The organism is Eisenbergiella tayi (genome assembly GCF_001881565.1).
Lineage (GTDB): Bacteria > Bacillota > Clostridia > Lachnospirales > Lachnospiraceae > Eisenbergiella > Eisenbergiella tayi.
The window spans coordinates 114,269-229,611 of record NZ_MPDJ01000005.1; the positions used below are offsets into that span (position 1 = coordinate 114,269).

General features: G+C 45.8%; 90 protein-coding genes, 2 pseudogenes, 2 CRISPR repeat arrays and 1 riboswitch (2 of these 95 running past the window's edge). Of the genes and pseudogenes, 14 read left to right on the plus strand and 78 right to left on the minus strand.

What is annotated here, in order from left to right; genetic code table 11:
• From BLA28_RS18695 to BLA28_RS18775, 17 genes are all read right to left on the minus strand, one after another.
• Positions 1-478, minus strand: the 5' portion of a protein-coding gene (locus BLA28_RS18695) for an SPFH domain-containing protein (RefSeq protein WP_009256216.1). It extends 446 nt beyond the left edge of the window; only the first 478 of its 924 coding nucleotides appear in the window; the start codon lies at positions 476-478; its stop codon lies off the left edge, out of view.
• Between the two features lies 1 nt (position 479).
• Positions 480-923: an NfeD family protein gene (locus BLA28_RS18700; RefSeq protein WP_009256217.1), complete on the minus strand. Its 444-nt coding sequence runs from the start codon at positions 921-923 to the stop codon at positions 480-482.
• A gap of 513 nt (positions 924-1,436) precedes the next feature.
• On the minus strand, positions 1,437-2,657 hold the full coding sequence (locus BLA28_RS18705) for a cell wall hydrolase (RefSeq protein ID WP_069157578.1): 1,221 nt from the start codon (positions 2,655-2,657) through the stop codon (positions 1,437-1,439).
• Between the two features lie 300 nt (positions 2,658-2,957).
• Positions 2,958-4,064 carry a cell wall hydrolase gene (locus tag BLA28_RS33465; RefSeq protein WP_141702933.1) on the minus strand — a complete coding sequence of 369 codons (1,107 nt, stop codon included), beginning with the start codon at positions 4,062-4,064 and terminating at the stop codon, positions 2,958-2,960.
• Between the two features lie 370 nt (positions 4,065-4,434).
• Positions 4,435-5,229 carry a TrmH family RNA methyltransferase gene (locus BLA28_RS18715; protein WP_069157579.1) on the minus strand — a complete coding sequence of 265 codons (795 nt, stop codon included), beginning with the start codon at positions 5,227-5,229 and terminating at the stop codon, positions 4,435-4,437.
• A 12-nt stretch (positions 5,230-5,241) separates the two neighbouring features.
• Positions 5,242-5,895, minus strand: a complete 654-nt coding sequence (locus tag BLA28_RS18720) for a potassium channel family protein (protein ID WP_009256222.1) — start codon at positions 5,893-5,895, stop codon at positions 5,242-5,244.
• A 122-nt stretch (positions 5,896-6,017) separates the two neighbouring features.
• A complete protein-coding gene (locus BLA28_RS18725; protein WP_069157580.1) occupies positions 6,018-7,361 on the minus strand; it encodes a TrkH family potassium uptake protein in 1,344 nt (447 codons plus the stop codon).
• A gap of 102 nt (positions 7,362-7,463) precedes the next feature.
• On the minus strand, positions 7,464-8,438 hold the full coding sequence (gene pfkA, locus BLA28_RS18730) for a 6-phosphofructokinase (RefSeq protein ID WP_009256224.1): 975 nt from the start codon (positions 8,436-8,438) through the stop codon (positions 7,464-7,466).
• Positions 8,439-8,552: 114 nt separating this feature from the next.
• Positions 8,553-12,002 carry a DNA polymerase III subunit alpha gene (locus tag BLA28_RS18735; protein WP_069157581.1) on the minus strand — a complete coding sequence of 1,150 codons (3,450 nt, stop codon included), beginning with the start codon at positions 12,000-12,002 and terminating at the stop codon, positions 8,553-8,555.
• 3 nt (positions 12,003-12,005) lie between these two features.
• Positions 12,006-12,875, minus strand: a complete 870-nt coding sequence (locus BLA28_RS18740) for a damage-control phosphatase ARMT1 family protein (RefSeq protein ID WP_069157938.1) — start codon at positions 12,873-12,875, stop codon at positions 12,006-12,008.
• A gap of 424 nt (positions 12,876-13,299) precedes the next feature.
• Positions 13,300-13,533: a hypothetical protein gene (locus BLA28_RS18745; protein WP_044970491.1), complete on the minus strand. Its 234-nt coding sequence runs from the start codon at positions 13,531-13,533 to the stop codon at positions 13,300-13,302.
• A 99-nt stretch (positions 13,534-13,632) separates the two neighbouring features.
• Positions 13,633-14,841: a methionine adenosyltransferase gene (gene metK / locus BLA28_RS18750; protein ID WP_069157939.1), complete on the minus strand. Its 1,209-nt coding sequence runs from the start codon at positions 14,839-14,841 to the stop codon at positions 13,633-13,635.
• A 110-nt stretch (positions 14,842-14,951) separates the two neighbouring features.
• Positions 14,952-15,049, minus strand: a riboswitch (SAM riboswitch).
• Positions 15,050-15,153: 104 nt separating this feature from the next.
• On the minus strand, positions 15,154-16,446 hold the full coding sequence (locus BLA28_RS18755; protein WP_069157582.1) for a UDP-N-acetylglucosamine 1-carboxyvinyltransferase: 1,293 nt from the start codon (positions 16,444-16,446) through the stop codon (positions 15,154-15,156).
• Positions 16,447-16,857: 411 nt separating this feature from the next.
• On the minus strand, positions 16,858-18,429 hold the full coding sequence (locus tag BLA28_RS18760; protein ID WP_069151074.1) for a M23 family metallopeptidase: 1,572 nt from the start codon (positions 18,427-18,429) through the stop codon (positions 16,858-16,860).
• Between the two features lie 24 nt (positions 18,430-18,453).
• On the minus strand, positions 18,454-19,023 hold the full coding sequence (locus BLA28_RS18765; RefSeq protein WP_069151073.1) for a flavin reductase family protein: 570 nt from the start codon (positions 19,021-19,023) through the stop codon (positions 18,454-18,456).
• 46 nt (positions 19,024-19,069) lie between these two features.
• On the minus strand, positions 19,070-19,903 hold the full coding sequence (locus tag BLA28_RS18770) for a hypothetical protein (RefSeq protein WP_069151072.1): 834 nt from the start codon (positions 19,901-19,903) through the stop codon (positions 19,070-19,072).
• Between the two features lie 453 nt (positions 19,904-20,356).
• Positions 20,357-21,001, minus strand: a complete 645-nt coding sequence (locus tag BLA28_RS18775; RefSeq protein ID WP_009256233.1) for a GTP pyrophosphokinase — start codon at positions 20,999-21,001, stop codon at positions 20,357-20,359.
• 297 nt (positions 21,002-21,298) lie between these two features.
• On the opposite strand from BLA28_RS18775, the gene BLA28_RS18780 reads away from it, so the two are divergent.
• The 4 genes from BLA28_RS18780 to trhA all read left to right on the plus strand — a co-directional run bounded on the left by BLA28_RS18780 (position 21,299) and on the right by trhA (position 24,478).
• Positions 21,299-21,565 (plus strand): hypothetical protein, encoded by a 267-nt coding sequence (locus BLA28_RS18780; protein ID WP_009256234.1) that lies wholly within the window; start codon positions 21,299-21,301, stop codon positions 21,563-21,565.
• Between the two features lie 96 nt (positions 21,566-21,661).
• The gene (locus tag BLA28_RS18785) at positions 21,662-22,246 is read left to right on the plus strand and encodes a TetR/AcrR family transcriptional regulator (RefSeq protein ID WP_069157583.1); all 585 of its coding nucleotides are present in this window, start codon (positions 21,662-21,664) and stop codon (positions 22,244-22,246) included.
• A gap of 95 nt (positions 22,247-22,341) precedes the next feature.
• Positions 22,342-23,688, plus strand: a complete 1,347-nt coding sequence (locus BLA28_RS18790; protein ID WP_069157584.1) for an MATE family efflux transporter — start codon at positions 22,342-22,344, stop codon at positions 23,686-23,688.
• A 139-nt stretch (positions 23,689-23,827) separates the two neighbouring features.
• Positions 23,828-24,478 carry a PAQR family membrane homeostasis protein TrhA gene (gene trhA, locus BLA28_RS18795; RefSeq protein ID WP_009256237.1) on the plus strand — a complete coding sequence of 217 codons (651 nt, stop codon included), beginning with the start codon at positions 23,828-23,830 and terminating at the stop codon, positions 24,476-24,478.
• 75 nt (positions 24,479-24,553) lie between these two features.
• Here trhA and BLA28_RS18800 read toward each other — a convergent pair whose 3' ends face one another.
• The 17 genes from BLA28_RS18800 to BLA28_RS18880 form a co-directional block, all read right to left on the minus strand.
• The gene (locus tag BLA28_RS18800; RefSeq protein WP_009256238.1) at positions 24,554-25,114 is read right to left on the minus strand and encodes a sugar O-acetyltransferase; all 561 of its coding nucleotides are present in this window, start codon (positions 25,112-25,114) and stop codon (positions 24,554-24,556) included.
• A 26-nt stretch (positions 25,115-25,140) separates the two neighbouring features.
• A complete protein-coding gene (locus BLA28_RS18805; protein ID WP_069157585.1) occupies positions 25,141-27,678 on the minus strand; it encodes a sensor histidine kinase in 2,538 nt (845 codons plus the stop codon).
• Complete coding sequence (locus tag BLA28_RS18810; RefSeq protein WP_009256240.1) at positions 27,653-28,351, minus strand: response regulator transcription factor; 699 nt, start codon at positions 28,349-28,351, stop codon at positions 27,653-27,655. The genes BLA28_RS18805 and BLA28_RS18810 overlap by 26 nt, the downstream gene beginning before the upstream one ends.
• A gap of 262 nt (positions 28,352-28,613) precedes the next feature.
• On the minus strand, positions 28,614-29,630 hold the full coding sequence (gene galE, locus BLA28_RS18815; RefSeq protein WP_009256241.1) for a UDP-glucose 4-epimerase GalE: 1,017 nt from the start codon (positions 29,628-29,630) through the stop codon (positions 28,614-28,616).
• A gap of 105 nt (positions 29,631-29,735) precedes the next feature.
• On the minus strand, positions 29,736-30,653 hold the full coding sequence (locus tag BLA28_RS18820) for a nucleotidyltransferase family protein (protein WP_009256242.1): 918 nt from the start codon (positions 30,651-30,653) through the stop codon (positions 29,736-29,738).
• Positions 30,654-31,299: 646 nt separating this feature from the next.
• Complete coding sequence (locus tag BLA28_RS18825) at positions 31,300-32,373, minus strand: acyltransferase (protein WP_071699284.1); 1,074 nt, start codon at positions 32,371-32,373, stop codon at positions 31,300-31,302.
• A 177-nt stretch (positions 32,374-32,550) separates the two neighbouring features.
• Positions 32,551-33,207 carry a flavin reductase gene (locus tag BLA28_RS18830; protein ID WP_069151059.1) on the minus strand — a complete coding sequence of 219 codons (657 nt, stop codon included), beginning with the start codon at positions 33,205-33,207 and terminating at the stop codon, positions 32,551-32,553.
• Between the two features lie 48 nt (positions 33,208-33,255).
• On the minus strand, positions 33,256-33,447 hold the full coding sequence (locus BLA28_RS18835; RefSeq protein WP_069157587.1) for an SDR family oxidoreductase: 192 nt from the start codon (positions 33,445-33,447) through the stop codon (positions 33,256-33,258).
• Positions 33,448-33,889: 442 nt separating this feature from the next.
• Positions 33,890-34,663: an MBL fold metallo-hydrolase gene (locus BLA28_RS18840; RefSeq protein WP_069157588.1), complete on the minus strand. Its 774-nt coding sequence runs from the start codon at positions 34,661-34,663 to the stop codon at positions 33,890-33,892.
• A gap of 182 nt (positions 34,664-34,845) precedes the next feature.
• Positions 34,846-35,478 carry an RpnC/YadD family protein gene (locus BLA28_RS18845; RefSeq protein ID WP_242880598.1) on the minus strand — a complete coding sequence of 211 codons (633 nt, stop codon included), beginning with the start codon at positions 35,476-35,478 and terminating at the stop codon, positions 34,846-34,848.
• Between the two features lie 308 nt (positions 35,479-35,786).
• Complete coding sequence (locus BLA28_RS18850; protein WP_069157589.1) at positions 35,787-36,914, minus strand: cellulase family glycosylhydrolase; 1,128 nt, start codon at positions 36,912-36,914, stop codon at positions 35,787-35,789.
• A gap of 30 nt (positions 36,915-36,944) precedes the next feature.
• The gene (locus BLA28_RS18855; protein WP_169897268.1) at positions 36,945-38,096 is read right to left on the minus strand and encodes a cellulase family glycosylhydrolase; all 1,152 of its coding nucleotides are present in this window, start codon (positions 38,094-38,096) and stop codon (positions 36,945-36,947) included.
• Positions 38,097-38,166: 70 nt separating this feature from the next.
• Positions 38,167-39,045 carry a carbohydrate ABC transporter permease gene (locus tag BLA28_RS18860; protein WP_009251627.1) on the minus strand — a complete coding sequence of 293 codons (879 nt, stop codon included), beginning with the start codon at positions 39,043-39,045 and terminating at the stop codon, positions 38,167-38,169.
• A gap of 12 nt (positions 39,046-39,057) precedes the next feature.
• Positions 39,058-39,996: an ABC transporter permease gene (locus BLA28_RS18865; protein ID WP_069157591.1), complete on the minus strand. Its 939-nt coding sequence runs from the start codon at positions 39,994-39,996 to the stop codon at positions 39,058-39,060.
• A 78-nt stretch (positions 39,997-40,074) separates the two neighbouring features.
• On the minus strand, positions 40,075-41,853 hold the full coding sequence (locus tag BLA28_RS18870; RefSeq protein ID WP_069157592.1) for an extracellular solute-binding protein: 1,779 nt from the start codon (positions 41,851-41,853) through the stop codon (positions 40,075-40,077).
• A 34-nt stretch (positions 41,854-41,887) separates the two neighbouring features.
• Entirely contained in the window at positions 41,888-43,753 is a 1,866-nt protein-coding gene (locus tag BLA28_RS18875) for a GH39 family glycosyl hydrolase (RefSeq protein ID WP_069157593.1), read from the minus strand.
• Positions 43,754-43,767: 14 nt separating this feature from the next.
• Positions 43,768-44,001 carry a helix-turn-helix domain-containing protein gene (locus BLA28_RS18880; protein ID WP_081330061.1) on the minus strand — a complete coding sequence of 78 codons (234 nt, stop codon included), beginning with the start codon at positions 43,999-44,001 and terminating at the stop codon, positions 43,768-43,770.
• Positions 44,002-44,266: 265 nt separating this feature from the next.
• Between BLA28_RS18880 and BLA28_RS18885 the strand changes: the two genes are divergently transcribed.
• Entirely contained in the window at positions 44,267-44,674 is a 408-nt protein-coding gene (locus tag BLA28_RS18885; protein ID WP_069157594.1) for a helix-turn-helix domain-containing protein, read from the plus strand.
• 96 nt (positions 44,675-44,770) lie between these two features.
• Here BLA28_RS18885 and BLA28_RS18890 read toward each other — a convergent pair whose 3' ends face one another.
• The 5 genes from BLA28_RS18890 to BLA28_RS18910 all read right to left on the minus strand — a co-directional run bounded on the left by BLA28_RS18890 (position 44,771) and on the right by BLA28_RS18910 (position 51,997).
• Positions 44,771-46,108, minus strand: a complete 1,338-nt coding sequence (locus BLA28_RS18890) for a sulfatase-like hydrolase/transferase (RefSeq protein ID WP_069157595.1) — start codon at positions 46,106-46,108, stop codon at positions 44,771-44,773.
• Positions 46,109-46,146: 38 nt separating this feature from the next.
• Positions 46,147-48,204: an alginate lyase family protein gene (locus BLA28_RS18895; RefSeq protein ID WP_069157596.1), complete on the minus strand. Its 2,058-nt coding sequence runs from the start codon at positions 48,202-48,204 to the stop codon at positions 46,147-46,149.
• Positions 48,205-48,717: 513 nt separating this feature from the next.
• Positions 48,718-49,551, minus strand: a complete 834-nt coding sequence (locus tag BLA28_RS18900; RefSeq protein WP_009251636.1) for a carbohydrate ABC transporter permease — start codon at positions 49,549-49,551, stop codon at positions 48,718-48,720.
• A gap of 56 nt (positions 49,552-49,607) precedes the next feature.
• Positions 49,608-50,513, minus strand: coding sequence for a carbohydrate ABC transporter permease (locus BLA28_RS18905; protein WP_009251637.1), 906 nt, complete (start codon positions 50,511-50,513; stop codon positions 49,608-49,610).
• A gap of 113 nt (positions 50,514-50,626) precedes the next feature.
• On the minus strand, positions 50,627-51,997 hold the full coding sequence (locus BLA28_RS18910; protein WP_069157941.1) for an ABC transporter substrate-binding protein: 1,371 nt from the start codon (positions 51,995-51,997) through the stop codon (positions 50,627-50,629).
• 549 nt (positions 51,998-52,546) lie between these two features.
• Here BLA28_RS18910 and BLA28_RS18915 point away from each other — a divergent pair.
• Together BLA28_RS18915 and BLA28_RS18920 are read left to right on the plus strand one after the other, a co-directional pair.
• The gene (locus tag BLA28_RS18915) at positions 52,547-54,316 is read left to right on the plus strand and encodes a sensor histidine kinase (RefSeq protein ID WP_169897269.1); all 1,770 of its coding nucleotides are present in this window, start codon (positions 52,547-52,549) and stop codon (positions 54,314-54,316) included.
• Positions 54,317-54,338: 22 nt separating this feature from the next.
• Positions 54,339-55,964: a response regulator transcription factor gene (locus tag BLA28_RS18920; protein WP_069157598.1), complete on the plus strand. Its 1,626-nt coding sequence runs from the start codon at positions 54,339-54,341 to the stop codon at positions 55,962-55,964.
• 25 nt (positions 55,965-55,989) lie between these two features.
• Here BLA28_RS18920 and BLA28_RS18925 read toward each other — a convergent pair whose 3' ends face one another.
• The 8 genes and pseudogenes from BLA28_RS18925 to BLA28_RS18965 all read right to left on the minus strand — a co-directional run bounded on the left by BLA28_RS18925 (position 55,990) and on the right by BLA28_RS18965 (position 63,831).
• Positions 55,990-56,550 (minus strand): HD domain-containing protein, encoded by a 561-nt coding sequence (locus BLA28_RS18925; protein WP_025482681.1) that lies wholly within the window; start codon positions 56,548-56,550, stop codon positions 55,990-55,992.
• Positions 56,551-56,611: 61 nt separating this feature from the next.
• Complete coding sequence (gene aspS / locus BLA28_RS18930; RefSeq protein WP_069157599.1) at positions 56,612-57,961, minus strand: aspartate--tRNA(Asn) ligase; 1,350 nt, start codon at positions 57,959-57,961, stop codon at positions 56,612-56,614.
• 640 nt (positions 57,962-58,601) lie between these two features.
• Positions 58,602-59,180 (minus strand): DUF6434 domain-containing protein, encoded by a 579-nt coding sequence (locus BLA28_RS18940; RefSeq protein ID WP_069157600.1) that lies wholly within the window; start codon positions 59,178-59,180, stop codon positions 58,602-58,604.
• Between the two features lie 13 nt (positions 59,181-59,193).
• A complete protein-coding gene (locus tag BLA28_RS18945; protein WP_069151044.1) occupies positions 59,194-59,970 on the minus strand; it encodes an SDR family oxidoreductase in 777 nt (258 codons plus the stop codon).
• 67 nt (positions 59,971-60,037) lie between these two features.
• Positions 60,038-60,820: an SGNH/GDSL hydrolase family protein gene (locus BLA28_RS18950; protein WP_069157601.1), complete on the minus strand. Its 783-nt coding sequence runs from the start codon at positions 60,818-60,820 to the stop codon at positions 60,038-60,040.
• The gene (locus tag BLA28_RS18955) at positions 60,817-61,023 is read right to left on the minus strand and encodes a helix-turn-helix transcriptional regulator (RefSeq protein ID WP_069157602.1); all 207 of its coding nucleotides are present in this window, start codon (positions 61,021-61,023) and stop codon (positions 60,817-60,819) included. Before BLA28_RS18955 ends, BLA28_RS18950 begins: the two co-directional genes overlap by 4 nt.
• Before the next feature lie 24 nt (positions 61,024-61,047).
• Entirely contained in the window at positions 61,048-62,085 is a 1,038-nt protein-coding gene (locus BLA28_RS18960) for a CPBP family intramembrane glutamic endopeptidase (protein WP_069157603.1), read from the minus strand.
• Positions 62,086-62,609: 524 nt separating this feature from the next.
• Positions 62,610-63,831: pseudogene (locus tag BLA28_RS18965) on the minus strand (transposase).
• 275 nt (positions 63,832-64,106) lie between these two features.
• Here BLA28_RS18965 and BLA28_RS18970 point away from each other — a divergent pair.
• Positions 64,107-65,261 carry a hypothetical protein gene (locus tag BLA28_RS18970; protein ID WP_141702934.1) on the plus strand — a complete coding sequence of 385 codons (1,155 nt, stop codon included), beginning with the start codon at positions 64,107-64,109 and terminating at the stop codon, positions 65,259-65,261.
• A 230-nt stretch (positions 65,262-65,491) separates the two neighbouring features.
• Here BLA28_RS18970 and BLA28_RS18980 read toward each other — a convergent pair whose 3' ends face one another.
• The 4 genes from BLA28_RS18980 to BLA28_RS18995 all read right to left on the minus strand — a co-directional run bounded on the left by BLA28_RS18980 (position 65,492) and on the right by BLA28_RS18995 (position 69,618).
• Positions 65,492-66,295, minus strand: coding sequence for an ABC transporter permease (locus BLA28_RS18980; RefSeq protein WP_081330016.1), 804 nt, complete (start codon positions 66,293-66,295; stop codon positions 65,492-65,494).
• Positions 66,292-67,086, minus strand: a complete 795-nt coding sequence (locus BLA28_RS18985; RefSeq protein WP_069157605.1) for an ABC transporter permease — start codon at positions 67,084-67,086, stop codon at positions 66,292-66,294. The genes BLA28_RS18980 and BLA28_RS18985 overlap by 4 nt, the downstream gene beginning before the upstream one ends.
• Positions 67,079-68,116, minus strand: coding sequence for an ABC transporter ATP-binding protein (locus BLA28_RS18990; RefSeq protein ID WP_071699481.1), 1,038 nt, complete (start codon positions 68,114-68,116; stop codon positions 67,079-67,081). Before BLA28_RS18990 ends, BLA28_RS18985 begins: the two co-directional genes overlap by 8 nt.
• A 551-nt stretch (positions 68,117-68,667) precedes the next feature.
• Positions 68,668-69,618 (minus strand): GNAT family N-acetyltransferase, encoded by a 951-nt coding sequence (locus BLA28_RS18995; protein ID WP_071699285.1) that lies wholly within the window; start codon positions 69,616-69,618, stop codon positions 68,668-68,670.
• Between the two features lie 154 nt (positions 69,619-69,772).
• Between BLA28_RS18995 and BLA28_RS19000 the strand changes: the two genes are divergently transcribed.
• Positions 69,773-70,165 carry a desulfoferrodoxin family protein gene (locus tag BLA28_RS19000; RefSeq protein ID WP_009251658.1) on the plus strand — a complete coding sequence of 131 codons (393 nt, stop codon included), beginning with the start codon at positions 69,773-69,775 and terminating at the stop codon, positions 70,163-70,165.
• 68 nt (positions 70,166-70,233) lie between these two features.
• Here the strand turns inward: BLA28_RS19000 and BLA28_RS19005 are convergent, their stop codons facing one another.
• The 7 genes from BLA28_RS19005 to BLA28_RS19035 are packed head-to-tail and all read right to left on the minus strand — an operon-like array spanning position 70,234 to position 79,811.
• Positions 70,234-71,001 (minus strand): response regulator transcription factor, encoded by a 768-nt coding sequence (locus tag BLA28_RS19005; RefSeq protein ID WP_044968141.1) that lies wholly within the window; start codon positions 70,999-71,001, stop codon positions 70,234-70,236.
• A gap of 52 nt (positions 71,002-71,053) precedes the next feature.
• Positions 71,054-72,820: a cache domain-containing sensor histidine kinase gene (locus BLA28_RS19010; protein ID WP_071699286.1), complete on the minus strand. Its 1,767-nt coding sequence runs from the start codon at positions 72,818-72,820 to the stop codon at positions 71,054-71,056.
• Between the two features lie 32 nt (positions 72,821-72,852).
• Positions 72,853-74,733 carry an ADP-ribosylglycohydrolase family protein gene (locus tag BLA28_RS19015; RefSeq protein WP_071699287.1) on the minus strand — a complete coding sequence of 627 codons (1,881 nt, stop codon included), beginning with the start codon at positions 74,731-74,733 and terminating at the stop codon, positions 72,853-72,855.
• A complete protein-coding gene (locus BLA28_RS19020; RefSeq protein WP_069157607.1) occupies positions 74,714-76,675 on the minus strand; it encodes an ADP-ribosylglycohydrolase family protein in 1,962 nt (653 codons plus the stop codon). Before BLA28_RS19020 ends, BLA28_RS19015 begins: the two co-directional genes overlap by 20 nt.
• A 28-nt stretch (positions 76,676-76,703) precedes the next feature.
• Positions 76,704-77,525 (minus strand): carbohydrate ABC transporter permease, encoded by an 822-nt coding sequence (locus BLA28_RS19025; RefSeq protein WP_069157608.1) that lies wholly within the window; start codon positions 77,523-77,525, stop codon positions 76,704-76,706.
• On the minus strand, positions 77,525-78,409 hold the full coding sequence (locus BLA28_RS19030) for a carbohydrate ABC transporter permease (protein ID WP_069157609.1): 885 nt from the start codon (positions 78,407-78,409) through the stop codon (positions 77,525-77,527). The genes BLA28_RS19025 and BLA28_RS19030 overlap by 1 nt, the downstream gene beginning before the upstream one ends.
• 58 nt (positions 78,410-78,467) lie before the next feature.
• Entirely contained in the window at positions 78,468-79,811 is a 1,344-nt protein-coding gene (locus BLA28_RS19035; protein ID WP_044968154.1) for an ABC transporter substrate-binding protein, read from the minus strand.
• Between the two features lie 1,043 nt (positions 79,812-80,854).
• On the opposite strand from BLA28_RS19035, the pseudogene BLA28_RS19040 reads away from it, so the two are divergent.
• Positions 80,855-81,793: pseudogene (locus tag BLA28_RS19040) on the plus strand (IS982 family transposase).
• A gap of 134 nt (positions 81,794-81,927) precedes the next feature.
• Positions 81,928-83,595: a CRISPR direct-repeat array (repeat unit 30 nt; unit sequence ATTTCAAAATATCTTATATTACTATTAAAC).
• A gap of 190 nt (positions 83,596-83,785) precedes the next feature.
• Here BLA28_RS19040 and cas2 read toward each other — a convergent pair.
• The 11 genes from cas2 to BLA28_RS19095 form a co-directional block, all read right to left on the minus strand.
• Positions 83,786-84,076 (minus strand): CRISPR-associated endonuclease Cas2, encoded by a 291-nt coding sequence (gene cas2 / locus BLA28_RS19045; protein ID WP_044968156.1) that lies wholly within the window; start codon positions 84,074-84,076, stop codon positions 83,786-83,788.
• A complete protein-coding gene (gene cas1b, locus BLA28_RS19050; protein ID WP_069157610.1) occupies positions 84,076-85,074 on the minus strand; it encodes a type I-B CRISPR-associated endonuclease Cas1b in 999 nt (332 codons plus the stop codon). Before cas1b ends, cas2 begins: the two co-directional genes overlap by 1 nt.
• A 54-nt stretch (positions 85,075-85,128) precedes the next feature.
• Positions 85,129-85,620, minus strand: a complete 492-nt coding sequence (locus BLA28_RS19055; RefSeq protein ID WP_069157611.1) for a CRISPR-associated protein Cas4 — start codon at positions 85,618-85,620, stop codon at positions 85,129-85,131.
• Positions 85,621-85,629: 9 nt separating this feature from the next.
• Positions 85,630-88,182 carry a CRISPR-associated helicase/endonuclease Cas3 gene (locus tag BLA28_RS19060; RefSeq protein ID WP_069157612.1) on the minus strand — a complete coding sequence of 851 codons (2,553 nt, stop codon included), beginning with the start codon at positions 88,180-88,182 and terminating at the stop codon, positions 85,630-85,632.
• Between the two features lie 120 nt (positions 88,183-88,302).
• Entirely contained in the window at positions 88,303-89,007 is a 705-nt protein-coding gene (cas5b, locus tag BLA28_RS19065; RefSeq protein ID WP_069157944.1) for a type I-B CRISPR-associated protein Cas5b, read from the minus strand.
• Between the two features lie 20 nt (positions 89,008-89,027).
• Positions 89,028-89,981, minus strand: coding sequence for a type I CRISPR-associated protein Cas7 (locus BLA28_RS19070; RefSeq protein ID WP_069157613.1), 954 nt, complete (start codon positions 89,979-89,981; stop codon positions 89,028-89,030).
• Positions 89,978-91,777 (minus strand): hypothetical protein, encoded by a 1,800-nt coding sequence (locus BLA28_RS19075; RefSeq protein WP_069157614.1) that lies wholly within the window; start codon positions 91,775-91,777, stop codon positions 89,978-89,980. The genes BLA28_RS19070 and BLA28_RS19075 overlap by 4 nt, the downstream gene beginning before the upstream one ends.
• A gap of 14 nt (positions 91,778-91,791) precedes the next feature.
• Positions 91,792-92,484 carry a CRISPR-associated endoribonuclease Cas6 gene (gene cas6 / locus BLA28_RS19080; RefSeq protein WP_044968167.1) on the minus strand — a complete coding sequence of 231 codons (693 nt, stop codon included), beginning with the start codon at positions 92,482-92,484 and terminating at the stop codon, positions 91,792-91,794.
• A 558-nt stretch (positions 92,485-93,042) separates the two neighbouring features.
• Positions 93,043-93,402: direct repeats of the CRISPR family, unit length 30 nt; unit sequence GTTTAATAGTAATATAAGATATTTTGAAAT.
• A 178-nt stretch (positions 93,403-93,580) separates the two neighbouring features.
• Positions 93,581-94,186 carry a GNAT family N-acetyltransferase gene (locus BLA28_RS19085; protein WP_081330020.1) on the minus strand — a complete coding sequence of 202 codons (606 nt, stop codon included), beginning with the start codon at positions 94,184-94,186 and terminating at the stop codon, positions 93,581-93,583.
• A gap of 138 nt (positions 94,187-94,324) precedes the next feature.
• Entirely contained in the window at positions 94,325-96,121 is a 1,797-nt protein-coding gene (locus BLA28_RS19090) for an ABC transporter ATP-binding protein (RefSeq protein WP_069157615.1), read from the minus strand.
• Positions 96,118-97,926 carry an ABC transporter ATP-binding protein gene (locus BLA28_RS19095; protein ID WP_242880599.1) on the minus strand — a complete coding sequence of 603 codons (1,809 nt, stop codon included), beginning with the start codon at positions 97,924-97,926 and terminating at the stop codon, positions 96,118-96,120. Before BLA28_RS19095 ends, BLA28_RS19090 begins: the two co-directional genes overlap by 4 nt.
• Positions 97,927-98,177: 251 nt before the next feature.
• Here BLA28_RS19095 and BLA28_RS19100 point away from each other — a divergent pair, with 251 nt between their 5' ends.
• The 4 genes from BLA28_RS19100 to BLA28_RS19115 all read left to right on the plus strand — a co-directional run bounded on the left by BLA28_RS19100 (position 98,178) and on the right by BLA28_RS19115 (position 103,010).
• Positions 98,178-98,849 (plus strand): response regulator transcription factor, encoded by a 672-nt coding sequence (locus tag BLA28_RS19100; RefSeq protein ID WP_069157616.1) that lies wholly within the window; start codon positions 98,178-98,180, stop codon positions 98,847-98,849.
• Complete coding sequence (locus BLA28_RS19105) at positions 98,846-100,030, plus strand: sensor histidine kinase (protein WP_069157617.1); 1,185 nt, start codon at positions 98,846-98,848, stop codon at positions 100,028-100,030. Before BLA28_RS19100 ends, BLA28_RS19105 begins: the two co-directional genes overlap by 4 nt.
• Before the next feature lie 92 nt (positions 100,031-100,122).
• Positions 100,123-100,803, plus strand: coding sequence for an ABC transporter ATP-binding protein (locus BLA28_RS19110; protein ID WP_044968173.1), 681 nt, complete (start codon positions 100,123-100,125; stop codon positions 100,801-100,803).
• A 5-nt stretch (positions 100,804-100,808) separates the two neighbouring features.
• On the plus strand, positions 100,809-103,010 hold the full coding sequence (locus tag BLA28_RS19115; RefSeq protein WP_069157618.1) for an ABC transporter permease: 2,202 nt from the start codon (positions 100,809-100,811) through the stop codon (positions 103,008-103,010).
• Between the two features lie 150 nt (positions 103,011-103,160).
• Here the strand turns inward: BLA28_RS19115 and BLA28_RS19120 are convergent, their stop codons facing one another.
• From BLA28_RS19120 to BLA28_RS19160, 9 genes are all read right to left on the minus strand, one after another.
• Positions 103,161-104,225, minus strand: a complete 1,065-nt coding sequence (locus tag BLA28_RS19120; protein ID WP_069157619.1) for a trimethylamine corrinoid protein 2 — start codon at positions 104,223-104,225, stop codon at positions 103,161-103,163.
• An 86-nt stretch (positions 104,226-104,311) separates the two neighbouring features.
• Positions 104,312-105,841, minus strand: a complete 1,530-nt coding sequence (locus BLA28_RS19125; protein ID WP_069157620.1) for a response regulator — start codon at positions 105,839-105,841, stop codon at positions 104,312-104,314.
• Entirely contained in the window at positions 105,831-107,645 is a 1,815-nt protein-coding gene (locus tag BLA28_RS19130) for a sensor histidine kinase (protein WP_069157621.1), read from the minus strand. The genes BLA28_RS19125 and BLA28_RS19130 overlap by 11 nt, the downstream gene beginning before the upstream one ends.
• A 343-nt stretch (positions 107,646-107,988) precedes the next feature.
• On the minus strand, positions 107,989-108,831 hold the full coding sequence (locus BLA28_RS19135; RefSeq protein WP_009251687.1) for a carbohydrate ABC transporter permease: 843 nt from the start codon (positions 108,829-108,831) through the stop codon (positions 107,989-107,991).
• Between the two features lie 30 nt (positions 108,832-108,861).
• The gene (locus BLA28_RS19140; RefSeq protein WP_025482660.1) at positions 108,862-109,746 is read right to left on the minus strand and encodes a carbohydrate ABC transporter permease; all 885 of its coding nucleotides are present in this window, start codon (positions 109,744-109,746) and stop codon (positions 108,862-108,864) included.
• 67 nt (positions 109,747-109,813) lie between these two features.
• Entirely contained in the window at positions 109,814-111,199 is a 1,386-nt protein-coding gene (locus tag BLA28_RS19145; RefSeq protein WP_069157622.1) for an ABC transporter substrate-binding protein, read from the minus strand.
• Positions 111,200-111,474: 275 nt separating this feature from the next.
• On the minus strand, positions 111,475-113,184 hold the full coding sequence (locus BLA28_RS19150) for an AAA family ATPase (RefSeq protein ID WP_069157623.1): 1,710 nt from the start codon (positions 113,182-113,184) through the stop codon (positions 111,475-111,477).
• A gap of 196 nt (positions 113,185-113,380) precedes the next feature.
• On the minus strand, positions 113,381-115,000 hold the full coding sequence (locus BLA28_RS19155; protein WP_069157624.1) for an amidohydrolase: 1,620 nt from the start codon (positions 114,998-115,000) through the stop codon (positions 113,381-113,383).
• Between the two features lies 1 nt (position 115,001).
• Positions 115,002-115,343, minus strand: partial view of an aromatic amino acid transport family protein gene (locus BLA28_RS19160; protein ID WP_069157625.1) — the end only. The gene runs 798 nt beyond the window's last position; only the last 342 of its 1,140 coding nucleotides appear in the window; its start codon lies beyond the right edge, outside the window; it ends in the stop codon at positions 115,002-115,004.

Below are 115,343 nucleotides of genomic sequence, written 5' to 3' on the forward strand. Positions count from 1 at the left end.
CTACTCTGGTAACCTTGATTCCCCAGGGATCTGTGGCAACGTCCAGGGACGCGCGCATTTTGGTGTTGATGGTTTCTCTGGATGTCAGCGTCTGATCCAGCTCCAGATCACCGATAATGTTACGAAGGGTGGTAGCCGTCAGGTTCTCAATAGCCATGATGGGATTTTCCACGCCGTAAGTATACAGCTTGGGATCCGTAATCTGGAAAAATACTACCGTATCAATCCGCATGGTTACGTTATCCTTGGTGATAACCGGCTGGGGAGCGAAATCAACCACCTGCTCCTTCAGGTTCACCTTTCTGGCGATTTTATCGATGAAGGGCATTTTCAGTTTGAGCCCCACACTCCAGGTTCCCTGATAAGCGCCTAATCTTTCCACAACATATGCCTGTGCCTGAGGCACAATCTTGATACATGATGCCAGCAGGATAATGATAAGCACAAGAATAATCAACAACACAATTGCTCCAGTCATATTACATTCCCTCTCTTCTTTCTTCTACGATTAATTTTACTCCGCTGATGGCGCGGACAATAACTACTGTCCCCTTGGGAATCTTCATCCCGTCCACCACATTCCTTGCCGTCCATTCCTGTCCGTTGATGCTCACCAGACCCACGGCCAGAAGATTATCGATGTCTTCCGTAACCACAGCCTGTTTGCCTATCAGACTCTCCGCATTTGTTTTAATCCGGTCCTTGTTAAAATATTTCATGGCAATCGGCCGGGTAAACAGCAGCAGTACCACCGATACGATCAGGAACAGCGTAATCTGCACATACAGCGGTGTATTTAAAGCCGCCGCAATGATGGCGACAAAAGCGCCTCCCGCAAACCAAATGGTGGTAAGCCCCATAGTTGCAATTTCTATAGCAACTAATATTATCAGCAAAATCAGCCAGAATACAACCTGGTTCATACAATTTCCTCCTTTCCGGCAAGTGAAAGCCTACTTCTTTCTTAAGTAAAAGCACATTTCTTTCACTTTCTCCATAATACTATAATGCAAAAAGATATTCAATCTTTTTAGAATGAGGAAGCTTAAATATTTTGTGGAGGAGCCACGTGAAAGGGCTGCCTGAGCCGCATGCTTTGCCCTCCGGTTTCCGGTTTTTCTGTGTGGGCCGCCGGGCTGCAAGGTTCCTGTGCAGGCACGCTTTCGCTCGGATAAACGCGCAGCGGTACTAACGCTGCAAAGGACGCAGCGTAAGGACCGGCGTGTTTATACGGCCTTTACAGGAATCCTTGCAGCCCGGCGGCCCACACAGAAAAACCGGAAACCGGAGGGCGGGCATGCGGCTCAGGCAGCCCTTTCACTAGTATAATATCGCACTCAGTACTGTGATATTCATGCGGCGCTTTACTGAATATAAAAAGGGGCCGGAAGAGCGGTCCCTTGGTTTGTTTGGTTGGAATTTAAAAAATTAAAAATTTACCAGAAGACGTGGTTGCCTATGACGATTCCTTCGCGGTTGCCGGCACGGCGGAAGTGGGTGGCGTTTCCTACGTTGGTTATGCCGTTTATGGCTTCGTTGGCGGCCTGGAGGCAGCTGTTTTTAATGTTTCCGCTGGACAGCAGGGAGGCTACTTTGCCGGTTCCGGCGGGGCCGAATTGGCCGGAGGCGTAGATGACACCGGAAATTGTGGAGGGGTAGGATCCGCTTCTGACGCGGTTTATTACTACTGCGCCTACGGCAAGCTGGCCTTCGTAGCTTTCACCTCCGGCTTCACATTGGATCAGGGCTGCGAGGAGCTGGGCATCGCTGACGCCTGCAGGGACTACGCCTGCATTTTCTTTTTTGGTTTCACCGGCCGGTGTGTCGGCTTTTGTACGGCCGCCCTTGGCAGTTTCTGCGGAAGCGGTGATTGCTTTTGTCTGTGCAGCTTCTCTGGCGGCTATTTCCTGGAGGGTTTCACCACTGTCTACTTCGAAGTCTACAGAGATGAAGTCGGAGGAGATATAGCCGGTGCAGCCTTCGTAATCGATGGCCGCCCAGTCTTCACTGAGGTGGATTCCATCGCTGAACTCAAGTTCGCTCTCGCCGACTACTTCAAAGCTCTCGCCTCTGGCGGCCAGGGCGTATACTCCGGCATCCGGGTCGGGTTCTTTGCGGATGCGCAGGGTGTCTCCTGTAACCGTAGCCATGGTTCTGCCTACCTGTCTGGCTTCCTGGACGGCCTCTTCGTCAAAGAGGAGGTATTCGTCTTTGGCCCAGCCGATCAGTCCGCCGGATTCCAGTTTGGTCCAGCCGTCTTTTCTTTCCAGAATGGTTCCGCCGCAGTCGGCATAGAGGTATCCTATTTTCTCCGCTTCTTCATCGGGTTCTTTTCTGACGTTGAGTGTATTGGATACATTGGTCATAACCAGTTCCAATTCTTCTTCCTGTGTCTTTCCGGTATTTTTATTCTGTTGTCTTCCCACACTGACGGCGAGGGCTGCTTCGCCCACACGTACTTCCTGCTCGGCCGTTTTCAGGGAAGCTTCTTCCGGAACCGTATCCTCGTCCAGGATTGCCGCCACGCCTGCTCCGGGATTGTCTGTGTCTCCCGGCTGTGCCATCGCTTCCGTTCCGAAAGCCAGGGCGGAAACAGTAAGGATTAAAAGCGTCCTGAGGACGGGAATAAGGCTCTTCTGTTTTTCTTGTGCTGTCATAGTTTAACCCCTGTCAAGTGCTTTCACACTCTTCCCCCACTAAATGTACTGCTGCAAAAGCTGCAGTTTCTTTTGTTTCCAATTTCTGTATTTATTACAGCTATGTTAACAATTGTTGCAAATTTTGTCAATATTTGTTAAGTATTTGTTATAAACAATTTGGAAAATGGCTGCTTGTTGCGGACGATGGGTGTGGGGACATGACAGAAAACGGCCGGATTGCAGTGGTTCACAATCCGGCCGTACTTTATTTTGCCGCCGTTTATTTATCGGCTTCTTTCTTAATATATGGGCTTGTGTTTAATAGAAAACATGGTTGCCGATGATCTGGCCGCCTCTTCCGTTTGCTCTTCTGAAATACAGTTTATCGCCTACCGGGGAAGAACCGGCTATGGCTTCCACGGCCGCCTGTCTGCAGGATGCGCTCACTCTTCCTGTGGATAATGTGCGTGAAAGGCTTCCATTGCGTACCGGGCTGAACTGGCCGGCTGCATAAATCACATCCGGGATGCTGGCGGGGTGTCCTGCTGATACCACACGGTTCATGACCACATTTCCCACAGCCACCTGGCCTACATAGGGTTCTCCGCCCGCTTCACACTGAATCAGGGCTGCAAGCAGATCCACATCCTGGGGGCTTACCCCTGCCTGTGCTATCACAGCCTGCTGTGCGGCCTGAACTACCGCGGCCTGTGCTTCTGCCGCCGCTTTTGCGGCTGCCTGTTGTGCTGCGGCCTGTGCTTCTGCCGCGGCTTTCCTGGCGGCTTCTTCTGCTGCGGCCTGTGCTTCCGCTGCGGCTTTCCTGGCTGCTTCTTCTGCTGCGGCCTGTGCCTGCGCCGCAGCTTTCTTTGCTGCTTCTTCTGCGGCTTTCTGTATGGCCTTCTGTTCTTCGGCCGCTTTTGCGGCTTCCTCTGCCTTTTGTGTTTCTATTGCTTTCTGCTGTTCGTTGATTCTCTGTGTATCCTTTGCCGCTGCCATCACAGCCTGAACCTCTTCGTTCTGTTCCGGTTCAGAGATGCTTTCTTTTTCTTCCGTCTGTTCCTTCTGCTCTATTTTTTCTTCCGTACTGCCCGTTTGTTCTGTCTTTTCCGGGCTCTCCGGCACGATATCTTCCGTTGTATCACTGCCGTTTGTCAGGTGTTCACTTTCCACCCAGCCGGTAATGTCACCGACCTGTACCTTCGTCCAGTCCTCATCATGCCCCAGTACTACTGCCTGTGTACCGGAAAGCTTTACCAGAACCGGAGAGGTCTCATCAGCTTCTGCATGGACATCTGCCACACTGGCCGCATCAACCAGCATAACACCATTTGCCATAGCGGTTGTTCCGCATGCAGAGCTGAGCACCATAACACCGGTCAGCCATCCAGCAGCACGCTTATACAACCTTCTGCCATTTGTGTTCATAAATAACCTCCGTTTTTAGTTCCTGTGGTCATCAGGAACATTTTCACAATTGTTACAAACTTGTTAACAAATGTTACGTTTGATATCATACCAACATTATTGCCATTTGTCAACCCCTTGATACAACAGGCTTAAAATAAGGGTTTTCGACGTTTTTTTACTTTAAATTAACTATTATATGTTTTATATTTTTATATTATTACGTTTTATTTTATCATTACATCGACATTATTTTTACATTATTTTCATTTTATCTTAATATTTAACAGCAAAAAAGTTGCCACCACGTATTTTTTTCTACGCGGAGAGCAACTTTTCTTAAGTTTTTCTTTATTTAGTTATTTAATTGTTACAAATATTACATAATATTTTACTTTTTTGCACCGTCTGTCATAAACCGCCTCTGCCTGGATGCTTCATACATCAGAATTCCTGATGCCATTGCGGCATTTAAAGATTCCACTTTTCCGCCCATGGGTATTTTTATGTAGGAATCCGCCAGCGCCGCGGTTTCTTCCTTCAGGCCGTTCCCCTCGTTTCCTATCAGAAAAGCGCTTCCGCCGCTGTAGTCCGCCTGGTCATACCATTGCTTTCCTTTCAGATGCGCGGCATAAACCGTGATTTTTTTTTGTTTCAGTTCGGCAATCATGTCGGAGAGGGAAGAAACATACAGGAAAGGGACGCGGTAAATGCTCCCCATGGTCGAACGGATCGTTTTGGGATTATAAATATCGGCCGTATCCCGGCTCATGATCACACCGTCAATTCCGGCGCCCTCACCGGTACGCAGTATTGTCCCCAGATTGCCCGGATCCTGGATGTCTTCCAGAAGCATGAGCAGAGGATTTGCTGCCTGCAGAAGGTCATCAGGGGTATATTGCTTACGTTTCATGACACAGAGTATCCCCTGGGGGGTGGAGGTATCGCTCATCTTCCGGAAGACCTCCTCCGATACCTGTTCCGCATGAAGGCCGTTCAGCTTCCTGTCGCAGGCAGGGTTATGAAAGCCTTCCGATACATACACCTCTTCGATTTCCTCTTCAGGCGCTTCCAGGAACATTTTCACCCCTTCCACCACATATCTGCCCTCCTGCCTGCGTTCCTTCGCCTTCTGGTTCAGCGCAGCCACTTTTTTAATACGGGTATTGGATGCCGATGTAATCATTTCTTTCTCCTTTTACAGCTGTTTGGACAGTTTTTTTGCCGTTTCATGGGAAGCGAGGACAATAAGGTGTTCTCCTTCTTCAATATAATCATCCGCGGACGGCATGATCTGGGACTCGTAGCCCTCCCGCTTGATACCTATTATTGTCACTCGGAAGCGGGCGGCAATATTGGATTCCCGAATGGTTTTGCCCACCCATTCCTTCATGGGGCTGATCTCGTATATCCCATAATGGGATGATATCTCAATGTAGTCGAATACATTATCCATGCTGTATTTTGCCGCACAGCGCTCCGCTATATCTTTTTCCGGATAGATGACCTCATCCGCCCCGTTGCGCAGGAGGAATTTGGCCTGGATATCCCTGGTCGCCTTGCTGACCACATGCTTTCCGCCCATTTCCTTCACCAGGCTGGTTATTTCCAGGCTGCTCTGGAAATTGGTGCCGATACATACAAAAATCACGTCAAAATTACCGATGCCCAGGCTGCGGAGCACCTCCGGGTTGGTGCAGTCCCCTATTTTGGAGCTGGTCGCATAAGGTACAAGACCTTCCAGCTTTTTTTCGTCCACATCAATGATCATCACATCGTTTTCCAGATCAAGAAGATTGGAAGCAAGATGCTGTCCAAAACGTCCCAAACCGATCACAAGCATAGATTTCATCTTATTTTTTATCCTCCTTGTTTTGCGGAGCAAAATGCGAGTTCTCTGACGAGCAGAGGATTTTCCTCCTTGTTTTGCGGAGCAAAATGTCCTCTGACGGGCAGAGGATCTTACTCCCGGGCTTATCCCACCACTATTTTTTCCACGGGCTGCTTTACCGGCGGTTCCGGCTTGCTTCTGGCAAATACCAGGGTAAAGGTAAGGCTTCCCAGCCTGCCGCAGTACATCAGCAGAATGATGACTATACGGGATACCGGAACCAGCTTCCTCGTAACTCCTGTAGTCATTCCAACCGTACCGATGGCGGAAAAAACCTCAAAAAGCGTGTCCGTAAGCTTCAGGGGCTGTACAGCCATAATAATCAGCGCGGCGGCTACCGCCAGGCTTAAATCTATAGTGACGATGGCGCTGGCTTTTTTTACCGTATCCTCTTCCAGGCGCCTGTTTAGTATATTTACTCCATGGGTTCCCCTTATCATGGCTATGGTGGAAAGCAGCATGACCACCGCTGTGGTCACCTTCACACCGCCTGCGGTGGAGCCGGAGCTTCCTCCGATGAACATCAGAACCATGGTAAGGAACTTACTGGATTCCTTCATGGCCGCGGTATCCACGCTGTTAAAGCCTGCCGTTCGGGGCGTAACTGCGCTGAACAGGGCTCCCAAAAGCTGTTCCTTCCCACTCATGCCTGCGAACACATTATCCTTTTCCAGCAGATAAAAAAGGAGGGCTCCTCCGAAAATCAATACGGCTGTGGTTATCAGCACAATTTTAGTATGCAGGAGATATTTTTTGAAACGCAGCCCGTTCCTTTGGATGTCATCCCAAACAAGGAAGCCCGTCCCGCCTATGATGATGAGGGCCATTACCGTAAAATTCACGAGGATGTCCCCTTCATAGGATACAAGGGAACTGTAGGCTTCGTTAATCCCCATTAAATCAAAGCCCGCGTTGCAGAACGCGGATACTGCATGGAAAAGCCCCATATAGCAGCCCCGCAGCAGTCCGTATTGAGGCACAAAACGCAGGGACAGAAGCAGCGCCCCGGCGAGTTCAAAGGCGAAGGTTCCCATGACGATCTTGCGTACAAGCCTCACCACTCCCGCCAGCTCCATGGTGCTCACGCTCTCATGGATAGCCGTCCTCTCCTTCAGGCCGATTTTCTTTTTCATGACTACCGCAATATAGCTGCCAATCGTGATAAAGCCAAGACCGCCGATCTGAATCAGCGTAAGGATGACGAGCTGGCCGAACAGGCTCCAGTTCTGATATGTGTCGGCCACTACCAGTCCCGTTACGCAGGTCGCTGAAGTCGCGGTAAAAAGAGCATCCAGAAAGGGCATACATTCCCTGCTTTTGGTCGCAAAGGGCAGGCTCAGAAGAAGGGCACCTATCAGGATAATGAGCGCAAAACCAAGGGCCAGCATTCTGGTGTAAGACATTTTGGTTTTCTTTTTTGTAAGCATAAATTTCCTCTGACAAACAGTAAGGCGCCGGTTCCCACCGGACGCCTCATTTTTTTTGGAATTCCCCGGCAAAGGGGCATTCGTTATTTTCCCGCCGCCTGACTATACCGCAAGCAGCTTGCTGATTTTGTATTCATATTCCGGAATATCCTTCTGCATCGCCAGGGCTTCCTCGATATCAAAATCCTTGAATTCTCCGTGACGGTAGCCTACCACCCGGTTGGTTTTCCCTTCGCAGAGTATATCCGCCGCAAGGCAGCCCATGATGGAAGCGTAATACCGATCCTTGCAGGTAGGGCTTCCGCCGCGCTGCATGTATCCCAGTATGGTCGCTCTCGTTTCCACGCCGGTCGCGGCTTCAATTCTTCTGGCCATGGATGTGGAATGGCCGATTCCTTCGGCATTGATGATCAGGTGATGGGTTTTGCCGCGTTTTCTGTTGTTGATAATATTGTTGATGATATTCTGTTCGTTATAGTCATACTTTTCAGGGAGAAGGATATCCTCCGCGCCATTGGCGACACCGCACCACAGTGCGATATATCCTGCATTCCTGCCCATAACCTCGATGATGCTGCAGCGTTCATGGGAGGAAGAGGTATCCCTTACCTTATCGATGGCCTGCATGGCCGTATTTACAGCCGTATCGAAGCCTATGGTATAATCCGTGCATGCGATGTCCAAATCGATGGTCCCGGGAAGGCCAATCGTATTGATCCCGTGGCGGGACAGTGCCTGTGCGCCCTGGTAAGAGCCGTCGCCGCCGATAACCACAAGCCCGTCAATGCCGTGCTTGCGGCAGATGTCAGCTCCCTTCTGCTGTCCGGCCTCCGTTTTAAATTCCTGGCACCGGGCCGTTCCCAGTATGGTTCCGCCTCTCTGAATGATGTCGGAAACGCTGCGGGCCTGCATATCCACGATCTCTTCATTTAAAAGGCCCTGATAGCCTCTTTTAATTCCCTTTACATTAACGCCGTTGGTGATTGCCTTCCTGACAACGGCACGTATGGCGGCATTCATGCCCGGCGCGTCACCGCCGCTTGTCAGTATCCCTATTGTCTTAATTGCCTTAGCCATGATTTATCCTCCAGTCTGCCGCTTCGGGCATTCCCTGTATGTGACTTAACTTTTGCTTTTATTTTAATCGATATGTGTACTGTTTTCAATCTTTTTCTTTGCAGACCTTCCGGACTATATCACCTTGATATTTTCTTCCCCGTACAGCTCTTCCAGCCGGGAAAGAAGTTCCTTGTCCGCCCTGACATTCCGGTTGGGAGGCAATGCCTTTTTCGCCTTGGGATTCTCCACATAAATAACGACTCCGTCATTCCCGTCGGACTCGGCCAGCGTTTCCATCAACTGCTTTTCCGCCGTTTCATATTCCTGCATGGTCGGGAACTTGATCCAGAGAGTCTTGCGGATATCATCAAAAGCCTGGATGGATTCACAGATAATCTTTCCGTCCTTGTCTTCCTCCGCAGACACCCTGCCCTTCACGAAGACCTTATTTTCCTCCGTCAGCTTCGCGCTTTCCTGCTCATAAACCTTGGGAAAAACAAGCACCTCAATACTTCCCACCAGATCCTCCAGCGTGAGAAAGGCCATGATTTTATCATTTTTGGTATATTTGATTTTCTTTTCGGCGATCATGCCGCCAACCGTCACCCGTTCCTGGTCACGGACATTCATTTCGCCGGTTTCCTCGTCGATCATAAAGTCCGCTGTGGTTCTTGTGATATGCTTTCTCCAGGTCTGCTCATACTCCTCCAGAGGATGCCCGCTGATATAAATTCCCAGGACTTCCTTTTCAAAGCCAAGCAACAGCTCTTTAGAGTATTCCCCCACATCGGGAAGACGAATCTCAAAATCGCTTTTTTCTTCTTCACTGACCAGATCAAACAGGCTTATCTGGCCCGCCAGGTTATTTTTCTTATTATGCTGCTGGGAATCCATCATCTGTGCGAATACGCTCATAAACTGCTTTCTGGTTCCCCCAAGCCCGTCAAAAGTACCGGATTTAATAAAGTTTTCCACGGTACGCTTATTCACTTCCGAGTCCGCCATACGGGTGACAAAATCCTGAAGGCTCAGGAAAGGGCCTCTGACCGTGCGTTCCTCCGTCACAGCATCAATCACCGGCCTTCCCACACCCTTGATGGCTGTGAGCGCGTACCGGATGGAACCTCCCGACACGGAAAAGCCCGCTTCCCCTTCATTGATATCCGGGGGCAGGATTTTGATGCCCATGCTCCGGCAGGTGAGAATATATTCCGATACCTTGCCGGGATTATCAATCACGGAGGTCATCAACGCCGCCATGAATTCCAGCGGGTAATAATATTTCAGGTAAGCGGTCTGGTAAGAAACCACCGCATAACAGGCGGCATGGGATTTATTGAAAGCGTATTTGGCAAAATCCATCATTTCTTCATAAATGGTCCCCGCCACCTGCTCCGATATTCCGTTATTCACACAGCCCGGAACGCCTTCTTCTTCATTTCCGTAAATGAAATTGGCTCTTTCTTTTTCCATGACGGACTGTTTTTTCTTACTCATGGCACGGCGCACCAGGTCACTTCGGCCCATGGTATACCCGCCCAGATCACGCACGATCTGCATAACCTGTTCCTGGTATACAATACAGCCGTAGGTAGGCTCCAGGATAGGCTGAAGCTGCGGGCACAGATAAGTGATGCTTGCCGCATTGTTCTTCCCTTTGATATACCGGGGGATAAAATCCATGGGGCCGGGCCGGTACAGGGAAATCCCCGCAATGATATCCTCCAGGTTCCGGGGCTTAAGCTCCTTCATGAAGTTCTTCATCCCGCCGCTTTCCAGCTGGAACACACCGTCGGTTCTTCCGGTGCCGATGGAATCCAGGACAGCCTTGTCGTTGAAATCAATATTATCGATATCCAGGCTGATATCCTTATCCTTTTTTATCAGCTTTACCGCATTCTGGATTACCGTCAGGGTACGCAGCCCCAGGAAATCCATTTTCAGAAGCCCCAGCTCCTCCAGAGTGGTCATGGTAAACTGGGTGGTGATACAGCCGTCGGAGCCTCTGGAAAGCGGAACGTATTCATCCGCGCTGGCCGGACAGATAACCACGCCGGCCGCATGCATGGAGGTATGCCTGGGAAGGCCCTCCAGACGCTTGCTCATATCGATAAGCACCTTTACCTGATCTTCGGTTTCATAGAGCTTCCTCAGCTCGGGATTGGCCTGCAGCGCCCTGTCAATGGTGACATTCAGCTCATTCGGTATCATTTTGGCAATGCCGTCCACGTAGGAATAGGGGAGATCCATTACCCTTCCCACATCCCGGATAACCCCCTTCGCCGCCATGGTACCGAAGGTCACGATCTGGACCACCTTCTCCGCTCCGTATTTCTTTCCCACATAATCTATGACCTCCTGCCGTCTTTCGAAGCAGAAGTCAATATCAATATCCGGCATGGAAACACGTTCCGGGTTAAGGAAACGTTCAAACAGCAGATTATATTTTATCGGATCAATGTTGGTAATTTTCAGGCAGTAGGATACGATACTTCCCGCCGCCGATCCTCTTCCCGGTCCGACCATGATATCGTTGCTCTTGGCATAATTGATAAAATCCCACACGATGAGGAAGTAATCCACATAACCCATACGCTGGATTATCCCCAGCTCATAGTCCAGCCGTTCTCTCAGCGTGCCGTCATCCTCCGGATAGCGTTCCTTCAGGCCGTCGGTGCAGAGCTTGTTCAGATAGCTCCAGGAATCATATCCCTCAGGCACTTCAAAATGAGGCAGCTTCGTCACGCCGAATTCGATTTCCACGTTGCAGCGGTCCGCAATGATCTGGGTATTCTCCACGGCTTCCCATGCATAGGGGAACAGCCCCTTCATTTCTTCTTCGCTTTTCACATAATACTGGCCGCCCTCATACCGCATTCTGTCCTCATCAGCCAGCTTTTTGGCTGTCTGGATGCACAGGAGGATATCATGGGGCTTTTCATCCTCCCGGTACGTATAATGCACATCGTTGGTAGCCACAAGAGGGATATCCAGCTCCTTGCTCATGGAAAGAAGCGCCGTGTTCACCGTACGCTGGGTGGGAATCCCATGATCCTGAAGTTCCAGGAAATAATTGTCCTTTCCAAAACAGGCCTGGTATTTCAGCGCCGCTTTTTTGGCTTCGTCAATCAGGCCTTTCTGGATATAGCGGGCCACCTCTCCTGCCAGACAGGCGGAAAGGGCTATGATACCCTCATGGTAACGGTTCAGGATCTCCATATCCACCCTGGGCTTATAATAATAGCCTTCGGTGAAGCCTTTGCTCACGATTTTCATCAGATTGGCATAGCCGGTGTTGTTTTCCGCCAGAAGGACGAGATGGTAATACCGATCATCTCCGCCGGTCAGCTCTTTGTCAAACCGGGAATTGGGAGCCACATAAACCTCACAGCCGATGATAGGCTTGATCCCGGCCTCCTTGGCGGCCCTGTAGAAGTCGATAACCCCATACATAACGCCATGGTCGGTGATGGCCGCACTGTCCATCCCCAGCTCTTTTACCCTCTTCACATATTCCTTTATCTTATTCGACCCGTCCAGAAGACTGTACTCCGTATGGACGTGAAGATGTGCAAATGCCATGAATTATGAACTCCTTTCCCGGACAAACATGCCCTTATTTTTTTCCATTCCGAAACGCTTCCGGAACCAGTCGCACTTACATAAAAAAGAGTAGTAAATGTTCAGGCCGCAGCCATGCATGGTTTCAAAGTTGCCCTGTCCCTTTGCCACAATCACGTCCGCCTCCTCCAGAAGGCGCCTGGCGTCCGCTCCCACATAGTCCAGAGGCGTCCCTGCCACACCGCAGCCGTTATCCGTAATCCTGGCCGCCTTATCCAGGCCTGTCTGTATGGCATCCTCAATCGTGGCGTCATTCAGGGCCGCTTCTCCCCTCACCATGACGGTGATATCAAGGCCGGGGAAACGTTTCTTCAATTCTTCCACAGCCAGCTTGTCACAGACCACCTCTCCGCAGTTATCCGTCACATATATCATTTTCCGTGCCTTCCCCAGATCGGAAAGCATCTCTTCATATACCTTTTCATCCATACTGTCTCCGGCGGCCTTTTCCAACAGCTGAAACAGGGTTTCCTTCTCCACCTGCCCCGCCATGCCGAAATCAATATAATTAGCCGCCCTGGCGAATACAAATGCCGTATGTAAGGGATCCTCCCCCGCTTCCATCACGGAACGGATATCCGGTTCCAGAGATAGCATCAGCTCATTGAATTCTTTTTTTATCTCATCATAATCCGTAACCGGCCCGAAATACTGCCGGTATACCTCGTTGATCCTCTCCACCAGCACCGGGGCGGAATCCTCCGGGGCGCTTTCCCCAATAATCCGGGCGACCTGCCGCATATAGGCATCTCTATCCTCTTCTTTTCCTTTATCCCTGACTCTTTCTTCCTGCCTGTCCACAAGACAGCGCATACAGGATGCACATAATTTCATATTATTATCATACCTTTCCGTAATCCTTGCTGCCGGTTTATATATCAATTATTTGTAATTATCCAAAACCTCTCTGGGGGCCATACACCTGTACCTCCGGCCTTTTCGGGAATCCTTTTCCGCTGCTGCAGGCTCCGGCTATGCAGAGGATCCTGTAAGGGGCGTTATAAACACGCCGGTCCTTAGGCTGCGTCTTTTGCAGCCTTAGTACCGCTGCGTGGTTATCCGAGCGGAAGCGTCCCCTCTAAGGACCTCTGCATGGCCGGAGCCTGCAGCGGCGGAAAAGGATTCCCGAAAAGGCCGGAGGTACAGGTGTATGGCCCCAGAGAGGTTTTGGATAATTACAAATAATTGTACCATGATTGAGCGGGCAAAACAATGCGGAAAAAAAGCACCGGCTATTAACCGGTGCTTTCCTGAAAACTTACTTTCTTCTTATTAAATAGATCACGCTTCCGCAATATCCCATTACCAGGGAAATAAACGCCGCCATACCTTCTATATTTACAGGAAGTCCCAGCAGGCTCTTTGCCGCGGCCCCGATAAGCAGCCCGGCCGCCAGCCATACTATGGTACTTAAAAGCAAAATCAGTTTAGGCGGCAATTTGTACAGAAAAGCAAACTGACCTTTTTCCATGTCATATACCCTGTTTTCCATATAAATTCCTCCTTTCTGAATCAAGCGTAACAAATCCCACACTTTATATCTATCCGAAAAGAGAAAAATTTATGTAAAATCAAGGTAAAGTATTATGGTTTACAGATATTTTCTTAAAGCATCCGCTTTATCCAGCTTCTCCCAGGGCAAATCCAGATCATGGCGTCCGAAGTGTCCGTATGCTGCGGTCTGTTTGTAAATGGGACGGCGCAGATCCAGCATTTTGATAATTCCCGCGGGCCTTAAGTCAAAGTTATCGCGGATGATTTCCACCAGCTTCTCATCGGAAAGCCTGCCTGTTCCGTAGGTATCCACCATGATGGAGGTAGGATGGGCCACACCGATGGCATAGGACAGCTGGATTTCACATTTATCGGCAAGGCCTGCCGCAACGATATTTTTCGCTACATAACGGGCCGCATACGCTGCGGAACGGTCAACCTTGGTGCAGTCCTTTCCGGAAAAAGCGCCGCCGCCGTGACGGGCATAGCCGCCGTAGGTATCCACGATGATCTTACGTCCTGTCAGGCCGCTGTCCCCGTTGGGTCCGCCGATGACAAAACGTCCGGTGGGGTTGATGAAAAACTTGGTTTCATCATCGATCATCTCTGCGGGCAGAATGGGATCGAATACATATTTTTTTATGTCTTCATGGATTTGTTCCTGAGTCACATCCGCGTCATGCTGTGTGGAAAGCACTACCGCTTCCAGGCGGACAGGCTTCTCATTTTCATCATATTCCACGGTGACCTGGCTCTTTCCGTCCGGTCTCAGATAAGGAAGGGTGCCGTTCTTACGTACCTTGGTAAGCTGTCTCACCAGCTTATGGGCAAGGCTGATGGCATAAGGCATATACTCTTCTGTTTCGTTGGTGGCAAAACCGAACATCATTCCCTGATCGCCTGCGCCGATGGCGTCAAGCTGGGCTTCTGTCATTTTATGCTCTGCCGATACTTTTTCTTCCTCTTTTGCTTCCAGAGCCTTATCCACGCCCATGGCAATGTCTGCGGACTGTTCGTCCAGCGCTACCATAACGCCGCAGGTGTTGGCGTCAAATCCGTATTCGGACTTGGTATAACCGATTTCCCTTACGGTATCGCGTACGATTTTCTGGATATCCACATAGGCGTTTGTGGTGATTTCGCCCATCACCAGAACAAGGCCCGTGGTGGTACAGGTTTCACAGGCCACACGGCTCATGGGATCCTGCTCCATCAGTGCGTCAAGCACCGCATCGGAGATCGCATCGCACATTTTATCGGGATGCCCTTCCGTTACGGATTCGGATGTAAATAAATGTTTCTCCATTTTTCCTCCTTTGGACAATGATTTGTCCTGCAAATGCAGCATCAAAAAGTATTCTGCCGCACAAAAAAGTCCGCTGTATAAGCGGACCCGATGTTAATGATAATCAAATCCTCTTATTGTTCGAAAAGCTCGCTCAGGTTGGCACCTTCCTTTGAGGGGTTGCCGTGGCTTCACAGGTCCTATGTACCTCCACCACTCTGAATAAGAGATGATACAATATTGAATTTTCTTATCTGTGACTACGCTCCTACAATACACCATAAATATCTGTCTGTCAACGGGACAAATTGATAAAAATGTGCAATACGGTATTCAGACTACTTTGAAACGGAATTTCTTGATATCTCTTTCATTGTCCACTTTTTCGATCTGCGCTCCGAGGCCGCGGAGCTTTTCCGGGAAATTCTCATAGCCTCTTTCGATATAGCGTATATCATCTACCGTGGAAACGCCTTCCGCCGCCAGAGCCGCTATCACCAGCGCTGCGCCTGCCCTGAGATCGGGAGCGGTAATACTGGCGCCTGTATATCTGGCAACCCCGTCAATGATGGCGGTATTCCCTTCCACCTTAATGCTGGCTCCCATCCTGGTGAGCTCATCCACATACTTGAAACGGTTCTCAAAAATACTTTCGGTAACAATGCTTGTCCCCTGGGAAAGTCCCAGCGCAACGGTGATCTGCGGCTGCATATCCGTAGGGAAGCCGGGATAAGGCAGTGTCTTCACATGGGTATGGGTCAGAGGCCTGGAGGCAACAACTCTTACCGCATCGTCAGATTCTTCCACTTCACAGCCGATTTCCATGAGCTTGGCGCTGATGGATTCCAGATGCTTGGGAATTACATTCTTAACAGTCACATCCCCCTGCGTCGCCGCAGCCGCGAACATAAATGTCCCCGCCTCGATCTGATCCGGAATGATGGCATATTCTGTTTTGTGAAGCTTCTGTACGCCGCGGATACGGATCACATCCGTACCTGCGCCTTTAATATTCGCTCCCATACTGTTCAGGAAATTGGCCAAATCAACAACATGGGGCTCTTTCGCCGCATTTTCAATAATAGTCATGCCGTCGGCCATGGCCGCCGCCATCATCACGTTAATCGTAGCTCCGACGCTCACCACATCCATATATACATGGCTGCCCTTCAGGTTCGGCGCTTCTGTAATAATAAGTCCGTGCTCGATGCGCACATCGGCGCCCAGAGCCTTAAAGCCTTTGATATGCTGGTCAATCGGACGGCTTCCGATGTTGCAGCCGCCGGGAAGCGCAACCTCCGCTTTATTGTATTTCCCCAAAAGCGCTCCCAGAAGATAATAGGAAGCCCTGATTTTTTTAATAAAATCATCCTCAATCACAAGATCATGGATATGGGATGCATTCACCTTGACCGTATGCGGATCAACACGATCCACAATCACACCTATGCTCTGCATTGCCTGCAGCAGGATATTCGTGTCCCGCACGTCAGGCATATTTTCTATCAAAACTGTTTCATCAGTCATAACCGAAGCTGCCAGTATGGCAAGCGCCGCATTCTTGGCACCGCCTATTTCCACTTCTCCGACAAGCGGATTTCCGCCTTCAACCACATATTGTTCCATATTAACCTCATTATGTATGCAGGCCGCGTATCAGATACTCTCGTTCGAGACAGTCCCATACAATACCAACATACCGATTCTTACTCACGATTTTTGTTAACTGCAGATTATGCGCAGCATATACCGCCTGTTTAAATATTTATCGTTATGAATTATTATTGTCTGTCCTAAATTCTTTATGCAAAACCCGATTAGTAAAATCTGACATACAAATTTTCGATTATTATACCATATATACAAAACTTTTGCCACTTAATAATCCAAAAGCGATTATATCATATTTTTTTACTTTGTAAATGAGTAATTCCTTAAAGGGCAGGTAAACCCATAAATTTACAAAAAAATCCCCTCTGACAAAGAGCGGAAACGAACTTGTCCGTAATCCGTACTATCAGAGGGGAAAAATAATTATTAGTTGAGATATTTAAGCGGGTTGACCGCCTGTCCGTTTATACGTATTTCAAAATGCACATGAGGTCCCGTGCTGCGGCCGGTATTGCCGCTGAGAGCAATTTTCTGGCCCTGGCTGACCTGCTGTCCTACCGAAACCAGCACCTTGCTCAAATGTCCATAGCGGGTTTCCCGTCCGTCGGCATGCTGGATATAAACCACATACCCATAACCGCTGCCCCAGCCTGCCCTTGTAACCGTTCCGCCGGAAGATGCCATAACCGCCGTTCCCACCGGCGTCGCCCAGTCGATTCCCTGGTGATAGGTGGACGCGCCCTTGGTAGGAGCGCTTCTGCCCCCGAAATTGGATGAAAGGCGTCCGCCGGAAATCGGCTTGATATAGGTGGGAGGCACCTTGGTTCCTCTTTTTACAATCTTGGGAACCGCCTCATAATCCACTTCCTCCAGGATGATCTCCTCTCCCAATTCCTCTGCATTCTTGTAAGTAATGACACTGGCCACCCTGCGGTGTCCTGCAGAAGGCTCCTGCACCACCTCCTGTTTGGTCGTATACCAGTCATCCACATCCACATACTGAACCGGCGCGTCATAGCTCTCCTCCGCATAAACCAGCTCTTCATGAATAACGGAAAGCTCCGGCTCCGGCACAGTTATAATCAGCTCATCGCCCACACGTATGGTGGATTCCGCACTTTCCAGGGAGGGATTGATAGCAACCAGTCCATCCACGGTGAGGCCGTTGTCCAATGCGATCTGGGAAAGAGTGTTTCCGGGCTGCACCTCATAGATCTGTTCCTTTTCCTGTTCCTTCGTCACCTGATCAATGGCATCGTTCAGGCTGGTAATTTCATCCTCCATGAGATAGGCTTCCACAACCTCTACCGTATCCGCATAAGACAGCTTTTTCAGCCCATAGTCCAGAGTATCAAAATCACCCACAATCCCGGGTGCGGCAGCCTCGCATATCTCGTCCATGAACAGGGCGATACCCGCGGCCGTATCCACCTCATCCGGATCCTTAAGCTCTTCCTTCCTGCAGATGGAAGTGGTAAGCACATTCAGCTCCCGCATCGGATCCACCACAAGCTCCACTGCATATTCGCCTGTGGGATCGTATTTTTCCAGACAGGCATGAAGGAGTGCCAAAACCTCTTGGCTTGTCTTCAGATTTACCGTATATTCGTTAATCTTTACCGTGTATGCGTGCTGAAGTATTTTGCAGGTGCTGCTGCTTAATACCTCTTCCATATTCTTACGGATGGCATCCTCGCTGTCCACCCTGCCGACAACCATACGCCTGCCCTGAAGTTCCATGTCCGCCGTCATAAAAACCAGCTCCCCGCTGTCTCTCACAAGCTCTTCCCTTGCACTCTGAAGAAGCTCCTCCGCTTTTTCCGGCTCATCCGTGCATCCCACCAGCGTCCCGTTCAGCAGAATATCCGCCACATTATTTTCCCCGCGGACATATCTGCCGAAGGAGGGCACAAAAAGGACAGCGGCTGCTATAATGCAGAACGCCGTCAAAAGAAAGGTAGCTCTTAATCTTTTATAATATTTTGTAATACTTTCCATGAATCCCGCTTTTCTTCCCGCAAACTATTTTTTCTTCTTCGCAACACTGTATCCAAACTTACCTATTGCCTTGCCCAGGGCAAAATACATACCGTGGGAATAGCATATAGGATCGGCTTTCTCCAGATGGAACCGGTTATTCTTGTCCAGATACGCCTCATCCACGCTGACGGATACCACCTCCGCCACAAACATGGTATGGCTTCCCAGAGCCATAGCCTGCCTGACCCTGCATTCCAGACTAACCGGGCTTTCCTTTATAAGAGGCGCCTTCACTGCCTTCCCCGGAACCGGGGTCAGGTGTGCCTCCTTCCATTTATCCGTATCCCTGCCGCTCTTCACGCCGCACAGATCCGTGGCAAAAGCCAGCTTCTGCGTGGTCAGGTTAATGACAAATTCCCCTGTTTCCTGCAGCATGGCATAAGAATATCTTTCCGGCCGGACCGAAATCGAAACCATGGGAGGATTGCTGCATACGGTTCCCGCCCACGCTACGGTAAGAATATTGCTGTTCCCGGCCTTATCGGCACAGCTTACCATAACCGCCGGAAGCGGGTACAGCATATTGCCGGGCTTCCACTCTTGCTTTCCCATTGAATCCGCCTTGCTCCTTCCTGTCTATGTTCATGCAGAAACTTTCCTACACACCAAGTATTCCCAGAATTTGTAAAATAAACAGGGCCGCATTTGCCAGGGTGACAGCCAGCGTTATGATCAGCATGGGCTTCAGCCCCCGGTTGGCTTCCTTCAGCTCCTCCGTCTGTTTTTTTACTTCTTCCACCACAACGGCCTGTACATTACGGTAAACCTTTACATTTTCCCTGTGGGTGAACTCGTCCGTTTCCTTCTGCATTTCCCGCAGGCTTTCCGTCTGTCCTGCCACAAGCTCACGGATTTCATCCACTCTTTCCGCAGTTTCCACATTCCGGTTATTCACCTCCAGAATCCGGGAAACACTCTCCTCTGCAAGCGCTTTGATCTGGGTAAGGCTTTCTTCGGTCACACCTTCCAGCTGCTGCAGGCTTATCTCAGCCAGATGGGAAAGCTTCTGGAGCCCATCCTCTGCCAGACGGTTCAGCCCTTCTTCCCCGCTCCTGGCCACACCGGCAATCCCGGCACTCCCATTCTCCGCCATCTCCTGCAGGCTGCTGCTTCCGTCCGCAGAATATCTGCGCAGTCCTGAAGCGCATTCCTCCGCCAGCTTCTGTACTCCGTGAAGGCTTTCCTCCGCCAGCTTCTGCATTCCCGCCGCACTTTCTTCCGTCAGCTTCTGAATGCCTGCCGCGCTTTTATCCGTATAACGCTGGATCACATCCAGCGTTTCCACATTTTTCATGTTGGATTTTCTCATTTCCTGAAGGTATCCGTCATATTCCACCAACTGGTTCCTGAGACGCTTTGCTTCCTGGGCATCCGGTGTCAAGGCGCCCGCAGATCCTCCCCGGTAAGCCTGGTCTTCATTGTAATTATCCATCTGACATTTCCTCCTGCGTAAACCTAAAACCTGTTTGACAAAACAGATACACTCCCACTATTTTCCCCATTTTAGCATCATTCCCTGCTTTTTACAACCGGTTATTACTGTCTCTTTCTCATGTGGATACGGGTTTTTTGTATATTATGCACTATTTTTCATTAATGTCATTTTATTTTTTATTATAATTAACTATACATTTACAACTTGTTCATAGTTTATTCATAAATCATTGTTATACTATGTTCATAAGTTCAAAAGAAACAAACGCAACAATCCATTAGCAAACATAGATAAATTTTTTCATAATAGCCCCGGTGCTTATAGCATCGGGGCACTCCTCATTTTTGGGGACTCTTTTTCTTTCTCTACAAAAAAAGCCGCATAAGACTGAATTTTCCAGTCCTACACAGCTTCCTATATCTATTTATCTATTGCAACAGTCTTACGCCATCAATCTTCCGTTTCCCCACTCAGGCTGAGGATTTCCTCGTTAAGCGACAGCATCCTCGCGTCCAGATCCGACACCATCCTGGCACACTCCACCAGCTCTGTTTTGATATGCTGAGGGGCATTTCCTTCAAACTTGTAATTAATCTTATGCTCCAGGCTTGCCCAGAAATCCATGGCGACCGTCCGTATCTGGATTTCCACCTTGACCTCTACAATACGGTCAGATAAAAAAACAGGAACGGTAACCAGCATATGATAGCTTTTATAGCCGCTGGCCTTGGGGTGCTTCATATAATCCTTCACGGAAATCACTTTGATATCATTCTGGTTTCTTATCATATCCGCAATCCGATAAATATCTGATGTAAAAGAACAGATGACACGGATTCCCGCAATGTCATTGATATATTTCACCATATTCTCAATGGTGGATTCATAGCCGTATCTCTTCAGCTTCTTTACAATGCTTTCCGAAGTTTTCATGCGGGACTTTATATGCTCGATAGGGTTATAACGATGCACATGCTGGAATTCATCATTCAGGATTTCCAGTTTTGTATTAATCTGCTTCAATGCCGCATTATAGACCAGGGTGACCTCCTGCCAGCTGTCAACCTGGTTATCATTATCTACCACATATTCCATTTTCTTCATCCTCGATTTAACTTTTATACGGGTTTATTATACCATAGATTTACCGTAAACATGGATAGTTTACAAAAAATTAATAATAAGCAATCGGATTTTGTAAAAAAAGCCGGTTTCCCTGGTAAAATACCTGTAAAACAATATTTATGCATCCTCTGTTATAATTATACCCTGTTTTGCCGCCGCTATTGCGTTTTTATCTATTTTCAGCTACACTATGCTTACTCGGATGAAGCAGTGCAGTCTCAGGCTTTAAGCAAAGCATCCGGAATCTAAAGACAAGAGGTGTTACCTATGTTCCGTTTATGGGCAAAAATCTTTAAAGATAATCGCATGCTGAAAGATACCGTCATCTGTGATGATTCTGATGATACCAGAACCCATAAGGTTTTCCATGCCCTGGATGAAATCTGTTACCAGTTTGATTTGGGAAAGCCTATATGGCTGGATGTGACCGTCCTGGATTTTAAGAAGCACAGCAAGGCCCGGTTTACCCCGGATAATTTTGTAGAGCAGATTGATTTTGATTTTCTTGAAATACAGGTGATTGAAGAAGATTAGTTGTTGCGGTTATTATGAATGAATATTATTCATTGACTTATTTTGTTTTGTATGCTATTCTCTGTCTGAGCGCAGAAAAAGGGAGGCGTATTTTATATGCAGCGGATCACGAAGGCGCCTGAAGTACGCAGGCAGGAAATTCTGGATACTGCCATCAGGCTTTTTTATGAAAATGGATATGAGAAAACATCCATCACAGACATAGCCAATACCATGCATGTGGCACAGGGTCTGTGTTACCGGTATTTTCCGTCCAAGGAAGCGTTGTTTGACGCCGCTGTCGATCAATATGCGGAGCTGCTGGCCGGCCGGTATGCTGCCGTTCTGAAACGCACCGATCTCACGCTGGAACAGATAATTCTCCAAATGCCCGGCTTCATGGAGGTGGAAACAGACGATACTTTTTCCTATAAGCTGTGTCACGGCTCCGACAGCATGAAAACTCATTACCAGCTTTCCATATGTATCTGCCGCAAGCTTCTGCCTTTTGTTACGGACCTGCTTCTTCGTGCAAAAGAAAAGGGGGAAATTCATCTGAACGATCCGGAAACGGCGGCATCCTTCTGTCTTTACGGACAGCTGGGGATCCTTCTTCAGACCGATCTCCCGGGAGAAGAACGGATAAGCCGCATAAGGGCTTTCCTTCTGGAATTTCTGCAACTTGAACATAAAAAGAGATAAATCTCTGTTAACCGCCCTGCCTTATCGGCAGGGATTATCTTTACCGTTTAAATGAATAATATTCATTCATTACTCTCAAAGAAAGGACAATAATTATGGAAACTACACTTGATTTTGTAAACGGGAATACCAGACGCTGCCTGTTCTCCATGGCGCTTCCCCTGATCGCCGCCATGTTCCTGAACATGGCCTATAACCTGGTTGACAGTCTGTGGATCGGCAATCTTCTGGGAGAAACGGCTTATGCCGCCCTGACGAACTCCACTCCGATCATCCTCATTCTCAGCGCCATAGCCATGGGGGCATCCAACGGCATTTCCATTCTTCTTTCCCAGGCGGTTGGAGCAAAAGATACGGAAAAAACGGAAAGCCTCATAGCCACTTCCCTGTGCATCGCCCTGCTTTTTTCGGCGGGCATCACGGTTCTGCTGGAACTGCTGTTAAAACCTCTGTTGATTTTTCTGCAAACTCCGGAGGAAACCTTTTCCATGGCCTATTCTTATCTGGCTGTCTATGTACTGGGCTATATAACGGTATTTCTGTATTGTTATTTCACGGCAGTTCTCCGCAGCTTCGGGAATTCCATTTTTCAAATGCTCGCCATGCTTCTGTGCACGCTGCTGAACACGGTTCTGGATCCTCTGTTTATCCGCCGGTTCGGTTTTCAGGGCGCGGCGGCGGCCACTCTTCTGTCACAGACGCTGTGTCTTGTATGTATGCTGGCTTATTTATGGAAGAAAAAGCTGTTTTCCTTCCATATACACCTCTTTGATCCGGCATTTATCAGGCAGTTTCTGGCGAAGGGCATTCCTTCTGCCTTTCAGCAGAGTATTCCGGCCATCAGCACCAGCTTTCTCACCTCTCTTATCAGTACCTATGGCATCACCGCACTGGCGGCATACGGGATTACCGGAAAGCTGGAAACCATACTTTTTTATCCAGCAATGGCCCTGAATATGGTCCTTACAGCCATCACAGGACAATGTGTGGGTGCCAAACGCTGTGACCGGGCAAAAGATTATATCAAAGCCTCTCTTTTGTATGGCTGCGGCCTTCTCCTCTTCCTTTCTCTCTTTGTTGTGCTGTTCTCAGGGCAGCTCTCCGGCCTCTTTGTGCCGGGCAGTGCGGCATCCGGAATCGTAAAGCAGTATTTCCTTATTGTAGGGGCCGGCTATGTTCTTAACACCGTGACCAACTGTTTCCTGGGAGCGCTCAATGGGATGGGAATGCCGTTTAAAAGCATGCTCTGTATGGTTCTTTATTATTTGATCATCCGAATGCCCCTGGCATGGCTGCTGTCCGCCGCGGGGCAGGGGCTGACCGGTATCTGGGCGGCGGTTCTAATCAGCCACTGTATTGCCGCAGCTGCAGCCGCCGTTGTGGGGATTCTGCAGCTTCGTTCTCTGGAAGCCCTGCCTTGTCCTCCTGTTTATATTGAATAAAAATCTTAAAAACAAATTGTATATTTTTATTGACACTCGAAATAATATGCTGTAGTATCATAATATATATGACGTAGTTATCATAACTACATGATACATTTTATATTATCTTTCAGCTAGTGTAAGGAGGCATTTTATTATGAGTGTAACAATAAGAGAACCCGGGAGTGCAATAACCCATTTAATCGGTATGATGATGGCTATCATCGCATCCACTCCCTTACTGATAAAAGCTGTATTATCCGGTCAGCCGGAGGTTTTCGCAGCCATGATTATATTTATCGCAAGCATGGTGCTTTTGTACGGAGCCAGCGCAACCTATCATTCCATCAACGCAGGAGGGCGTATCCTGAGAGTCTTCCGCAAAATTGACCATATGATGATTTTCGTCCTGATAGCGGGTTCCTATACGCCTATCTGCCTGGTGGTGCTGGGCGGAAAGCTGGGTTACACTCTGCTGGCTGTTGTATGGGGCGTGGCTATTCTGGGTATGACCATAAAAGCTGTGTGGATCACCTGTCCCAAATGGTTTTCCTCCGTCATCTATATTGCGATGGGCTGGATTTGCCTGGCTGTTTTCGGACAGCTGTGGAATACGCTTCCCAGAGCCGCATTTATCTGGCTGCTGGCGGGCGGGCTGATTTATACAATAGGAGGTATCATCTATGCGTTAAAGCTTCCTATCTTTAATTCCAAACACAAATACTTCGGTTCCCATGAAATTTTCCATCTTTTCGTTATGGGAGGAAGCATCTGTCATTTCATATTCATGTTTAAATATGTGGCATAAAAAATTATGATTCTTCCAGACAAAGAACGGGAACACAACGGCCAAACCGTTATGTTCCCGTTCTTATGTCAGCTGTCAGTCATTATTTATTCTGCGGATTACCTTACAGGGATTTCCCACTGCCAGGCAGTTCGGGGGGATATCCTTTGACACGACGCTGCCCGCGCCGATTACACTGTTATCGCCAATGGTTACTCCCGGCAGGACAATGACGCCTGTACAAATCCAGACATTGTCTCCAATGGTAACCGGATGGGTATATTCCAGTCCTTCGATCCGCTGTTTTACGTCCATGGCATGTTCTTCGGTTATGATACTGACGCCCGGCGCAATAAAAACATTGTTTCCGATGGTGATTTTTCCGCTGTCCATGAGCCTGCCATTGACATTCAGGAAAAAATTATCTCCTACTGATGTATTATATCCGTATGTGCAGAAAAGGGGCTGCTCCACGACGCAGTTTTCTCCCACATGGCCCAGCAGTTCCCGGATGGCGGCCTGCCGTGCTTCACGGTCAAGGGGATGTATATTATTATAGTCATGCAGCTTTTTTACAGTCACATCACGGTCTGCCGCCAGTTCAGGATCTCCCGGCTGGTAAAGCATTTCCGCATGTGATTTTTCTTTTTCTGTCATAGATTTACTCCTTCCGGTTTTCAGATTTATAGTATTTCCTTTTCCTCTTCGTCCGTTTCCTTAAATTCCACACAGGCAGTGAATAAATCTGCCTTTATTTCAATATAAAAGTTTCCCTGGCAGGCCTCGGTAAAGCTTCTCGCTATAGACAGCCCCAGGCCGCTGCCGCCGTCGGTACGGCTGCTGTCCCCCCTGGTAAACCGGGCCGTATAGTCGATTGTCTCGGAAAGCTCTTCGGCAGAGGTATTCGTCACACTGGCAGTCAGAAGGCCGTTTTTTTCTTCCAGGGAAACATAGACTCTGGAGCCTTCCAGCGAATACTGCAGGGCATTCTGGATCAGATTCTGGAAAACACGGTACATCCTCTGTCCGTCCGCACGGATAAAATGCTCTCCTTCGGGAATACGGGTTCTTACGATCACATTGGAATTTTTAATATCTTCTTCCATATCCGCCAGAGTCTGCCGCAGCAGCTTGGCAAAATCAATTGTTTCCGGGTTGACAGGGAGTTCGCCGGACGCGGCTTTGCTCACTTCAAACACATCCTGTACCATGGTTTTCAGCCTCTGGGATTTGCTTTCCAATATGGAAATATAGTCCTTTACATGATCCGGCAGCTCTTCCTCTTCTTTCAGCAGTTCCACATAGCTGATAATGGACGTAAGAGGCGTCTTGATGTCATGGGAAACATTGGCAATCAGCTCCACCTTCATACGTTCGCTGCGGACCTGTTCATCAATCGCTTCCTTCATTCCCTCCCGTACTTCGTTCATGCAGGTTACCGCATCATGAAGATCGGAATCTGCCGGTAAATTCAGGGGAGCCTCCATATCCCCTTCCCTGACGGCATAGATCTGGTCTACCAAATCACCCATATCCCTGGCATCCCGCCGAAGAGAACGAATATAAACGGTCTGCGCCGCCGCTGCGGCCAATATTGCCAAGACTGCCGCCGACCACAGGATGACGCCGTTAAAGGCGCCAAAAGATACCCCTTTCCCCCATAAAAACATAACTGTAAGGAGAAGCGCTGTCATAATAACGGATATGACAGGCAGTTTGCGGAATCTTCTTACCAGCCGCTTCTGGAACGGATATTCCATTTCTTTACTGGAAAGATTGCGGCGGATTTTCACGAACAGGCTGTTTTTCCATACCTTACTGTTCAGGCGGGCATCGTTAACCACAAGCCAGATAAGCCAGAATACACAGAGGATCAGCGGGCGTAATTCCATCAGTGATAACTGATAATAAATATCATGAAACAGGTTTCCATAATTAAGATTTTGGGCTTCAGATGCCGCCATATCATAAGTCACAATTAAGGTTGTATCTAAAATCCCGGATACTTTGGAATTAACTATAGGCACCAAATAATAAACCAGAACCCCAGCAGGAACAAGCACAGCCAAAATCTTGACTTCATACCATAACCTGCCTGTAAAACGAGCCAGTCCGTTCCTTACATCCCTGATATCCTTACGGAAAATGAAAGCGATACTCAAAAACAGAACCGCAGCGATAAAACTCCGCAAAATCCAAGTGAGTGAATTTCTGGTATCCTGCATGGTTTTTACTATTTGGTATAACCTGTTTCCACCGGTATAATAGGTATACCCCTGCCCGTATACAGCAACGGTATACTGTTTGGGATCCTCTGCAGCGGCAATGGTAATCCTGGCATCCTTATATTTATCGTCCACGGCGAAATTTTCATAACCGGGCACGAACCAGCTTCCATTATCCGTATAGATACCATTCCCGTAAATATCCAGTTCTCTGCCGTCCTTTTGAATATACACCTTACTGCCGTCAAAATAAAGAAGGAAATTATATCCTTCAGGAAGAAGATGTTCTTCCCCGTTCAGCTGCAGATTTCCTGTATTACTGTACAGTTCTTTATCATCATAGGTAATTGTATACAAAAGATTTTTACAGTCTTTCAGCATCTCATGGGCTTCATCGGCCGCTCTTCTGTTTTCTTCCTTCTGATCCTGGGATGATGTTTCGGCAACTGCTGCATTTGAACTCTCCGCTTCTGCAGAATCGGTCGATTCGGAACCTTCCGAATTCTGTACAGACCAGTCGGAGGTATTTTCCGCAACGACATCGTTCCCGGCTGATTGTTCGTCAGACGCCTCTGCCGCCACACTGTCGGAAGCTCCTTCCGAAGATGTTACCGTCACATAGGAAGCCGACGTCTTACCCAGATCTCCCTGGATTCCGACCACCGCTATATTACCGTCCCCTCCGTATCCAAAGGATTCCACCCCATAATAACTGCTGTAGGAAATCCCCCTTGTACGGCTGTCGTTATTCCAGGAAAAATCCACTTTCCCTCCTGAAGCCATGGAAAGGAAATCCTCCAGATAACCTTCCATATAGAACTGGAAGGCGGAGGTATTCTGATAATCCGGCTGAAATGCATCCTTCATATCCTCTGTTGTTATACCTCCTGCAATCATGGCAATAATGTGCAGAAGATTTTCCAGAAAAAGGGTGAGCCCCAGAAAAAAGGCTGTAAAGCCTATCCATCTTTTACTTTTTTTCCATTTTGTATCCAATTCCCCATACCACCTTTAAATATTCTGGCTCTTTCGGATTCAACTCGATTTTTTCACGGATTCTCCGGATATGTACCATAACTGTATTTTCCGGGGCATAAGCCTCTTCATCCCATACACGCCGGTATATTTCCTCAGCAGGAAACACTCTTCCCAGGTTACGCATGAAAAGCTCCATAATTTTCGTCTCGGTTGCCGTTAGTTTTACCGCTTCCCCGTCCGCATACAGAATTCTTTCATCGGTACGGAATGTAAGCCGGCCGTTTGTCAGTTCTTCCGTCTGTTCCGAGGCATGGATGTCTCCCAGCCTGGTATACCTGCGAAGCTGGCTTTTCACCCGGGCCGCCAGCTCCTGGGGATTATAAGGCTTTGTCACATAGTCATCCGCCCCCATGGACAAACCCAGTATTTTGTCCGAGTCTTCACTCTTGGCGCTTAACACGATAATGGGCAGATTTCTTTTTTCACGTATCCGCATTACTGCCGACAAGCCATCCAGGCGGGGCATCATCACATCTATGATGAGCAGCTGTACCTGGTTTCCCGCCAGGATATCCAGCGCTTCCATTCCATCATAGGCCCGCAAAACCCTGTAGTCTTCTTTTTCCAACAGAATGGCAATGGCCTTCACAATCTCTCTGTCATCATCCACTACCAATATACATTCATTCATATCCGGCCAGTTCCTCCTTTGAGCTTGTATTCAGTGTAATTCAGATGTCTTACGAACTTACGGCGGGAATTCTTACAAATATCTTACATTCCGGGATTATCCGCAGCCATTTTGTATCAAAATACCGTCTGTTTTCAGTTTACTACAGAACACCTCGCGGCTCAATCAAAAAAGACAGGGTATTCTGGTAATTCAAACCAGGATACCCTGTCACTATGAAACATATCAATAAAAAGCCCTGTTTTACGATAGAAACGGACGCTTAATCCTCGTAGCCGTTAGGATTCTGTGACTGCCATTTCCAGGAATCGGCACACATTTCCTTAATACCGTATTCTGCCTTCCAGCCGAGTTCCGCCTCCGCTTTGCCCGCGTCAGAATAGCAGGTTGCGATATCACCGGGGCGGCGGTCTCTGATTACATAAGGAATCTTAACGCCGGTAGCTTCCTCAAAATTCTTTACGATGTCCAGAACGCTGTAACCCTTTCCGGTTCCCAGATTGTAAATATTCAGGCCGGAATTGTCTTCGATTTTCTTTAGCGCCTTCACATGGCCTTTTGCCAGATCCACCACATGGATATAATCCCTGACACCGGTTCCGTCAGGCGTATCATAATCATTTCCGAATACATTCAGCTCTTTCAGCTTTCCAACCGCAACCTGAGTAATATAAGGCATCAGGTTATTAGGGATACCATTGGGATTTTCTCCTATCGTTCCGCTCTTATGGGCACCGATAGGGTTGAAATAACGAAGCAGTACCACATTCCATTCCGGATCCGCTTTCTGGATATCGGAAAGAATCTGCTCCAGCATGGATTTTGTCCAGCCATAAGGGTTCGTGCACTGCCCCTTCGGACATTCCTCAGTGATGGGAATAAAGGCCGGATCCCCGTAAACAGTGGCGGAGGATGAGAATATTATATTCTTTACACCGGCTTTACGCATTACATCCACCAAAGTCAGGGTTCCCGCTATATTATTTTCATAGTACTCCCACGGTTTGGCAACTGATTCGCCTACTGCCTTCAGTCCTGCAAAATGAATACAGGAATCAATTTTTTCTTTCTTAAATACTTCATTCAGGGCATCTCTGTCCAGAATATCCGCCTTATAAAAAGGTACGTGCTTTCCTGTAATCGCTTCTACACGCTGTAAAGATTTTTCGCTGGAGTTACTGAGGTTGTCTAAAACAACTACCTCATACCCTGCATTCTGCAGTTCCACTACCGTATGGCTGCCGATATAACCGGCACCGCCTGTTACTAAAATTGCCATGGCTGCTCCTATCTGCGACTAAAATCGCTGTTATCAGGAAGGGGAAAAAGTTCCTTCACCCTTTCCGCCTGTCCGCCGTAAACACGGCATCTAATCATTCTAAAATTACCATAAAACCTCAGGATAAACACCATCTGCTTTCAGCTTTGCAATGGATTCCATAACAAAGGGCTTATCCTCTTTATAAGTTACTCCGAACCATTTGTCCTTGGAAGAAAGAACCTCAACAGTGGCTTTGCCCTGCTGCAAAAGCTTATCTACTTCAATGGGAAGGAAACACTCCGACTTCATGGGATTCTTCGGCACTTCGTTCGCAAAGAAGTTATTGACTGCACTCTCCAGTTCATCCAGGATGCTTGCGGAAAAGCCCCACATATTCATGGAAACAGGAGTGTCCAGCGGAAGGGGAACCCAGGTGGCTCCGTCGTCTTCCGTATAAGCAGCGCCGTCTGCCGTTTTTACGATCTTGGTACGTTCGGCAATCGTCTTCAGGAATCCGTTTTCATCAGTCACACAGCAGCCTCTGGCTACGGAACCATTGTCTGTAAGGGTGTTTCCCAGTTCATAGCCTACCATTGCGTAACGGTATTTTTCGTCGTCCTGATGCGTGGTAAGAAAATCGTATAATGTCTGGAAAGCGCTTCTTCCGTAATAATCGTCTGCATTAATCACTGCAAAAGGTCCGTTCACTACACCCTTGCAGCAGAGAATCGCATGTGCTGTTCCCCAGGGCTTCACTCTGCCGTCCGGAATGCTGAAGCCTTCCGGAACCTTGGTAAGCTCCTGGAATACATATTCCACTTCGATATGCTTGCTGACTCTGTCGCCTACGCATTCCCGGAAATCCTTTTCATTTTCTTTCTTGATAATGAAAACGACCTTCTTAAATCCTGCCCTGACAGCATCAAACATGGAGAAATCAATAATTTTATGTCCCTGTTCGTCCACAGGGTCAATCTGTTTCAATCCGCCGTAACGGCTTCCCATTCCTGCTGCCAGAATTACCAATACCGGTTTGTCCATATCCTGCTCTCCTTCTGCGTGCTTTAACACGCGGCAAAAGGCAGTGAAGCTTGCGTCCATCCTGTGAAGTTGTTGGATCATTTTGTAAAGTCTGCAGGCCTGCTTCACTTTACCCTTTCATTTTATCCGGGAACCAGTACATTCCGCAACTCTTATTTGTTAGGAAGAGCTGTCAAAATGTTAACTCGGTTTCCCTTGTTTTTATTATCCTGCCGGCCTGCCGTAAACGCATTCTGGGATTGCAGCGATTGGGGGCCGGCGCTATGAGTTATTATATCATAAGCACAAAAGGGAATCAAATTCCCAAAAATGGCTTTTTTTGTCACGTTTAATTCGTGAGACTTACATTGCCGTCAGCCTTGTGTCCCTGCGGCTCTTGGCCCGCCCTGTTATGTGCCGTCGCAGGCTGCCGCACTGCAAGGTTCCTGGGCGGGCACGCTCTCGCTCGGATAACTACGCAGCGGTACTAAGGTTGCAAAGAACGCAACCTAAGGACCGGCGTATTTATACGGCCCTTACAGGAATCCTTGCAGTGCGGCAGCCTGCGACGGCACATAACAGGACGGGCCAAGAGCCGCAGGGACACAAGGCTGACGGCAATGCAAGTCCGGAAAGTTATGAGATAAATAATTAAATAATTAATTAATCAGCCGGTGACCATATGGAGGAGGATGGGGATTTTTTCGAGGAGGAGGGTGAGGAGGAGGGCTGGTATGATCAGGAGCAGGGTTTTGAGGAGGTTGGTCCAGATGGAGAAGGTGGGGAAAAGGAGGGCCAGGCGGGGGACCAGCATCCAGCCGAAGATCCAGTGGAGATAGTAGATTCCAAGGGTTCTTTTGGCAACGGCGGTAATTGCTTTTTGGGGGATGGGGCGGGGGATGGTGAGGTCTTTGCAGATTAGGAAAATGCCTGCTGCGAGGAATACAACCGGGAGGTGGCGGTAGCCTTGTACGAGGAGGATTCCGTCCCAGGCGGGGTTCTGGCTGGTATAGGTCTTTACGGCCCACATTCCGGAGAGGCCAAGCAGGGATGACAGGAGGCCGAGGAGGCGCTGTCTGGTGAGGCTGCCGCAAAAGGTCGGGGCTGTGTGAAGCCAGGCTCCGAACAGGAAAAAGCCGAGCATGTTGGCGTAGGTGCCGAATGGATTGAGTATTTCCAATCCTTCCAGGGAATATACGCCAAGCAGGCCATGGGCGCAGAGGGCATCGAGCAGCATCTGCAGTCCGGTGAGGCCGTTGGTCATCAGAATGCCGTAGGCGGCGAAAAACAGAATGATTTTTCTTCCATGGGTGTGATCATAGGCGATTCGGAACAGGGGAAATAGTATGTATACGGCTAAAAGTGCTTCGATGAACCACAGGTGTCCTGTTCCTATGCCTTCCAGGCTGCCGAAGGCGAACAGGTACAGGAGGATCTGGTTTTTACCGAAATCAGCCACTGGTACCCGGCACAGGGCGCCTATGGAAAAGAGGTAAATCAGTTTCCAGAGTACGAGCACTATGTAGATAAGAAGGGTTTTGCGGATGTGTTTTGACAGGTTCAGGGGCCTGGTAAAAAGCAGGGCTCCGTTTACCATGAAAAACATGGGGACTCCTGACCAGCAGGCTACCATAAAAATGTTGGCCGGTATGGTTTCCGCAAGCAGGACAAAGTGGCAGAAAACTACCAGAAAAATTGAAATCACTTTGATTATGTCCAGATACTGGATTCTCTTTTGCATCCTTTTTCTCCTGTTTCTTTCATTGTTCAGTCCTTAATATGATGACCGGAATGTTGAAGGCGGATCCGGTTCAAAAAAATAAGGATAGTATCCGGTACGTCCTGTCCGGATACTATCCTTAGAATATGTGATTCGCTTTATGATGTCAACCTTATACCCGATTTTAAAGCCCGGAGGTTATTCCACTTTTTTGAATTTATCCGCTCCCTGGCCACAGACAGGGCATTTGAAATCTGCGGGGAGTTCATCGCCTTCGTATACGTAACCGCATACCTGGCAGACCCATTTTCCGGTCTTCTTCTCTTCTGTTGAAGGGGTGTCTTTTCCGTCCACCTCCGGGAGATAGGTAGGTGCATTTTTAGGCGCTTTGCCTCTTACTACTTTGTGGTAATAAGCATAGGTCATGGCATTGTCTGACTTGCCATAGCTTTCGGCTTCAATGACCTCTCCAAGGAAAACAGTGTGTGTCTGGGTTTCCATGGTATCAATCACGCGGCAGACTACATAGCCGCAGGAATCTTTTATTACCGGCAGTCCTGCCGCCATTTCCATATCCACATCTTTGAATTTGTCCACTTCCCTGCTGCTCTGGAATCCAAAGGTTCCGATCAGGGAAGGATCCGAATTCTCTGATAAAATGGAGAATGCAAATTTACCGGTTTTGGCAATGCATGAATTGGTGTAGTTGTCATGGTTCACGCTTACCGCAATGGTAGCCGGATCCGATGTGATCTGCATAATGCTGTTGGTGATGCATCCCACAGGGCGGTCTCCGTCCAATGAGGTGGTTACATAAACGCCATAGGACATATCTCTGAAAATCATTGTATTCATTCTTAAACTCCTCCGTTTTTATATATACTGATTTATTTTGCTGCCGGATCAGGTCATGGCAGCGCCGTCTGCGGAAAGCACAGCCCCTGTGATGTAAGACGGCATATTGCTGGACAAAAACAGGAAGGCACTGGAGATTTTTTCCGGCTGCCCCATTCTTCCCAGCGGGATTGCATTAATAATCGGTTCCATCATTTCCCTGATACCCCCTGTTACAACCGCTGTCTTTCCTTCTAGCATCCTTACAGCCCTCCTTTATGTTGGTTTATGTTAAATAATAGTAATCATTACTAATTTCATAGTATCATAAACAGATTATTTGTCAAGGGAAATACCCTTTATTTTACAAATTTTACATTTCTCAGCATATTGATAAAAATCCTGAAAAAACGAAACATCAGAACTATTATACGATACTGCTTCATCAAAATAAAAACTGTCTGATAAAAGCTTTCCCCTACTATAAGGAAGCATACCGGAATATGGCATTTTCTCTTTTTTCTTATGAACTTTTTCTGCCTTTTAGAATGCCGAATTCCTTTTTTGGTATTGCTTCCAGGCAGTTAAAATATACTTTGATTCAGAAATAACACAGCTTAGAGAATAATTTGGCTTCCTGAAAATCCTTCTGTGTACAGAATTTTCAGGAAGCCATCAGCGCCCTAGTATATTTATTGGAAATCTATACTGCCACAGGTTTGCCCGCCCTGGGCTTTACCACCTTGATTTCCGGATGCTTCAGGGCAATAGCCCGCTTAAAGGGTCTGGTGTCCACGTCTTCCGATACCGGCGGGAAGGCATCGTCAAAGTGATCCAACAGGATACGGCGGGGCTTCAGTTCATCCACAATCTTCATTGCAGCTTCCGCCATATTCTCCCTTCCCTGAAAAGGCAGTATGAGGAGATCCACATCCGTCGGATATATCGTATTCTTATCCAGGGCCATGCTGCCCAGCAAAAGAATCCTTTTTCCTTCCGCATCAATCTGATAGACAACCGTTTCTCCCTTTTCAGGAAATTTGGGATGTGCCCAGGCTAAAAACAGGGTATTCCTGAAATAGCGGAACAGCCGGGGATTAATCAGCTTCCGCAGCACCATCCGGGCAGTAAACCTTGTATGCTGTCCTTTCAGCATGGTAATCTTCATATTTCCAATGTGCCAGCTGCAGCCTGGCTCCGCCTGCACAAGAGAACCGGTCTCTTCCACCCAGCCTTCCAGAGTATCCATAACCGCTTTTGTTCCATATACGGTAATATCCTGCTCCGCCAAAAGATCCGGCAGGAAAAAAAGATGATCCACGTGACCATGAGTAATACAGATATCCGTATCTGCGGGGAAATCTTCAAGAGAATTGGGGTTGCTCCCTCCCGCCAGCTGTACGAAGGGATCAAACAGCAGCTTTTCTCCTTCCGATTCCAGTAAAATAGAGGCCGTTCCAAACCAGGTAATCTTCATCTTCCGTTCTCCTTTTTATGCCCATAAGAAGCTGCCGGCAGAACTGCCTTTCCGTTCACTTCAGGGTCAAACTGTGTATAATTAAGGGCATCGACAATATTTTTTGTCGGCACCCTTATTTTTTTATAAAAATGTTACAGTTCAGCCTGCCATGCCATTCAATAGAGCGGGATTCCCGGCACTCAGGTGTTTTCTGACAGGCCTGCCTGCTCCATGAATTCCCCGACTGTTTTGGCTTTGACCGCTTCTGAAAACCATTTTTTCAGAAGCGAAAGATCGGATTCTGAAAGAATTCTCTCCCGCAGACTGTCCGGTATTTCACCCAGATTCTCAAGCAGCTCTATCACAAACTCCGCTTTTCCTTCTGCTTTCCCGGTTTCTCTGCCTACACTGAATTCATCGGCACGGATTTTTTTCATTTCTTCCTCTTCATTGTATTCAAATATCGACATCGCTATAACCTCCGCTCTCTGCGCGGACAAAAAATCCGCCAGTATGTCATTTCGGATACATTCCGTCACCGCATGCTCTACTGCTTCCCCTATATCCATCTGTTCCGCATATTTTCGGATACATTCCACAAACATACAGTATTCCCTGAGCGTTCTGCATTTCTCCATCAGCTCCCGGTTATTTCCGGGATTGATGTTCAGCATCGTCACCGTCACTTCCAGTTCGGGGGAGGACACCTTCTTTTCAAACGCATCGGACAGTCTTAACACCCTTCTTTCCGGCTGTTCCTGCGTCCCATTATAGAATACCACGAAGCGGAGAACCGGTATCTGCACCAGCTTACTGGAATAGATTAAGGGCATAATCACCTTCCGTTCAGCAGCTCCTGCTTGTTTAAAATGGATTGTAAGCATAGAGTTTCTGAATAGAATAGAGAAAATAGATGGCGTATAAGCCCGGATTCATAGAAAATTATGCTTGTATTTACTTTAGCATGTTATTACCCATACTGCAACAACAAATCTACATTTTAATATCTTCTGAAAGGCAAAAAAAGTACTTCATCAAAGCAAGACCGCCGCATGCCATTGTTCCGGTCACTGCGGCGGTTTATCGAATTTCCTGTTAATGGCAATGATTCCTGTTTTTCCTGCCTAATCTGTTCTTTTTCTCAACTCCGCTTCATTCTGCCAATGTTTTCGGGCAGTGTTTTATCCCTGTTGCATTCGCGGATAACCTCTATTTCTTCTCTGTCATAAGGTCTGAAATCCTCATGGAAAATATCATGCATCCAAAGGAAGGTGTCGATATCCGGCAGATTTTTGATAAATTCCCACACATAATTAAACTGGCTCTTTCCATTGACAAAGCCGAAGAAATAGCTTCCCACTCCTTCTTTTTTCCACATGGGCAGATGGGTCTGTATCAGGCTGCGGAAGGGGCGGTGCAGCCATTCCGTATTGATCAGCGGACGGTTGAACCGGCGCAGGAACTCAACGTATTGTCTGGAATGGGTATAATCACCATAGTAATGGAAGGTGATAATATCCGAAAGCGCTATGGAATGTTCTTCTATTTCCGCATAAATTCCGGGCTTTTTCAGCCAGCCGTAGGGATTGTCGGCACCGGCTCCCCATACGTCCGCTGTCAGGGGCTGCATCACATCCTCCTCACGCAGCCAGGTAAATACGGCCTCCATCATGGGCAGGGATCGGGACAGCCTGCCGGAATTGCCGGCTTCATTCCATACATTCCACATCAGAATCCGTGGATCCTGTCCGTACCGCGAAGCCAGTTCTTTTATATATTCCTCAATTACAGGCCGGTTTTCGGGATCGTCGGTGATGCTGTAGCCTATGCTTTCCCCGGACTGTGTGCTGTCGTCAAAGGGTGTCACGGGGCTTCCCCCGAAATAGCCGGGAACCGGTTCCGGCTGCGGCCCCAGGCGCGGTGCCCTGTACTTTTCCCGGGGCACACAGCAGTCACCGAAAAGCACGGGCATCAACGTAATATCATATTCCCACAGCAGTTCCAGGAATTCATCCATGTGGATGAAAAAAGCTTCCTTTTCCTGCCTGTATACCTCAAAAGGCAGAACCATGCGGATACTGTTAAAGCCAAGCTCCGCTGCCAGCGCAATTTCCCTTGCGGCGTCCCGGAAGGCTTCTTTATGGCCGTATTCCTGGAACAGCCAGAGGCTCCCGGTCATGGAACCGCTGGGGATAAAATTAAACCCGGAAATCCATGGACGGGCAGTATACCACGCCCATGCTTCTTCCTCCGTCCATCTTCTCTTCATTCGCAGCCCCTCCTTTCTTCTCTCCTCATGTCACAAAAGCTGGCACTTTTCCTGCAGCAGAAGAGCGAGTTCATAAGCCAGCTTCCTGGCTTCCCTCTCATCCCCTGCTTTTCGGATACGGGCTATGCGTGCCGTAGGCGGATCATACATAGGAACCAGTTCGCAGGCTTCCAGCAGGTTGGCGCAGAATTCTGCAGCCTCCAGTACCTCATCAAGGGATTTCCTTCCCGCCCGGAAAACCTTTGTTTTTTCCGACAAAGCTTCCTGTACCATGGCCACGCCGCGCTGTGCATATCCTTCCTTATTCGCATTGGGAAATACCATTCCCTCATCCCTTTTTCTGCGAAAGCCCAGGACGGCCGCAGGAATGGAAGGGTCCCGGACCGTTCCGTCGGGATAAAAAATTCCATGTACATCCGACCAGTAACCAGTAATCATCAGTTCAAACAAATACCAGCCGGTATGATGCTCCCGGCAGATGTCCAGGGCCAGATCATAAGGATTGGCACGGCAGAGACAGCACAGTTCACTGTTGAGAAAGGGTTTCCCTGTTCTTACAGACAGTTCTTCGGCAGCCAGGTAGCTTTCTTCGATTTGCCTGCGCACAGGAAGATAATCATGAAAGCTGAAAACATCCACCTCACCGATCGTATCTTCCACGTCGCTCATATAGGTATGGCCGATGGTAACCGCATTCACATTATCCAGCCTTCTGACCTTATCGCAGCTTCGGCGCAGGAATTCATTTACCTTTTCCCAGCGGGCTTTCCGTTCCTCTCCTTCCGCTTCCAAAATATAGTCGTTGCAGGAGGGTTCATTCATTACATCCCACATGATCAGCCCCGGCTCTCCCCTCAGAGCCTGAACCACGTCTTTCACATATCTGTCTGCATATTCCTCATATCCCTGTTCCAAATCTCCCGGATCCAACCCATTTCCATTGAAGAGAATAGGCATGGTACTGATGCCGGCTTCCCATGCCGTTTCCACAAAGGTACAAAGCTTTTTTAAAAAGTCCCCGGGAGCTTTCCTGTATTCCCGTTCCGACAGCCAGATTCTGGCGCTGTTAAGCCGCAGGCTCCCCGCATATCCCAGTTCCCTCTTCAGCTGTTCCTCCAGAACCCGGTATCCTCCTGAATAGCAAAAACCTCTGATATCACTGTAATCTTCCAACGGTTTCATCTGATTCCCCCTTTTCTTTCCCATATGCCTTTTTGTGAAATGGCAGCAATCTCATTCTTTCCCTTTCATATTACCCTTTTACGCTTCCCATTACCAACCCCTTTGTAAAATATTTCTGCATAAACGGATAGATGCAAAGCATGGGCAGCGCCGCTATAAAAAGCTGGGCCGCCTGATAAGTATCCGTCCCGATGGAGGCCATTTTCATCTGCTCCTCCGCGGACAGGCTTTCCATATCCACATTCAGCACCGTAGCCTGGAGATAACTCATCAATGGATATTGGGACGGCGTCTTCATATAAATAATGCCGTTAAACCATTCATTCCACTGGGCCAGGCTGCAGTAAACAGCTATGGTAGCCAGCGCCGGTGTCGCGAGCGGAAGGAAAATCCTGACAAGGATAGTCCACTGCCCTGCGCCGTCCAGCAGGGCGGCCTCCTCCAGTTCCTCCGGAAGCCCGCGGAAAAAATTCAGCAGCAGCATGACATAAAATACCGTAACCGCCGACGGCAGAATCAGCGCCCACAGGCTTCCGATAAGCCCAAGCCTGCTGATTATCATATAGGTGGGAATCAACCCGCCGTTTATCAGCATGGGGATAAAAAAGTACCAGGCAAAAATACTTCGTCCATAAAACTTCCCGGGACTTTTGGACAGCGGATAAGCCGAAAGGACAGTTAAACAAAGCGTCAGTACAAGTGAGAGCGCCGTCCGCGTGATGGAAATCCCCATGGATTTCCAGAAGGCCTTATAGCTGAGCAGATATTCATAGGTAGCCGTGGTGAATTTTTTCGGCCAGAAGGTCACATTCCCTGCCACTACCTGGGCATTATCGCTTAAGGATACCGCCAGCATGTAAATCATGGGCGCCAGGCAGAACAGGGCCACTGCTGTCAGAAAGATGCTGTTGATTATATTAAATATTTTTTCTCCCTTTGAAATAGGCATGGCTGTTCCTCCTTAGAAAATCCGGTAACCTGCAAATTTATAAGCGCTGTAATAAGAGGTTCCCACAAGCAGCATGGATACCATGGATTTAAAAATGCCTATCGCCGTCGACAGTGAGTAATTGGCATTGACCAGACCTATCCGGTATACCAGAGTGTCAAGCACATCACCGGTCTTATAGACCGTAGGGCTGTACAGATTGAAAATCTGGTCAAAGTTGGCATTCATCACCGAACCTATATTTAAAAGCAGCATCAGCATGATGATAGGCAGCATTCCGGGAAGCGTAATGTGGATGATCTGCTGAAGCCGGTTGGCTCCGTCCATCACCGCCGATTCATAGAGGCTGGGATCGATGGACGTTATGGCAGCCAGGTAAACAATTGTGTTAAAGCCGAACTCCTTCCAGATATCCGTCACAATCATGGTTCCCTGGAAAAAACGGTTATCCCCCAGAAAGAAAGCCGACTGGCCGCCAAAGGCCATAATAAGCTTGTTGACAATGCCTGTGGATGGGGAAAGAATATCAATCAATACCCCGGAAAGTATAATCCATGACAGAAAATGCGGCAGATATACAATCGTCTGCACGGTTCTTTTCAGCCTTGAATTTCTTATTTCATTTATCAGTATGGAAAAAAGAATGGCAATGAGGATTCCCAAAGCCAGCTTTCCCAGGGAAATCATCAGTGTATTACGCAGCGCCCTGATAAAATCCGGATATTTTGAAATATATTGAAACCAGTAAAGTCCCACCCATTTCTGATCTCCGAACAGTCCTTTGGCCGGTATGAATTTCTGAAAAGCAATCTTCCAGCCATAGAGGGGCAGATAGTTAAAAATAAAGAGCAGTACCATGCCGGGCAGCAGCATCAGATAATAGGGCATGCTCTGTTTCAGACGCTGCGCAGGCCGGCGTTTCGTAATTATAATGTTCTTTTGTTCCTTCATGCTTTGCCTCCTTGGAATGCGTTGCCTGCGTACTGTCCCGGACAGCGGTTATTGCCGCCGTCCGGACACTCTTATTTCTTACTGGCCGCTCATGCTTTCATGCCATTCGTTGATTTCCTGGGTGATCATTTCCCCTCCCAACGCATTCCACTGCTCCACAAAGGAATCAAATTCATCCACGGGCGACTGTCCGGTAATGATGTTGGTAAAGGTCTGGATTTCCAAATCCTCAAGCACCGCCTGGTTTTCTATCATGGATTCCGATACGAAGGAACCGCGAAGATCGCTGGTCAGGTTATTTTTCTCTTTCTGATCCAGGGCATACATAAAGGTCTGTCCGCAAAGCCTGTAGGTAAACTGCCAGGATGCCGCACTTATGGAGGGTTCTCCAAAGTTGTCGGTCATTTTGGATCCATCCTCGGCAAAACGCTGCATGGCATAAAACTGATCCTTTGCCAGATAGTTGCTGTCTATCCAGGCGGTGTCCCCGTCCTCCATGGCCTGGAACCAGTGCTCCCATCTGTCTATGTTTCCATGCTCCGTTTCCGGGCTGTAGAGACGGTAAGAATCATTATTCCACATATTTTCCCATTCTTCATAGGATATGGCCAGCTCCGGATACCCTTCCGGACCTGTTTCCTGAGGCCCCAGCCCCATGAAATGCATATAGTTGCAGATTTTTGCCACGGCCTCCGGGTTGGCGAAGTCCTTACTCACCACCAGCCACTGGCTGCTGTAATCATATACAACGGGTGAGGTTTCTTTTCCGTCCACGGAAGGGATGGGGTAAACCTTCCACTCCAGGGAATCCGGATCCGCAGAATTTTCATACAGGGACTGGAGACAGCTTCCCATCAGGCCTGTCCACTGAATGCCGAACATGGCCCCCAGCTGTTCCTTGGTCACCAGCTCCGCTTCCGTATCATAGTCCTTTACGATGAATTCCGGATCGATCAGGCCGTCCTTGTAATATTGGGCAAGCTTTTCCAGCACCGGCTTCATCTCCGGCTGTACGCTTCCGTATACTATATTGCCGTCCGCCCCCTGGATCCAGGCATTGGGATACGCGCCGAACGCATTGGCAATACTGGTCGCTTCAAATCCCGTATCCCAGATTTTCTTTGTCAGGCCTATGCCGAATTCATCCTTTATCCCATTTCCGTTGGGGTCCCCATCAGCAAAGGCATAAATCATTTTTTCGAAATTTTCCCAGGTGTCGGGTTCCGGCAGGCCATTGTCCTTTCTCCATTTTTCATTCACAAAAAGGGCATGGCAGGTTTCAATCCTGGGCTGTACCCAGGGAATGCCGTACAGCTCTCCATCCACGGTTGCTGCGTCAAAAGGAAATGTCCCGTCCTTTGTCATGGCCTCCTTTGCCTGATCCGTCACATAACCGTCATACACATCAGTAAGGGGCTGAAGCAGTCCTGCCTCTATCATCTGATGCATCTGTGTCAGGGATACATTCATCACATCAGGCAGATCCCCGCTGGCCAGCATCAGATTCACTCTCTCGTCATACTGTTCCTTTGCCGCCAGAAATACATATTCGATATCGATATTAAACAGTTCTCTCATTTTGGCGCTCCAGAGACTGTTCTCATAATCCGTAGCCGATGCGGTAGTGGCAATGCTTGTCATGGCTGTCATCTTCACCGGTTCTTCGTATTTTCCAAAGGGATCTCCCTTTTCCGCCGGCTCTTTAGCCTCCTGTGCCATCTCAGCCTGTGTTCCGGCGGCAGCCGGAGCCGTGCTTTCCCCGGTATCTTTGCCGCCGCTCCCGCAGCCCGCCTGGGATAATACCAGAATGGCGGACATGGCCAGGGCAAGTAAGGATGTCATTTTTCTTCTTCTCATAGATAAGCCTCTCCTTTTTCTTTTGGTTATATTATTAATCAAGCAGGCTTCCGAAAGCCCTGGATACCGGCGCTTTCAGCCGGATAACTTCCCTGTAGTCATCGGATGCATCCGCCGCCAGGAAGGAAAGCAGGCCTTCTCCCTCCCACCCTGCCGGTGCATACCTCTCCAAATCCAGGATATCCTCCGCTTCCTCCGCCAGATAATCGGCGGGCCGTTTCGTTCCCCTGCCAAATTCCTCCCTGGAAGGCTCTTCTTCCAGGGAAGGCTCTGCTTCCATGGAACTCTTCGCTTCCATGATGCCGCCAAACCGGACGGCGCTGACATATTCCGAAGTATAATAATCCATGCGGACAGCCAGATCCGCTTTTCCTGATATTCTGTTCCTGACAATCTTAAGCCTGCCGCCTGCCCCCTGTATTTTCAGGGATACTGTTGTCAGCTTTCCTCCGCAGCCGTTTGCCCCGAGGAACACACAGCCGCTGTCCGCATCGTAATCTGCATAGCATCTTTTCCACCGGTCCGGATAATAGTGCAGGATCTGGCCGATACGAAGTCCCGGATTCACCGTCATTTTCCCCGGACCGGGCATATTTCCTTCCATATATATCACATCGGAAATACCCAGCAGAATTCCGCTCAGCCTGACTTCACCTTTGCTTACCGGCAGGCTCATATACCGCCGGAGCCGCAGCCCCGGATCCCAGGCCAGCCCGTCCAGGAACAGCGAATCCACAATACACACATCCACTTGGCTAAACCCGTCTGGAATCCCGGAAATGCTTTCAGACAATTCCACCACTTCATCCGATTTATTCCAGACTATCGCAGAAAAACGCTGTTCATCCGCCGAAGCCATGCAGCCCAGCCTGTCATCACAGCTGCTTTCCACCCGTCCTGCCGGCATCCTGGCATAAAGCTCAAAGGCAAAATAACCGGGCCTGAGCCTGCCCAGATGATCTGTCAGCCCCAGTGCATCCACACCGGAATCCAGCATCTGCGCCCAATGTACCAGTTCCACATCCGTCTCTTCCAGAAAATCCTCTATTACAGTCAGGATTTGCGGCAGAAGAGCCTGCTGTTCCAGGATTGTCTTCCGATAGGGCCACGGAGGCGGCACCGTATTCATTTCATTCACGTGGATGCCGACATGGTTAAAATATTCTCTTCTGCCCAGCACACTCCGCATCAGCCTGAGACGCTCCAGATAAATCTTTTCCTGAAAACCATAGGTATGAAAAGAGAAAAAGTCCATGGGCAGTTCTTTTCTCTGTATGTAATCCAGGAAACGGGAGGCATTATCCCTGCATTCGGAAGGAGGAAGGACAAAAGCTTCTGCCGGCCCTCCCACCAGGGCCTCCGGATCCCCGTCTCTGATTCCCAAAGCCCCATATTCATATAAGGTATGGTAATCCTCAGGTGTTCCATCAAAAAAAGCACCCGGATTCACCGGTTCATTATAAATTTCCTGGTAACCCAGCGGAGAACCCATCTGTTTGAAATGAGCGGCAAAATCCTTCATGATTTCCCAGTACTTCTCCCAGTCAGCCGGAACACTGCGGAAATTCCCGCCTTCCGGCTGAACCGGCAGAGGAACATAGCACCAGGAAAAATAAGGCGATACTCCATTTTCTTCCAGCACTTTCACAAGCCGATCCGCTTTCTCCCAACTGTAATGGAGCCCCTCCGGTGTTTCCTCAACCATACTGCCGAATTCCGCGGCCGGTTCTCCGATAAATAAATCCATGCGCAGAGATGATATCCGGCAGCGTCTGAATAATGCAGCATCCCTGCAGGTTCGTTCTGCCGGTACGAACCCGGAATCAAACATGGCAAACTTTTTGAAAAGGGGCACTCCGCCCTCTCCCGCCAGGTCCACCCACACATTTCCCTTCCCCATAGTCCTCCTCTTTCTTACTCATTACGTAAGTTATCATCAAAAAAAATTCTTCCGGCCAATTCCGGAGAGAGCTCCAATGCCGACGCAAGCTTCAGCATGATGTCAAAAGAAGGCAGACTTTTCCCCTCTAATACAGGTAAAAGCACATCCCTGTTAACTCCGCTTATTTCGGAAAGCTCCTCCACAGAACGGATTCCTCTCCTCTCTGCCTGATCCCGCAGGATCATAACGTTCACTTTATACGTCATACTCATGCCGCTCCTCCAGAACTTACTTATTACGTATTAATAGTATCATAGTGTCTATTCTGATGTCAATTAATTCTTTCGATATCGTTCCGATTTCTTTTGAAATACATTTTCATTTTAGAATTGTTTGTTTCTTTTCTCGCATTTATTGCTTTCTGCGTAAGTTTATGTTATATTGTTTATATATTTCGCGTCCTTTTTCCCAAACATACACGGAATGCCCTGATGGACTAAAACAAACGATTAATTATAAAATGGTGATATCATGAATCCTTCTTCCAAAAATAATAACTCCGATAATGTTAATTCCAAGAATATTAATTCCAAGAATATTAATTCTTTGCTTTGCGCCCGTATGAAAGAGCGCCGAACCATGCTCAATCTGACATTAAAGCAAATCGCGGAAGCCCTGCACATCACAGAGGCCACCGCCCAGAGATATGAATGCGGAGAAATCAAAAATATTCCTTATGAAAAAATTGTAATGCTGGCAGAGATTCTCCAATGCTCCCCTCCGTATCTTCTCGGCTGGGAATATCTGAAGGATCTTCCTCCTGAAGTGGAGCGTATTCTCAATTATTATAACCAGCTGAATGAGGACGGGAAAAAAGAAGCGGAAAAACAGCTGGATAACCTGACTCTCATCCCTAAATATACAGAAACAGATAAATAACAAAAAAGGCGGGAAAACGGCCGCAGGCTCACTCTCCTTTGAGTGTTCCGCGCCGTCTTCCCGCCCTTTCTCTCTTGCCATACCGGTTATTTCCTTTTAAAATCCAATTTCTTCCCTTCTCCGTCTGAAATATGCCATTTGCTCTTCATATCCCGGCTCTCTTCCAAAATCTCTGTTTTCCTCCGGATCCTTTTCCAGATCAAACAGCAGTTCCGAACCGTCGTCTCCATAATAATGATATTTCAAATTCCCGTTTTTTATCATCAGGTTACGTCCGCCCCATTGGGATATGGTCTCATCCAGCCAGTCTTCGCCGCGGCCTTCCAGAAGCCCCGTCAGACTCCGGCTTTCCAGCCCCTCAGGAGCCGGACTGCCGCAAAGTTCGCAAAGAGTGGCATAAATATCAATCAGGTTCACGTTTTTACGGCACCGGCCCGGCGCAAAACGCCGAGGATACCGGATAAAGAAAGGAACACGGACGCTCCCTTCATAAAATCGCTGTTTCTCCCAAATAGAATGTTCTCCCAGCATTTCCCCGTGATCGGAGGTATACAGGATGATCCAGTCATCAAGGTTTTCTCCCGCCTCTTCCAGATAATGAAGTATCCGGCCAAACTGGGTATCCACGGTTTCCACATTGGCATAATAGGCCGCCATGGCGCGCTTCACCTCCCGCATCGTCACCTCCTCGCCGATTACCAGCGGGGGACAATTGGAACAGCGCCCCAAAAAGGGATGGGAGGATGGAGCCGTATTCGTATAGGGCTCCACACGATTCAGATAATAATCAAACAATTCCTGTGAAGCAATATAGGGATAATGAGGGTTCCGAAGCCCCACATACAGCATCAGCGGTTCCTCTCTTTTGGGTCTGTCATAAAAGCTGTCCACAAAATATCCATGGATAAAATTCCGGCAGCCCTCCACTGTCAGCCTGTCCTCCCTGGCATGTACCGGATTGCCGGGTCCCGCCCGCAGAATTTCCTTTTTATCATCCCACTTCAAACGGGAATCGAACTGATAGACTGCCTCCCCGTCCCCCGACTGCTTCCTGTAATAGCTGACCGCAACCTCCGCATCTCCGGCTATCCGGTACCTCCAGCCCTGCATCTGATCCAGCCCCAGATGATGAAGCTTTCCGCAGGCTGCCGTCTGATATCCGTGCTCACTGAATATTCTGGCAAAGGTACGGTAATTCGGTTCCAAATCCTCCCCGAAACTTTCCACGCCGCAGGTACGCGGATACTGCCCCGCCGCCATGCACTGCCGCGCAGGGATACATACCGGTGAAGGAGTATAGGCATTGTCAAAAATCACGGCCCCCTCTGCCAGACGATCCAGGTTCGGCGTGCGTACCACCGTATTTTGCGCAAATCCGCAGACATCATAACGATGCTCATCACTCATCAATATCAGCACATTCGGTCTTTCCACTTATCTCCCTGCCTTTCCCGAACCAATCCAAACACCCACTAATACTGAAGGACCTCCCCCTCCGCACATTCCGGCGTGAATACCATAAGCTTCCCATAGGACTCATATCCGCCAGCCGTAAATATATCCACCTCACTGATCAGCTCCTGATGGCATACTATCACCACATACTCAGCCCCATTTTTCACAATCCGTATAGCTTCCGCCTCTTCCCCGGAAAGCGTCCGGCCATTTCTGACCATGGAAACCGGAAGAAGCTCCGCGGAAAGCTCCAGCTGCTCTTTTGCCCCGGCAGCCGCCACCACAGTAAACTGAGAAGTAAAACCGGAAGCCTCCCACGTATTTTCCACACAAAAGCTTTCCGACAGCTGATTATACTCTGTGGATATCTCCGCCTCTGTCACACGGCACTTCCCCTTAAGGCACAGCATCCTTGCCTGCACCCCCGGGGAATGAAACCAGATACCACCGTCCTCAGCCTCCGCAATCCCCTGTTTTCCAAAATGGAAACGGGACTGATAGCTGTGAGCAGCCGCTTTCCCCCTATTTCCGGCCGCATCCCCCGCCTGCTGACCTTCCTGTCCCTGCTGCCCGCAGGAATAAAAAGCATCACACAGCAGAACAAGCCCCTTTGCCAGCAAAACAGCCTTGCGCACGGGAAGCACCCCTCTATCCAGATACCCCAGATGAGCGCCCGATACCATTCCCATCCCCGGAAGGAAACAGTATTCCCCCTTCCAGGGCAGAGCCATACGGCTGTAGCCCCAGCTATCCACACACTCACAGAAATTTTCGCCGTCTATACACACCGTATTATGAGCGGCAGGCTCCTTCAGACGCTTTCGGATATCATTATCCACATAAGTATACCGCCCGGCATCCACAAGAATATCCTCTCCATGGGAAAAATAATCCACATGAAGCTGATCCCCATGCCCATGCCCGCTCCCCATACATCCGCAGTGAAACCTCAGATAATCCGAATCCGCTCCCAAACCATCCCTCAAGAAATAATTTCCGCTGTCCGTCAGAGCCCATGACGCCTCCTCCGGCTCCCTGGCCTCCAGCCCGTCATAAAAAGCCTTCTCCTCCCAGCTGAAATTCCAAAAATTATCCTCCAGCAATACCCCATGGGCCAGGAACTTCAGCCTGCCGTCCTTAAAAAGCACAGCGCCCTCCGCGATCAAATCCCGCGCATCAATATCATCACTGTCCCCATGACAGGGCATATGCCCGTCAGGCTTACACCAGGCCGCCAGAGCATAAACCATTTTCCGCACCTTCTCCCAAAGCCTGCGCGGCGCCGGCCTGTCAAAACGCTTCAGATGCAGCAGACTGTCCAGAAGACAGTACAACACCTCCCCATGATACATAGGACTCTGCTCCCACTGCGTTCCGTCCCGGAAAACCTGCAGATGACTTTCTTCATCCAGACGCCTCACCGCCTCCTGAATCCAGCCATTTTCCCCGAAATAAAGCCCCAGAAGAAGCAGCCCATGATTCTGAAGAATCCCCCAGTTGCTCAGCCGGTGAAAAGGAAGATTCACCTCCAGCAGATACCCCGCATGCTCACGCAGACAAGCCTCCATCCTTTCCCGGATTTCCTCCGTAAAAAGAGGACAGTTATCAAACAAAGCCATACTTTTCAGCCAGAACTCAACCCGAATCCCCGCTTCCAGACTGCGCCACGTCCCATTCCTGCTTTCCGGAGCAAGCGGAGCATTTTCCAGCCAATCCTCCAAAAGCACCACAAACTTTTTCCCATATTCCAGCGCCTTACTCCGCCCTGCCCCATCCTTCTCCCCGCACCTATACCTCCACGCCTTCCCCAGAATCAAAAAACAAGTATGCCTGTTCAACGCATAAAGCCATTCCGGATCCCCGAACGGAACCGCATCCCATTCAATTTTATCCCCAAAAACCACCGCCTCATGCGTCCGCTCCATCTCCCAATGCTCCTGAAAAACAAAACTATTCTTCAGAATACGCTCCGCCTGCTCCAGACAAGCCTCTTTCCCCCCGGGAAAATACCTCCCGCAATCCCCAGCCACTTCCTCCAAATGATCATTACACCAAAACTTCTCCAAATTCCTCATAACTCCATCCTCCCAAAGCTTTCCTCATCATACACCACCCAAACCCACCACCTACATTCTCTCACAACTTCCGCCCCCTTACTACCTTAATTTTCCTCCCCACACTCTCTTTATTATCTTCCCTATCCTCATACCACATTATATAAAAAGCGCATTTGAATCTCCGAACCCCCACAGTTCATCCTCAAACACGCCCTTTCCAATACCTGCGCAACATTCCGTCCCCCTTTCCGCCCGCAGAGGCTATGTGCTGCCTGCACGGACCGGAGGTCCCCCTTCGTTCCGCAGCCAGCCCCGGCTATGCTGAGGATCCTGTAAGGGGCGTCATAAACACGCCGGTCCTTAGGTTGCGTCCTCTGCAACCTTAGTACCGCTGCGTGTTTATCCGAGCGAAAGCGTCCCCTGCAAGGACCTCTGCATAGCCGGGGCCGGCTGTGGAACGAAGGGGGACCTCCGGTCCGTGCAGACAGCACATAGCCTCTGCGGGCGGAAAGGGGGACGGAATGTTTCACCTCACCCCTTAATCCCACTGGATGCAATCCCCTGCACGAAAAATTTCTGTCCGCCCAGGAAAATAATCAGCACCGGAATCAAAGACAGCACACTCGCCGCCATTACCAGTCCGTATTCCGTAGAATACTGACCGATAAACATCTTGATTCCCAGCTGGATTGTCTTTTTTGAAGTACTGTTAAAATAAATCAGCGGCCCCATATAATCATTCCATATTGCTACAAAACTGAAAATAGTCATCGTGGCAATACTGGGTTTGGAAAGCGGCAGCGCGATACGGAAATAATTGCCGTATTCGCTCAATCCGTCTATCCTCCCCGCCTCCAGCAGTTCATTGGGAAGGGACATGAAAAACTGTCTCATCAGGAAAACACCGAAGGCCGTAAAGCTCTGCATCAGCACATAGCCTGTATGGGTATCCACCAGATGGAATTTATTCATCATGCTGTACTGGGGCAGCATATATACCTGCCAGGGAATGGCGATAGTAGCCACATAGCACAGAAACAGCACATCGCGCCCTTTGAATTTACATTTGGAAAATCCGTAAGCCGCAAAGCTGGAGGTGATAACCTGGATAAAAGTAATTATGACAGTCAGCTTAACCGTATTAAAGGTAAAGGTGGCAAGCGGTATTTTACTCCATATTTTCACGTAATTATTCCACTGGAACACCGCAGGTATCCATCGGAAATTGGCGCTGAATACCTCCGTATTCGTCTTCAGCGAAGCGCTCAGCATCCACAGCAGAGGCATTAAGGTGGCTGCCGTCAGGATAATTAATAAGATATAACTGATTATTTTTACCAGCGTCTGTTTTCTCGCTCTCGTCATTTCATTCCTCACATTTCCGCCGCACACAAAACGGCGCTGTTATTATCCGCATCTTCCTACATGTAACTCACCCATTTTTTCTCCATCCGAAACTGCAGTATTGTCAGCAGCCCTAAAATGAGGAACAGGATCATGGCAGCCGCGCTGCTTTCCCCATAATTCCAGGCGATAAAAGCCCTGTTATAAATGTACTGGCTCATCATGGTGGAAGCATTGCCCGGCCCGCCTTCCGTCATCAGATATACCAAATCAAATACTTTGAAGGAATTGATGGTAAGCATCATGACCACGAAAAATGTGCTGGGAGTCAGCATCGGAAGAGTGATGCCCCGGAAACACTGCATGGAATTCGCTCCGTCTATGCGGGCCGCTTCATACAGGGACTCCGGAATATCCTGGAGAGCCGCAAGATAAACAATCATAAAGTATCCCATGTTCTTCCATATGTTCACAATGATGAGAGCCGGAATGACCCAGGCAGTGCTTGCCGTCCAGCCGGGAGGATTCGCCACCCCAAGCGCCCTTAAAATAGAGTTGATCGGCCCGATGTCACGAAACAGGGAATTCCATACCGCAGCTACCGCAACCGTGGAAGCCACATAAGGGAAAAAGATGGCGCAGCGGAAAATTCCCTTTCCCTTCAGTCTCTGATTCAGAAGAATCGCCAGGCCAAGGGATGCGCACATGGAAAAGAATACAGTAAACGCGCTGAAATACAGGGTTTTCCAGATAGATCCCCGGAATACCCGGTCTTTGAAGATAGCGACGAAATTGTCAAGTCCTGCAAACTTCATAGGGTTGAAACCGTCCCAGTCTGCAAAACTGAGCATCAGCGAAAAGGCCACCGGTATCATAACAAAGATAAAAAATCCTATGAAATTTGGCAGTATGAAGGACAGTCCCACCAGTGTATTTCTCCGGTTCAGGGACATTTTCTTTTTACTTTTGCCTGATGCTGCCATAGTCATACCTCATTTTCCTTTTTGAAAGGGAGACGGCACCATTTCTCTGCCGCCTCCCCGCGTTGATTTGCTGTAACTGTTTCGTATCTTCGCAGATATGATTTCTTTACAAATTACTTGCCCTGAATTTCCTTGCTTCTTTCGCCCATTTCCGCCAGGCCGTCATCAATTGACAATTCCTTAATCATAATCAGGCTGTGTTCCTCGCCAAGCATCTGGTTTACTTCTGCGGAATGTACTTCGAGCGGACGATCCATGGCAACATGTTTGGTCTGAAGAGCTTCTTCCAGTCCTTCCGGCATACCGTCCAGAGCAGCCAGGGCTTTGATCGTATCCGCGTTCATTCTTGCGGGAATCATGCCGCAGTCAGCATAAATCTTTGCGCCTTCTTCGCCGCTGCAGTATTTTACGAATTCCCATGCTGCGTCCTTATTTTTGGAGCTGGCGCTTACACCCATAGGAGTTGTGGATCCAACCGTCCATCCGGCTTCCACTCCATCGGGATGAGGCAGTGTGGCTACACCCCAGTTCACACTTGTTTCTCCCGCTTTTGTCTTTTCTATCATAGTGCTCATGAACCAGCTGCCCATAGGCATCATAGCGCACTGGCCTTCCATGAATACGCTGGAATAATGGATATTTCCGGTTTTCAGTGTGGAGTAATCCATAACGGTTCCTTCGTCCTGCATGCGCAGAGCCATTTCATAATAAGGCTTCATAAAGCTGTAATCCGTATCGAGGATAGTATGCTTGCCATCCTGAACAGCCCAGTTCTGTACGCATGCCTGCCAGGTATGGAAAAGAGCGCCGTATTTCTTGTCATTGCCTTCGCCGCTGGTCACTTTTTTCGCCAGCTCCTCAAATTCCGTCCAGGTCATGTCATTTCCGGGATAATCCACTCCTGCCGCGTCAAAAATATCCTTATTATAATAAAGTACATAGAAACCGGTACTCACCGGCAGCGCTACCTGCTTGCCGTCCAGCTTCAGGGCGTCCGATCCGTTCATCGCCGCAATATCCACGCCGTCTTTTTCTATATAAGGAGTCAGATCCTCAAGCTGTCCTCTTTCTGCGATGGAAGGCGTATTGTCAGGATCCTTTACCCAAACCACGTCCAAATCATTCCCTCCGTTCAGCATAACAGTCAGCTTATTGGAATATTCGCCGGATGCGATATCAATCAGTTCTACCTTAATATTGGGATTTGCCGCCTCAAATCCATCCACCAGCATCTGTGTGGAAGGCTCCGTATAAGAATCCCAATGTGCAACCTTAATGGTCACCTGCTCGCCGCTTGCAGCCGGTGTTTCCTCTGCAGGCGTACTCTCCTGTACCGCTGAAGATTCCGCAGCCTGTGTTTCCGGCGCCGGCGTCGTATCCGCAGGAGCGTTTGCCGCATTGTTTCCGCAGCCGGCCAACATGCCTCCCAGCATTGCCGCAGTCAATGCCATTGCCATAATTTTTCCGGTTTGTTTCTTTTTCATAATCTGTAAAACTCCTTTCCCCTTTTTCATATCAGCAACTATTTGATAATGCCATTATAACTATCTTTTTTATCTCCCGATACTCACATTCTCACTAATAAATAATAATTTTTTAAAAAATAACGTTTTCAGGGCAAAATGCACTAATACTATTTTCGAATGTAATAATTTTTTCGAAAAACACACAACTATACGCCTTCTCTTTTAGATATATGATATAATTGTAAATGTGTATCCCGCTCTCCGCCTGCTGCGGCTACGTTCCCTTGCCGAACCGGGTCTCCCTTCTCTCTGCCGCAGGCTCCGGCCATGCAGAGGATCCTGTAAGGGGCGTATAAATACGCCGGTCCTTAGGTTGTGTCCTTTACAACCTTAGTACCGCTGCGTATTTATCCGAGCGAGAGCGTCCCCTTTAAGGACCTCTGCATGGCCGGAGCCTGCGGCAGAGAGAAGGGAGGCCCCGATCGGCAAGGGAACGCAGCCGCAGCAGGTGGAGAGCGGGATACACATTTACACACAATAACAGGAAACAGCAACGGGAGTCTTTTCATGAAGAATAAGCTAAAAGACAGCATAACCATAAAAATTCTATTCGCCATGTGTATTTGTATCGTTTCCTTTACTCTGGTGAGCAGCCTGGTCATCTCCGCTCTGCTGGGAAGCCGGCTTTCGGAGCGGGCAAGGCAGACGAATGAGCAGTATCTGATCACAATCCGAAATCAGCTCAACGGATATATTGGTGAACTGAATACCCTGGGAGCCCTGTGCGCAAGCAACCAGAATATCACACAGGCGCTGGGCTACCATACTCTGAATAACGTTTCTGCCAAGCGGATGTGCCTGAAGGCCCAGGAAGCGCTGGACAGCTATCTTTCTTCCAGCTCACTCACCCTGTATGCCACCCGCCTTGCCATTTTTAATTCGGATAATATCTGTATCACTGCCTCCGCATCAAGAGGACATAATATTTCCGAAACCGAGCAGCTGCAGGAATATGCCGCCGCCTGTTTTCAGAACGGAACCGGAACGCCCGTTTATTCCTGGCGCTCTGCCATTCCCAACGTATCCGCTTCCGCTCTCACCTCTTCAACCGATAAGGATTCCATCATCCTGGCCTGCCTGTACCCTCTTTCCGTTTCCGACGGTTATTATCTTTATATGGAAATCAAACCGGAGCTTCTGAAAAGCCCGCTGGCCCCTTACCAGGATCTGCAGCAGATTTTCATCACTAACGAAGACCGGAGCATATTTTATTCCTCTTTTACGCCTTCCGCTGATTTTTACGGGGAGCTTTCCGATCTGACAGACGGCATCACCCTGCAGACAGGCGGACGAAAATATGAACTGTCTTCCTGCCGTATCCCGGAGTTCGGGATTTATCTGTGCATACTCAGTGACAAAACCCTGTTTGCCGGGGATAACCTGTATATCCTTTACCTGCTCGGCATTATCCTGATCACTACTATAAGCGCCGGGCTGATTATCACCCGTATTGTGAGCACCAGAATTACAAAGCCCATCCATGTGCTGACCGCCCATATCCGCAAAATCTCCGAAACCGATGATTTTTCCTATAATCCGGACATCGTAACCTCTTCCGATGAAATCGGTGAAATCGGCCATGCCGTCAATCATATGGCGCTGCACATCCAGGAGCTTCTGACGGAAATGGAAAAAATGTTCGAGCAGCGTAAGAACATTGAAATATCTCTGCTGCAGAGCCAGATCAATCCCCATTTCCTTTATAATACCCTGGATTCCATCCGCTGGATGGCAGTCATCCAGAAGAGTAAAAATATCGAGCTTACCACCAGGGCCCTGGAAAACCTCCTGCGCAACGTGGCTAAAGGCGTCGGGGATAAAATAACGCTTCAGGAGGAGCTTTCCCTGGTACAGGACTATGTCCATATCCAGAAGGTGCGGTATGTGGAGGTATTTGACATTCATTATGATATACCGGAGGAATTTCTTTCCTGTAAAATCATCAAGTTCACTCTGCAGCCGATTGTGGAAAATGCCGTTTTCCACGGCATTGAACCGACCGGAGAATTCGGGGAAATCGACATCCGCGCCCGGTCGGACGGCGAAGGCCTGTATCTGACCATAGAGGACAACGGCGCCGGCATGACTCCTGAGAAGCTGCAGTCTCTGAAGGAAAGCCTGAAAAACAGCAACAAGGATTCCCTCAGCGGAATAGGCGTCGCCAATGTTGACGCCCGCCTGAAGCTAAATTACGGGTCGCAGTACGGGCTTCTGTACGACAGCATGCCCGGGGAATTCACCCGGGTTACCATACATATCCCGCTGGAGCGGGACTGAGGAAATATGGAGAGGAGCAATTATGTACAATTGTTTAATCGTGGATGATGAAACCATTATCTTGTCCGGAATCAAATTCTTAATTGACTGGGAAAAAAATGACTGTGCCATCATGGATACGGCGAGAAACGGAAGGGATGCCCTGGAAAAAATCCGTTCCTGTCCGCCGGACATCGTTTTATGTGATATTAACATGCCCGTCCTGAACGGGATGGAGCTGCTTAAAATATGCAATGAAGAATTTCCTTCCATCGTCTTTGTGATGCTCACCAATCTTCAGGAATTTGACCTGGCCCGGGACGCCATCCGTTACCGTGCCGCCGATTATCTGCTGAAGGTGCAGCTGGAGGCCCCGGCCCTGGAGGAAAGCCTGCAGAAGGCAAAAAAGGAATATGAACGGCGCAGTAAGCTGGCAGAAGCGGATCGGATGCATTTTTATGATGAAAAAAAAGCAAGGGAACTTGTCCGGGATGCCTGCCTGGAAATCCTTTTTTCACCGGACGAAGAAGCTCTGAAGCGAGCCGGAGAGGTGCTTGATAAAAATCATATGCTGGAGGGCTATGGACTGGTGTACATTCCTTTTGATTACAGTGAGGTTCCCAACGCGGAAAGACTGGATGCGGAGGCCCGCAGGGATCTTACCGCGTGGGAAAAGGAACTGGCGACGCGTCTGTGTGAGACGGTTTTCGGCTCCTCCTGCCTTTTTATCTCCACCGGTCAGACGGACTGTCTCACTCTGTTTGTCTGGCATCAGGGGAAGGAATGGGAATCCCGCATGGCCCTGTTTTCCTCCAAGTTCTCTTCCGCTTCCCGGAATATCACCCAGGCCCTGCCTTCCATCCTGGTCACCGGCTGTTTTTACGGAAAAGAACAGCTTTCAGCCTGTCGGAATGAATATTTCAGCCTGATTCAGTATTTTTACCTGGATGAGCTCACTTCTTCCCGGAATCTATCCGGAGAACCGGCCGTGTTTGAACCGCTGGGGCTCGCCGGCATCGGTTCCCAGCTGGAAAACGAGCTGAATGCGAAGAACCTCACCGGCTGCACTCTGCTGTTGGATCGGGCCATACGAAGGATTCAGGAAACCACTCACCAAAAAAGCCAGGCGATATGGCTGTGCAATGAATTATACCGATGCGCCGCAAAAGCACTCCAGGACAGCAGCCTTAACGATACCACCGGCTATGCGGAAATTGAAAATCTCATGACACGCCGTCAGGTCGTCGGATGGATTGAAAAGCTCAAAAATTCCCTGACAGAAATCATCTGGCAGGAAGCCAACTTAAAATCGGAGCCTGTGGAAAAGGCAAGGCAGTATGTACTCAGCCATATCGAAGACCGCCTCAGCCTTCAGGATGTGGCCGACGAGGTATGCATTTCCCCGGGGTATCTGTCCACCCTGTTCAAAAAGCAATACAGCCAGAGCTTTGTCAGCTTCATAAATCAGGCGAAGGTGGAGCATGCATGCCGGCTGATTCAGGAACGGAAATATCTCATCAGTGAAATTTCCTGCCGTCTGAGCTTTGAAAATGCCTATTATTTTGCCAAAGTTTTCAAACGGTATATGGGAATGACGCCCAGCGAATATGAAAAATCTCTGGAAATATCCGCCGCCGGCGCACACGAAAAAGCAGGCAGGAATACGTAAGCATACGTTTCCTGCCTGTTTCCTGTTATTCCTTCATTCTATTTTCGGTATCCTCATCGATTTTTTCTCTCAGACGAAGGAGCTTCTCATCCTCCTGAAAATACTTTTTCCCATATTCCAGGTTAAATTCATAATCAAAATCCGGCGGATTTTTCCCCTGGTTATGCTGAATAATGGTTTCCGCCTTATCAAGAGCTTTTATCAGCTTTGCTTCCGGCGTGGATTCTTCATTGTATTCTTTCCACACCCCCAGGAAATGGCTTTTCTGCGGTTCCGGAAGCAGGGAAAACACGCGGTTGACCGCTTCCTCCTCTATCCGGTATTTTTCTTCCGGATCGGGAAGGAGCGCCGCGGAAATATCCCCCTCATACAATTCTCCCATATCATGGAGAAGGGCCATTTCCACCAGCTTCAGGCGATCAAGCTCCGGATATTCCCAGGCCGCAGTCATGGCACACAGGGCAAGACGCCAGGAATGCTCTGCGGTACTCTCCTGTCTTCCCTCACTGCTCCATGCTGTGCGGAGCACATTTTTCAGCCTCTCCGCCTCTCTGATAAAATGCAGATAACTCTCCAATCGTTCCATCGCTGCTCCTATCTGAAATTCCCGCTCCGGGGCCGCACAACCTGCCGGCCCGGATGAAGCATTAGGGCATCACTCTGTGTATATCTCTGGGAAAAAGGGCCGCCTGCCGCACATTCTCCAGTTCCAGAAGCCGGGCGGTAAAACGCTCCAGGCCAAGTCCCAGGCCCCCGTGCAGCGGCATTCCCGCTTTATGGATCCATAAATAGCTTTCAAAAAGGGAAGGATCCATTCCCATCCGTTCCATTTTGGCAAGCTGCTGCCGGAAGTCGTGGATGCGCTGGCCGCCGGTGGTCACTTCAAGCCCGCGGAACAGCAGGTCAAAGCTTAATGTCACCTCCGGATTTTCTTTATCTTCCATGGCGTAAAAGGGTCTTTTGGCGCTTGGATAATGGGTGACAAAGACAAAGTCGCTCCCTGTTTCTTTTTTTACGATTTCGCAGAGCAGCTTCTCTTCCTCCGGCTCGAAATCATTCTTTTCACAAAGCGGGCGATTATATCGGGCGGCTATCAAATCCTTGGCTTCATGAAAACGGATGGAGGGAATGCTGCCGACTTCCGGAATACGTACCTTAAGCAGAGCCAGTTCTTTTTCATAATAGGACTGAAGATAGGCAAGGCTGCTCTTTATCATGGCGGCTTCCATCCGGCAGATATCCCGGAAACTGCTGATATATCCCATTTCAAAATCCACACTGGTATACTCATTCAGGTGCCTTGCCGTATCATGCTTTTCCGCCCGGAAAACCGGTCCGATTTCAAATACTCTTTCATACACCCCTACCATCATCTGTTTATAGAACTGGGGACTTTGGGCCAGGTATGCATCCTTTCCGAAATAATCCAGCCGGAAGATATTCGCTCCCCCTTCTGCGCCCTGGTACACAATTTTAGGCGTATGGACCTCGGTAAATTCTTCCTTTTCCAGAAAAGCACGGAATCCGCGGCACAGGCCTTCCTGTATTTTGAAAATTGCTCGCTGCTTTTCATTCCGCAGGGTGAGGGGGCGGTAATCCAGCAGTGTTTCCAGGGATGCATCAATCCCTTTTCCGTTAATCACCACGGGCATTTCCTCCTCCGGTGCGGAAAGTACCGTGATTTCGGTCAGGTGAAGCTCCCAGCCGGTTTTGGAACGGGGCTCTTCCACCACCAGGGCCCTGGCCCGTATGCAGGCTTCTTCTTTTAAGGAGCCTTCCACACGGCATTTACCGGTATCCAGTACACACTGGATCAGACGATCCGATGTCCGGAGGATAAGGAAGGAAAAGCCGCTCATCTTACGGATTTTATGAACGCTTCCGTGGATTGTGATTTCCTGGTTCAGGCCCTCCTGCAGCCGGCCTTCTGCCGGAAAATTGTTTTCATTATCTGTTGGGACTGTTTCTGCCTGTATGGTTTCAAATGCTGTCATCATGAATTCTTCTCCTTTTTTCTGCCCGGAAATGCTGACAGCCGGTAAAAGCTGCATGAAGCAGGCGGCCGGCTTTTTCTGCCGCTTCCGGTATAACGGAAGCTTTCCGGGGTGACAAGATCCTTCGATCCTTATTTTTCAGTACCGCTTTTGTAAGGAGAACTAAAATCCATCTGGACATCGTCTTTATGTCTCATTTTACCACATCCTTTCCCTGAGAGATACCAACTGTCAGGTTCCCGGTACAGGACAATCCGCTATCCGGCTTTTACGGACAGGTATTCAGCCTGCCCGAATGGATATCCGGAAAAAACGATCAAAAAGAGCCCGCAAAGGTAACCTGATTACCAGTGTGGACTCTTATTTCTGAAATCTATGCCACACAGGTACAACACGGAAAGCGTTTGTACCTGTGATGCCAGGGAACTATCGGGATAGTCCCTATAACATCCGCCGATACAAACGCCGCCGATCGTCGTCCCCGTAAAGTTTACTGATTACAACATTCAGCATAACATTTGCCTTTCCGGTATGAAGCATACACATACCTGCGATTAATTTTTCTTATATTAGCACTGCAGGCATAGGGTGTCAACCCCTAACTTACACCGGGGTACAGATAAAAAAGCAGACGCTGCCGTCCCTATAAATCCTTGACTGCGGTTAAATCCGCATCTTCATAGCGGTTATGGCCAGGCAAGGCTTTTTTATATTTCCAGCAGGCAATCGCCTGCTGCAGGGTCTTGCCGGGATTCGCCTCAAAAAAATCCCTGATATAGGTATTATACTCAAACTGCCTGTCAATAACCGTCTTTCCCTTTTTCTTTTCCTCCAGAATCTGATAATAAGCTTCTATCGCCTGGGCATAGGTCTTTCCGGAATTGGATTTAAGCCATTTCTGAAAGGCTACCGGAAAAGAAAAGCTGTTTCCAATTTTTTCTTTGAAAAAAGCACGGTGTTTTTCCGAACAAACAAAATCAGGTTCAATAATTGTCTGTTCCGTAATTACTCCCACCTCTTTCCTGGATTTGGATACTTTTTTTACAGGGGTTATTCTTCCCGTATCAAGGTAACAGGCGATTCTTTCTGTAATTTCCTCCTTGCCGCCGGAGGCGGGCAGGCCGTTCTCCCTGCAGAAGGAAACCAGCTCTTCTTTCAGGTAATAGTAGCTGCGGAAGGTTGCTGCATCCAGTTTTGCTGATAAGTCCGGACGTTCTGTCATTTGTATTCTCCTTTCAGAAGCAGGTAAATGCGCCGTCGATAATAAAATCAGAACCCGTGGTAAAGGTACTCGTATCACCTGCCAGATATACACAGATGGATTCCAGCTCTTCCGGCTTTCCCATTCTGCCGAGCGGCGCCATCTCGTTCCACTTTTCAATCAGAGGCACCAGTGTCGGGGAATTCAGCGTCAGCTCCGTTCCGATATATCCCGGACTGATACTGTTAACCCGGACGCCCCGTTTTGCCCATTCCACCGCCAGGGATTTGGTCAGCTGGACAACGGCCGCTTTGGAGGCGTTATATGCACACTGCGGCTGCGGCACGTTTACGATGTGCGCCGACATGGAGGCGGTATTGATGATGGAGCCTCCGCCATTGGCCAGCATATATTTTCCCGCCGCAATATCGGTTAAAAAGATGCCGTTCAGATTAACATTGATAACCTTCAGCCACTGGTCATAAGTCATCTCTTCCGCCGGCGCGTTGATGCAGATGCCCGCGTTGTTATGACAGAAATCAAGCCCTCCCAATTCTTTGACCACCTGCTGCACCATTGCATCCACCTGCTCCTTATCAGTACAGTCTGTCTTAATGGCGATTACTTTTCTGCCTGTTTTCTCCGCAATTTCCTTTGCGGTCTTTTCCGCTTCGTCAATGTCAATGTCCACGATGGCAATATCGGCGCCCGCTTCAGCAAATGCCGATGCCGTACATTTTCCGATCCCTCGTGCGGCCCCGGTTACAAAACCCTTTTTCCCATCCAGTCTCATTTTCTCGATAATCCCCATAGCTTCTCTCCTTTTCTTTTTCCGATCATTTATGATTTGTTTTATGTATCATGATGTCGAAATACACTCAATCCTCTTTCCGGATGAGCCTGCCCCCCAGCAGTTCTTCCAGCTTTGCCGCGAGCAGGGATGCTATCACCTCATTCCCTTTATCGGAGGGATGAAGGCCATCGTAGGTAAAATCAGCCGCTTCCTCCGGATAGGGATATTCATCTTCCCCGAATCGGACCGGTATCTTCGTATACTCCGGATAGGGCAGCTTCCGATAGCCGTCCTGTGTTTTCACCCATTTGAAACGAACCACATTTTCCGGAGTAATGCCCGATAAATCATGCAGATTCAAAGCTGGAATTCCTTCCTCACAGCAGGTTTCATAGATGCCCTCTGCAATGTCCGAAAGCCATTGCCCCTGGTCGGGCATATAACTGCCGAGGGCATTGTTAAAGGGATCCAGAATATAGACGAAATCCCCCCGTTCCACCGGATTCATAACCAGAAGCGCCGCATTCGGGGCCTTCTGCCGGATATGGGAAATCAGGATACCCATATTTCCCAATATGGTTCCTTCCTTTTTCTGCACAAAATCTTCCCTTCTGCCCAAAGGGACGCCGCCGTGCCAGTCATTGGTTCCCAGAAGAACCGTATATAAATCAGCTTCCGGCAGCTCTGCATTTACCCAGTCCGGCGTGGACGAACCGTTCATACCGATATTGACAACGGATAAATTGGAAAAATATTCACAGGTTCGGGTGAGATATCCCTTTTTCACGCGATTGTCCGTTTCATCAAGATGATCATTCAGATAGGTAAAAGAATCCCCTATGGCACACCACTTTATTTCTTCCTTCATTCCTCGTCTTCCTCCTCCCAAAAAAGCTCATCGAGGGTTTTTCCCAACGCCCTGCAGATTCCGATACACAGCTGCAGAGACGGATTAAATTTTCCTGCCTCTATCATCCCGATGGTCTGTCTCGTTACTCCAACCGTCTCCGCCAGCTGTTCCTGGGAAAAATCCTTTTCGATACGGGCGATTTTCATTCTTTTATTCTTCACCCGGATTCCTCCTTTATTTCCGAATTACAATTCCGTATATTCTTCCGTTATTTTCTGCTCCTGCGGTGCTTCTTTCCCATATGCCTTCGAAAAAATAAAGGGAGCAAATAAAACGGCGATCAGTACCAGAAGAATGAGCACATCTCCCCAGGCAATTACCTGGCCGCTGATAACATCGGCGCTTCCTGCCACTACGGCGATTAAATTATTATTCAGATAATGCATGATAACGGGCACCCAGATATTGCGGGTCTTCATCTGCACATAGCCGAAGAATATGGCAAGTCCCGTGCAGGTGAGCACCTGGCTGACGACACTCTGCAGCCAGGTATCCGGGCTGTAATAAAACATGTTGATAGGGAGATGCCAGAATCCCCACATGATGCCAAGCAGCAGCACTCCTGCCCTCTTGCCGAATCTCTTCTGAAGCATCGGCTGCAGGAATCCGCGCCATCCGTATTCCTCTCCGAAAAAGGCTGTGAAAACAAGGAAGAAATTAATGGGAAGGGCCATCATATTTATCCATACATATGAATTTTGGAATAGTTTAAGGAATTCTCCCGGCTGCCCGGCAATCGCATAGCTTAAAAAGATACGCAGGAAATACAGTACGAGGAAAAGGAGGACATAAAGCCATGGCCTTCTTTTCTGACCGTCGCCAAGACTGAGACCGTAATTTCTTCTGACTTCTTTTTTATCCATTAAAAAGGGGATCCATAAGAGCAGGCTTCCGATAATGATAATATACTGGATTATCATAACAAACGGTATCTCCGGAAGTATCATACTGATTATGGCTGTCACCGTCATAATGCCTGTAAGGATTATAAAGCTCACATAAAACTTCATTGGCAGCTTTTCTTCTTTTTTCCGGGTTAAAATATAGGCAAGCATCACACCTGCTGCCGGATAGTACATCTGTGCGTTGGGGAACACACTCACATCATTCCCTCTGTAAAAGCTGATACCCATCAGGATCCCCATTATTATGGGCATGCCAAAGGCAACTGCAAGAAAAATCCAGAGCTGCTTTTTTTCTGCTGCGGTTAATTTGATCTGCATCTGTCATACTCCTCCATTCCTTATGTTATTGGTTATTTGCTGAAAGCTGATTCTTTTCTGCCGGGACGGCAGGAACAGGGAAGGCCCCTTGTAAATACCCTCTCGGGCTGCTATCTACCGGGGGTACCTTCTTATATACGCATAATATAATATATTTTTCTAAATATCAACTATATTTTACAATTTATATACTATATTTTTTATGATGGTAAATAGCAACCCGGTTCATTTTTTCAACGGTAAATAGCAGCCCGAGAGTCCCGTTTGCAATCCAGGATTCCCGTATTGTAAATGAAAATCCTGTTTTGTAAGTGAGTTTCCCGTTTTGTAAACGGAATTCTCCTTTTGCAAGCGAGTTTCCCGTATTTTCATTTATTCCTTGATATGTTATAATGCGTACAGCAGGATCTTGTGTATGACAATCAAGAATCAATTCCCGTTCGAAATTTTTGTATTCGGAGAATCCATCCCGTTTTACCTTTATTTTGATCTGGTTTGTTCTGGCAGCTCACACAAGATTTTTGTTACTTTTTAAGAAGTTTTGGCTTTAAGATGATGTTCTCGGCTGCAACCGGCGAACACCCTAGTTTCTTAAGCAAATCTTCTCCGTAATAAAAGCTGAACGCATCGTATGGGCTACGGTTGTTCAGCTTTTTTCTTTTATAAGAGTTGATGTGGTTCATCATCAGGGATATATCAGCCTGGGTCAGATCATCAAAGCTTTCTCCCTTCGGCAGGATACGGCGGATCAGTTCATGATTGACTTCGCAGGCACCTTTTTGATAAGGACAACTCGCTTCCGTTATCCGTAAGTATAACCGGAAACAGACGGTTGAAATCCTTTGCCCCAAGAATACGGTCAAGCGCTTGAAAGATGTGGATGACAGAGCCAGCCGTATTGGATTCCCTCAGAAAAGCGAGCATAAAACTGTTCTCTACAAAATGAACCGTAAGCAGGCATTTTCCCCCGGGTTTTCCGATGACGCTATCCATTTGCACGAAGGTTGTCTCCGGTTCTTTTTCAAGAAATTTTGGGAAATCCGAATAACTGCGTCCCAGACGGCACCCCCTGTCTACTTTAAATTCTGGCTGTTTGTATCGGGGACGATACTTTACCTTGCGTGGCAGATCGATATTCCTGATCTCAAAAAGCTGAGCGTCCACATAATTATATAACGTCTTTTCACTGCACATCAGCTCATCGACATGCTCCGTATAAATTTGATGGAGGGACTGCCCGTTTTTAACAAGCGGAGTAATGAGCTTATTGATCCTGGCTATATCGGATTCATTTGACAGAATCCCTGTCCTTGATTCAGAAATAGTCTTGTGCGCCATTTCATGTGCGTCCGCAGGATCATAAATCCTCTTTAAAAGGGTGCATCGGGGGAGTTCCCGGCAGCCGTTGCAAACGTAAGGTGGTTTCCTCTTAACAGAACAGATGTCCTCTTCAAAATCAGGGCAAGGGAAGGTACATTCCGAGCACAGGCTGCATTTATAGACTGACTGATGCGAGCATCCATTCGCACCGCAGATTTTTTTAGCTTTACATGAATTGCGGTACTTACATGGATTATAGGGGTATCCAGGACGTCCGCTTTTCTTGTCATAGGAATATTTCCGGATCTCCTTGGCAATCGTTGTACGGTCTTTTCCCAGTTCCTTTGCAATAGCCCCAAAAGAGGCGTTTTCCTGAATACGCTGAGATATAATCAGACGATCTTCGTATGATAAAAACTTTGACATGGCGACTCCTTTCCGGCTGCCAGAGATCAAAGTATAGCAGAAAAGGAGACCAACTTTCCAGTCAGTCTCAATCTTTGCAAAAGAGAATCCATACCCTTCTCTTTTCCCATGTAATATAACTATAAGTCCCATTCAAGATCCTGGGTATGGAATCTTGAATTACAATTCAGGCGGGATTATATGATAAAATAGGTCTTAACAAAATAAATTTTGCAAAAAATTATAGGATCTTAGAATCTGGTTATAAAGCACCAAGAAAGTTAGAGGAGAAAACAATGAAAAAACAATCTTCAGTATTATTGCTAGTGATTATGATGGTTTCATTTTCTGTTACAGGATGTAATGCAGCAGAGTCATTAGAACATGAAAGCCAAATAGAATCCATCTCTCAGATAGAAACTATGCAGGAAGATTCAAATTTCATGTCATCAGTATTTGATGATCCGGAATATTCATATACCCCTAACCATTCTTACCAATCCTATGTTCGATACTTGGATGGTACCACTTATACAGCTACGAACAGAGGCTTATTCGAGCAACGGGATGGTTCCTCAAAGTGGGTGCGGTTGGATTGGGGAAATGTTATTGGTATTGGCGATTTTCTTGACGATGATTTGTTTTATTCTGTGGGGAACGAGGTAAAAAAGCTTTCTACGGAAAATGAACAGATATCAGATGTTTATGAAGGAGAAGATATCATCCTGAAAATTACCGCTGAAAAAAGAGATACAGGCAGTCAAATATATCTCTCTTACCAAAGCGGATATGTAGAAGGGCTTGTATTGGATATGGAAGGTAATGTTAAAGAAGTACTGAGTATGGAAGAAAACTACCGATATGAATCCGAAAATAAGTTATATGAAAAAAAATTAGAGAATCCGGATAGTGATTTTGATATGAGTTTATCCAGAAGTGATATTGATCCGTGCTTATCCAGGAAAACTTATGGAAAAGAATACTATTCGTGGTGGAATTCAAATCAGTCCGGCATTAATATAAGAACTTTGGTCAGCATCGGGTTTGAAAACGGCAGGGGGATATCTTTAGAACTTACGGATTTTTTTGACTCTTGCATGGTAACACCATGGGGAATTGTGTATTATGATGCTGAGAAGCACGGCGATATTTATCTTCTTTCCCATAAAGGAGAAAAAAAGAAGAAGTTATGGGGAAGTGAAAACGGCAGCTTTTCGTTTATAAATTATGATGAAGAAAATTTATATGGCATATTAGAAAAAGATGGGGAATGGTATATAAGCCGAATAAATTTTCAAAGCGGCGAATTTGAAAACATACATACGTTAAAGGATAAGATAGATAAATTCGATGTCCTAAATGGATGGATATATTATTATAATAGTTTGGACATGATTGAAAGAAGAAAAATCAGTTCTCCGGAAGAGACTGAGGTAATCAGTGAAAATTAAGAGAAAGGAAGGCGGCAGTTACACTTGCGCCTTCCTTTTTTTGATTTTTATGGTTTCCAATGATCTTCGGAGAAAAGAACAATCAACTACGCGGAAGCTCATGAAAGGCTACTAAAAACAGAATGATGTGAAAATCAAAGACGGTACCGAAGTGAATGCAATCATGCGGGATATAATGTCGGTCATTCTGGAAGGGTTGCATTTCGATTTACAATTGAGGTTCCATTTTTTCACGAACTCACACTGTTATATCTTTTCAGCCCTGTTTTCCACAAAAATGCCGTCAGGAATCCAAAACCTGTAACTACGCCAATACCATAAACCCACATTTTCACAGAGCCTTCCCCGCTTATATACAAGGTAGGAAAGGTAGCGATAATTCCATAAGGAAGGATAAGATAAAACAAAAGCTTATAAATCCCCCGGAAAACTACGCCGGGTATTTTCATACACAAATCAATCCCCGCCTCCTCCAGACGTGTGATATTATTGGTTGAAACGACAAAAAAGGTAAGTGATCGGATGATGACCTCCATTTCATACCACAGAATAATCATCAGAATTACCCAGGCGGCATATCCGGCGGCAAGCTGCGGCGTCACCTTAATACCGCACAGGCCGACGCCGTACCACAGAATACATATGCTCAGGAGCACCAGCGGCAGGGAACCCGGATTCACCTGTTCAAAGGACAGACGCAGAAGAGGGCTGACCGGCTTGGTCAGATATAAATCGATATCGCCGTTTCTGATTTTATCGGAAATATTATTCACCCCAAAAAAGTAAACCACCATATTTACCGCATTTACCAGGGAAAAAGTTCCGATAAAGATAACCATCTCCCCTTTTCCCCAGGGGCCAATGGTTTCCACATTGGCATAAATCGCCTGAAATACCATCAATTCCACCAGGAACAAACTGCCGTCCACGAAAAACGGACCCCAGAAGCCCAGCCGGAACATCATCAAATGCTGGAAACGCAAACCTATCAGCTCACAAACAAATTTCAGATTATTTTGTATTTTATCCTTCATATTCCCACTCCGTCATATCTCAGTCTGTATTTTTGATAGGTTCTGCGGTTTAACAGTTCCATAAAAATGCACCACAATGCCAGCACAAGAACACCCCGCAGCGCCTCATTCCTGCAGCGTCCGGTAAACAGCATGGAGGGCAGGTAGGTCACATAATAAAAGGGAAGCACACGCATCCAGGCTATCATACCCTCCGGAAGCAGCGTCAGCGGAACGATAGTTCCTGTTATCAGAGAAATCAGATTATCTTTTATCATCAGGAATGTATTTATTTCTTCAAACCGCAGGGTCAGAAGTCCCAGATAGTAATTGAGCTGTACCATAAAAATCAGGCCCAGAATTACCATAAGTACCGCGCAGGCAATTGTAAAAATATCCCTTGTAAAAGCAAATCGTATCCGGAAAATAAATATCCACACCACAGCGGCAAGAAAATCGAACAGCAGATGAAAGGCAACCACCCCCGTTTCCATGGCCAGAAAATATTTTTCTATATTCACCGGAATTACCATATATTTGGAAAATGTGCCATTCCGGATCCTGGAGCTGATCTCCCTGCTGATTCCGCCCGACATTTCTATCTGGGACAAAAAGGAACTGATAATGTAATAGGAAAGCATACTGTGAAAAGTGAAACCGGCGATCATTTCCTTTCCTTCAAAAATTGCGCCCCACAAAACATAGGCAAATATAATTTTGGTAACAGTAAACAGCATATTGAATACGGTATCTGCCCGCCAGATAAGCTGGGCTTTGAAATAAATTAAGGCTGTTTCCGTGTATTTACGCATTGGAATCCCTCCTTGTTTGCGAAGCAAAATGCGATCCCCCGGATGAGCAGAGGGAGTTCCCTCCCTCCCGGTAAATCCGTTCCACCACCTTTCCGATTTCTTCCTCTTCGATCGTCACATCCACCGGGGCCAGTTCCAGAAGGGCTCCCAGGCATTCTCCCGACTTTTCCTTAGGAACTTCGAACACCTTTTTATACGGGGTGTCCTCCAATACCCTCCAGCCGTTCTCTTTATGGGTAAACTGAGTAGGGTTATCGAAGCTCAGAGTAATCTTTTTATTTTTCTGATACCGGTCAAAAAGCTGTTCCGTAGAGCCGTCGTAGATTTTGCTTCCATGGTTCACTACCATACAGCGGCTGCAGAGGGATTTGATATCCTCCATGTAATGGGAAGTCAGAAGGATAGTTGTCCCTCTTTCCTCATTCACCTCCTTCAGGAATTTCCGCACCTGTTTGCCTGCCACTGCATCCAGGCCTATGGTAGGCTCATCCAGGAAAAGGATTCTGGGATTGTGCAGCAAAGCCACAATCAGTTCCATTTTCATCCTTTCTCCCAGGGACAGGGTGCGTACCTGCACATCCATCAGTTCCTTGACCCCGAACAGCTCCACAAAGTACTCCTTGTTTTCCTGATACTGCCGATCCGAAAGACCATAAATCTGTTTAAACAAATGCAACGTATCCTCTGTGGTCAGTTCAAAGAAAAGCTGGCTCTTCTGCCCCATTACTACGGCATACTGCCTTTTAAAATCATTCTCCAGCTTATTGGGATAATAACCCATCACGTTGATTTCACCGGAGGTGGGGGCAATGATGCCCGTAAGCATTTTAACGAGAGTGGTTTTTCCTGCCCCGTTAGGGCCAATCAGGCCGATAAACCCGCCCTCTTCCACGGCAAAATCCATGCCTTTTACCGCCTCTTTTTCTTCATATTCCCTGTGGAACAGGCCTTTTATACTGCCTGACAGGCCTTCCTGTTTTTTGTAGCGTTTGAATGTTTTTGTTAATTGAGTGGTTTCAATGATATTCATTGACAGCTCCTTTCCTTTTCCTGCATGTTTTCGTTGTGCAATAAAAAAGCCCGCAAAAGTATCTGCCCCGAAACGGACATACTGCTTCTGCGAACTGTGATTACAGACAGATTCCCCAAAAGGGACGGTTAATTTCCCCGCGACAGCCACCACACCGGCCCTTACGGACAGCGAACCTATCATCCGCAGGGCTTTGGCGGCTGTTTATGGGAATAAAAAAAACATGACCTTATAACGTCATGCTTCCGTACCGTCTGTTTTCTGTTCAGACATATAAATGAAGTGTATGAAGTATTTGCGTAAGGCAGATATCCGGCAAAAGCCGGTCAAAGGGCATACTGATAGCCAGAAATGGCTGCAGGCCGTCCTTCTTCAACTATTCAGCTGTAATCTCCTTACTGAACACACGCATGCACTTACCTCACTTTTTTAATTCTGCATATAATAAAACTGCTGTTTTGATATACAGCAGTTTTATTATATGCAGGAATCATCAGGTTGTCAACGGCAAAGTTACCACTCTCTTACCTTATTCCCCGGCAAATGGAAAATTACCAAACAACCTGACGTATCATCTCGTACTGATATGTATCAAAATACCTGTTCCAAAATCCCCGTGCGTTTGGATTGGCAGTACCATGTTCTACCCACATAAATGCCGCACCTTGTTCCAGCACAGATTTTTCTGCATAAAACAATAAATCCTGTGCAAGGCTGGACCTTCTATACTCAGGAAGCACATACACCTCGCCCACATTAACGGACTTATCGCCTGCACATACAAATGAATTTTCCTCACCGTTACTCTCTATAATTCCAATCATTTCCCCCGAATCATCATATGCGGCGTATACAGTCGTACTCTCATCCAAATAAAACGCACGATATGTTTCCTCTGTAAATTCATCGCCCTTATAGAAAACAGGGCTTTCTTTCAGGTGGTCAATTATATTTTTTGTAAGAGCCCATATACAGCTCCAGTTTTCCGTTATCTGACTTTTTGTCAGATTTTGAATACGGTAAGGTGTCGATTTTTCATGGTCAGCGCCTGCTTTACGTATACAGATTTCAGACATTGTTCCAAACTGCATAAATGAAAACAGTTGTCTGGCGGGAAAATCATGTGCGTAAATATGAACAGAAAAATTGGTTGTTCCTTCCGCGGCTTCGTTTTGTGCCATGTATTGGAACAGTTTTCCTATCATCTTGTCCTCACCTTCAGCACACGCGCCGTATCCATATACCGGAATATCGATATGTTTTTCACCGCATTTATCCCATGTGTGGTATAAAAGTACACCTGTGATCCTTTCATTCTCCATTCCGAGAACAATTTTTGTATGAGCCAGGTGTTGGTCTGTATATGATTGGAATTTATCCTTACTCATGTAATTTAAGAAGGGAAAGTGTTTCATCTCCTCCTCATATTTTCTATATAGTATGCTGATAATTTCCTCTTTAAATTTTGCCAGGTCTGAGGCTGTGTGAAATGCTATATCCATTTTACTGCTCCTTCGAATTCCGGTCTGTCTCTCTGTTTTAGTTTGAGTATAGCATGTCCGTTTGAACAAAGCCATCGCTCCTCCCTATTTATATGCATAAATATTTCCTTTCTTTGGGACACTATACAGCAAATACCGCAATTGGAGGAATCATATGAATAAAGAACCTGTTTTTTTAACTGACAAAAATCATACCGTAGTACTGGAAGCCCTCACCGGCGTACCGAATGCGGCCGTGCCTGACAGCTGCAAGCCCTTTGAAGTCCTGACAGCCAATACATCGGAAGGTGCTGCAGAAAAACATCTGCCGGTGGTGGAAATCAACGGAAAGCATATCACGGTTAAAGTGGGAAGTATTTTCCATCCCATGACGGAAGAGCACAGCATCGGCTGGGTCTGCCTGGTGACAAAGGCCGGCTGTACCATGCGTGTCTGCCTGGATGCCTCCTGTGAACCGGTGGCGCATTTTACGCTGGAGGACGGGGATTCGGTGAAGGCGGCTTATGCTTATTGTAATCTGCATGGATTCTGGAAGACAGAGATCTGATTTATACACAGAGAAACAAACAGGAGATACCTTTATCCACATCCGCTGATAAGGGTATCTCCTGTTATTTACCGGCTGCTAATACTTATTTCCAGATACTTCTCCCGATATTCCGCCGGAGACTGGCCTGTCCGTTTCTTAAAAACGGATGAAAAATATTGTTCGCTCCGATAGCCCACGCTTCTGGAAATATAGTGAACCTTTTTCCCTTCCCGCAAAAGCCTCTTTGCTTCCTCTATCCGGATATTTGTCAGATAATTCAAAAAAGTGGTACTCTCCTCCTTTTTAAATAAACTGCTTAAATAGGATGGATGAAGCCCCACTCTGTCAGCCACGGATTCAAGGTTCACATCCTCCGCATAATGCTCACTCAAATATTCCTTTACTTTTTTGACAATCCCTCTGTTTTCTTCCGAATCCTTCTTTTCCTCCGATGCTTTTTGTTTCAGGCCGCTGTCCTTGTTCCCGCATCGGATAAGGCATCGCTTTATCATATTCTCGAATTCCTTCTTGTCCACCGGCTTGAGAAGATAACCGAAAGCGCCGAGGTTCACGGCCTTCTGGGCATATTCAAACCGATTGTATCCACTGATAAAAATAACTTCGGTATCGATTTTTCTCTTCCGCAGTTCATCCAGAAAATCGAGTCCGCTCATGGAAGGCATGCTGATATCGCATAAAATAATATCAGGCGCCAGCCTGGCGATCTCTGCAAGAGCTTTCTGTGCATCTGTGAATTCCCCCGCAATTTTACAGTCCAGGCTGCCCCATTCCAGGATCCTCCACATCTGTTCCAGCATCCATCGTTCATCATCGATCAATACAATACTATACATTACAAAATCCCCCCTCCTTCGGCACTAATACGTCCAAGGGCTGCCTTTCTGCCTAACCGATTCTTATTTTTAAAACCACATAGTTTTCATCAAACTCAAAGTTCAGTCCGCATTGGCCGGAGCACGCTGTTTTCAGCCTGAAATTAATATTCTGAAGAGTTTTCACCCTTTCCTGTTTTCCTACTTCAAATTCTCTCTGAACCATATCATTCAGTTCTTTTACCTGTTCCCGGCTCAGAATATTTCCCGTATTTTTTATGATAATCAGCTTTTCTGTTTCCGTTTGGAGTGTCCTGATTATTATGTCCAGTTTTTCCTGTCCGGCACAGGAACCGTGGACAATACAGTTTTCGATCAGAGGCTGAAGGAAAATATGAGGAACCGGGTATTCATCCAGCGTATGGTCCAGCTCAAAAATAGCAGTAAACCCTTCTCCATATCTTTTCTTCAAAAGCAAGAGGTAGCTTTGTATATATTCGATTTCCTTTTTCAGCGGAACCAGATACTGTTCTTTCTGCAGGTTATAACGGAACATCCCTGACAAGAGCTCAATCAGCTCCGTGGTGTTTTCCGCCCCTTCCTTTTCCGCCTCATTAATGATCATTCCCAGGGTGTTATACAGGAAATGCGGGTTTATCTGACTGTATAAAAGCCGGATTTCCATATCCTTACGAAGGATTTTTTCTTCGTATTCTGTCTGTATATAGGCATTTATCTTCTGTATCATCACATTCAGGTAACTCTGGAGAAAACCGATTTCATTCTTTTCGTTTACCTGAATTATGATTCCTCTGTCCCCTTCCGAAAACCGGTTCAGCTGCTCCACAATATTAGTAATGCGTTTGGTCGATCTGGCTGAGTAAAGATAGGAAATAAAGATGGACAAAATCACGGCAACAAGCGCTGAAAAAATAAAAATCCGGATGAGCCGGGCAGATAAATCAAGCATATCCTCCCTCGGAATACAGGTTACAATCTTCCATTGGGTGATTTCGGATTCCCGCCAGACCACATAGTAATTTTTTCCCTGATTCTTATACCAGAAATAATTCTGATTACTGTTCATTTTATCTGCAAATTCTGTATCCGCCAGAATCCCCTGACATAAGGAATCGTTATTGGAATAAACTCTGTTATCCTGATCCATCACCATCATGACCGCGGATTCTTCAAAATTACCGTTCATAAGATGGGAGCTTAATTCATCGATATCAACCTCTACGGTAACCACGCCAATTCCTTTATAGGTCTTAAAGTCCACTACCTTTCTGCTGATGGTAATAACTTCTTTCCCGCTTTCCGCCATGCTTTCATGCCTTCCCTGAATGTGAACCGCCCCGTTTCTGTCCAGTGCCTCCCGGAACCACCCTCCGTCCTGATTTTTAATAAAATGCTGCACCGGCTGGCGCTGCAGGGAATACAGATGCTTTCCGTCGAGATCAAACATATAAATCCCGTAGATTTCAGGGTATAAATCGATGATCCCGGCAAGCCTTGTTTTCACCGAATAATAGCTGTCAATATATTCGGCGCTGCCTGTGCTGCGATCCCGCAGAACAATCCTGACATCATCCGAAAAATACAGGTTCATAATATGCTTATCCACATCCCGTATCAGATTTTCAATCAGCAGGGCCTCCTGGGCGTTTAATATTCTGGCGGATTCCGTCCGATCCGAAATAAAAAACCTATGCGTACTGTAACTGGCCGCCGCAAAAAACAACAGCAGAACCACCAGGTTAATTAGAGCAATCCCCAGGAACACCTCATACTTGATACTACTGAAAAATTTTGCGCAGAACTTCCGTATTCCCTTCATACCTTACCGCCCTCAAAGGCCGCTTTTTTATCCTACAGCAGCCAACACTGATCTGTCTTTATCTGTCCCGTATGTTCAAAAGGTGCCTCTCTGATCACAAATGTCAGCTTTTGCCCCTCGGAAAAACGAAGTAGTTTTAATACTATCTGGTTTTCCCCTTTTTTCAGTCTGCTATTCACCAAATCATTATATGGTGAGTAGCCTTTGCAGTCCTCCATTGCATAGACTTCCTTACCGTTTACCCACAGCTTGAAAGGCGTGGTACTGCCGATATGAAACTGCACTTCCTCATCCGTCTTCAGGCACAGCTTCTGCAGTGCATAAATGCAGCAGGGACCTTTATAACCGAACATTTCATCTATCCTCAGACTGTCCTCACCTGCATAGTACCTCTTCCCGGCGTCGAAATAATCGGAAAATGTGTCGCTGTCAAAATCTTCAGATATATATTCCCGGTTAAGAAAGGCAAAATTGTTATGAGCCTCTGCCAGAGATAAATAACGAAAGATTTTGTGTTCAGGAAACGGAAAATACATTTTTTGATTTATGCGCTCCTCCTCTGATACCTTTTTCCAGTCATACATATCCCAAAACGGCCCCAATATGCGGAATGGCTGTACGCCTGCCAGGCCGATGTTCTGTATTCGGATTGTTTTTCCACCGGTGTCCTTAAGGGAAGCCTTGATCACATAATGATCCGATAGGCAGCGCACTGTTTCCTCCATGTGTACCATATAAAAATATTCCGTTCCTTTTTCTGTCTTTTCCGTACGGCCTTTATCCATTTTCAGGCCGTCAGGGACATCCCATACGAGTTCATTTTCTTCCCCTGCCGGAGATAGGGGAAGCTTTACCTGTATTTCCGCTGTTTTGGCAGGGCCGATCTCCGGCAGCCCCACATAGTCCATCCTAAACGAATCCGCCTGTTCCTTTCCGCATTCCTGTAAATCCGTCTCTATCCCGAAATTGCAGGTTATCCGGGACAACTTATCAATAGTAAGTATATCATAATGCAGATTCACACATCCGGTAATTATTTCCTCTCCGCAGTAACCCAGCCATTTTTCTCCGAAAATCTCTTCTCCATACATAATTCCCAGAACAGCGCCCAGCGTGGCAGCCGTGCAATCCGTATCATAACCGCAGTTGACTGCCAGTGTAATGGTTTTTTCAAATTCACCGTTTCCGTAAAGGAGCGCGAGGACAATAACGCCGATGTTGTAAAAAGAAATGGAACAGTCCACATCTCCATATTCTGTTTCCAGATAATCCATCACTTTTTCCAGCTCGGCGCCCTTCTCAAATGCACCGGAAACGTCAGAAATAACATGATATATTCGGCTGGTCTCAGGGATATATTCCATGGCCTTTTTTATGAGCATCGGTCTGTCCTGACTCATAAAGGAAAGAGATTCCAGCGCCGTAATATACTGCTCCGCGTAAATGCTCTCTTCCCCATGATCCAGACACCCGTCACGATAAGCAAGCTCTATCCCTTTTTCCGGCCTTCCCGGACAGATCATGGCCCAGATTTCCGCGCGGATAGGGCATCCCATGGAATTCATGAAAAATTCATTTGCGAAAGTGCCGCTGACCGGAGGCTTTATTCCTCTTCTGTAATTCCGCTTTCCGTATCCGTATTCGTTGGGATTGGCGGGATAGCATTTAATGAATTCTTCCATCAGGTCATCACTTGTAAAGGAAAGCCCTTTGTCCAGTAACACCTGGAGCCAGACAAGCTGTAAATCCAGATCATCGTTTGCAAGCATTTTTTCAGGCATAAAATCTTCCGGCTTCAGGAAATAAGAACGTTTTTTCAGACATTCCGGTATCGCCCCCAGATTCCCTCCAATACATTTTCCGAGCCATCCGGCTCTCACCTTTTTCCTGTAACTATCCTCGTTCAGCCTCATCCGCTTTCTCCTCCCATACTCCATATGCATGATCCGTCTTTATCCGGCCAGCCAGTTCATATGGAGCCTCACGCATAACCATGGTAAATTTCTGCCCTTCCGAATACCGCAGCAGCTTTAATACAATTCTGTTTTCTCCCGCTTTTAAATCCATTTTAAAGACATCCGTATAGGGAGAATAACCGTTGGAATTTTTCTGTGTATAAATCAGTTCCCCGTTCAGCCAAAGCTTATAGGGTGTTGTACTTCCGATATGGCACTGAACGGTTTCCTCCCGTTCCGAATACATCTGCTGGGCACAGTACACACAGCAGCAGCCCCCAAATCCGAACATTTCGTCAATACGGACAGTATCTTCAGCCGCTTCGTACAGACGTCCTTTTCTGTATAAATCAAGGAAGCCTTCCCCTGAAAAATCTTCTTTCCGATAAGGTTCGTCCAGATAGACAAAATTGTTATGCGCTTCCGCCAGGTTATAATATCTGTATATCTTACGGGACGGGATTTTGAAATAGGCTTCTTCCGCCCTGCGCTTCTCTTCACTGACTTTTTTGAAATCATAGGGATTAAAAAACGGCCCGGTAACTTTCCATACAGGCTTTCCTGCCAGCCCGAAACAAGTTTCCTCCTGCAAACTTCCATTCTTCCCATATACTTTGCAGGAAAAAAGGTTGGTGTCATAAACGATCGGAGATGCTTCCCGGTATTTGATAAGGAAACGAAGCTTCCTGCATTCACCCGGTGCGATATCCTTCGTATTTCCTTCCGGACATATTTCAAAAGACTCTCTGCCGGATACTTCCAAATACTGCTCTTCTTTGCTGTTATTCTTTACCGTAACAAGAACACCGCAGGAATCATGAATCCCTATTTCCGGCAGGCCTTCGTAATCAAAGGTAATAAAAGCTGCTTTTTCTCCGGATTCGAAAAAGATATCATCCTTTTTCTCCGGGACATTCCTTATAATACGCTTTTTCCCTCCGTCATACCGGCATCCCAAACTGCAGATAGTGTCTGTCAGCTCCGATAAAGTATGAAACTCTGTTTTGAGATTAACACAGGCGGTGACAATCCTGTCCTCTATCGTTTCTTTCCATTCTTCCGGCACTGCCTCCGTACCTTTCCATGCTCCCAGGAAGGCACCCACTGTTGCTGCCGTGCAGTCCGTATCATAACCTCCGTTTATGGCAAGAAGAACTGTTTCTTCAAATTTTCCTTCCCCATACAGCAGCGCCAGGATTTCCACCCCGAAATTATAAAAGCTGATGGACGAATCATTACTCGCATAGGTATCATGAAGCTCTGTAACGCTTTCCTTCCATGTGTATCCCTCTCTGTACCACGCAAGACATGTCCTCACAACTCCGGCAATCCGGCTTTCTTCCGGGATGAAGGCAAGCCCATATTCCAAAATAACCGTGAGCTCTGTAAAAGAAAAGGCAAGGCATTCGATCGCCGCCGTATACTGTTCCGCATAAATACTTTCCGCACCATGGTCGATACACCCGTCCATATAGCTGTATTCCACTGCCTTTTCCGGATAAAAAGGAAACAGGCTGGCCCAGATTTCCGCACGTATGGGACAGCCCATGGAATGCATGAAAAATTCATTGGCATAGGTTCCGCTCAAAGGAAGTTTAATTCCCCTTCTGTAATTTCTTTTTCCATATCCATATTCATTCGGCCCATATGGATAATGGGCGATAAATGCTTCCATGAGGTCATCACTGGTTAATTCCCAGCCTCTTTCCAGAAGTACGTTCAGCCAGATCAGCTGAACGTCCAGATCATCATTTACCATCATTTCATCCGGGGCTATCTCGTGCAGTGACTGAAAATCCATAATTTCCCTGCAGTCCTCCAACGGCCCGCCTATGTTGCCGGCTATCATTTTCCCCAGCCAGCAGCCATAAACCCTGTCCTTATATGTATCATAATTCATCCTTCTTCTCCTCTCACTTTTTCATGTACTAGCCCTTAACCGCTCCCGATGCCATCCCTTTATAAAACTGCTCCTGAAAACACAAAAACAGGAGAATCGGAAAAATAATGGAGATGACAGACACCGCAAAAATAGAACCATAATCCGCCGCCCCATTCTGCTTCACAAAGCTGTAAATTGCAATCGGCAGAGTCCTTTTGCTTTCACTGGAAATAAACAGCAGCGGATTAAAAAAATCATTCCATACGGGAAGGGTATTTATAATAACAATAGTAATCACCGCCGGTTTCAGAAGCGGTAAAATAATGCGCATAAAGACACTGATTCTTCCGCAGCCATCCATGATCGCCGCCTCTTCCAGCTCCCGCGGAATTGATTTGACATAAGCGGAAAATACCATAATTGTTATGGGCATCAGACTTCCCGTCGATACCAGAATCAGCGCCCCCAGCGAATTCATCAGCCGCAGCCCTTTAATCAGCTGAAACAAAGGGACGATCCCCGCTGAAAAAGGTATCATCAATCCGCTGAGGAAAAAAAGATAAAGCATCATATAGATCCCTTTGGATTTCCTTCCCAGAGGGTAGGCGGCCAGAGAACCTATTAATACAATCAGAATCATTGATGCCGCAACGACGATAAAGCTGTTCTTCAGCATGCCAAGGACATTCAGGTTTATGAATACATTTTCATAGTTTCCCAGATAAAGGCTGTGCGGCAGACTGAGAGGCTCCCCGATTTCACTTCTTGTTTTAAAGCTGGAAATCACAGCATACAGTACCGGGAAAAGAACAACCAGAGACAGAAGAAGCATCACCGCTTCCAGACAAAACTGTTTTACCCGTTTCATCACATTTCCACCTCCTTTTTCCGTGTTGCAACCACCTGCACGATAGACACCACAGCAATCACCAGAAGAAAAATAACTGAAACAGCCGATGCATAACCCATCTTACGCTCCTTAAATGCCATTCTGTATATCACCATGCTTACGGTTTCCGTAGCATCATTGGGAGCTCCTGCCGTAAGTGTATAAGGCAAATCAAAGAGCTTCAGTCCTCCCGTCAGATTCAGGAACGTGAGGATTGTCACGGAAGGCATAAGGAGCGGAAAGGTTATCTTCCGGAAAATCTGGAAGGGTCTTGCTCCGTCGATCTTTGCCGCTTCATACAGGTTTTCCGGTATCGTCTGCAGCCCGCCCAGGTAAATAATGGCTCCGTATCCCAGCCATTGCCATATATTTACCACACACACCATGATAAACGCCGCAGTTTCATTGCCGAACCAGTCGATCACAAACTTTCCCAGCCCCGCTTCCCTGAAAAAAGTATTTAATATCCCGTTATACTGCATAATATGCCCGAATACAACAGAAACCACTACTGTACAGAGCAGTACAGGAACATAAAACGCCACTCTGAGATACCTCTTCAATATCAGCTTTTTATCCAGGACAAGCGCCAGCAGCAACTGGAATATATTGCATAACAAACAGTTAACCACCGCAAATTTTAACGTATTTCCTATTCCCGCTTTTATATATTTGCTGGAGAATATTTTCATATAATTTGTCAGCCCTACGAAATCAAAGCTTTTCGACATTCCGTCATAATTGGTAAATGAATACATAATGCTCTTAATAAGCGGATACCAGATAACGGCAAAGAATAAAACAAATGCGGGCAGAATAAAAAGCATATCCCACAAATAATCCCAGACCTTTTTTTTCTTCATACCATAACTCCTTTTTTTGAAAAAGGGAGCCCGCCTGCGGCAGACTCCCTCCCATCACTTAATATACAAGCAACGGCCGGATAACGGAATCCTTATCTTCCTGATATGCAGAATCCATATCACTGATGATCTGATCAATGTCACCGCTTCCGGAAAGTATGGCGGTAATCCCCTTATCTACAACAGTATTGCAGGAACCGGGCCAGAAGGAATCAAAGAACGCATATACCTTGTGATCCTTCATAGCTTCATATAATTCTCTGGATGCCGCGGGCATGTCATACTCTATGCCGTCTGCGCAGGGAATGGATTTAACCTGTTCCAGCATATTGCTCAGGACTTCAGGCTGGGCAATATAATTGATGAATTCCTTACAGATTTCGGTATTCTGGCTTGAAGGACTATAGCCTATCGCTTTATCAACAAAGGCTACCACTGCCGATTCGCCTTCCTTGTTGGGGAAAGGAAAATAACCGATTTCCACATTGGGATCCAGATCCTGAAATACGCTCACCGCATAGCTGCTCAGCAAAAGCATTCCTGCTTCTCCGGCCGCCACACTTTGGGCCGCCTGATTTAAGTCCACGCCCATTGTTCCTTCTGTGAAATATCCTCTGTCATTCAGCTCTTTCATTACTTCAAAGGCATCTTTATATCTGGAGTCCTTAAAGGTTGTTTCCCCGTCATATAATTTGGTGCCGAATTCTTCGTCATAAAGTGTCTGGAAAGACGCTACCACTGATGAAAAAGCATGATAGGAGGTCCAGTTATCCTTTGCGCCCAATGCAACAGGCGTAATTCCTTTGGATTTCAGAGTATCACATACGGTCAGAAAATCTTCATATGTTTCAGGAACTTTAAGTCCGTTGTCTTCAAATACCTTCTTGTTGTAAAATACCCCTTCTCCCGAACAATCCAGAGGATAGGCGTACAGGGAACCTTCATAGGTCATATTCTGCTTAAAGGAAGGATTGAGATCTCCTACCCACGCGCTTCCCTCATCCAGGCTTCCCCAATAACCGTTCTGGGCCATTTTGAAAACGGAACTACCGAAATACATGAATAAATCGGGGGCTTCATCTGACATGATTCTTGAAAGAAGTACTGTTTCATAGTCTCCTGCAGGAACCTCCAGTTCAACGGTCACTCCCGGATGGCTTTCCTGAAAACCGGCTACCGCCTGCTTCAGCGGCTCGGTATAAGCGCTTTCCCAATACATCAGCTTCAGCTTTGCATTTTCTTCGGATGCCGTGTTTCCCCCATCGTTTGCTGTGCTTTCTTTCTGCATTTCCTGTGTTGTCTCTGTAACAGCAGATGACTGGCTGTCCCCATTTCCGCTTCCGCAAGCGGTTAAGGTGAATACCAGTGCTGTACTCAACAACATACTCATGATTCTTTTCATACTTTTCCCTCCATTTGTATATTGCATATGCTTTTTTCTTGTTTCAATATGATTTTATGTAATTTTTATATGTTTTTCTATTTCACTTTTTTAAGATAGTATATGCATTTTTAAGATCTTTTATGGGATATGGGAAGAGATTGTGTACCAAATGAACATTTCGGAAGAGAAGATGGGATGCATATAGAGATAGTTGTGTTTAAATACAGTTATTTTAATTGTTGGCTATCAGCTGAAGGAATCCTGTCGGAATTTGCTTGTCTGTCTTAATTCTGCATTTTGCATAGTGAATGATGCTATTTTGTAACCTTTTTGTTGTCTGCAGCCTTTATACCTTTTATTGTTAATAAGTTTCTGTTGGGATATTTAGGACTTGCGGTGAAGGGAATATAAAGGATGGAGGGATTGGTGAACGGTGAGCAGAGTATTTTGACAATTTGGGATTTGACGTGAAGCAGGTTAAGACTTTTCTTTATGACTATCGTATGATTACGAATAGTTGAAATACTCAATAAGTGTAGTACATATAAATAGATGATTATTGCATGCTTTAGTCATTTTCATGCGTGACGATGTGTATGGGAAGGACAGCGACATGCCGATAAAAAAGTGTAAAAAATGTTTCTGGTTATCGAGGAATGCCCAGATGGAAATAGAACCGCTTTGTGTTATATGGTGAACGTAGGGCTTAATAGAGTTAAATGATTATTTGCATAATCAATTAATATATGAATATTAATAAGCTTTTGTAATAAGTGATGGATAAACGCATTTATAAAAAAAATTATTTTAGTAGAATCAAAGAAATATTCAAAATATCTTATATTACTATTAAACCGGCTTTAAGCCAAGAAAATTAATTGGATATACAGCATTTCAAAATATCTTATATTACTATTAAACAGTAAACTGAATAAGTAAGCATGCCCCCTCAAGAATTTCAAAATATCTTATATTAACCTGTTGTGCTAGTTAAATAAAGAAACTTCAACAAAATATGCTATCCTATTTGTAGGCAAACAAATTTGAAAGGAGGCATCATTATGTTGAAGTTTCAAGATAATCATACCACTATAATAGCAACTTTTGAAGACTTTATTGTAACTGTTTATGTTCTTATTGATGATCTGTATACCCAAGATGCTCCTGATTCCGTTTGTAAAAGACGCAACATTCTGGATGCAAAGCTTTCCGACTCTGAAATCATCACAATTGCCATCTGCGGGGAACTGGTCGGAATTGACTCCGAAAACGCCTGGCTTTCCTTTGTTAAGAAGAACTACAGGCACTTATTTCCTAAACTCTGCAGCCGCACACGTTTTAACAGGGCCCGCAGGGCTCTCCTTCAGGTAACAGAACTTATCCGGCAAAAACTGCTTGCTGTTTTTGCAATTCCATGCAGCCGATATTTTGTGATAGACAGCTTTCCTTTGGCTGTATGTAAATTCGGAAGGGCACGGTACTGCCAGTCCTTTCGCCTGGATGGTGCCGACTATGGAAAATGCCCTTCTAAAAAAGAAACCTACTTTGGCTATAAAGTACATGCCCTGATTACTTTGGAGGGTTTTATAACCGCTTTTGAAATCACCCTGGCATCCACGGATGACAGAGAAGGACTCAGAGACCTGGTGATGCAGCAGCAGCCCCTTACGATTCTTGGAGACAAAGGATACGTAGGTGAAGCACTTAGCGGGGAAATGAGGGAACAGGGTATCTGCCTGATGGCGTTGAAGCGGTCCAACAGTAAAACGGACTGGGCAAGACCTGTACGACAGTTGATATTTCGACTGCGCAGACGTGTTGAGACAGTATTTTCCCAGCTAAGCTAGCAGCTAAATGCGGAAAGAGTACACGCCAAAAGCTTTCAAGGACTATGCACCCGATTGGTAAACAAAGTACTGGCATACAATCTATGTCTGGCATTGAATTACATGCTCGATGAGAACTGTGAAATAGGCAAAATAAAACAGCTCATCTTCTGAATCAAGACAGTCATAAAACAACAAGGGGGCTTTTTGAGCTTTTAGCAACTTACAGGTCTTTCAATTAAAAGTAGCACAACAAGTTATATTACTATTATACAGGGTGTTCGTGTGAATGATATTATCCACAGTAAATTTCAAAATATCTTATATTACTATTAAACTCCGGGCCGTTCCTGGCCCGCCAGATACTTAATATATTTCAAAATATCTTATATTACTATTAAACTGATAGGAATTATGATACTTATGACACTTCAGAGAATTTCAAAATATCTTATATTACTATTAAACAGAAGCGAAATCAAAATCTTGTTCATTTTAGAAAATTTCAAAATATCTTATATTACTATTAAACCCGGAAGGCTTTGCATCCTATTTCTCGCTCCATCATTTCAAAATATCTTATATTACTATTAAACATTTGGCGTGTAAGCCAAATATACAGATCCGGCACAATTTCAAAATATCTTATATTACTATTAAACAGTCTCAAACTTACAAGCTCATCCATTAATCGTCAATTTCAAAATATCTTATATTACTATTAAACATTCAGCTCTGCCGTCCCAACATATTCCCTGTTCATATTTCAAAATATCTTATATTACTATTAAACTTTCCGGGAATCTTTCTGGAATTCCTCATTCGTCACCGATTTCAAAATATCTTATATTACTATTAAACGAAATGTAGAGCCAACAGACATAGAGTATTACCTTAAATTTCAAAATATCTTATATTACTATTAAACGACCAACAAGGCTTGTCTGGTCATGCTCAGTCAGGGATTTCAAAATATCTTATATTACTATTAAACGTATAATATGCCGCTTTACATTTACCTGCTGCCAATTTCAAAATATCTTATATTACTATTAAACGCCGTTACCTGTCCTGTCCTTCCATTAAGCACAAATATTTCAAAATATCTTATATTACTATTAAACACATTATGGAATAGAGGTTATACGGCAGGCTATAAGATTTCAAAATATCTTATATTACTATTAAACCAGACAATGAGATAGAAAATGGTCCGGAACCGGAACATTTCAAAATATCTTATATTACTATTAAACTTATCCCCCCATGCATCCCTGGTGTCGGTGTATTAATTTCAAAATATCTTATATTACTATTAAACGGCAATATCAAGCCTCTTTAACTCCGGCATGGCATTATTTCAAAATATCTTATATTACTATTAAACTAGGGAATCTGGCCGCCCTTGTTATAGACGCTAAATAATTTCAAAATATCTTATATTACTATTAAACCAGCTATTCCCGTAACAAGCACCTGAATATTCGACATTTCAAAATATCTTATATTACTATTAAACCAGGGCCACCACACCAGAAGTTCCGAACAGTCCGTATTTCAAAATATCTTATATTACTATTAAACGAAAACCAGATTGCAGGGAAGTGGGTATAAAAAGCTATTTCAAAATATCTTATATTACTATTAAACGTTTTCAAGGAGGTTTTTATAAATGAATGTTGGTGATTTCAAAATATCTTATATTACTATCAAACCTAAAAACAGACTAAAAACGGTCTGTTTTTTTCTATTTCAAAATATCTTATATTACTATTAAACGGTATTTCCAGGACCTTCATCAAGTATAAGATTGTAATTTCAAAATATCTTATATTACTATTAAACATAATACCAATTGGTGTAGTTATAAAATTATAACTATTTCAAAATATCTTATATTACTATTAAACGGTGACAGCGGCATACAATGGGTACCAGCTGAGTAAATTTCAAAATATCTTATATTACTATTAAACCAACGCAAATCCCCCTTTCTCCTATTTACTATACTAAATAAATCCCCACAATACAACCAATTCCAGCTTTTTTACCAAGTCCGCCTCCACCCAAACATCAACATATCAAAAACACCTACAATGCCAGTAAAATCAACCATCTCACATACAAACTCCAATTTTACACCTGGTAAATTTCATATACCATTTTTCAAATAATCAAATCTTCTCCTGTTACCTCATCCCTTTTCCCTAATATCTCTTCACCAAAAACATTATCATTCATTAGTTTTATTATACATATAAAATCTTCATTTTTATTTATTATTTTATTCAGCTCTGTTTTTAGTTCAATAAGCTTGGAAGGCGTTATTTCTCCTCTGAAAACAGAAAATTGAAAATGAGATAAGTATTTCTTACAAATCTTAAAAACCTTCTGAACCCTCTTTTCATTTACATCATAAAAGACAAACGCATAATTATATGTAAGCTGTTTTTTCATTAAATATTCTCCTTTAATGAAAATGGTACAAATTTCTCATCTTCTAAAATGAATTTTATCAATTTATAGCAATCCAATTTTATGGCAGTACGATAACTGACTTTTCTCTTTAGCCTGGAATGCATAAACACTGTTTCCATACGCTGTTCAAAAGCCTCAACAAATATTTTTCTGCCTTCTTCATTCAGCAGACAATAATTCACCTTTTTATCAAAATGTTTATCTACCTGCAATCGCCGGTTATTGACTAATTCAAAAATAGTTCTGTATACGATGACAGGCTTAAATACCTCACTAATATCCAGACTTAAGGAAAATCTGGCCTCAGCGGGTTCATGCAGAAAGCTGATACGTTGATCCAAATGCGTTCTGTATATCGCAGAAATTGTTTTCGTATATAACAAAGTATTACCAAAAGAAATCATCGCATTAATCGGATTATCCGGAGGACGCTTTACGCGCTTATTCATTATAAAATCTTCCGGTAAGAAGTACTTGAATGTACCATAAAATTTACTCCATGCTTCCCCTTCATATGCCATTAATTCCGCCGGTTTTACTGCTGTATCAACCCTGGAAGGAAACTCCTTTTTTAACCAGTCAATTGTATCCTTTACTTCTTTTTTGTCATGTTTATAATAGTGGTAAAGAATTTCGGACATATTTATCCCGATACCATTAACAATCGCTTTTGCAATATCCATTCTGGAATTTTCAAATGTCTTTACCTGCCTGATAAGAAGCTTTCCGCTATTATAATAATCCCTGGGATAAAAGGTACCGCTGTATCCTTCATAATAATTAAAGAAATGAATTACCATCTGATTTTGTCCCAGAAAATCCAATAATTTGGAATTTACGGAAACTTCGTTGAGGCAATAAATCTCTTTTGTATTTTCTATTGGAATATAAACATTTTTCCCATCTTTTCTAAAACAAAGAGAATTATCTTTTCTTGTCAATTCCCCCATTGACATAATATACTTTGTACTTCCCATTTGTTCCTCCGCTCTTTTAATCTTGTAAATTTATATCCTTGTGTTTCCAATCTTTTAAATATAACAATATTCATAATAAGCACACTTTTTACATTGTGCCTTATTAAGTACTTCCGGAACTTTTTCCTGTGTCAGTAAAGTTTCAATTTCTTTTATATATTTATTCAGTTCCATTTCTTCTTTTGGTCCCAATTCCACAATCATTATCTTTTTATCTGTCTTGTTCTTTTCTATAAATTCCAAACGTCCCTTTCGTATTATTCCTTTGTCCTTCAGTACTTTTAAGTATAATAATAGCTGCCATCTGCTTGCTTCCACATCTGCATCCGATTTCTTAATCTCGGTAAGATATTCTCCCGTCAGCTTGTCCAACCTGATATTTTCAATAGCAATTTCTGAGTCTTTGGTCCGGGCCTTTTCTTCATGAATCGCTTTTCCTATCTTTACGATTTCGCTGTTATCTTCAAGATTTAATCTGTTTCCATGAAGATAACATTGTCGTTTACAGTGAAAGTAATAATTAATCAATGTCCCATTTACTCTCATATTCTCTCCTTAGTCAACAAACAATGCTCCTCTGCTTTCCAGGGATTGCCTGTCCAGCTTTCCGTTTATGAAATACTGTTCCCCATCCTTGATACAGTATAGTTCCCCACAGACATCATCGTAATTTAAGTCCTGATTCCATTTAACCTGGTAAATAAACATATTCAATTTACTTCTCACTTCTGATAATTCCACCTGCTTCCTGGCAAAAGAGATTGTCTGATTATGGAGCAATTCCAAATATTGATTCCATACCTCCCATCCATCGAGTATTATACCGTTTTCCATAACCAGCCTTCTGCATAATACCAGGCTCATTCTCCTGTTATCCGGTTCAATTAATTTCATTCTATCCGCTACCATGGCAAAATTCAGATTTTTTACAGTCTCACCAAAAAAGCGTTCCAGACCATCGGATGATGTACTCTCATTTCGCTGCATACGCAATACTTCCAACACTTCTTGATAATAATCTCCGAATTCCTTTTGTCTGAGTATTTCCCGCATCCGGGGTTGCCGAAGAGTAAATTTCTCATCTGTCCTATAATCATCCCGATAAATTCTTTCCGTTTTATCCATATCAAAGAAGTAAACCATCCCGTCGTTTTTGTAGGATCTATTTATCCGCCCTAAAAACTGTTCTTCACTGTCTAATTTTGAAATATCCTTAAACCCTAAATCCATGTCGATATCAATACCTGCTTCAATTACCTGTGTTGATACAAGGATAAGGCCGCCTGCCTTTTTTTCTCGAATAGGTCTGAGAATCATTTCCCTCTCATACTCCGAATCATCTCCTGTAATTAAATTTACAGGAATATTAATATCTTCATCTGCCAGAAGCCGATTATAAAATTCATATGCAGAATCTTTCCTGATAAATGTCACAAGAATCTTTTTATTTGGCGTACAGTGCCTTTTTACCTGATCAAGCAAGGTATCCATTGTCATTTTCTGATCCAGAAGTTCATAGGAAATCTTGACACGTTCAAGAAATAACGGATTCTTATAATATTTATTTCTGTCCTCAATCAAACGTGTAACCGTACACTCCTTACCTCCCAGTACCTCCAGTCCCGGCAGCGTTGCTGACATGATAATAATCTTCATTCCCATCAAGAAAGCGCATTCTCTTAAAAAGATAATGATTTCCGCCCAAATTGAATTACGATAACTCTGAATTTCATCCAGTATCACAACACTGCCGGATAATTGGACAAAACTGAATAAGTTTTCTCTGCCGTTTCCGAATAAAGTTTCAAAAAAACTGACATGGGTAGATAGTATAAAGGGATAATTTAAAAACTGCCTGTCCAGAAGCGCTTTCTGATAATACTCCTCGGTATTATCTTCCTTAGCATGAATCCCTTTTATTGGTGTCAGAGAATTTACAGTTACTATTTGTTCTTTCACTTCCGAATGCTTAAAAATATCCTGCAATATTATTTTATTTTGATCCACCAATGTATTGAATGGATAAATATAAAAGATCTTTTTACCTGTTCCAAGTAACTTCAGGCTCAGATTCAAGGCAGTATTGCTTTTACCGCTTCCGGTAGGGGCTTCCAGAAAATAAATCAATTCATTCGGATATCTTTGCAGCATTTTCTCTGCATCCAAATACATTTCGCTGCGCATGACATTAATTTCTTCACAATTCTTCAGATTCTCAGAATTCCTGCCATATGATTCCCGCTCGTATTTTTTTATTTTATTTACAAGCTCTGAATCCGCATATGGTTTAGAAAAGTCCTCTCCGTTACAAATACTTCCAAAAGACTCTATTTCCACATCCTCCATATATTCCGTTGTTGCATAATAATCACAGGACACCAATACAGAATAAGCAAAACGGACATAGAAATATCCTGCTATATCCTGCTGCCTTGTGAATTTCTTTTTAATTCGTCTTAACCGTTTTGCTTTTTTTATCAGATTCTCTTTCGAAAATGACTGTAATTCTTTCAGGCCGGGAATTGCATTCCTGTCCAATGCTTCAGTCAGTTCGCCCAAAACATCATCTGCATCAAATTTCTCAATGAAACTGCTTAAACTGTCCATATTACTATGGTGTCTTGATATCACATATGCATTTTCCCATAACAAAACGAAAAGAATATCCTGTATGTAATCTTCAAAATCAGAATGTTCTATTCTTGTAAGATAATAATCAAGATACAGGAATGCTGAAAACAAAGAATGCTCGCTTCCTGATAAGCCTTCTAACCTAGTGACAGGTATCCGCTTATTGCCCATTTTTAAAATTTGGAACTGTGGATTTACTTTCCCAAAATCATGGAATGGAATCATCTGGCAAAACATATCATATACGAAGTCTTCAAGTTTTTTTTCCATTGCTGTTCCCTCAGGCAAATGTCTCATTAAAAATCTATGAATGATTTCCGGCAGTTCTTTTTCTTTCTCGATCCTGCAGAAATATTTTTCGCATAACAGAATATGCTCCTGTATATTTTCATTTTCCTTTTTACCGTTTTCCATCCGATGCGCAAAGATCGGATATTCTCCATTAAAAATATCGTTCCATGACACAAAATCAGCCATTTCTTTTCTCCTAAAATCAATGATATCGTAATGTAATTATCATGTGTTTCATGTGCAAACGCCGCACAATAGGTAATAAATCTTCCTATTCTGCGGCGCTTACACCCTCCATTCGGCATGTTAAAAAAATAAAAGGTTTCTTCCTTCAACCTTATAAACCGGCTGCATACACTGATCCATTTCAGCATCCGTAAAAATAAAACGATGGGTTCTGTATAGATTCGTACTCTCTTTGAGCCCGACAGGAAGATATTCTTCATATCGATAGGTCATTTCATCCCAATCAAATTGTACGGCTCCTTCGGGGACCAGACTGTCAGCTGTTTCATTCTTCGGGAAGCGCTCCTCCCCGGATACGATACACATTCCGCTGATATCCGCCATATGGTCATTTTTCCCCAGATATGGCATATAAGTACATTTTCTCGCCATAATGCGCTCTGCAAGTTCCCGGCTTTCCTCATCCTTTATCTGAATATAGATAGTCCATTCGGGATTTTCCAGCCACTGTTCCTTTACAATCAGATTTCCCCCTGCTTCCTTGGAGGCATAACCTACGGAATTATTGAAAACCTGGATTTTTTTTTGGAAATATCCCTGTTTCTGTTCCGGTACAATTGAAACATTCAGATACTGCAGTTTTTCATAAAATTCCAGATAGTCTTTATCTTCCATTTGGTAGCCTTTATAGCCCATGATAGCTCCGAGCATCCCCAAAAGCGCTACTTTATGGATATTTCCATAGGTGAAATAGTAATACGTATTCACCTCCGGAACTTTAAAAAAAGCGTGTGATCCTTTCAGATTAAATTTTAATATTTCCATATACATTCTCCTGTAATGTCCTATAGAGCGTCCTGTCCTATTTCTTTCCGGGTGATAATATTATAGAAATTCGCATCTTTTATATCAGTATCCAGTACAGTTGTATAAGGATTAAAGTAAATTTCCACAGATTTAATCCGGTCTCTCACTTCATTCAATAACTCATCACAGAGCAAATGAATTATATTTTTATTTTCCTCTTTTTCAAAAGATACATATTCCGACAGGTTAGGAAGATATAAGTCCTCTTCCGTTTCCACAAATAAGGCGAACTCATTTTCACAGCCTACTTTTGCATTTGTAGCAAATGCAGTAGCGGCAACTAAAGAGGTATCCTTAAAGTTCTGATAATCTTCTTCTGTATATCCTTCCGTCACTCCAAGCTCCACAAATTCTTTATATGCCAGGGGATTAATAACAAAGGGATAAAAATAGTGAGCTTCATTACTTACAATTTTTGTTCCCAAAGTACTGTTCTTCGCTTCACCTTTCTCCTCTGTTGTCTTTGTGGCATCTCTGAATGGAGAAAGTATGGGCTGTTCCTGAGGATCCGTACCTTCATATTTATTAAATCCCTGCCCGATTTGTACCGCACCGGTTATTGAAATGTTACTGCCTGATTCAGCAAAGGTTGCACCGAAATTTTTAACGTCAACGGCCTGAAACAGGTTTTTAAGAATCTCTTTATTATCTTTGCTTTCTTCTTTGATACCAAAAACGTACTCATAACGTTCCTTCAGGCTTCTGGGTATAAGTACCGCCTCTCCTTTTTTGTCTGCTTTCAGGCATAAGGATTTAATATAAATTACAGGCTTCCCCTGATTTTCCCACATCTTTTTCATAGGATATTTTAATGCTTTATCACTTCCAAACGTAGTTCCATCTGAAGTTGTTTTAGGGTACCCTGAAAAATCCGCATTCCAGTTTGCCATGATAGAAGATATTCCAAGAATTCCGTATACTCTCTTATTCATTGCTTTTCCTCCTGTGCATCTGCATTAATAGCTTGTTCTGTATTCTTTTTTTCATAAATTAGCGATTGAGCCGTAAAGCCTGTTCCAATCCATTCACGATCAAGTCTAGTTCCTTTTTTCGGTACATAAGCCATAACCTGATTAAATAGCAATTCTGCACGACCTATACTTTTATGTGATATATCATAATTATACTTCAAATATAACTGAAAAAGTTTTTTTTGGGCTATCTTGTGATTTTTAGCTGTAAAGATAGGATTTGCCAACGAAGAAGTAATTTTATTGGCTTTGCTTCTGGAAATCAGAAATGAAACTACCTGCCCCAAAGCATAACTAAATTCTTCCTCTGAGCTGAATGTCCATTCCTCTTTTGATGCCATATGCTCTCTCAGCTGACTTCTTACATCCATAACCATATTTTCCCTCCTTTTACTTCCTTCCAGATAATCCAATAAAGCCCATCTTAAATTAAACTGTCTCTGTGCACGCAATATTCGATTTGAAGATATCGTATTAAAAATCAATTCTATGGATACTTTATCAATAACAGAACTTATTTGTTCCATTTTTCCTGTATAAAACCAGGAAATAAACCGGTTCCTTGTTTCCAGGATACATCTTTTCAATATATTATCTGTAATTGCAATATCCTTTGCTTCTGTATAGAAATTCGAAGATAATTTATTTTCAAAGAATTCCCTGTCAATAATATTTTTCAGTTCCCATAGCTGTCTGTAAGCAGTATTGTATTCCAAGCTGAATTTTTCTAATGTCTCATCCTGGATCTCAATAATATTTCTAAGCCAGAAAACTTTATCCAGTTTTTTCCTATAATTAGTCACCGTATCTGCCCAATGAATTTCCAGTTCCTTTCCTTTACGCAGCCGGTAATAAAAGCCGCTTTCCAAATCTTCCGGTTCTTCTGTATTGCTGTAACCTCTTATAGTCTGTGCCGTATAATCGATATACACATTGACTAATCCTTTTGATGCGAAGCCGCCTAAATAATCGAACATTTCTGCCAGAAGACAGGCCTTCTCTTTATCCACCAGATTAGGGACACTCACTTTTCTCCCCAGATTAGGCAGATATGGCTTCTTGGCGTTCATGCCCATATTATTATTAGGAAGTCCCAGAATAACGCCATTTTCTTCCACATTGTAATCATTGCTGTTATAGATGTTGGGAATCAGGTAACGTCTGCCTTCTTTATAATAAACTGACTTTGTTTTCTCTCTGTCGGGATATACAAAGAAAAGCTTTATGTACTCCTTTTTCTCAAGATCAATATCTTCCCAAACCTTTTCTTCTTTTACATATTCAGCGATTCTCTCCAGCAATTCCTCATCAATCTCGCCTGTTTCCTGTACAGTGGATTGATATAATGCCTTTGCCTGTGGCTTTTTATATTTTTCCAGCGGATTCTTTAACGCAGCATAATAGCCTTCCAGAATTTTTCCGGTGAGTTTATGATCCTTGATGGTTTCCTTCTTAACAAAAAGTGACAGGTAATTATTGGAATGGATAAGCTTTGATGAATCCATCGGCTTATTCATATCAATCAGTTTACTATAATAATCCAGATAACAGAAAAACGGATAATCGGAATCAGCCTTCCCTATAATCTCGCCGGTCTTTTTATCATAACGGATATAAAGTGTTTTTCCTGTCTGATATCCGTCGTCCGTCAGTTCTATCAATCGATAGGTACCGTCTTTCGGAACATATTCATCCAGTATCAGCCTGTCATTCTTTTCCCGCATTCTCTGAAAAACAGCTAGTCCTTCCTGCAGCACATTTTCACCTCCTATCAGATGTATTGATAATTCATGAATCCTGCCCCACGACCATTATTTTCTCCAAATCCTGTTCCTAGTGAAAAATATAAAAGTTCCTGGGCCATAGGATCATTCGATGCAATGAGGTTTATCTTATCTCCTAAAAGTGTTATATTTTTATAGGGGACTTTTACCGGAACTTTGTTTTTAAATTCAATTAGATTATAAAGCTGAAAATTTTCTTCGATTTTCGTATGATTAAATTGATTGTATTTTTTTATCAAATTTATCTTAATACGATCTTCGAATTCCGGGACACTCATATGCTCACGCCAATATCCTTTTTCCGTTTTAATTATTACAGGCGTAAGCGAGTATACTCTTTCCAGCTGCTTTTTAGGTATAATCCGCAGTTCACCTGTTAATCCTTCCATTTCCCCTGAAGTATGATGAATCAGCATCCTTGAAAAATATTCTGCTAATTCCTGTTTGACCGTCCGGATTCTTATTGCATAGATTTTACCCTGTTTATAAATGCCGTCTTTCTCACATGGATAAAATGAATCCATCGTATAATATTTGTATTCTCTTCTTTCATGCAGTTTCAGAAAATCCTCCTCTTTTCCTAATGCGCTGTCAAGAAAATAAGAAACAGCTTCGGATGCTTTCACGTATTCGAATGATTTCAGAAGACGGACACGCAGCTTGTACTCAAATACCAGCAATTTTACTACCTCCTTTCTTTTGTTTGAAATAATGTTATAAAATGAATTGTGATTTAATAATTGTATTATATATCCAATTTAAATACATTTCAATGCTAATTTTATAAATATATTATTTCCTTTATATATGTATTAACTACTATTTTAGACAACAAAAGTGTTGACAATACCATCATTATAATTTAGTCTGAAACTGTATTAGTAACACGATGTGTTTTGAAATATGCTTATTTTTTAAATTACTCTTTTAATATCAACATAATGATGTTTCGTAAAATTGGGGTATATTTATCCCTCTTTTTTGCTCAAATATACAGATAGCAAAATACTGTATAATTAAATCTTTAATTTTAAAATATATGATTTAATATATATTATAAAACGAGGCATAAGTGAATCTAAGGGGAATTCATAATATTGTATTAATTACTAACTAAACTATTTTGGGTTTTATGTTTGGCTAATGAAGATCCGTGTAATCTGATTTAATTGATTTCATAGTAATTAAGATATTTTGAAATCGACCAACAGTACCTGCTCCAGAACCCGGAGCTGTTCGTTTAATAGTAATATAAGATATTTTGAAATTTCCTCAGCAGCATTCTTTTTAGCTGCTGTCTTTCTTGTTTAATAGTAATATAAGATATTTTGAAATAATACTAATTCTGCTATACGTTCCACGTTCCCCTCCTGTTTAATAGTAATATAAGATATTGTGAAATAGTCTATTCCAGAGCAGATTAAGGGTATGGAGTTGTCGTTTAATAGTAATATAAGATATTTTGAAATAAAGGATCTTGCATTTCTGAGATAAGCATCGGCTTGTTTAATAGTAATATAAGATATTTTGAAATTTGATATGGTGCATAAGTCTACGTTCCCGTATGGGTTTAATAGTAATATAAGATATTTTGAAATGAAATTATTTAGGGCATGAAAAAAAATGACAAGCTTAATAACAATTAAAATTCTTATTTGTCCGCAAAAAATAGTACACATTTTAATCTACTAAAACATGTACTATTTCTATTCTTTTATATATCACATTTTCAATTATTAACTACAAATAATTCAACACAGCTTTTGAAATTTCCTCTCACCTAACCACCACAAAATAATCCCCATACCGCGTACCATCATGCCCAATCACTTTTTCCTCCGCTGCCGCAAACCCCAGTCTCTTCAGGCCCTTTATCCGCTCCGCCGCCCCCGGTACCGCCTTCGTTGCAATTTTACCACACCGAAACATCTCAAAAGCCGGTTCCAATATCAACGATACTATTCTTACTATCTCCTCTTCCCGCTCATAGTCACTTCTGATATCCAGCCGCAGCAGACCGCAGTCCGTAAAATAATCAGCCGCATCCCTGTGAAACAACTCTATCGTTCCGATAACGCATCCGCCCTGCTTATCCACTATAGACCATCGAACGAACCCTCTTTCTTCATAGGAAAGCCGCCACATACGGATTATTTCCTTCATACGCTCTTCCGTAGTCAGATAAAAGTCCTCCCCATTGCAGTTATCACTGTTGAAAAAAGGCACCGCATCCTTATCCGAATACACTTTCAGCAAATCCCGCCAGTCGCTTTCTGAAGTAAGCTTCATCAGATACTTATCATCTTCCAGCTGCGGACAGTCCGCATATACATCCCTATTCCAAAATACATTTTCCCTTTTCATGCTGTTTTCATTTCCCATTTTTTCACCTCATACATTCTCACATATAATTTGGTTTTCTGTTAACAGCATCATTATAAACACCCTACTATGACACCTATATGTCATAGTTCTCCAAAATCCCTGAAACTTTTCACCAGTTCAGGCTTATCATAATTCTTACAAGCTTTCCGCCCCATCCGCATACCACTGTTTCTGCAGCGAATACATCCTCCGGAATTCCCCATCTCTGTCCATCAGTTCCCGGAAGGTTCCCTGCTCCGCAATACGTCCCTTTTTCAGCACCACAATTCTGTCCGCAATCTTTACCGAGCCCAGCCGGTGCGTCACAATCACAGCCGTCTTTCCTCTGGATATATCCGCGAATTTCCGGAACATCATCGTTTCCTCGTAAGGATCGATGGCCGAAGTCGGTTCATCCAGTATGATAAGCTCATGTTCCCTGTAGTACCCTCTGGCAATGGCAACCCTCTGCCACTGGCCGCCGGAAAGGTCCGTTCCCCCGAATTCCTTTCCCAAAAGTGTCTCATACCCGTCCTTCAGTCCCCACGCATTCAGCTCGACACTGCTTTTTTCACACACCTCATCCAGCAGCGAAGCCGTGGGTTCTTTTTCACTGCGGCTTATGACAATATTATCCTTAAGAGAAAGGCTGTACTTCTGGAATTTCTGAAATACCACCGCGGTTTTCTCATAGATATTCCGTCTTTTAAGCTTTGCCAAATCCTGTCCGTCAACCTCCACACAGCCCTTATCAGGCATATATAAACCGGTGAGCAGCCTGACCAGCGTTGTTTTCCCGGAGCCGTTTTCTCCTACAACGGCAAGTGTTTCCCCTTTCTTTATTTCCAGTGAAATATCCGAAAGCGCTTCCGTCCGGGCCTCCGGGTAGGAAAAGCTCACCTTACTAAGCCTGATATTATGAAAGGCAAGCTGGGCTTCCTGTGTTCCATCTTGGCTTTCCATTTCCAGAAAGTCCATGAAATTATTCACTTTTCCCATTCCCTGCGCCATATGCCCCACATGGTAGCAAATCAATTCTTCCATGAAATCATAGAGTGTACTCAAAGAGTTAAATACGGCGATAAAGGCTCCCACCGGGATTTCTCCCCTCATCACGGCCTTTACAAGCATCACAAGAATCAGAAGGTAGCTGGCCAGCGTGATCAGTTTCATTACCAGCTCGAGTCCGTTGGATTTTAAGGTCGCCTTATATTTCAGGCTCAGCAGCTCCTTCTTCGTCTGCGCATATTTCCCGCGGAAGTAATGGAAGGCTCCCAGCATTCTGGTTTCCTTAAAATACTCCCTGCTGACCATACAGTTCTCATAATAGGTATTCTCCCGCCTGAGAGACGCCGATTCCTCCTCCAGCTTTCCGAAGGCTCTTGTCCGTACGATCTGTGTCAGTGCGGTGGGAATGAAAACCAGCACGACAGCGACGGCAAGCACCGGCTTTAAATGAAAGAGATACCATGCCATAAAAAGAAAATAAGGCAGGTAAAAGGTAAAAACCCCCTGCAAAGCGGAAACCAGTTCCACTGCATTGTTTTTTCCTTCCTCCGCTTTATTGAAGATATCCAGTTTATCGGGCTCCTCAAAATAGATCGGCTTCATCGCCGCCATCTTTTCATGGATAAAAAAGGACAGCCGGCCTTCCGCTTTTTTCTCCATCATTTCATTGAGATAATTTCCGGCGCCGTTAAATATGTGGCAAAGCACATATGCGATTCCCAGCAGGAAAAAGGCAGCCAGCACTCTTTTTAAAGAAGCTTTTCCTGTTGCAAACTCTGTTACTCCATCAAAAAAAATCTGCTGTCCCGCAGTAACAGCTCCCCAGGAAACACCGTGAAACACCGCCATAACCGTTGTCAGAAGGAATGCACCCGGAGCCGCTTTTATGACCAGGGGCGTCAGTTTCCATAATAATTTTACAGGGCCTCTTTTTTTCTTATTCATTGATACCAGCTCCTCTGTGCTTCAAACATTTCCGCATAAATTCCCTGCTTTGCCATTAGTTCTTCATGGCTTCCGGTTTCCGCCGCATTTCCGCCGTCCAGAACGACAATGGTATCCGCCAGTCTGGCAGCCCCCAGCCTGTGGGTGATAAATATGGTGGTCACATCCCGGCTGGCTTCCCCGAAAATCCGGTACACATTGCTTTCCGATACGGGATCCAGCGCTGCGGTGGGTTCATCCATGATGCGTATGGAGGCCCGCTGATACAGCGCTCTGCCTATGGCTATTTTCTGCCATTGACCGCCGGAAAGATCCACGCCGTTCTTTTTTATCTTCCCCAGGCAGGTATCCGTCCCATCAGGCAGTGCCTGTGCAATTTCCCCGATTTCATTAAATGAAAGAACCTGGGAAAATCTGGCTTCATCCGTTTCCGTCCTGTTCCCCAAACGTATGTTATCAGCAAATGAAATCTGGTATCTGGCGAAATCCTGGTAGACCACGGAAAACATATCCATCAGCTGGCGGCTGTCATATTCTCTGCTGTTTCTGCCGTTAATAAAAATGTCTCCTTCATACTCCCGGTACAGGCCGGTCAGAAGCTTGACAATCGTGGTCTTTCCAGCGCCGTTGATTCCAACAAACGCATAATGCCTTCCTTTTTCTATCCGGAGGGAAAAATGCTTCAGTATGCAGCTGTCGGTTCCGGGATAGCGGAAAGAAACATCCCGGAACTCCACCTCTTCCACCACATCCGGACCGGCGTTCTTTTCCTTCAGTGCGCCGTCATCCTCCGACAAGCCCACGAATTCCGTCAAATCATCCATGTATGCCTTGTTTTTCGCCATCTGCTCGGTAAGCCTGGCAAGCTGCCAGGACATCAGCTGGATCAGTTCAAGCGCGGCAGAAACCAGAGCTATGAACATCCCCGCCGTGAGCTTTCCCTGAGAAAGGGGATAAAGCAGAACAAGGATGATTATCAGGGATATCGCCACGGTAATCAGGCTGGAGCCTTTCATTTTAATATAATTCCGGAGCATTACGCTCATTGTAATTTTTCTTGCCGTTTCATACTTTTCCAGCCATTTTTTATTCAGCCAGTCCGAGTAACCGAAGAGTGTCCGTTCTTCCGCACTCTCCCTTTCCGTCAGAACCTTATGCAGGTACTCAGCCTCTCTTGTCTTTTTTTCCGCATTCCGGTATGCCTCATAATTTTCTTTTCCCGCCTTCAGGGAAACACGGAACAGCGGTATGGAGACAGCCAGTATGGCCAGCCCTATCCACCATACCTGCAGTGTAAGGATAATAAGCAAAGATAAAACCCGGATGAGCAGTTCTCCCATATCCAGCAGGCTATCAAAACCTCTCAGAAGCTTTTCCGTCGCCTCTTTGCAGGTGCGGTCAACCACATTCCAGGAATCGTCATTTTCAATATGCCAGTATTCCAGCTTCCCTCTTTTGTCAAGGAGTGCGGTTTCATAGGTTCCGGCAAGCCGTAATTCCGTTTTCAGGTTCAGGAAGGCGATCAATTGGCCGTTCAGATAGGTAAATGCCAGAATACAGGCAAGCAGAAGAAGCGGAACATAAACCTCGTTCCCACCTGCCTTTCCCTGTACCACCAGAGTCACACGATCAATAAAGGCGGCTATTGTCAGAACCTGCAAAGCCGGAAGCAGCGCGGACACCAGCTTTGTAAGCAGCTTCAGCAAGCAGCCAAAAGGATAAACAGAAAAAGGAATGTACAGATAATCCCTTAATCCGTATTTTTTATCCGTCAATATTTTTTCTTTAATATCAGTTTCCCTCATAAGTCATTCCTCAGCAAATAAGAGCTGCTATGTTTATCCGGATTTATTTTATCATATATCCGGGTTTCTATCTTCCTCAAATTTATTTATGAATAATTTTGCGGCATGTCAGGCCGATCTGCCCATTTATTGTATCGGCTGTATCAATTTAAATGTAAGTCCTGTAAACAACAGCTTGTATGTTTTTACCGCCCGAAATATAATAGGCATATTAACCGGCACATCCGCACCAACAGACGGAGGATCTGAAGATGATTGATATTTATTACGTGGAAGATGATGAAAATATAGCACGCATCGTGAAAGAATATCTGGAACAGCGCAGCTGCAGGGTCAGCGTTTTTCATACCATTGCAGCTGCCCAAAAGGCTTTCGAAGGCCATGTGCCTGCCGCCGCGCTTGTAGACTGGAATATGCCGGACGGACGGGGTGACTCGCTGTGCAGGTGGATCCGTTCCCGCTGGAAGGAGCTGCCGCTTATCTTCCTGACTGTCCGGGGAGATTCCCGCGATATCGTATCCGGTTTTGAGAACGGCGCGGATGATTATGTGGTGAAGCCGTTTGAACTGGAGGTTTTATATTCCCGCGTCCGCGCATTGCTCCGCAGGGCGGGGAATGTGCCCGAGCAGTACCTTTCCTGCGATTCCGTCAGGCTGGATCAGAACCGCATGATGGTTTTCTGCGGGGAAGAGGAAATCACGTTAAGCCAGTCGGAATATCAGCTTCTGCTGCTTTTAATCCGGAATAAAGGGAAAACTGTTACAAGGGAAAGGATATTGCAGCAGCTGTGGGACAGCAATGGCAGCTATGTGAATGACAATACGCTTACCGTTACCATGAAGCGACTGCGGGAAAAGCTGCATAATCCATCCTGTATTAAAACGATCAGAAGCTTCGGCTACCGTATGGAGGACACCTTATGAGCGGTCATAAAAATACCGGGATTCTTATATCATTCGTATTGGCAGTCGGCCTGCTTTCCGCTTCCTTCACAGCTGTACTTATGACGAGCCATTATAACCGTGCACAGTTTCAGCTGCTGAACGGCATCTGCCGGAGTATCATCGACGAACTGCCGGAAGCGGAAACGGTAATCCCTGCCATCCTGAAGGATTATAAGAACAAAACAGCTGTGCCTGAAGAAAAAAGCATACTGGCCGCCTACGGGTACCGGCAGTCCGACTTTTCAAAAGCCGCCCCCAACTATGGAATAATCTTTGCCGCTGCCGGATTTCTTTTCGGCGGAGGACTGTTTCTGGCCGCCTTCCGGCATATGCGTCGAAAAGAAATGCTGCGGATTAAGTCTTTGACGGATTATCTGGAAAATGTGAATACCGGGGGAAACGGCCTTCATTTACGGGAAGAGGAGGACGAATTTTCCAAGCTGCAGGATGAAATCTATAAAACGGTAACCTTCGCTTACCAGACAAGGGATGCCGCCCTCACAGCCAGGCAGAATTTCGCCGAAAATCTCGCCAACATCGCCCATCAGCTCAAAACCCCCATTACAGCTATCCACCTGTCCCTGCAGATGATGGACTGTCCTTCGGGAAAGGAAAATATCAGTCAGATACGCAGGCAGCTGGAGCGCCTGACACACCTGGAAGAAGCCCTGCTGCTGTTATCCCGGCTGGATGCAGGGACACTGCCCTTCGAAAAAAAAGAAGCGGATGTGTTTACCATCCTGACGCTTGCAGCTGACAACCTGCAGGAGGTTTTATCCCATGCGGGGGTCTCAGTGGATATCCCGGAAGGAAAACCTGCCCGGATAACCGCCGATATGGACTGGACCATGGAAGCGATCATGAATCTGCTGAAAAACTGTATGGAGCATACGCCTGCGGGAGGAGTTATCCACTGTTCGTATGAACAAAATCCCCTTTATACACAGATAATCATCCGGGATGAGGGCGAAGGCTTTGCAAAAGAGGATCTGCCCCACCTTTTCGAACGTTTTTTCCGCGGGCATAATGCCAAAGGCGGAGGTATCGGAATCGGCCTGTCCCTGGCAAAGGAAATTATAGAAAGCCAGAACGGGACTATTCATGCAAAGAATAATCCGGATTCCGGAGCCTGTTTTGAAATCCGTTTTTACAGTCACTGAGATGTCACTTTCCTTTGTTATAATAAATCATAGTCTCTCCGGTCTGCCGGCACAGGAAGGAGTCACAAACATAACAGGAAGGAAATAAGCAGATGGAAATATTAAAATGTGAAGGAGTCAGGAAGGTATATGGATCCGGCAATAACCAGGTTGTTGCCCTGGACAGGATTGACCTGACTGTAAATAAAGGCGAATTTGTTGCGATCATAGGGGCGTCCGGATCGGGGAAGTCCACGCTTCTGCATATTCTGGGCAGCGTGGATCAGCCCACGGAAGGAAAGGTTATCGTGGAGGGAACGGATATTTCCACGATGAACCGCACACAGGCGGCTATTTTCCGGCGCAGGAAGGTGGGGCTTGTCTATCAGTTTTATAATCTGATTCCCACCTTGACCGTCCGCAAGAATATCCTGATGCCTCTCTTACTCGACAAACGCAAGCCCAATCAGGAATATTTTCAGCAGGTGATACAGTCCCTTGGCATCACCGACAAGCTGGAAGCTCTTCCGAACCAGTTATCCGGAGGCCAGCAGCAGCGCGCGGCCATTGCCAGATCTTTGATTTACCGCCCTGCCCTTCTGCTGGCGGACGAGCCCACCGGCAACCTGGATCAGAAGAATTCCAGGGAAATCATTGATTTACTCAAATTATCCAACCGGAATCTGAAACAGACCATTTTGCTGATTACCCATGATGAAAAAATCGCTTTGGAAGCGGATCGCATTGTGACCATAGAGGATGGCCGCATTATCAGCGATGAGAAACGGGGGTGAGGCAGATGTGGAAGGATTATTCCAGGAGCTTTATCAAAAACAGCCGCGCTTCCAGTGTATCGATTATGGTGGCAGCCTTCATTGCCAGCCTGTTCCTGTCCTTTTTATGCTGTATGTTTTATAATTTCTGGGTATATGAGGTTGAGAAGATAATCATTGAGGAAGGCGGCTGGCAGGGCCGCATCACAGGTATCGCCCATGAAGAGGATATCCTCACAATACAGAATTTTGCCAACGTGGAAAAAGCCATAGTTAATGAAGAATTATCCACGGATCAGGAAACTGTGATTGATGTTTATTTCCGGAATGCCAGGACAATTTTTCAGGATATGCCTTTGATCGTCAGGCAGCTTGGACTGGAGGATGATGCGGCATCCTATCATCTGCTACTTTTATCCCGGTATCTGATCCACGATCCCCAGGATGAAACGCCTCCTCTTTTAATGACTTTTTATCTGGTGGTACTGTTGCTGCTTTCCCTGTCTCTGATTCTGGTCATCCATAATTCATTTGCGGTGTCCATGAATGCCAGGGTTCATCAGTTCGGCATTTTTTCCAGCATCGGAGCCACGCCGGGGCAGATCCGTACCTGCCTGATGCAGGAGGCTGCCGTACTATGCGCAGCGCCGGTTATAGTTGGCATTTTACTGGGAATCGCCCTCAGCTATGTAACAAAGCAGGGGATCGAAATCATCGGAGCGGACATGCCGGGACGGTATAACATCAATTTCAGTTATCATCCTGCCATTTTTGCGGTTACCCTCCTTGTCTCCTTCCTGACCGTCCTGTTTTCCGCATGGATCCCGGCACGGAAGCTGAGCCGGATGACACCTCTGGATGCCATCCGGGGAACCGGCGGACTGAAGCTGAAAAAGAAAAAACATTCCCCTGTCCTTTCCCTGTTATTCGGAACGGAAGGAGAACTGGCGGGAAATGCCCTGAAGGCACAAAAAAAGACACTGCGTACTTCTACGCTGTCCCTCACCCTCTCTTTCTTTGGTTTCACCATGATGCTGTGCTTTTTTGCCCTGACCGATCTCAGTACTAAATATACGTACTTTGAAAAATATCAGGATGTGTGGGATATCATGGCAACGCTCAAGAACACAAAAATAGAGGAATTCGGGCTGACACAGGCACTGGAGGAAACAGAAGGGGTTAACGATCTCGTCATATACCAGAAGGCGGAGGCCCTTATACCTGTTCCTGAGGAAGCGATAAGCCCGGAACTGGCTTCTCTGGGCGGCCCTCAGGCAGTTGCCGGTTCTTCCATTTCCTCAGCAGAAGGTTCCTGGCTGGTGAAAGCGCCCATTGTCATAATGAATGATGATGCATTTATGAGATACTGCGAACAGCTCGGAATAACTCCTCGCCTGGACGGAACGATAATGCTGAACCAGTTCTGGGACAGCTTAAACAGTAATTTCCGTCATCGGAAAATGATCCCCTTTATAAAGGAAAACCTGGATTCAGCAGTCCTGCGGAATAAGGACGGCAGCTCTGAAACGGCTGACATTCCCATACTCGGATATACCGGGGAAGCACCTGGATTGAGAGAAGAATATGATGATTATACCCTGGTACAGTTTATCCCGCTGTCATTATGGGAAAAAATAAAGGAACAGACAGGGGAGCCGCAGAAGGATACCTATATCCGGATACTGGCAGAGAAAGGAGCTGCCCTTGACGAACTGAATGCGCTGGAGGATCGTATTTTGCAGCTGGTCAGCGTCTCCTATGAAGCGGAAAGTGAGAACCGAGTGGAAGAAAAGATTACCAATGACAGAATCCTCAGCAGTTACAAGCTGATTATTGGCTCTTTCTGTACCTTACTGGCTGTCATTGGAATTGCCAACGTGTTTTCGTATACGCTTGGTTTCCTTCGCCAGAGGAAACGGGAACTGGCTCAATATATGTCTGTGGGACTTACGCCTGCAGGCATACGGAAATTATTTTGTATCGAAGCGCTGGTTATCGCCGGGCGGCCGGTTCTTATCACGCTTCCTCTGACTGTGTTCTTTATCATATTTACCACGAAGGCCAGCTTTCTGGAACCGCTGGAGGTTCTTCCGGAAATTCCGGTATCGATAATTGCTGCATTCAGTCTGGCTATCTTTGCCTTTGTCGGCCTGGCATATTATATTGGCGGGAAAAAAGTGCTTGGATGCAGTCTGGCTGATTCTCTGCGGGATGACAGTATGGCGTAGCTATGGCTGATATGGGAAAAATATTGTTTAAGTATTACTGTTACACCTACGGGAGCCCGGAGTCAAGTAGGCAAGAGAACCTTCGGTTCTCTGCTGGCGTGCCCGTTTGGCTCGTTGTCCGCGGAAGAAATCTCCGGGCTCCCGACTCTTTTATCTTTTATATCTCTCCACTTTTTTCATCAATGCCCTTCCCTCTTCTTCCGTCCGGGCATTTATCGTATACATCACGCCCTCCGGCTTAAGATTCTCAAGCATAATATCCAGTTCCTCCGGAACCACATCTATCTGAATCATTTTACCTGCATCCTGGATTTTTTTAAGTACCGGAATCCAATGAGAGGCTGTGGGCTGTCCGGCTCCATAAACCCATTGGATCCCTTTAAGCTTATCGATCGCAAGCAGCCGATCCAGATGCTTCAGGGCATCCGGCCCGTCCAGATGGTAGATGCTGGCATCCAGAAAATCAAGCTCTTCAAGAAGCTCTCCCACCACAAGCTCTTCATACATCTGTGTGGATATCATACAGGAAAAATCACAGCAGGTAGGATACCATCTGCCCGGATGCCAAATACCCATCCAGCAGGTGCTTCCTTCCTGGTATTTGGTCGTCATCGTATACAGCTCTTCATAAATCTCCCGAAAACCGGGAAAGAGATCCATGGCTCCCTTCTGAATAAATTCCGGCTGATCCAGAGTGTCCATGCACAGCTCCTGAGGCCCTCTCATGGACACCAGTCCATCCAGACCGGGATGGATATCGGTAACCCCCACAAGATATTTTCCTTTTCCATCCTCCACTGCTGCCTGGGTAATTTCAAGCATTTTTTTATAATATTCATTTTGTCTGCAGAGCATAAAGCCCTGATATTCTTCCACATCCTCATCCGTCAGGAAAGGGACGGACCAGCTTGTATCCTCTCCGAATTCCAGCTTCGTTCCGAAACAGGCCGCGAAATAGTCCGGCCCAAGATTAGGATTAAGCGAGGGAAAAGCTTCTCCTCCATAATATGTATTACGCATCTCCCAATTGCTGCTTTTCAATACGTATTCCGTGTCCATCCATCTTTCTTTCAGAGAAGAATGACGGCTTTCCGGCTTTTTCTCCTGTCTGTCCTTCGGCGCCCGGATGCTTACAAGAGGCCTGTCGTGATTCTCCATAGCCCAATACTCCAGGAATTTTTTTCTGATTTGCTCCCAATTTTCACAATATTCCATATCTGCTCCTGTCCGCGTGCCGTGCACGCTTTCCAATTTTAACAGCTGTGATAATATCTCCTTGCGTATGATCTGCTGTTATTCTCTTATTTTTTTCCTGCCATCTGATATTCGGAGGGCGTACATCCGCAGAACAGCTTAAACCGTTTGCTGAAATAATAGGGATCAGAAAATCCGGTGAGCTCGGCTGCTTCCGCACATCGTATCCCTTCCTCACGCAGAAGCTCCCTCGCCTTTTCGATACGGATTTCCTCCAGTCTCTGCATGATTGTTTTGCCTGTCTGTGTCTTATAAACCCGGCGGATATAACTGTTTTCGAAAAATAAATTTTCCGCGATAACATTGACGGAAAGGGTTCCTTCCTGGTAATGCTCCTGCAGATACTGTTCTATTTTATTGACCAGAATCTCCTTCTTACTTCCCACCGGCACATAAGTACAGTCCGAAAGCATTTCATATACATAATTTTTAATAATTTCCTTTACCTGCCCCACGGTAAAGCAGTCCTTTAAATCGGTTATAATACTGTCCTGCATCTGCATATAATCGGAAATGGGATTTTCATTTGTCTGTCGGAAATAGGAATGAATACCTATCATGAGGGAATAGTATACATTTATGATATATTGAAAAGAAAACATCTGGTTTTCCGACAGACCGAACATTCTCTCCATGATATCATCCACCTTGGGATAATCTCTCAACTCAAAATATTTAATCAACAGATTGATATCCTGGGTACTGTAAAAGGAAACATCTGTATTAAGGGATTTTAAGTCCTCATAGCAGGCCACTCTGCGATGTACCTTGGTGCTGTTTTCATAGACAAGCCTGGCCTGCCTGTAGGTTTCCTGAAGATGATCCAATCCTTCCTCCACACAGCTTAAAGCGGCTGAATCCAGTATTGCAGCATTCTCATCTTCCAGCAGGCTTTCATATGCCTTCCTTATCCGTTCCATGACCCCATCTTTGTTATCCGTCACATGAGCAATGGTGACACAGCTGCCGTCATTTTTAAGGCAATAGCTGCCAATTCCCGCCCTTCCCAGGTAGAACTCCAACAGTTCCCGGATCACGGCAATATCATAATCACCACACCCCTTCTGGATTCGCAGAATAGATACCATATAATGGCTCCCTTTGCCCGGAAGCCCTTCCTTCCATATCAAAAGCTCCGGCTGAGCCTCCACTGCATCCCGCAGCAGCATTTCCTGCCTGAGATGTTTGTTTTTCCGAGATTCCTCAATATCCTTGATGCATTTTCCCAAAGCTTCCTTCAGTTCTTCCTTATCAAAAGGCTTAAGCAGGTAATCGAACACATTCAGCTTAATTGCCTGATGTGCAAAAGAAAATTCATCATAGGCAGTCATGATAATCACCCTTGTTTCCGCATCACTGCCCTTAATGGCTTCACAAGCCTCCAAACCATTCATCCTGGACATATTGATATCCATGAAAACAATATCAGGATGCTTTTCCCGGATAAGGACAAGCGCCTCCTCCCCGTCTTTGGCAAAGCCGCATATCCCGCACTGCAGTTCCTCCCAGTCTATGATCCGGGACAGATACTGCAGGTATATATTTTCATCATCCACAAGAAGAACCTTATACTTCATGGCCACCTCTTTTCAGATTTATGCACAAGGCAATGCTGGTTCCAATAGGGGTATCATCCAACTGGATACAAGTCCCCTGTCCATAATACATCTTGAGTCTTTCAGATACATTTTTCAGACCAAAGCTTTCCATGGAATGCATTTTATCCGCAGAAGAAATAGCATCCATATCTGCTCCCTTCTGTTCTCCCGACAAAATACGCCTGAAGGTTTCCCGGCTCATGCCAATCCCATCATCAACCACATAAATATAAGCCCAGTCATCCACCAGTTCTCCCGTGACCAGAATATGTCCCCTTCCATTTTTAGGCTTAATGCCGTGATAAATAGCATTTTCTACCAGCGGCTGCAGCGTCAGCTTCGGTATCTTAAAAGCCCGCAGCTCCTCCGGCATTTCTATGGAATAGCTGAGACTGTCATTATAGCGCACCGACTGGATTTCCAGATATTTCTGCAGAGCCTCCAGCTCCTGATCCATCCATATCCAGTCCAGCCCCTTATTCAGCACCAGCCTGTAATAATCCGCCAGTAATTTGATCATACGGCTGGCATCCTTATAACAATCCATACTGTTCAGGCAGAAAATAGTATCCAGTGTATTATACAGAAAATGAGGTTTAATCTGAGCCTGCAGAAGCGCCAGCTCCAACCGCCTTTTTTCCCTTTTTTCATTGGTAACATTTTCAAACAGCTCCCGGTTCATCCGAACCATCTGGTTGAAGCTGGATATCAGGATTCCTTCTTCATTTTCCACATCCGTATCCGGCAGATTTTCCGGAAGGGAGTGAGTAAATTTGCGCATGTGCTCCGACAATTGGGAAATAGGCCGGGCGATGCGGCGCGCAATAACCGTACTCAATGCGTTAAAGACACACAGCAGCAGAAGACTGACTATGATAATGACTATTGTCATATTATTTACTGCCGATAAAGAAGCTTTTACATCCAAAACTGTAGTCAGCCTCCAGGTATCGTTTACCTGATAGCTCCCTACCCGGAATCCTGACATTCCCTTTTTCTCTTCCGCATGGCCGAGAACCTCTTTCGAATAGGCAAACTGGGCGTCATAATCCGGAGCCGCACGCAGTGCCTCCATAGCCTCCCTGTCATCACTGGACAGAAGCATGCCATTCTGGTCAGTCAGGTATATATCCACCTCCGGAGCTCCATCCTTATATTGATAGGTCTCATAAAGCCTCTGTTCATCCAGTTCCAAAATGATATAACCCACATCCGAATTACTTTCCACATCCCTTAATACCTTTACATAATGCAGGTTAAAACCGGAAAATGCCGATTCTATCTTGAGAGAGTAATACCATTGCCCTGTGGTGGTGATTCCCATTTTTCCAAACTGCTTCACCAGTTCCAGATTTCCGTCCGAACTCCGGTAAGAACGATTTCGTTCCTTTTCATACATATCGCCGTTATTATACAGAACTGCAATATGTCCTACATCCGGATACAATAAAAAACTGTTTTCAATAATATTCAGAATCTTCTTTTTCGTCGTTGTATTATACAGATTAGGATAAAAAAGAGGCGATCCGTTCAATTCCAGCGTATTATTCAGGTTTACTATAATACTGTTGCAGCAGCTTCCGGTATTGGAAGCCAGGCCGGCCATCTGCTGCACAATGAGATTATCCTCATAGCTCCTTCCCTGCATGAGTTTTTCATACATCTGACTGCTGTAAATTCCCCGCAGCACAAAAATAATACAGATGACCAGAACGGTAAAAAACAAAGTAAAAGAATAACTGATCCTCTGCTGAATCGACAGATTTTTTAACCTCTTTTTCATGCGTACCCCCACTCATATCTTCCCTTTATTATAGTGGAACCTTGCGGCGGTTACAATCCATCTGTCAATTCTTGTATGCAGATAAAATTCTGAGTGAGCACCGCCGTGTCCCCTGCCCCTGCCGTGCGCGCTGCGGCCCTGCAAGGATTCCTGTAAGGGGCGTTATAAGCACGCCGGTCCTTAGGCTGCGTACTTGGAATGCTTTGCTTCCATTTGCAGCCTTAGTACCGTTGCGTGATTATCCGAGCGGAAGCGTCCCCTGTAAGGAACCTTGCAGGGCCACAGCACGCACGGCAAGGGCAGGGGACACGGCGGCGCTCACTCAGAATTTTTATCTACACCCTCAATTCTTCATGCCGGAATATGCCATGGCGTCACTTACCTTATTGCTGAAAAAAATGTATAGAATAATAACAGGGAAGCTGGCAATGACCAGCGATGCCCCCACAGGTCCCCAATCGGTGGAAAACTGTCCATAAAAACCGGCCAGACCAAGAGGAAGGGTTTTCAGTTCATTTTTGGTAATCAAAATCAGCGCCAGACTGAATTCATTCCAATGAGACATAAACTGGTAAATGACAAGAACCGATATTGCCGACTTCATCTGAGGCAGAATAATACTGAAATAAGTCCTCATAAATCCTGCCCCTTCCATATAAGCGGACTCTTCCAGTTCCATGGGAAGGGTGAGGTAAAATCCGTAAAGCACCATGACCCCGAAGGGAAAACTCAGAGCCGTATACGGGATGATCAGCGACCATAATGTATTGGTCAGATGAAGATTCTTCACCATCACCACCAGGGGTGTCATAACAGCCTGAATTGGTATAAACATCCCCGCCATCACCAGGGAATGAAGAGCCTTCGTAGTACGCACTCTCACTCTTGCTACCACATAAGTGAAGGTAAGACAAAACAGTATCCCGAAAAACATAGCGGCAAGAGATACCACAATACTGTTCCTGAAATAAAGCGGAATGTCAAACTGCGTTACAGCCTTCACGTAATTGCTCCACTGAGGTACAATGGGCGGCCCGAAAGGATTAGTTACAAAAATTTCTTCATTATTTTTCAGGGAATAAAAACCCATCCAGATGACAGGATAAAGACAAATGACTGCATAAACAATCATAACGATATATACAAGAAACCACGCAGGCTTAAAACTTCTTTTTTTATTTTTCATTATCTGATTCCTCCCTTTCGTGGCCTGTATCTAATATTGTCCGTCAAACCGTTCCGTAAGCTTGTTAATCCCCAGCATCATCCCGACACAGATGATTACAATAACCACTGCAATAGCGCTGCCATATCCATATTTCTGAAGGCCAAACAATGCTTTATACATCATAATAGGCATGGTATAGCTCGAATTGCCGGGCCCGCCTCCTGTCATCAGAAAGATCATCTCAAATGCCCGGAAGCCATAGGTGATACACATTACCACACATACCTTTATTGTAGGAATGGTCAGCGGAAGCGTAATATTAAAAAACTGCTGCCGCTTATTTGCACCATCAATATAAGAAGCCTCATAATACACATCAGGAACATTTTTCATAGCCGCATAAATAATAAGCATATGATAGCCCATTCCTTTCCAGGACTCAGCCAGAACAATAGCTATCACACCTTTTACCGGCTCATAAAGCCAGTTTTGTTCCCAGTTAACCCCCAAATGCCTGGCAAGCTGGTTAATGAGGCCGAAATCTCCATGATATACGGAAATCCACAATTGTGCCACCACCGATACGGACAGCAGCACAGGGAAAAAATATACATCCTTAAAAAAACGTCTGCCCTTTATATTAAAATTAGCCAGGAAAAAGGCAAATAAAGTCCCCAAACCGATCTGATAAACCGTTAGTACGCCGGAATATAACAGACTGTTCCGTATGGAAACCTTCAGATCTCTTGACGTAAAAAGCCGTTTAAAGTTATCCAGTCCCGTAAATACGGCCTCGTTCACTCCATCCCATTCCGTAAAGCTCATAGCTGCCGATTCCGCCAGTGGTATGACAATAATCAGACAAAACAGAATAATTACCGGAGCCGTAAACAGAAACATTGCCGCCTTCTTTTTTCGAAATAACGGATTCATTTCCTCACCCTTTCCTTTATGGATAAGGGGGTACAGTATGTTCCTGTCCCCCTCCCGGTGTCTCTTCTTATTGACCAAGCGCTTCAGCTATCTGTTCATCCAGATCCGCAATGAAATCTTCCGGTGTAATCAGTCCGGTCAGAAGCAGTTCACAGGTATCTTCCAGTGCCACTATCAGTTCCTGATTATTCAATGACCATTCAAATTTTGTGGTAGACTGAATTTTATCCAGATTGTCCGCATAATGCTGATAGGATTCCGCCCGCGCTTCCAACGGTTCCATTTTTTCCTTCAGTACGCTTAATGAACCAAGTTCCGCATTGGCAATATCCCTTGCTTCCAGAAAGCTTAAAAGGACTTTCTTGGAATATTCCGCATATTTGCCTTTGGCACTTACGGCATAGCCGCCCATGGATCCTGTACCGCCGGACTCTGTCCAGTGCGTTTCCTCCTCTTTGCCTTCATCCGTAAAAGGATTATACTCAAAATATCCTATTCTGTCGCCATAACCGCCTACAGCCGCGTCATTGAAAAACCAGCTTCCATTAATAAGCATACCTGCCTGTCCGGTTTCCACCAATTCAAAGGCCTGGCTTGCATTAGTATTCAGTGCGCCCTTGCCTATTAAGCCCATTGAGGTCAGTTCACTCAGCTTTTTGGCTGCTTCCAGATATTCCGGATCCGTAATTTTCGTGCTTCCGTCTTCCAGTCCTGTAAGACCCAAAGGCTGTCCCTCTGCTACCACGGCCATATCAAACATCTGAAGCCCCGGCCATTTCTGCTGGGCAAACAATGCCAGCGGGATTATGCCGTCCGCATTCAGTGCTTCTACCACGGCCTTGAATTCCTCATAATTTTTAGGTTCCGCCAGTCCCAGCCTTTCGAATACTTCCTTATTGTAGAATACTTCACAGCATTCCGGAACTGTGGAGCTGATAGCATAAAAATGGCCATCCGGCGATTTCTTTACATCAAAATTTCCATCCAGATATTTATCAAAAAAACCTGCGTCTTCAATGGCAGAATCTAACTCCGCCAGATCTCCTGATTTAATCAGAATATCTGTAAGCTGTCCGGTACATTCGAAAATATCCGGCAGTTCTCCCACTGCAGCCCTTGTCTTAAGTACACTGCCGTCAGAATCCGTCCTGTGTTCAATATTGATCTTCAGATCCGGATAAGTCTCCTTCATGATTTCCAGCGCTCTGTCTACCTGTGCAATGGCGCTGTCTGCATAATAAGTATAAATGGTCAGTTCTGTGGGAACCTCTCCGATGTCTGCCTGGGCTTCAGCTCCCGCAGGCTTTTCTCCCTCACTCTGTGCTTCCTCACTCGCCGTCCCGGTCTGGACCGGTTTGGATTTTTCTCCCTTCGCTGCCCCGCCGCAGCCTGTCAGTATTGTGGAAAGAGCTAATCCCACCGCCAGAACCTTTGCTGTCAGTTTTCTTTTCATACCTTCTCCCTTCTGCACATATGTGCCCTACCTGCCGGAATAAATGAAAAAACATACTCTTCATATGTACTCCGGTACCCTTTTTCTATGTGGCTTCATTTTAGCAAAATCACTGACTGCATAAAATGGATTCAGCGTGCCTGGGATGGAATATTTGTGCTTCTCCATTTCCTCTTTGTTTTAAGCTGATATTTCGGATCTCGTCTTTTGGGACATATAAAGGAACCGGCCCTATACCTTTTTAGATATAGGGCCAGCTTTTCTTCCAAACAGTATTAATTTTCTGCAGTTCCGAATTTCATAACAAGACATTCTTTATTATAAAATGCAATGCCATAACAGATGACGCTCCGATATCCTTTCACGAACTCTGCTGCATATCTTCTGTCATCAATCTGCCTTACCGCATCGCGGCACCCTGTTTCCAGTAAGTCCCGAGAATCAGAACGCTTCGCTTCTATAATCATAACCCGCCTGCTGCTTCGATCCCTGACAACTATGTCTGTCCGTCCGGTTCCATGCTCTTTGTTGGATTCCACATAATATCCGGCACCTGTAAACACACCGGCAATAAATGCATGATAGAAATCTTCTTTATAATCATGGTAGCTGATAGTATTAAAAAGTAAATCCGAAAGAATAACCGTAGCCTTTTGTGCATTTCCTTCCCACATGGCCCTGAACAGTTCACTGCGGTCAACAGTTGCCACTTTCGCATGAAACCATTCCACCACCGTCTTTCTGAATATCAGCTTCACTTCTTCGTTTGGAATTTTAAGCAGAAATTTGCCATTTTCCACCGGCGCACTATTCTTCAGCGAAATTGGGGCTGCCTGCGTTAAATATCCGGTTAAATATAACAGGCTCCACAAATTGGACTCTGAAGAATGAAGAGTATCGTAAGTCAAATTTTGTTCAATGGGTTCCTCTATACAGTCTCCGCCCAATAAAGCTTCAAACTTATCATTGACTGCCAAATCCTGACGTTCTTCACTGTTTGCAAGTTCAATAAATACTCGCAGTATCCCATTATGGCTGGTATCCTCCCAATAGCTCTTCGGCTCCGTATCCGGATTATCCTGAAGCGCATTCACATGATTCAATACATCCCATGGACAATAAATATCAATGGAACCGAAACGGTATCCATTATACCAATATTTTATTTCATCAAAATGCTTGCCATACCCTGTATCCTGCAGCAGTTTATGGACATCTTCCTCTGTAAAACCGAAATATTCGTTAAAACGTTCCCCAGTAATTGTATCAGACACAAAGTTATTGGTTCCTGTGAAAATACTCTCTTGAGCAATTCGCAGACACCCTGTAATTACAGCAAATTTCAGGAACGGATTTGTTTTTAAAGTCTTCCCTAACAATCCCCGCACAACGTTAAGCATATCGTCATAAAATCCATTTTCGCTTGCTTTTGCAAGCGGAACGTCATACTCATCAATTAACACAATTACCTGTTTTCCAAAATAAGCCTGCATCATGCGCATCAGAATATACAGGGCATTCTGAATATCAACGGAATCCGCTTTCTGGTACCGGATCTTATTAAAAAGTTCCGCATCTGCCGAATCCACCTTATTGCTTTTCAGCAAATAAGTATGTTCTTTATACAAATCTGAAATATTTACAGCCAGTTTTTTCGTTGCCTGATCAAATGTTTTATCATCTACTTCTTTCAGTGACAAAAAAAGAACAGGCCATTGATTCTGCCATTTTCCGCATATTTCTTTGTATTTTTCAATATGCAGGCCGGAAAACAACTTCCTGGTATCTTTACGGATATCAAAAAAGCTGGCCATTGTATCCATCGCCAGTGTTTTACCAAAGCGTCTTGGTCTGGTAATCAGATTGACCTCAAACGTTTTTCTCAGCAGTTCTGCTATGATTTCTGTTTTATCAATATAATAATATCCTTCTGTACGGATTTTTTCAAAGCTGTCAATTCCCAACGGAAACACAATATTACTCATATACTGCACGCACTTCCTTTCCGTTCCATGCCCTCCGGCTGCAAATACACCACAATATATCCCCTGTCTTTCCTTAGAGTTTACCATGGCATCGCAGGTTTATCAAGCGGCGCTGATGTACGGGTGTCGATGTCCGGGCCGGTCCGGATTGTTGCCAGTCAAATCCCCGTGGGAATAATACTTCCTTCAAACACATTTATATCTTCTTCTTTCTCCGGAACAGCATTTTCACAAGTTCCCACACCGTCCCCTTCTTCTGTTCATACCTCTTTCCGTCCTTCACCATATATTCCGCACAGAATTCCCCAATCTCCCCCGGCTCCGCCCGGCAGAAATCCTTTTTCATCACACAGAAATCCGCTTTCTTCCCCACCTCAAGCGTCCCGCTGTCCTTCTCCTCCCCAAGCATCCTGGCAGGTTCCCGGGTATAGGTGCACAGAGCCTGATAAGGCGTGAGGGACTGCTGCGGCAGAAAGAACTCCACCATGCCAAGCATCTGCTCATAGGGATTCATGGACTGTACCGGAGAATCGCTGGATCCGCAGATGCACACACCGGCCTCCGCCAGCTCCTTCAGGGGAATCTGCTGCTCTGCCTTTTCCTTCGGCAGGAACTGCTCATAGCTTTTCAGGTACCGTTTGTCCAGCCAGGAAAATCCAGGCTGGACCGTAAGCGCCACCGGAAGCTTTTTTATCTTCTCCACCGCTTCCCGGGAGGGGAATTCGAAATGATCAATACGTGACAATGGGGCACCCGCGCCATCCTGCTGTCCTGCATTCTCTTTTTCTGCCTGTTCATAGCAGTCCACTATCTGGTCAATGGCCGCTTCACCAATAGCATGACTGGAAAGCTGGATTCCCTTTTGCCTGGCTTCCTTTACCTTGCTCAGAATCAGACTTTTCTCATAATAGCAATGTCCCTTTTCTCCCGTGTCCCGGAAGGGTACATAAAAAGCGGCGCTGTGCGAGCCTACCGAACCATCAAGCTCCCAGCTTCCGCATCCTCCTGCCCTGGGGTACTTCTGAAGCCTGCGGAAGGGCCGCGCGCGTTCCAAATCCAGATACTGAGGGAACAGGCGTACATCAATATCCATCCGGGATGCGATAAAAGCCAGCAGCCTGGTAAGAATATCATTTTTAACATCTTCATTTCCGTCCATGGCGCATACACGGCTGATTCCGTAACGGGCGCAGAGATTGGAAAAATTGGCAATCCCCCGCGCAAGCACTCCCGGGGTGACGGAGGCTGCGATGAGATTGGTCACCTTTCCCTGCATAAATTCATGCTCTTCGCCGGAGAACCTCCCGTCATGCCCCTCACAGGACAGGCCCAACTTTTTCATCAGCGCTGTGGAAATACAGCTGCTGTGCCCGTCAATATTATAGATGATCATACATCTGCCGCCGGTCCATTCATCCAGTTCATGACGGTCCGGAAGTCTCTTTTCCTTCATGGCGGAAAGAATATACTGGTTTGCTGAAATAATTTTCTGTTTGGGATGAGAACGGCAGTAATCCCTGACCCTGTCTTCCACTCCGTCCATGCTGTCCGGCACAATTCCCCCGTCTGTCACCTCACACAGATTAAAGCTGGAGACCGCAAGAATCATGGTATAAAGCAGATGCACATGAGAATCGGTAAGCGTCGGAAAAACATGCATTCCTTCCAGATCGACATAACGGTCATAGCCCTTCAGAGTCTCTTTCTCTGTGCTGCCTGTAAAAATAATCCGGTCTTCTTCTATTCCCAGCGCCGTAAAGGTTTCCTGCTCTTTGCGCATGGTATGGATTGTTCCGCCATAATATAATGTTTTCATTTTATATCTTCACCACATTTCCAACCGCCATCAGAACATAGGCGATTATAATCAGAATCTGCATCCATCCGCCGCTCCATCTTCCAAGCAGCGAATCCCCCGGTTCCCGGGATGCCTTCCGGAATGCAGGCACCACCAGGAGGGCGATGAGGATAGCGATAAGCCCGCCGGCCAGTCGCATGAATTCCATGAAGCCTCCAAGCCCCGCAAAAGTAAGGGCCAGGGACGGCAGCGTGGCAATCACCCAGCAAAGCCTTCTTGACAGCTTCAGCTGTTCTTCCACAATGTCCGCCAGCGCAAGGGAAATAGACCAGTAGGTCGTAAGCATCGCCAGAATGGTAAA

Excerpts from the sequence above, each read along its gene's own strand:
- BLA28_RS18705 (WP_069157578.1), bottom strand. The coding sequence starts at position 2,657 with ATGACAGCACAAGAAAAACAGAAGAGCCTTATTCCCGTCCTCAGGACG.
- BLA28_RS18970 (WP_141702934.1), top strand. The coding sequence starts at position 64,107 with ATGAAAAAACAATCTTCAGTATTATTGCTAGTGATTATGATGGTTTCA.
- BLA28_RS19070 (WP_069157613.1), bottom strand. The coding sequence starts at position 89,981 with ATGAATAAGAGAGTATACGGAATTCTTGGAATATCTTCTATCATGGCA.
- BLA28_RS18735 (WP_069157581.1), bottom strand. The coding sequence starts at position 12,002 with ATGGCATTTGCACATCTTCACGTCCATACGGAGTACAGTCTTCTGGAC.
- BLA28_RS18990 (WP_071699481.1), bottom strand. The coding sequence starts at position 68,116 with ATGAATATCATTGAAACCACTCAATTAACAAAAACATTCAAACGCTAC.
- BLA28_RS18715 (WP_069157579.1), bottom strand. The coding sequence starts at position 5,229 with ATGATTACATCGGCATCCAATACCCGTATTAAAAAAGTGGCTGCGCTG.
- BLA28_RS18980 (WP_081330016.1), bottom strand. The coding sequence starts at position 66,295 with ATGAAGGATAAAATACAAAATAATCTGAAATTTGTTTGTGAGCTGATA.
- BLA28_RS18720 (WP_009256222.1), bottom strand. The coding sequence starts at position 5,895 with ATGAAATCTATGCTTGTGATCGGTTTGGGACGTTTTGGACAGCATCTT.
- pfkA (WP_009256224.1), bottom strand. The coding sequence starts at position 8,438 with ATGGCTAAGGCAATTAAGACAATAGGGATACTGACAAGCGGCGGTGAC.
- BLA28_RS18995 (WP_071699285.1), bottom strand. The coding sequence starts at position 69,618 with ATGGATATAGCATTTCACACAGCCTCAGACCTGGCAAAATTTAAAGAG.
- BLA28_RS19115 (WP_069157618.1), top strand. The coding sequence starts at position 100,809 with ATGTGGAAGGATTATTCCAGGAGCTTTATCAAAAACAGCCGCGCTTCC.
- BLA28_RS18985 (WP_069157605.1), bottom strand. The coding sequence starts at position 67,086 with ATGCGTAAATACACGGAAACAGCCTTAATTTATTTCAAAGCCCAGCTT.
- BLA28_RS18855 (WP_169897268.1), bottom strand. The coding sequence starts at position 38,096 with ATGAAACCGTTGGAAGATTACAGTGATATCAGAGGTTTTTGCTATTCA.
- BLA28_RS19035 (WP_044968154.1), bottom strand. The coding sequence starts at position 79,811 with ATGAAAAGAATCATGAGTATGTTGTTGAGTACAGCACTGGTATTCACC.
- BLA28_RS18755 (WP_069157582.1), bottom strand. The coding sequence starts at position 16,446 with ATGGAACAATATGTGGTTGAAGGCGGAAATCCGCTTGTCGGAGAAGTG.
- BLA28_RS18860 (WP_009251627.1), bottom strand. The coding sequence starts at position 39,045 with ATGCCTATTTCAAAGGGAGAAAAAATATTTAATATAATCAACAGCATC.
- BLA28_RS18790 (WP_069157584.1), top strand. The coding sequence starts at position 22,342 with ATGGAAACTACACTTGATTTTGTAAACGGGAATACCAGACGCTGCCTG.
- BLA28_RS18950 (WP_069157601.1), bottom strand. The coding sequence starts at position 60,820 with ATGAAGGAAGAAATAAAGTGGTGTGCCATAGGGGATTCTTTTACCTAT.
- BLA28_RS19105 (WP_069157617.1), top strand. The coding sequence starts at position 98,846 with ATGAGCGGTCATAAAAATACCGGGATTCTTATATCATTCGTATTGGCA.
- BLA28_RS18945 (WP_069151044.1), bottom strand. The coding sequence starts at position 59,970 with ATGGGGATTATCGAGAAAATGAGACTGGATGGGAAAAAGGGTTTTGTA.
- BLA28_RS18810 (WP_009256240.1), bottom strand. The coding sequence starts at position 28,351 with ATGAATGAATGTATATTGGTAGTGGATGATGACAGAGAGATTGTGAAG.
- BLA28_RS18875 (WP_069157593.1), bottom strand. The coding sequence starts at position 43,753 with ATGGGGAAGGGAAATGTGTGGGTGGACCTGGCGGGAGAGGGCGGAGTG.
- metK (WP_069157939.1), bottom strand. The coding sequence starts at position 14,841 with ATGGAGAAACATTTATTTACATCCGAATCCGTAACGGAAGGGCATCCC.
- BLA28_RS19055 (WP_069157611.1), bottom strand. The coding sequence starts at position 85,620 with ATGAGAGTAAATGGGACATTGATTAATTATTACTTTCACTGTAAACGA.
- BLA28_RS18880 (WP_081330061.1), bottom strand. The coding sequence starts at position 44,001 with ATGACGTATAAAGTGAACGTTATGATCCTGCGGGATCAGGCAGAGAGG.
- BLA28_RS19000 (WP_009251658.1), top strand. The coding sequence starts at position 69,773 with ATGAATAAAGAACCTGTTTTTTTAACTGACAAAAATCATACCGTAGTA.
- cas5b (WP_069157944.1), bottom strand. The coding sequence starts at position 89,007 with ATGGAAATATTAAAATTTAATCTGAAAGGATCACACGCTTTTTTTAAA.
- BLA28_RS18850 (WP_069157589.1), bottom strand. The coding sequence starts at position 36,914 with ATGAAGAGAAGATGGACGGAGGAAGAAGCATGGGCGTGGTATACTGCC.
- BLA28_RS18760 (WP_069151074.1), bottom strand. The coding sequence starts at position 18,429 with ATGGAAAGTATTACAAAATATTATAAAAGATTAAGAGCTACCTTTCTT.
- aspS (WP_069157599.1), bottom strand. The coding sequence starts at position 57,961 with ATGATGACAGCATTTGAAACCATACAGGCAGAAACAGTCCCAACAGAT.
- BLA28_RS18900 (WP_009251636.1), bottom strand. The coding sequence starts at position 49,551 with ATGACGAGAGCGAGAAAACAGACGCTGGTAAAAATAATCAGTTATATC.
- BLA28_RS19025 (WP_069157608.1), bottom strand. The coding sequence starts at position 77,525 with ATGAAACGGGTAAAACAGTTTTGTCTGGAAGCGGTGATGCTTCTTCTG.
- BLA28_RS18915 (WP_169897269.1), top strand. The coding sequence starts at position 52,547 with ATGAAGAATAAGCTAAAAGACAGCATAACCATAAAAATTCTATTCGCC.
- BLA28_RS19085 (WP_081330020.1), bottom strand. The coding sequence starts at position 94,186 with ATGGGAAATGAAAACAGCATGAAAAGGGAAAATGTATTTTGGAATAGG.
- BLA28_RS18775 (WP_009256233.1), bottom strand. The coding sequence starts at position 21,001 with ATGGAATATGTGGTAGATAATGATAACCAGGTTGACAGCTGGCAGGAG.
- BLA28_RS18785 (WP_069157583.1), top strand. The coding sequence starts at position 21,662 with ATGCAGCGGATCACGAAGGCGCCTGAAGTACGCAGGCAGGAAATTCTG.
- cas1b (WP_069157610.1), bottom strand. The coding sequence starts at position 85,074 with ATGGGAAGTACAAAGTATATTATGTCAATGGGGGAATTGACAAGAAAA.
- BLA28_RS19005 (WP_044968141.1), bottom strand. The coding sequence starts at position 71,001 with ATGTATAGTATTGTATTGATCGATGATGAACGATGGATGCTGGAACAG.
- BLA28_RS19150 (WP_069157623.1), bottom strand. The coding sequence starts at position 113,184 with ATGAGTAATATTGTGTTTCCGTTGGGAATTGACAGCTTTGAAAAAATC.
- BLA28_RS19095 (WP_242880599.1), bottom strand. The coding sequence starts at position 97,926 with ATGAGGGAAACTGATATTAAAGAAAAAATATTGACGGATAAAAAATAC.
- BLA28_RS18780 (WP_009256234.1), top strand. The coding sequence starts at position 21,299 with ATGTTCCGTTTATGGGCAAAAATCTTTAAAGATAATCGCATGCTGAAA.
- BLA28_RS18800 (WP_009256238.1), bottom strand. The coding sequence starts at position 25,114 with ATGACAGAAAAAGAAAAATCACATGCGGAAATGCTTTACCAGCCGGGA.
- BLA28_RS18825 (WP_071699284.1), bottom strand. The coding sequence starts at position 32,373 with ATGCAAAAGAGAATCCAGTATCTGGACATAATCAAAGTGATTTCAATT.
- BLA28_RS33465 (WP_141702933.1), bottom strand. The coding sequence starts at position 4,064 with ATGAACACAAATGGCAGAAGGTTGTATAAGCGTGCTGCTGGATGGCTG.
- BLA28_RS18895 (WP_069157596.1), bottom strand. The coding sequence starts at position 48,204 with ATGAGGAATTTGGAGAAGTTTTGGTGTAATGATCATTTGGAGGAAGTG.
- BLA28_RS19090 (WP_069157615.1), bottom strand. The coding sequence starts at position 96,121 with ATGAATAAGAAAAAAAGAGGCCCTGTAAAATTATTATGGAAACTGACG.
- BLA28_RS19145 (WP_069157622.1), bottom strand. The coding sequence starts at position 111,199 with ATGAAAAGAAAACTGACAGCAAAGGTTCTGGCGGTGGGATTAGCTCTT.
- BLA28_RS18820 (WP_009256242.1), bottom strand. The coding sequence starts at position 30,653 with ATGGACAAACCGGTATTGGTAATTCTGGCAGCAGGAATGGGAAGCCGT.
- BLA28_RS19125 (WP_069157620.1), bottom strand. The coding sequence starts at position 105,841 with ATGAAGTATAAGGTTCTTCTTGTGGATGATGAAAATATATACCTGCAG.
- BLA28_RS18910 (WP_069157941.1), bottom strand. The coding sequence starts at position 51,997 with ATGAAAAAGAAACAAACCGGAAAAATTATGGCAATGGCATTGACTGCG.
- cas2 (WP_044968156.1), bottom strand. The coding sequence starts at position 84,076 with ATGAAAAAACAGCTTACATATAATTATGCGTTTGTCTTTTATGATGTA.
- BLA28_RS19120 (WP_069157619.1), bottom strand. The coding sequence starts at position 104,225 with ATGGAATATTGTGAAAATTGGGAGCAAATCAGAAAAAAATTCCTGGAG.
- BLA28_RS18885 (WP_069157594.1), top strand. The coding sequence starts at position 44,267 with ATGAATCCTTCTTCCAAAAATAATAACTCCGATAATGTTAATTCCAAG.
- BLA28_RS18920 (WP_069157598.1), top strand. The coding sequence starts at position 54,339 with ATGTACAATTGTTTAATCGTGGATGATGAAACCATTATCTTGTCCGGA.
- BLA28_RS19140 (WP_025482660.1), bottom strand. The coding sequence starts at position 109,746 with ATGAATCCGTTATTTCGAAAAAAGAAGGCGGCAATGTTTCTGTTTACG.
- BLA28_RS18940 (WP_069157600.1), bottom strand. The coding sequence starts at position 59,180 with ATGACAGAACGTCCGGACTTATCAGCAAAACTGGATGCAGCAACCTTC.
- BLA28_RS18865 (WP_069157591.1), bottom strand. The coding sequence starts at position 39,996 with ATGAAGGAACAAAAGAACATTATAATTACGAAACGCCGGCCTGCGCAG.
- BLA28_RS18905 (WP_009251637.1), bottom strand. The coding sequence starts at position 50,513 with ATGGCAGCATCAGGCAAAAGTAAAAAGAAAATGTCCCTGAACCGGAGA.
- BLA28_RS19135 (WP_009251687.1), bottom strand. The coding sequence starts at position 108,831 with ATGAAAAATAAAAAAAGAAGTTTTAAGCCTGCGTGGTTTCTTGTATAT.
- BLA28_RS18835 (WP_069157587.1), bottom strand. The coding sequence starts at position 33,447 with ATGCTAGAAGGAAAGACAGCGGTTGTAACAGGGGGTATCAGGGAAATG.
- galE (WP_009256241.1), bottom strand. The coding sequence starts at position 29,630 with ATGGCAATTTTAGTAACAGGCGGTGCCGGTTATATCGGCAGCCATACG.
- BLA28_RS19110 (WP_044968173.1), top strand. The coding sequence starts at position 100,123 with ATGGAAATATTAAAATGTGAAGGAGTCAGGAAGGTATATGGATCCGGC.
- BLA28_RS18845 (WP_242880598.1), bottom strand. The coding sequence starts at position 35,478 with ATGCCCTTAATCTATTCCAGTAAGCTGGTGCAGATACCGGTTCTCCGC.
- BLA28_RS18925 (WP_025482681.1), bottom strand. The coding sequence starts at position 56,550 with ATGGAACGATTGGAGAGTTATCTGCATTTTATCAGAGAGGCGGAGAGG.
- BLA28_RS19030 (WP_069157609.1), bottom strand. The coding sequence starts at position 78,409 with ATGAAGAAAAAAAAGGTCTGGGATTATTTGTGGGATATGCTTTTTATT.
- BLA28_RS18700 (WP_009256217.1), bottom strand. The coding sequence starts at position 923 with ATGAACCAGGTTGTATTCTGGCTGATTTTGCTGATAATATTAGTTGCT.
- BLA28_RS19015 (WP_071699287.1), bottom strand. The coding sequence starts at position 74,733 with ATGAGGCTGAACGAGGATAGTTACAGGAAAAAGGTGAGAGCCGGATGG.
- BLA28_RS19010 (WP_071699286.1), bottom strand. The coding sequence starts at position 72,820 with ATGAAGGGAATACGGAAGTTCTGCGCAAAATTTTTCAGTAGTATCAAG.
- BLA28_RS18960 (WP_069157603.1), bottom strand. The coding sequence starts at position 62,085 with ATGCAGATCAAATTAACCGCAGCAGAAAAAAAGCAGCTCTGGATTTTT.
- BLA28_RS19060 (WP_069157612.1), bottom strand. The coding sequence starts at position 88,182 with ATGGCTGATTTTGTGTCATGGAACGATATTTTTAATGGAGAATATCCG.
- trhA (WP_009256237.1), top strand. The coding sequence starts at position 23,828 with ATGAGTGTAACAATAAGAGAACCCGGGAGTGCAATAACCCATTTAATC.
- BLA28_RS18765 (WP_069151073.1), bottom strand. The coding sequence starts at position 19,023 with ATGGGAAAGCAAGAGTGGAAGCCCGGCAATATGCTGTACCCGCTTCCG.
- BLA28_RS19100 (WP_069157616.1), top strand. The coding sequence starts at position 98,178 with ATGATTGATATTTATTACGTGGAAGATGATGAAAATATAGCACGCATC.
- BLA28_RS19130 (WP_069157621.1), bottom strand. The coding sequence starts at position 107,645 with ATGAAAAAGAGGTTAAAAAATCTGTCGATTCAGCAGAGGATCAGTTAT.
- BLA28_RS19155 (WP_069157624.1), bottom strand. The coding sequence starts at position 115,000 with ATGAAAACATTATATTATGGCGGAACAATCCATACCATGCGCAAAGAG.
- BLA28_RS18870 (WP_069157592.1), bottom strand. The coding sequence starts at position 41,853 with ATGAGAAGAAGAAAAATGACATCCTTACTTGCCCTGGCCATGTCCGCC.
- BLA28_RS18740 (WP_069157938.1), bottom strand. The coding sequence starts at position 12,875 with ATGAAATTATGTGCATCCTGTATGCGCTGTCTTGTGGACAGGCAGGAA.
- BLA28_RS18745 (WP_044970491.1), bottom strand. The coding sequence starts at position 13,533 with ATGGAAAACAGGGTATATGACATGGAAAAAGGTCAGTTTGCTTTTCTG.
- BLA28_RS18770 (WP_069151072.1), bottom strand. The coding sequence starts at position 19,903 with ATGGATAATTACAATGAAGACCAGGCTTACCGGGGAGGATCTGCGGGC.
- BLA28_RS18840 (WP_069157588.1), bottom strand. The coding sequence starts at position 34,663 with ATGAAGATTACCTGGTTTGGAACGGCCTCTATTTTACTGGAATCGGAA.
- BLA28_RS19020 (WP_069157607.1), bottom strand. The coding sequence starts at position 76,675 with ATGAATTATGATACATATAAGGACAGGGTTTATGGCTGCTGGCTGGGG.
- BLA28_RS18830 (WP_069151059.1), bottom strand. The coding sequence starts at position 33,207 with ATGAATACAATGATTTTCAGAGATATGTCCTATGGCGTTTATGTAACC.
- BLA28_RS18725 (WP_069157580.1), bottom strand. The coding sequence starts at position 7,361 with ATGCTTACAAAAAAGAAAACCAAAATGTCTTACACCAGAATGCTGGCC.